At 50.9% G+C, this 115,343-nt stretch carries 93 protein-coding genes, 5 pseudogenes, 1 CRISPR repeat array and 1 riboswitch (1 of these 100 running past the window's edge); of the genes and pseudogenes, 8 read left to right on the forward strand and 90 right to left on the reverse strand.

The window, feature by feature from the left end; all coding sequences use genetic code 11:
- From ASF12_RS18665 to ASF12_RS18700, 8 genes and pseudogenes are all read right to left on the reverse strand, one after another.
- Positions 1-2,447, reverse strand: a 2,447-nt coding sequence (locus ASF12_RS18665; protein ID WP_327204933.1) for a condensation domain-containing protein, incomplete at its 3' end; no start/stop codon positions are given.
- Positions 2,448-2,530: 83 nt separating this feature from the next.
- Positions 2,531-4,008, reverse strand: a pseudogene (locus tag ASF12_RS35765) (non-ribosomal peptide synthetase); the annotation flags it as partial.
- A gap of 115 nt (positions 4,009-4,123) precedes the next feature.
- A pseudogene (locus ASF12_RS18675) lies at positions 4,124-17,958 on the reverse strand (amino acid adenylation domain-containing protein); the annotation flags it as partial.
- Between the two features lie 681 nt (positions 17,959-18,639).
- Complete coding sequence (locus tag ASF12_RS18680; protein ID WP_056037834.1) at positions 18,640-19,224, reverse strand: hypothetical protein; 585 nt, start codon at positions 19,222-19,224, stop codon at positions 18,640-18,642.
- A 118-nt stretch (positions 19,225-19,342) separates the two neighbouring features.
- Complete coding sequence (locus ASF12_RS18685) at positions 19,343-20,311, reverse strand: EamA family transporter (protein WP_056037837.1); 969 nt, start codon at positions 20,309-20,311, stop codon at positions 19,343-19,345.
- A gap of 273 nt (positions 20,312-20,584) precedes the next feature.
- The gene (locus tag ASF12_RS18690) at positions 20,585-21,832 is read right to left on the reverse strand and encodes an MFS transporter (protein WP_056037838.1); all 1,248 of its coding nucleotides are present in this window, start codon (positions 21,830-21,832) and stop codon (positions 20,585-20,587) included.
- Between the two features lie 137 nt (positions 21,833-21,969).
- A complete protein-coding gene (locus ASF12_RS18695) occupies positions 21,970-22,419 on the reverse strand; it encodes a GNAT family N-acetyltransferase (RefSeq protein ID WP_063892601.1) in 450 nt (149 codons plus the stop codon).
- A gap of 34 nt (positions 22,420-22,453) precedes the next feature.
- Positions 22,454-23,200: an RNA polymerase sigma factor gene (locus ASF12_RS18700; protein ID WP_056037841.1), complete on the reverse strand. Its 747-nt coding sequence runs from the start codon at positions 23,198-23,200 to the stop codon at positions 22,454-22,456.
- 191 nt (positions 23,201-23,391) lie between these two features.
- On the opposite strand from ASF12_RS18700, the gene clpP reads away from it, so the two are divergent.
- A complete protein-coding gene (clpP, locus tag ASF12_RS18705; RefSeq protein WP_056037843.1) occupies positions 23,392-23,976 on the forward strand; it encodes an ATP-dependent Clp endopeptidase proteolytic subunit ClpP in 585 nt (194 codons plus the stop codon).
- Positions 23,977-24,402: 426 nt separating this feature from the next.
- Here the strand turns inward: clpP and ASF12_RS18710 are convergent, their stop codons facing one another.
- The 19 genes and pseudogenes from ASF12_RS18710 to ASF12_RS18790 all read right to left on the reverse strand — a co-directional run bounded on the left by ASF12_RS18710 (position 24,403) and on the right by ASF12_RS18790 (position 41,834).
- Positions 24,403-24,915, reverse strand: coding sequence for an acyl-CoA thioesterase (locus ASF12_RS18710; RefSeq protein WP_046233197.1), 513 nt, complete (start codon positions 24,913-24,915; stop codon positions 24,403-24,405).
- Between the two features lie 55 nt (positions 24,916-24,970).
- The gene (locus tag ASF12_RS18715) at positions 24,971-25,930 is read right to left on the reverse strand and encodes a nucleoside hydrolase (protein ID WP_056037846.1); all 960 of its coding nucleotides are present in this window, start codon (positions 25,928-25,930) and stop codon (positions 24,971-24,973) included.
- A gap of 167 nt (positions 25,931-26,097) precedes the next feature.
- Entirely contained in the window at positions 26,098-27,828 is a 1,731-nt protein-coding gene (ilvB, locus tag ASF12_RS18720; RefSeq protein WP_056037849.1) for a biosynthetic-type acetolactate synthase large subunit, read from the reverse strand.
- 807 nt (positions 27,829-28,635) lie between these two features.
- On the reverse strand, positions 28,636-29,415 hold the full coding sequence (locus tag ASF12_RS18725; protein ID WP_056037852.1) for an ABC transporter ATP-binding protein: 780 nt from the start codon (positions 29,413-29,415) through the stop codon (positions 28,636-28,638).
- A gap of 37 nt (positions 29,416-29,452) precedes the next feature.
- Complete coding sequence (locus tag ASF12_RS18730) at positions 29,453-30,235, reverse strand: ATP-binding cassette domain-containing protein (protein WP_056039024.1); 783 nt, start codon at positions 30,233-30,235, stop codon at positions 29,453-29,455.
- A gap of 66 nt (positions 30,236-30,301) precedes the next feature.
- Positions 30,302-31,171 (reverse strand): nickel transporter permease, encoded by an 870-nt coding sequence (gene nikC / locus ASF12_RS18735; protein ID WP_056037855.1) that lies wholly within the window; start codon positions 31,169-31,171, stop codon positions 30,302-30,304.
- A complete protein-coding gene (gene nikB / locus ASF12_RS18740) occupies positions 31,168-32,109 on the reverse strand; it encodes a nickel ABC transporter permease (RefSeq protein ID WP_200931652.1) in 942 nt (313 codons plus the stop codon). The genes nikC and nikB overlap by 4 nt, the downstream gene beginning before the upstream one ends.
- A gap of 4 nt (positions 32,110-32,113) precedes the next feature.
- Positions 32,114-33,715, reverse strand: a complete 1,602-nt coding sequence (nikA, locus tag ASF12_RS18745) for a nickel ABC transporter substrate-binding protein (RefSeq protein ID WP_056037859.1) — start codon at positions 33,713-33,715, stop codon at positions 32,114-32,116.
- A 396-nt stretch (positions 33,716-34,111) separates the two neighbouring features.
- Complete coding sequence (locus tag ASF12_RS18750; protein WP_056037863.1) at positions 34,112-34,618, reverse strand: hypothetical protein; 507 nt, start codon at positions 34,616-34,618, stop codon at positions 34,112-34,114.
- Complete coding sequence (locus ASF12_RS35770) at positions 34,515-34,904, reverse strand: YdeI/OmpD-associated family protein (RefSeq protein WP_081418913.1); 390 nt, start codon at positions 34,902-34,904, stop codon at positions 34,515-34,517. Before ASF12_RS35770 ends, ASF12_RS18750 begins: the two co-directional genes overlap by 104 nt.
- A 30-nt stretch (positions 34,905-34,934) precedes the next feature.
- Positions 34,935-35,090, reverse strand: a pseudogene (locus ASF12_RS36590) (IS110 family transposase); the annotation flags it as partial.
- 134 nt (positions 35,091-35,224) lie between these two features.
- Positions 35,225-35,710 (reverse strand): MarR family transcriptional regulator, encoded by a 486-nt coding sequence (locus ASF12_RS18755; RefSeq protein ID WP_056037865.1) that lies wholly within the window; start codon positions 35,708-35,710, stop codon positions 35,225-35,227.
- 36 nt (positions 35,711-35,746) lie between these two features.
- On the reverse strand, positions 35,747-36,661 hold the full coding sequence (locus ASF12_RS18760; RefSeq protein ID WP_056037869.1) for a DMT family transporter: 915 nt from the start codon (positions 36,659-36,661) through the stop codon (positions 35,747-35,749).
- A 101-nt stretch (positions 36,662-36,762) separates the two neighbouring features.
- Positions 36,763-38,262 carry a monooxygenase gene (locus ASF12_RS18765; RefSeq protein ID WP_056037873.1) on the reverse strand — a complete coding sequence of 500 codons (1,500 nt, stop codon included), beginning with the start codon at positions 38,260-38,262 and terminating at the stop codon, positions 36,763-36,765.
- 17 nt (positions 38,263-38,279) lie between these two features.
- Positions 38,280-38,684 carry a RidA family protein gene (locus ASF12_RS18770; protein ID WP_056037876.1) on the reverse strand — a complete coding sequence of 135 codons (405 nt, stop codon included), beginning with the start codon at positions 38,682-38,684 and terminating at the stop codon, positions 38,280-38,282.
- Positions 38,685-39,177: 493 nt separating this feature from the next.
- Positions 39,178-39,537: a hypothetical protein gene (locus ASF12_RS18775; RefSeq protein WP_056037878.1), complete on the reverse strand. Its 360-nt coding sequence runs from the start codon at positions 39,535-39,537 to the stop codon at positions 39,178-39,180.
- Positions 39,537-39,863: a hypothetical protein gene (locus ASF12_RS18780; RefSeq protein WP_056037882.1), complete on the reverse strand. Its 327-nt coding sequence runs from the start codon at positions 39,861-39,863 to the stop codon at positions 39,537-39,539. The genes ASF12_RS18775 and ASF12_RS18780 overlap by 1 nt, the downstream gene beginning before the upstream one ends.
- A 31-nt stretch (positions 39,864-39,894) precedes the next feature.
- Positions 39,895-40,884 (reverse strand): carbon-nitrogen hydrolase family protein, encoded by a 990-nt coding sequence (locus tag ASF12_RS18785; protein WP_056037884.1) that lies wholly within the window; start codon positions 40,882-40,884, stop codon positions 39,895-39,897.
- Positions 40,885-41,054: 170 nt separating this feature from the next.
- Positions 41,055-41,834, reverse strand: a complete 780-nt coding sequence (locus tag ASF12_RS18790) for an IclR family transcriptional regulator (RefSeq protein ID WP_056037887.1) — start codon at positions 41,832-41,834, stop codon at positions 41,055-41,057.
- Positions 41,835-42,115: 281 nt separating this feature from the next.
- Here ASF12_RS18790 and ASF12_RS18795 point away from each other — a divergent pair, with 281 nt between their 5' ends.
- Entirely contained in the window at positions 42,116-42,844 is a 729-nt protein-coding gene (locus tag ASF12_RS18795) for an alpha/beta fold hydrolase (RefSeq protein WP_056037891.1), read from the forward strand.
- 287 nt (positions 42,845-43,131) lie between these two features.
- Here the strand turns inward: ASF12_RS18795 and ASF12_RS33830 are convergent, their stop codons facing one another.
- Both ASF12_RS33830 and ASF12_RS36595 read right to left on the reverse strand, forming a co-directional pair.
- On the reverse strand, positions 43,132-43,416 hold the full coding sequence (locus tag ASF12_RS33830; RefSeq protein ID WP_235533215.1) for a metal-sensing transcriptional repressor: 285 nt from the start codon (positions 43,414-43,416) through the stop codon (positions 43,132-43,134).
- Positions 43,383-43,478: pseudogene (locus ASF12_RS36595) on the reverse strand (IS30 family transposase); the annotation flags it as partial. The gene ASF12_RS33830 and the pseudogene ASF12_RS36595, both read right to left, overlap by 34 nt.
- Before the next feature lie 354 nt (positions 43,479-43,832).
- Here ASF12_RS36595 and ASF12_RS18800 point away from each other — a divergent pair.
- Positions 43,833-44,480 (forward strand): metal-dependent hydrolase, encoded by a 648-nt coding sequence (locus ASF12_RS18800; protein WP_056037893.1) that lies wholly within the window; start codon positions 43,833-43,835, stop codon positions 44,478-44,480.
- 72 nt (positions 44,481-44,552) lie between these two features.
- Positions 44,553-45,092, forward strand: a complete 540-nt coding sequence (locus tag ASF12_RS18805) for a GNAT family N-acetyltransferase (RefSeq protein ID WP_056037895.1) — start codon at positions 44,553-44,555, stop codon at positions 45,090-45,092.
- A gap of 140 nt (positions 45,093-45,232) precedes the next feature.
- Here ASF12_RS18805 and ASF12_RS18810 read toward each other — a convergent pair whose 3' ends face one another.
- From ASF12_RS18810 to ASF12_RS18905, 20 genes are all read right to left on the reverse strand, one after another.
- On the reverse strand, positions 45,233-45,775 hold the full coding sequence (locus tag ASF12_RS18810; RefSeq protein WP_056037899.1) for a histidine phosphatase family protein: 543 nt from the start codon (positions 45,773-45,775) through the stop codon (positions 45,233-45,235).
- 28 nt (positions 45,776-45,803) lie between these two features.
- Complete coding sequence (locus ASF12_RS18815) at positions 45,804-46,574, reverse strand: metallophosphoesterase (protein WP_056037902.1); 771 nt, start codon at positions 46,572-46,574, stop codon at positions 45,804-45,806.
- A gap of 251 nt (positions 46,575-46,825) precedes the next feature.
- On the reverse strand, positions 46,826-47,248 hold the full coding sequence (locus tag ASF12_RS18820; RefSeq protein WP_056037905.1) for a VOC family protein: 423 nt from the start codon (positions 47,246-47,248) through the stop codon (positions 46,826-46,828).
- Positions 47,249-47,334: 86 nt separating this feature from the next.
- The gene (locus ASF12_RS18825) at positions 47,335-49,557 is read right to left on the reverse strand and encodes a heavy metal translocating P-type ATPase (protein WP_200931648.1); all 2,223 of its coding nucleotides are present in this window, start codon (positions 49,555-49,557) and stop codon (positions 47,335-47,337) included.
- 183 nt (positions 49,558-49,740) lie between these two features.
- On the reverse strand, positions 49,741-50,250 hold the full coding sequence (locus ASF12_RS18830) for a GNAT family N-acetyltransferase (RefSeq protein WP_056037910.1): 510 nt from the start codon (positions 50,248-50,250) through the stop codon (positions 49,741-49,743).
- Positions 50,251-50,283: 33 nt separating this feature from the next.
- Positions 50,284-50,649, reverse strand: coding sequence for an ArsR/SmtB family transcription factor (locus tag ASF12_RS18835; protein WP_056037911.1), 366 nt, complete (start codon positions 50,647-50,649; stop codon positions 50,284-50,286).
- Between the two features lie 145 nt (positions 50,650-50,794).
- Entirely contained in the window at positions 50,795-51,469 is a 675-nt protein-coding gene (locus ASF12_RS18840) for a ThuA domain-containing protein (protein ID WP_056037914.1), read from the reverse strand.
- Between the two features lie 39 nt (positions 51,470-51,508).
- Positions 51,509-52,561, reverse strand: coding sequence for an adenosine deaminase (gene add / locus ASF12_RS18845; protein WP_056037918.1), 1,053 nt, complete (start codon positions 52,559-52,561; stop codon positions 51,509-51,511).
- A gap of 202 nt (positions 52,562-52,763) precedes the next feature.
- Positions 52,764-53,993, reverse strand: a complete 1,230-nt coding sequence (locus ASF12_RS18850; RefSeq protein WP_056037921.1) for a pyridoxal-phosphate-dependent aminotransferase family protein — start codon at positions 53,991-53,993, stop codon at positions 52,764-52,766.
- Between the two features lie 2 nt (positions 53,994-53,995).
- Positions 53,996-55,246: an allantoate deiminase gene (allC, locus tag ASF12_RS18855; RefSeq protein ID WP_056037924.1), complete on the reverse strand. Its 1,251-nt coding sequence runs from the start codon at positions 55,244-55,246 to the stop codon at positions 53,996-53,998.
- A 1-nt stretch (position 55,247) separates the two neighbouring features.
- On the reverse strand, positions 55,248-56,663 hold the full coding sequence (locus tag ASF12_RS18860) for an allantoinase (RefSeq protein WP_056037927.1): 1,416 nt from the start codon (positions 56,661-56,663) through the stop codon (positions 55,248-55,250).
- Positions 56,664-56,717: 54 nt separating this feature from the next.
- The gene (gene uraH / locus ASF12_RS18865) at positions 56,718-57,089 is read right to left on the reverse strand and encodes a hydroxyisourate hydrolase (RefSeq protein ID WP_056037929.1); all 372 of its coding nucleotides are present in this window, start codon (positions 57,087-57,089) and stop codon (positions 56,718-56,720) included.
- Positions 57,086-58,054, reverse strand: a complete 969-nt coding sequence (gene pucL, locus ASF12_RS18870; RefSeq protein WP_056037932.1) for a factor-independent urate hydroxylase — start codon at positions 58,052-58,054, stop codon at positions 57,086-57,088. The genes uraH and pucL overlap by 4 nt, the downstream gene beginning before the upstream one ends.
- A gap of 51 nt (positions 58,055-58,105) precedes the next feature.
- Entirely contained in the window at positions 58,106-58,600 is a 495-nt protein-coding gene (gene uraD, locus ASF12_RS18875) for a 2-oxo-4-hydroxy-4-carboxy-5-ureidoimidazoline decarboxylase (protein WP_056037935.1), read from the reverse strand.
- Positions 58,597-59,115, reverse strand: a complete 519-nt coding sequence (locus ASF12_RS18880) for a (2Fe-2S)-binding protein (protein WP_081418917.1) — start codon at positions 59,113-59,115, stop codon at positions 58,597-58,599. The genes uraD and ASF12_RS18880 overlap by 4 nt, the downstream gene beginning before the upstream one ends.
- On the reverse strand, positions 59,112-61,394 hold the full coding sequence (pucD, locus tag ASF12_RS18885; RefSeq protein WP_056037937.1) for a xanthine dehydrogenase subunit D: 2,283 nt from the start codon (positions 61,392-61,394) through the stop codon (positions 59,112-59,114). The genes ASF12_RS18880 and pucD overlap by 4 nt, the downstream gene beginning before the upstream one ends.
- Before the next feature lie 50 nt (positions 61,395-61,444).
- Complete coding sequence (locus tag ASF12_RS18890; RefSeq protein WP_056037940.1) at positions 61,445-62,362, reverse strand: FAD binding domain-containing protein; 918 nt, start codon at positions 62,360-62,362, stop codon at positions 61,445-61,447.
- Positions 62,349-63,002 (reverse strand): nucleotidyltransferase family protein, encoded by a 654-nt coding sequence (locus ASF12_RS35775; protein WP_235533227.1) that lies wholly within the window; start codon positions 63,000-63,002, stop codon positions 62,349-62,351. The genes ASF12_RS18890 and ASF12_RS35775 overlap by 14 nt, the downstream gene beginning before the upstream one ends.
- Entirely contained in the window at positions 62,884-64,005 is a 1,122-nt protein-coding gene (locus ASF12_RS18900) for an XdhC family protein (RefSeq protein WP_235533228.1), read from the reverse strand. Before ASF12_RS18900 ends, ASF12_RS35775 begins: the two co-directional genes overlap by 119 nt.
- A 71-nt stretch (positions 64,006-64,076) precedes the next feature.
- A complete protein-coding gene (locus tag ASF12_RS18905; protein ID WP_056037947.1) occupies positions 64,077-65,402 on the reverse strand; it encodes a 5'-deoxyadenosine deaminase in 1,326 nt (441 codons plus the stop codon).
- A 380-nt stretch (positions 65,403-65,782) separates the two neighbouring features.
- Between ASF12_RS18905 and ASF12_RS18910 the strand changes: the two genes are divergently transcribed.
- Positions 65,783-66,847, forward strand: a complete 1,065-nt coding sequence (locus tag ASF12_RS18910) for an NAD(P)/FAD-dependent oxidoreductase (RefSeq protein WP_235533216.1) — start codon at positions 65,783-65,785, stop codon at positions 66,845-66,847.
- Positions 66,848-67,043: 196 nt separating this feature from the next.
- On the opposite strand, the gene ASF12_RS18915 is transcribed toward ASF12_RS18910, so the two are convergent.
- The 17 genes from ASF12_RS18915 to ASF12_RS18995 form a co-directional block, all read right to left on the reverse strand.
- Positions 67,044-69,017: a copper amine oxidase N-terminal domain-containing protein gene (locus tag ASF12_RS18915; protein WP_056037950.1), complete on the reverse strand. Its 1,974-nt coding sequence runs from the start codon at positions 69,015-69,017 to the stop codon at positions 67,044-67,046.
- A gap of 110 nt (positions 69,018-69,127) precedes the next feature.
- The gene (locus tag ASF12_RS18920; protein WP_056037954.1) at positions 69,128-70,537 is read right to left on the reverse strand and encodes an MDR family MFS transporter; all 1,410 of its coding nucleotides are present in this window, start codon (positions 70,535-70,537) and stop codon (positions 69,128-69,130) included.
- Between the two features lie 39 nt (positions 70,538-70,576).
- Positions 70,577-70,825 (reverse strand): hypothetical protein, encoded by a 249-nt coding sequence (locus ASF12_RS18925; protein ID WP_056037956.1) that lies wholly within the window; start codon positions 70,823-70,825, stop codon positions 70,577-70,579.
- Positions 70,826-71,048: 223 nt separating this feature from the next.
- Entirely contained in the window at positions 71,049-72,452 is a 1,404-nt protein-coding gene (locus ASF12_RS18930; protein WP_056037959.1) for a cobyrinate a,c-diamide synthase, read from the reverse strand.
- Positions 72,453-72,609: 157 nt separating this feature from the next.
- A complete protein-coding gene (locus ASF12_RS18935; RefSeq protein WP_056037960.1) occupies positions 72,610-73,743 on the reverse strand; it encodes a cobalt-precorrin 5A hydrolase in 1,134 nt (377 codons plus the stop codon).
- Complete coding sequence (gene cobM / locus ASF12_RS18940) at positions 73,740-74,519, reverse strand: precorrin-4 C(11)-methyltransferase (protein WP_046233158.1); 780 nt, start codon at positions 74,517-74,519, stop codon at positions 73,740-73,742. The genes ASF12_RS18935 and cobM overlap by 4 nt, the downstream gene beginning before the upstream one ends.
- Entirely contained in the window at positions 74,516-75,226 is a 711-nt protein-coding gene (gene cobI / locus ASF12_RS18945; protein ID WP_046233157.1) for a precorrin-2 C(20)-methyltransferase, read from the reverse strand. Before cobI ends, cobM begins: the two co-directional genes overlap by 4 nt.
- On the reverse strand, positions 75,219-76,436 hold the full coding sequence (locus tag ASF12_RS18950; protein ID WP_056039030.1) for a bifunctional cobalt-precorrin-7 (C(5))-methyltransferase/cobalt-precorrin-6B (C(15))-methyltransferase: 1,218 nt from the start codon (positions 76,434-76,436) through the stop codon (positions 75,219-75,221). The genes cobI and ASF12_RS18950 overlap by 8 nt, the downstream gene beginning before the upstream one ends.
- 73 nt (positions 76,437-76,509) lie before the next feature.
- On the reverse strand, positions 76,510-77,601 hold the full coding sequence (locus ASF12_RS18955) for a cobalt-precorrin-5B (C(1))-methyltransferase (RefSeq protein WP_056037963.1): 1,092 nt from the start codon (positions 77,599-77,601) through the stop codon (positions 76,510-76,512).
- A 5-nt stretch (positions 77,602-77,606) separates the two neighbouring features.
- Positions 77,607-78,257 carry a precorrin-8X methylmutase gene (locus tag ASF12_RS18960; RefSeq protein WP_056037965.1) on the reverse strand — a complete coding sequence of 217 codons (651 nt, stop codon included), beginning with the start codon at positions 78,255-78,257 and terminating at the stop codon, positions 77,607-77,609.
- A gap of 40 nt (positions 78,258-78,297) precedes the next feature.
- Positions 78,298-79,065, reverse strand: coding sequence for a precorrin-6A reductase (cobK, locus tag ASF12_RS18965; RefSeq protein WP_056037968.1), 768 nt, complete (start codon positions 79,063-79,065; stop codon positions 78,298-78,300).
- Between the two features lie 3 nt (positions 79,066-79,068).
- A complete protein-coding gene (locus ASF12_RS18970; protein ID WP_063892602.1) occupies positions 79,069-80,184 on the reverse strand; it encodes a sirohydrochlorin chelatase in 1,116 nt (371 codons plus the stop codon).
- 24 nt (positions 80,185-80,208) lie between these two features.
- Positions 80,209-82,050: a precorrin-3B C(17)-methyltransferase gene (cobJ, locus tag ASF12_RS18975; RefSeq protein ID WP_056037971.1), complete on the reverse strand. Its 1,842-nt coding sequence runs from the start codon at positions 82,048-82,050 to the stop codon at positions 80,209-80,211.
- A gap of 165 nt (positions 82,051-82,215) precedes the next feature.
- Positions 82,216-82,365: riboswitch (cobalamin riboswitch) on the reverse strand.
- Between the two features lie 136 nt (positions 82,366-82,501).
- Entirely contained in the window at positions 82,502-82,771 is a 270-nt protein-coding gene (locus tag ASF12_RS18980; protein WP_046233152.1) for a hypothetical protein, read from the reverse strand.
- 24 nt (positions 82,772-82,795) lie between these two features.
- Positions 82,796-83,269 (reverse strand): DUF6376 family protein, encoded by a 474-nt coding sequence (locus ASF12_RS18985; protein ID WP_056037975.1) that lies wholly within the window; start codon positions 83,267-83,269, stop codon positions 82,796-82,798.
- Between the two features lie 217 nt (positions 83,270-83,486).
- On the reverse strand, positions 83,487-83,810 hold the full coding sequence (locus ASF12_RS18990) for a hypothetical protein (protein WP_056037977.1): 324 nt from the start codon (positions 83,808-83,810) through the stop codon (positions 83,487-83,489).
- Between the two features lie 185 nt (positions 83,811-83,995).
- Positions 83,996-86,236: an MMPL family transporter gene (locus ASF12_RS18995; RefSeq protein WP_081418920.1), complete on the reverse strand. Its 2,241-nt coding sequence runs from the start codon at positions 86,234-86,236 to the stop codon at positions 83,996-83,998.
- 135 nt (positions 86,237-86,371) lie between these two features.
- Here ASF12_RS18995 and ASF12_RS19000 point away from each other — a divergent pair, with 135 nt between their 5' ends.
- Positions 86,372-86,986 (forward strand): TetR/AcrR family transcriptional regulator, encoded by a 615-nt coding sequence (locus ASF12_RS19000; RefSeq protein ID WP_056037982.1) that lies wholly within the window; start codon positions 86,372-86,374, stop codon positions 86,984-86,986.
- A gap of 158 nt (positions 86,987-87,144) precedes the next feature.
- On the opposite strand, the gene ASF12_RS19005 is transcribed toward ASF12_RS19000, so the two are convergent.
- Entirely contained in the window at positions 87,145-87,933 is a 789-nt protein-coding gene (locus ASF12_RS19005) for an undecaprenyl-diphosphate phosphatase (RefSeq protein WP_056037983.1), read from the reverse strand.
- 207 nt (positions 87,934-88,140) lie between these two features.
- Here ASF12_RS19005 and ASF12_RS19010 point away from each other — a divergent pair, with 207 nt between their 5' ends.
- Positions 88,141-88,674: a hypothetical protein gene (locus tag ASF12_RS19010; RefSeq protein ID WP_056037986.1), complete on the forward strand. Its 534-nt coding sequence runs from the start codon at positions 88,141-88,143 to the stop codon at positions 88,672-88,674.
- Here the strand turns inward: ASF12_RS19010 and ASF12_RS19015 are convergent.
- The 20 genes from ASF12_RS19015 to ASF12_RS19110 form a co-directional block, all read right to left on the reverse strand.
- Positions 88,669-89,955, reverse strand: a complete 1,287-nt coding sequence (locus ASF12_RS19015) for a hemolysin family protein (protein WP_056037988.1) — start codon at positions 89,953-89,955, stop codon at positions 88,669-88,671. The genes ASF12_RS19010 and ASF12_RS19015 overlap by 6 nt on opposite strands.
- Positions 89,956-90,113: 158 nt before the next feature.
- Positions 90,114-90,473 carry a Lin0512 family protein gene (locus tag ASF12_RS19020; protein ID WP_056039034.1) on the reverse strand — a complete coding sequence of 120 codons (360 nt, stop codon included), beginning with the start codon at positions 90,471-90,473 and terminating at the stop codon, positions 90,114-90,116.
- A gap of 64 nt (positions 90,474-90,537) precedes the next feature.
- Entirely contained in the window at positions 90,538-91,680 is a 1,143-nt protein-coding gene (locus ASF12_RS19025; RefSeq protein WP_081418922.1) for a DUF3900 domain-containing protein, read from the reverse strand.
- Between the two features lie 2 nt (positions 91,681-91,682).
- On the reverse strand, positions 91,683-92,786 hold the full coding sequence (locus tag ASF12_RS19030) for a nitric oxide synthase oxygenase (RefSeq protein WP_056039038.1): 1,104 nt from the start codon (positions 92,784-92,786) through the stop codon (positions 91,683-91,685).
- A 206-nt stretch (positions 92,787-92,992) separates the two neighbouring features.
- Positions 92,993-93,445 carry a disulfide oxidoreductase gene (locus tag ASF12_RS19035; protein WP_056037989.1) on the reverse strand — a complete coding sequence of 151 codons (453 nt, stop codon included), beginning with the start codon at positions 93,443-93,445 and terminating at the stop codon, positions 92,993-92,995.
- Positions 93,446-93,477: 32 nt separating this feature from the next.
- On the reverse strand, positions 93,478-94,170 hold the full coding sequence (locus ASF12_RS19040) for a DsbA family protein (RefSeq protein ID WP_056037992.1): 693 nt from the start codon (positions 94,168-94,170) through the stop codon (positions 93,478-93,480).
- Between the two features lie 107 nt (positions 94,171-94,277).
- Positions 94,278-96,377 carry a HelD family protein gene (locus ASF12_RS19045; protein ID WP_056037995.1) on the reverse strand — a complete coding sequence of 700 codons (2,100 nt, stop codon included), beginning with the start codon at positions 96,375-96,377 and terminating at the stop codon, positions 94,278-94,280.
- 410 nt (positions 96,378-96,787) lie between these two features.
- Positions 96,788-97,081: a DUF1294 domain-containing protein gene (locus ASF12_RS19050; protein WP_056037997.1), complete on the reverse strand. Its 294-nt coding sequence runs from the start codon at positions 97,079-97,081 to the stop codon at positions 96,788-96,790.
- 46 nt (positions 97,082-97,127) lie between these two features.
- Positions 97,128-99,653, reverse strand: a complete 2,526-nt coding sequence (hrpB, locus tag ASF12_RS19055; protein ID WP_056038000.1) for an ATP-dependent helicase HrpB — start codon at positions 99,651-99,653, stop codon at positions 97,128-97,130.
- 24 nt (positions 99,654-99,677) lie between these two features.
- The gene (locus tag ASF12_RS19060; RefSeq protein WP_056038003.1) at positions 99,678-100,502 is read right to left on the reverse strand and encodes a hypothetical protein; all 825 of its coding nucleotides are present in this window, start codon (positions 100,500-100,502) and stop codon (positions 99,678-99,680) included.
- A 66-nt stretch (positions 100,503-100,568) separates the two neighbouring features.
- Positions 100,569-102,158, reverse strand: a complete 1,590-nt coding sequence (locus ASF12_RS19065; protein ID WP_056038006.1) for a cobyric acid synthase — start codon at positions 102,156-102,158, stop codon at positions 100,569-100,571.
- The gene (cobD, locus tag ASF12_RS19070) at positions 102,151-103,263 is read right to left on the reverse strand and encodes a threonine-phosphate decarboxylase CobD (RefSeq protein WP_056038011.1); all 1,113 of its coding nucleotides are present in this window, start codon (positions 103,261-103,263) and stop codon (positions 102,151-102,153) included. Before cobD ends, ASF12_RS19065 begins: the two co-directional genes overlap by 8 nt.
- An 18-nt stretch (positions 103,264-103,281) precedes the next feature.
- Positions 103,282-104,091: an adenosylcobinamide-GDP ribazoletransferase gene (cobS, locus tag ASF12_RS19075; protein WP_056038013.1), complete on the reverse strand. Its 810-nt coding sequence runs from the start codon at positions 104,089-104,091 to the stop codon at positions 103,282-103,284.
- The gene (cbiB, locus tag ASF12_RS19080) at positions 104,073-105,053 is read right to left on the reverse strand and encodes an adenosylcobinamide-phosphate synthase CbiB (protein ID WP_056038015.1); all 981 of its coding nucleotides are present in this window, start codon (positions 105,051-105,053) and stop codon (positions 104,073-104,075) included. The genes cobS and cbiB overlap by 19 nt, the downstream gene beginning before the upstream one ends.
- Positions 105,050-105,655 (reverse strand): bifunctional adenosylcobinamide kinase/adenosylcobinamide-phosphate guanylyltransferase, encoded by a 606-nt coding sequence (gene cobU, locus ASF12_RS19085; protein WP_056038018.1) that lies wholly within the window; start codon positions 105,653-105,655, stop codon positions 105,050-105,052. Before cobU ends, cbiB begins: the two co-directional genes overlap by 4 nt.
- Before the next feature lie 11 nt (positions 105,656-105,666).
- Positions 105,667-106,731, reverse strand: a complete 1,065-nt coding sequence (cobT, locus tag ASF12_RS19090; RefSeq protein WP_056038021.1) for a nicotinate-nucleotide--dimethylbenzimidazole phosphoribosyltransferase — start codon at positions 106,729-106,731, stop codon at positions 105,667-105,669.
- A 4-nt stretch (positions 106,732-106,735) separates the two neighbouring features.
- A complete protein-coding gene (locus tag ASF12_RS19095) occupies positions 106,736-107,536 on the reverse strand; it encodes an ABC transporter ATP-binding protein (protein WP_056039046.1) in 801 nt (266 codons plus the stop codon).
- Positions 107,537-107,544: 8 nt separating this feature from the next.
- The gene (locus tag ASF12_RS19100) at positions 107,545-108,579 is read right to left on the reverse strand and encodes a FecCD family ABC transporter permease (protein WP_056038024.1); all 1,035 of its coding nucleotides are present in this window, start codon (positions 108,577-108,579) and stop codon (positions 107,545-107,547) included.
- A 3-nt stretch (positions 108,580-108,582) separates the two neighbouring features.
- A complete protein-coding gene (locus ASF12_RS19105) occupies positions 108,583-109,560 on the reverse strand; it encodes an ABC transporter substrate-binding protein (RefSeq protein ID WP_235533217.1) in 978 nt (325 codons plus the stop codon).
- A gap of 193 nt (positions 109,561-109,753) precedes the next feature.
- Entirely contained in the window at positions 109,754-112,051 is a 2,298-nt protein-coding gene (locus ASF12_RS19110) for a heavy metal translocating P-type ATPase (protein WP_155973305.1), read from the reverse strand.
- A gap of 446 nt (positions 112,052-112,497) precedes the next feature.
- A CRISPR array of direct repeats spans positions 112,498-112,861; the repeat unit is 32 nt; unit sequence GTCGCACTCTATGTGAGTGCGTGGATTGAAAC.
- A 245-nt stretch (positions 112,862-113,106) separates the two neighbouring features.
- On the opposite strand from ASF12_RS19110, the gene ASF12_RS34595 reads away from it, so the two are divergent.
- On the forward strand, positions 113,107-113,409 hold the full coding sequence (locus ASF12_RS34595; protein WP_155973307.1) for a hypothetical protein: 303 nt from the start codon (positions 113,107-113,109) through the stop codon (positions 113,407-113,409).
- Between the two features lie 198 nt (positions 113,410-113,607).
- On the opposite strand, the pseudogene ASF12_RS19115 reads toward ASF12_RS34595, so the two are convergent.
- From ASF12_RS19115 to ASF12_RS19125, 3 genes and pseudogenes are all read right to left on the reverse strand, one after another.
- Positions 113,608-114,369 (reverse strand): annotated as a pseudogene (locus tag ASF12_RS19115) (Rpn family recombination-promoting nuclease/putative transposase); the annotation flags it as partial.
- Positions 114,370-114,454: 85 nt separating this feature from the next.
- Positions 114,455-114,763, reverse strand: a complete 309-nt coding sequence (locus ASF12_RS19120; protein WP_046233130.1) for a rhodanese-like domain-containing protein — start codon at positions 114,761-114,763, stop codon at positions 114,455-114,457.
- Between the two features lie 114 nt (positions 114,764-114,877).
- On the reverse strand, positions 114,878-115,343 hold the final stretch of the coding sequence (locus ASF12_RS19125; RefSeq protein ID WP_235533230.1) for a VWA domain-containing protein. It continues 2,546 nt past the right edge of the window; the window shows 466 of its 3,012 coding nt (coding positions 2,547-3,012); the start codon falls outside the window, past its right edge — the gene reads right to left on this strand; it ends in the stop codon at positions 114,878-114,880.

The raw sequence follows: 115,343 nt of genomic DNA on the forward strand, positions 1-115,343 counted from the left end.
TTTGATCCGTATAAGGGAACAAGCAGAAGATTATTCAGCGGCAARCACCAGCCGTCCATCACAATATGATGGAAGCTCCAGACCAGCTCGTGCGTATGCTTCCCTGTGCGGAACACCGCCACTCGCATCAGGCTCTCCGCTTCCACATCAAAGCCCTGCCTCCGRTCCGCCGTCCGCCACTGCGCCACGYCAGCTTCCTGCTCGGTGACGGGTTTCAGCGACAGATCGGCATACGCGAGCTGAAACGGCCGGTGGCGGTACACGACTTGCAGCGGCTCTTTTCTCCACCCGCTGTCGATGCTCGTCCGCAGCACCGCATGCCGCTGAACGATCGTTTGCCAGCTTCGCTCAAACGCTGCCACATCCAATTCACCTTGCAGCGTTAGCTGCATCTGGTTCACATAAGCCCCCGCTTGCGGGTCCAGGCGGCTGTGGAACAACATGCCCTGCTGCATCGGCGTCAGCGCGTACACCTCCTCCAGCTCTCCGATGGCGGCGCTCCGCTGCACCAACGCATCCAGCTCTTCCTGTGTCAGATCAGGCAGCCCCACATCGCTTGGCGTCAGTTCCGTCCGCTCCTGAGCCATACAATGCGCGATCACCTCCTCCAAGCTCTGCTTTAACCGCTGCGCGAATTGCTCCACCGTCGCTGGACGGTACTGCGCGGCGCTGTAGCTAACGGTCAGGCGCAACGTTCCCTCCGCGATCATCCCGTTGCATTCCAGCASCGCRGCTCGTTGCCTTCTACTGCTGATCGCCTCTCCCGAGGAGAGCGGGGATAGCTCAAGCGCGCTGCGCTCCAAATCCTGATCAAACTGGCCCAAGTAATTGAAGGAAATGCTTCTACTGCTGATCGCCTCTCCCGAGGAGAGCGGGGATAGCTCAAGCGCGCTGCGCTCCAAATCCTGATCAAACTGGCCCAAGTAATTGAAGGAAATATCCGGGTCACACGACCAGTCCTCCCCTTCCACCTGCTTGGACCCATACCGCAGGAGGCCGTAGCCGACCCCTTTGTCCGGGATCGCTCGCAGCGTTTCCTTCACTCGCTTGATCTGCTGCGACAAGGTCATCTCTGGCTTCATCTCCAGCACTACCGGGTATGCGCTCGTGAACCAGCCGACTGTCCGGCTGACATCTACATCCGTGAGGATCGTTTCCCTGCCATGTCCTTCCAGCATGATCCCTACACGCGCCATACCGCTCCACGCCTGAACCGCCATCGCCAGGGCAGTTAACAGCAAGTCATTAATCTCCGTTCCGTAGGCTCGGTGCGCTTCTTTCAGCAGTTGCTGCGTCTGGACTTGTGACCATTCCACGGCCAGCGTTTGGCTAGCTGCTAGCGTTGAAGCTCCTAAAGCTTCTGAGGCTTCTGAGGCTCCTGAGTCGTAATCCTTGGGCAGCGGCGGAACCGCCATCTCTACGATCCGCTTCCAGTACGCACGCTGCGCCTCCATTGCCGGACTTCCTGCATAAGCGCTCCATTGCTGCGCCCACGTCTGGAACGCGTCCGTTTTCTGCGGCAGCCGGATGTCTTTCCCTTGTACCGCCTGCTCGTAAGCAGTGGAAAAATCTTCAAACAGGATTCGCCAAGATACCCCGTCCACGACCCAGTGATGAATGACGAGGAGCAAATGATCCCCATCCCCACCTTGGAACAAGCCCAGCCGCATGAGCGGGCCGGTCGCTAGCGAAATGCTGCCTTGCAGCTCAGCGGCAGCGGCTTCGAAGCCCAGCCGCATGAGCGGGCCGGTCGCTAGCGAAATGCTGCCTTGCAGCTCAGCGGCAGCGGCTTCGACCTTTTCGCTCCATCCGGGCTCACCCCGAAAATCGAAAACGTCCAACCTGTAAAGCTCACCGTCCGCCACCTTCCGGTTCCAAGCGACATAGCTGCCGTCCTCGGCCTGCGTCAGCGTCATCCGCAGCGCGTCATGATGGGTGGCGAGGTGCTGCATCGCCACGCTCAGCGCCACGCGGTCAAACCGCTCTTCCCGATACAGCATGACCGCCTGGTTGAAATGATGCAGGTCGACGGGATCACGTTCCACCAGCCAGTGCTGAATCGGCGTCAGCGGCACCGCCCCGTGTACCTCCCCTTGTTCCGCCGTACGGGTAACCGCCGTCAGATGGGTGCTTAGCTGCGCCACCACCGGATAGCGGAATAACATCTTCATTTCCATCTTGTACCCGACTTGCAGCAGCCGGGAAGCGACTTGAATCGCTTTGATCGAGTCGCCGCCCAGATCGAAGAAATGGTCATGGATGCTGACCTCGGGCACACCGAGCACCTGCTGCCACACCGTCACCAGCGCGTGCTCCATCGCTGTGCGAGGCGGAGCATACGGGAGGAGCGAGGCCTGTGCCTCTGGCATCGGCAGCGCCTGACGGTCCACTTTGCCGTTGGCCGTGAGCGGCAGGCTCTCCAGCTGTACAAAGGAGGCCGGCACCATATAGGCGGGCAAGGAAGCCGACAGCAAGCTGCGCAGCCTCGGAATCTCCAGCTCGCTGCCTACGACGTAGGCGCACAGCTGANAAGGAGGCCGGCACCATATAGGCGGGCAAGGAAGCCGACAGCAAGCTGCGCAGCCTCGGAATCTCCAGCTCGCTGCCTACGACGTAGGCGCACAGCTGATGGCTGCCCCCCGCATCCGGCAGCGCCTGCACGATGACCTCGCGAACCCCTGTCCCCCGCAGCAGCACCGCCTCAATCTCGCTGAGCTCGATGCGGTAACCGCGAATTTTCACCTGTTCATCCCTTCGTCCCACATACGTCAAGGAACCATCCGCCTGCCAGCGAACCAAGTCCCCCGTACGGTACATTCGCTCCCCTGGCTCAAACGGGTTCGTCACAAATTTTTCCAAAGTCAGATCCGCTCTATCCCAATATCCTCGGGCTAGACCGACTCCGCTTATGCACAGTTCACCTGGCACGCCAATCGGCTGGAGTTGCCCATCCGCTGCGAGTACATACACCTTCGTTTTGCCAATCGCTTTGCCAAGTCCATGTTCCTGCCAGACACCAGTGATAGGCAAAGCGGTTGTTACTACGCTGTTTTCCGTCGGTCCGTACTCGCTAACAAATGAAATTTTGGGATAATTCAGTATTTTTTCAATGAGCGTCCCGCTGAGCTTTTCACCACCAATCACCACACTGCGCACAGTTGCTAGTTGGGCTGGCTTCAACATATCCAGCAGGACTGCAAACATCCCTGTCGTAAATTGAGCGTGCGTAATCGAGTGCTCCACTAGCGCCTTCGCAATGGCTCCCGGATCTTTCAGTTCTTCATCTCGAATCAATACGACGGTTGCTCCTGTAATAAGAGGTGCGAAGAAGTGCGAGATGAATGCATCAAACACATACGGGCTTGCATGAAGTACCTTTCCCTGATCAAAATGGTAGGTTGCAGCTTTCCATTGAAGCGTATGAACGATGCTGCGATGTTCCACCATAACGCCTTTAGGCTGGCCTGTCGTGCCGGATGTATAAATGACATACGCTAAATTTTCGGGCTTTGCATTGTTTAAGAGATTTCCTGACATCTCGGCATCGATGCGGGCGTCATCCAATAGCAATACGGGGCACGGCGCTTCCTGCACAGAATCAGACAACAATAGCAATGCACCGCTGTTCTTCAAAAGGAACTGCATACGTTCCACAGGATCTTCCAAAGAAAGAGGCAGATAAACAGAGCCTGCCTTAAGCACCCCGAGCAAGGCGACGGCCATCTCTACGGAACGTCTGCACTGAACCGCAACAATACGTTCTGGTCCTGCACCGTAGCCCTGTATCATTCTGGCAAGTCGATTTGCCCGCTCGTTCAGCTCTTGGTAGGTCAAGGCCTCATCCCCGCAAACGACGGCGACACGTTCCGGTGTCTTCGCCGCTTGCTCCTCAAACAGCGCATGCAGCGTCGATGGCTGCTCAAGCAGCGCTTCTGCCCCTGTATCGTTAAAGTGCACCAGCAACTGCTCCCGCTGCCCTACCGTCAGCAAGTCCATGCTTCCCAGCATTGTATGCGAATCGCGGGTCACTTGACGCAGCAGCTCCGTAAAATGACCCACCCAGCGCTCTATTGTGGCCTGCTCGAACAGCCTACTCCATTGTCACTGATTGTAATGGTTACTNTGACGCAGCAGCTCCGTAAAATGACCCACCCAGCGCTCTATTGTGGCCTGCTCGAACAGCTTCACCGCGTATTCCAGCGTGCAACGCATGCCCTGCTCCTCTTCACTCACCGACAGCGTCAGATCGAATTTCGCCGCTCCGCTTTCTATCGGGTACGGCGTCCATTGCAGATCCGCCAGCTCCAGCTCCGACTGCTCCGTGTTTTGCAACACCAGCATCGCATCAAAAAGCGGATTGCGGCTCAAATCCCGCTGCCTGACTACCTGCTCCACCAGCTCCTCGAACGGATAGTCCCCATGTTCGAAGGCGCTTAGCGCCGTCTGCTTCACTTCCTGCAAGTAGGCAGAGAACGGTTTTTCACCCGACGGGCTCAGCCGCAGCGCCAGCGTGTTCACGAACATCCCCAGCATGCCCTGCAAGTCAGCATGCGAACGTCCCGCAATCGGCGTGCCAACGATCAGCTCCTCCTGACCGCTTAACCGGCCAAGCAACACGCTGTACGCCGCCAGCAGCACCATATACACCGTCGCCCCGCTCGTACGGGCCAGYTCCCGCAGCGCTGCTGACAGCTCGCTGTCCAGCTCGAATTCTACGCGTGCTCCCTCGAAGCTCCGCACCGMCGGWAGCGGATAATCGAGCGGCAGGCTCAGCACTGGCAGCTCCCCGGCGAACTGCTTCAGCCAGTAGCGCTCCATCTCCCGATAAGACGCGCTTTCCCGGTAGCTTTGCTGCCAGACCGCATAATCTTTATACTGCAAACGCAGCGGCTTCAGTTCTTCTCCTCCGTACAGCTTCGTAAACTCCTGCACAAATATACTCATCGACGTGCCGTCGGAAATAATATGATGCATATCGAACAATAGCAAATGATTCGCTTCGCCCATACGCACCACCGTCGTCCGCAGCAGCGGCGCTTCGCTGAGGTCAAACGGACGAAGGAAGGTACGAACGCGCTCCTGTGCTTCCTCCTCCGTCGCCTCCTCGTAAGTTACCGCGAACACGGGAGACGCCGCAATACGCTGCATCGGCTCCCCGTCAACTACTGCAAATCCTGTCCGCAGCGATTCGTGGCGGGCCACCAGCGCTTGCAGCGCCCTTTCCAGCCGCTGACGATCCAGCGGTCCCGACAGACGCAGAGCGGCTGGCATGTTATAACTAAGCTCCGCTCCCTCTAACTGCTGTAAAATGTACAGGCGCTTTTGCGCTGAGGACAGCGGATACGCCTCCTGAGCCTTCACAGGCACCAGCGCTTCAAATTCGCGCTCGTCGGCTGTTTCTAGTACAGCCGCCAGGCCTTCGACCGTAGGCGAAAGGAATAACTGCCGCAGGGGAACCTCGGTCTCCAATACCTGATGAATGCGCGATACGAGCGTCATCGCTCGGAGCGAATGGCCGCCAAGCTCGAAGAAGTTGTCGCGAATGCCGACGCGCTCAAGCCCCAGCACCTCCTGCCACAGCAGAGCCAGCTTTGTTTCTACTTGCGTCCGTGGCGAGACGTAATCGCCTTCCGCCAATCTTTCCGTCGGCTTCGGCAGCGCTCTAAGGTCAATTTTTCCGTTACGCGTAACCGGCAGCTCTGCAAGCTGCACGAAATAGGCCGGTATCATATATTCCGGCAAGATCGTTCTAAGCGCTGCATGCAGCTCAGCAAAGGTATATTCACGCTCACCTGCCACATAAGCGCACAGCTCATTGCTGCCGCGTTCATCTTGCAGTGCAATTACAGCTGCCTCTCGAATCCCGTCCAACTCCAGCAGCTTGGTTTCGATCTCGCCCGGTTCGATTCGGTATCCTCTAATTTTAACCTGATGGTCGATACGGCCTAAATACTCAATGCTTCCGTCGGCCAACCAGCGGGCCTTATCCCCCGTTCGGTACATCCGGGTTCCGGGTGACCAGGGATTAGAAAGGAACTTCTCACTTGTCAAATCAGGCTGATGCAGGTAACCTCTGCCGACACAAGCTCCCCCAATATACAGCTCGCCAGCTACGTTGATCGGTTGCAGCTGCCCCAGAGAATCGACAATATAAACAGACGAATTGCTAATCGGTCTACCAATCGGAGGCAGCGCAACCATCGGCTCTTTCGGTATTATCGTATACGTCGTAGCCACATGCGTCTCGGAAGGACCGTAATGATTGTGCAGCGTTACGCCCTGCTCTCGCAAAAATTGCTGTAGTGTATGACCAACAATTAGCGCCTCTCCCGCTGTAATCAAATGCTTCACGCACTTCGGCCATACCGATTCATAAGTCGGATCGTTCCAGACGAATTTGACAAACGACGAAGGCAGAAGCAAGGTCTGAATGCCTCGATCCTCCACATAACGGAAAAGCGCAGTTGCATTTTGGCGCATCTCCTCCTCGATCAAGTGCAGCGTTCCTCCGGCAAGCAAAGTCGAGAAAATTTCTTGATAGCTCACATCAAAGCTATACGAAGCATACTGCAACACATCCTTGTCAAACGGAATATAAGTATGCTCATATTGATGCATAATCAAGTTGATGAGGTTGCCGTGTTCAAGCATGACACCTTTCGGATTGCCTGTCGTACCCGATGTATAGATGACGTAGAGCAACCGGCTGCTTTCGGTCGCTGCCGGACTTTGAAGCTGCTCATGTGAAACCTCAATTGTATCGCTGAAGCTTATTGTCGCAAGAAGCTGCTCGATGATTCTCGTTTTGCTGCGATGGACAAGGCGATCATGCGTTTGGGCGGAATCCGAATCCACCAGTAGGCAAGAGACTTTAGAATCTTCCAGTATGAACGAAATTCGTTCCTCAGGGTAGGAAGGATCAAGCGGAAGGAAGGCCGCTCCCGTTTTCAAAATGCCAAGCAAACCGATAATCATTTTGGGAGAACGCTGAGCCATTAGCCCTACAATGCTTCCGTCTCCGATCTGCTCTTGTCGCAGAGCAGCAGCCATTTGATCCGATAAACGGTCAAGTTCCCCGTAAGTAAGCATGGTATCGCCAAATACGAGCGCAGCCGCTTCCGGTGTTTTCTCCGCCTGCTTATGGAATAACTGATGCACATTTGTGTCTTCGAGCTTCTTCACAGGCCCGTCCATCCACCGATGCAGAGTCATCAAATCTTGTTCATTAAGCAAGTTCGCCTTGCCGAGCATGACGTCCGGCTCAGCCACGGTATGCCGAAGCAATGCGATAAAATGATCTTTCCAACGTTCAATGGTACTCGCCTCAAACAGCGATGTTGCATACTCCAAGCTGCCGTGCAACTCATCTGCGGACTCGTTGACAAACAAAGACAAATCAAATTTTGCCGTCGGGTTTTCCATCGGGACAGGAATGATCTCGACATCTGACATATGCAGAACAGATCGTTTCATATTTTGCAGAGCGAACATCGCATCAAAGACCGGATTCCGGCTCACATCCCGGTGTTGAACGACTTGATCGACAATTTCCTCAAACGGGTAGTCCGCATGTTCAAACGCCGCCAAAGAAATTTGCTTGATTTCCTCCAAGTAGTCCCTGAATGTTTTGTCTACAGACGGCATTGATCTAATCGCTAACGTGTTCACGAACATCCCCATCATATCGGACAGGTCGACATGAGGACGACCGGCAATCGGCGTGCCCACGATAATGTCATCTTGACCTGAAATTTTCGCTAGGAACACGTTGTAAGCAGCAAGCAATACCATAAATAAAGTAGTCCCTGTGTCTTGCGCCAGTTGTTTTACATGGGTGCTCAATTTTGCATCTATGACAAAATCCAGCCGACTTCCCGCAAAGCTCTTTATAGCTGGACGGGGGAAATCCGACGGCAAATGAAGAATCGGGACATCACCGCCAAGCTGCTGCACCCAATATTCTTTTTGCTTGACATACGTTTCCGAGTGTTTGTTAGCTGCAAGCCATACCGCATAATCCTTGTAATGAAGGGATAACGGCTCTAAACGTTTGCCAGCGTACAGCCTTGTCATCTCCTCGATGAAAAGACTTATTGAAGTCCCATCGGAGATAATGTGATGCATATCAAACAGCAGCAGATGCTGCGTATCGGTCAGCTTCGTCAACTGAATGCGCAGCAGCGGAGCCAGGCCCAAATCGAAAGGACGCATAAACGCCCGAATCATTTCTTCTATTGGTCTGTCTCCCGCTTCCCGGTAAGACAAATTGAAATCAACCTCTGCGCTAATTTTTTGAACTGGCTCGCCATCAAGCATCTCAAAACTGGTCCGCAGCACTTCGTGGCGGGCGATAAGCTCCCTAAAAGCGCGTTCCAGTTGGGCAAACTCCACCCGTCCATTGAATAGCAGGGCCGCAGGCATGTTATAGCTCATTTCCGCACCTTCAAGCTGGTGCAGCACGTACATCCGCTTTTGCGCGGAAGACAGCGGATAGTAGTCAAGCGGAGCGGAAGGCTGCAAACCCTCAAACAGGTCTTTCGCTCCCTGCTCTACTCTGAGCGCCAGCGCTTCAAGAGTCGAAAAACGGAATATGTCACGAATCTCCACTCGCACATTCATCACTTGATGGATGTGCGAGGCCAGCGACATCGCGCTTAGCGAGTGCCCTCCCCGTGCAAAAAAGTTATCTCGCGCTCCCACTTGCGACGTCTGCAATACATCCTCCCAAATTGCCGCTAGTTGAGCTTCCGTCGTTGTACGAGGAGCCACATATGGCGCAGTTGCCGCTGCATCGTATGCAGGCGCAGGCAATGCCGATCGATCCAGCTTCCCATTTCTCGTAAGCGGCAGTTCCGTAAGCCGGATGTAATACTCAGGAACCATATATACAGGCAGGGCTGTGCTCATCATATATCTCAATTTTGAAGGATCTAACACACCGTCGCTAACATAATAAGCGCAAAGCACTTCGTTTCCAGGTGTATCTTTCCGAATGACGACTGACGCTTGACGAATATCGGCGTGCACCAGCAGATGCGCTTCAATTTCGCCCAGTTCAATCCGGTATCCCCGAATTTTGACCTGCTGATCGATTCGGCCCATATATTCGAGGTTGCCATCAGGTAGCCAGCGCGCCAAATCCCCTGTTGCATACATGGTTTTACCTTCAATAAACGGATCAGACTTGAATTTTTCCTTCGTAAGCTCAGGCTGGTTCCAGTAGCCTTTGGCTACACCGGCACCTCCGAGGTGCAGCTCTCCCGGTACGCCAACGGGAAGCATCTGACCGCCAGCGCCCAGCACGTAGGCTGTCGTTCCGCCAATCGACCGTCCGATCGGAATGCTCGTCATCCCGATCGTCTCACTGAGAAGGAAGGCAGTCGAAAACGTAGTGTTCTCCGTCGGCCCGTATCCGTTCCATATCGTGATGGACGGGCTAGCCTTCTGAACAGCGTGAACAGGCTTCGGCAGCAATATTTCTCCACCCATGATCAAATGCTGAAGCCCAGCAAACATTCCCGCATCCTCATTGGCCAAGTGGTGAAATAGCGATGTTGTCAAAAACATGACCGTAATGCCGTTTGCTGCAATAAAATGTCCTAATCGTCTCGCGCTCAGCAGCACGTCTTTTTCTACCGGGTACAGCGCTCCGCCATGAAGCAGCGCGCCAAAAATTTCAAATGTTGCCGCATCAAAGCTGACCGAGCCGGTCTGCGCATAACGATGATCGCTATGAAACGGCACATACCCGCCTCCTGTCACCAGGTTGACGACATTGCCGTGTGTGACCAGCACGCCTTTTGGACTGCCTGTTGTGCCAGAGGTGTACATAATATAGGCAGGATCATCGCTGCGGGTTTTACGGATCGTGCGCAATTCCCCGTTGTCCTCCAGACCTTCCTCCAGAAGCATATCAGCATCAAGCCTGATTACCGCCCCCTCATACCGTTCCGGCACGCGCAAATCGCCAACAACGAGCAAGCAATCCGCACCGCAATCGTTCAATATATACATGTGACGGTCATCTGGTGCCTCCGGGTCCAAAGGTACGTAAGCGCCGCCCGCCTGCAAAATGCCCATGACTGCAACAACAAACTCGATGGAACGCTCAGCCAAAATGCCAACAGCCGCTTGAGGCAGCAGCCCTTTTCTAAATAGCTTCCCGGCTACAGCTCCGGACTGGCGCTGCAACGCCTCGTACGTAAGCTGCCGCTCGCCGCATACAACGGCCAGTCGTTCAGGATGATGATGGACGATTTCTTGAAAACGCTCTGTAATAGACACTTGCATCACAGGCGACACAGGTAGCCCGCTATAGGCCATAAGCTGTTCATGTTGCTCTTGCTCACGAAGCAACCTCGCTTCGGCAAGCCGCATATCCGGCTCAGCGACTACATGATGCAGCATGTCCGTAAAATAGCGGCACCAGCGCTCTATCGTTTCACGAGCAAACAATGCCGTGGAAAACTCCATGGAGCAGTAGTAGCCGTCCTGATGCTCGTTAACCTGAAGCGTGAGGTCAAACTTCGCCGATGTTTCGGCAAACGGATACGATTCTACGCTCAAGTCAGGTAGCGCAATGGGCAACAAATCGGTATTTTGCAGCACAAAAACGGCATCGAACAACGGATTGCGGCTCATATCCCGCTCTCTGACAACCTGATTTACAACATCCTCCAAAGGATAATCCCCATGCACTAAAGCATCCAGTGTCGTTTGCTTGATTTCCTCTAAAAATTGGGCAAAACCCTTTGGTCCTGAAGGGAATGTACGCAAAGGCAGCATATTAACAAACATCCCCATCATGGATGACAAATCTGCATGCGGACGTCCAGCAACAGGGGAACCAATGATGATCTCATCCTGGTTGGACAGCCGCGACAGGAACGTGCTGTACGCCGCCAGCAGCACCATGTACACAGTGGCCCCTTTATCCAGCGCGAGCTTTTGTACCGCCTCCGACAACGCATTGTCTAGCTTGAAATCGACTCGGTCCCCCGCAAAACTGCGCAATACCGGACGTGTGTAATCGGCAGGAAGATGCAGCACAGGCAATTTTCCGCCCAAATGCTGGAGCCAGTAGCCCTCTTGCTCCAGATACACGGCACTTTGGGCGTATTTCTGCTGCCATACGGCATAATCTTTGTACTGCAGCCGCAGCGGTTCCAATTTTTCTCCAGCATACAGTTTCGTAAATTCTTCTACAAAAATGCTCATTGACACGCCGTCAGAGATCATATGGTTCATGTCGAGCAGCACATAGTGCAGCTGTGCTTCCACGCGCACAACCTCCACGCGAAGCAAAGGAGCCTGTCCAAGATCGAATGGCCGTACAAACTCCGCGATTACGGCATCAAGCTGCTGCTGTTCCGCCTCCCGGTAGGCTGCGGCTATCTGCACATGCTCATGCACTTGCTGTACGGGCTCGTTGTCAATGAATGCAAAGGATGTTCGCAACGCGTCATGACGCAAAATGAGCTGCTGCAAGGAGGACTCAAAGCGTAATGGGTCCAGCATGCCTTCCATCCGCAGAACGGCGGGCATGTTGTAGCTGACTTCTGCTCCTTCCATTTGTTGCAGCACGAATAGCCTTTTTTGCACGCTCGTAAGCGGATAATAGTCCATCTGCGTCGCTAGCTCCAGAGCATCGAATATTTTCATCGACCTGGATGCGATCACTTCTGTCATCGACTCAACGGTCGGGTATTGGAACAGATCCCGCAGCGTAACGTCGGCCTGAAGCTCTTTTTGCATTCGTGCAACAACAAACGTGGCCTTTAACGAATGCCCGCCTCGTTCAAAGAAATCATCCCGAATCCCGATCGGACGTACGCCCAGCACTTCCTGCCACACTTCGATCATCTTTCGTTCTGCCTCGGATCTCGGAGCCAAGTAGCTGCCATCTTTGGTCAGATTGCTGCTGTCAGGAAGTGGAAGCGCTCGGCGGTCCAATTTGCCATTGGCAGTCAGCGGCATTTGCGGTATTTGAACAAAATAAGACGGCATCATATAAGACGGCAATGCCAAGCCAAGCAGCTGTCTTAATTCCTTCACTGCGTATTCCCGCTCCGCTACAAAATAAGCGCATAAACTGGCGTTGCCCTCTGATTCCTCGATCACAGTGACGGTTACCTCATTCATTTCTGGAAGCGTTAATAGATGCGCCTCAATGTCGCCGAGTTCAATCCGGTTCCCCCGAATTTTCACTTGATGATCCATTCGTCCCAAATACTCCAACGTGCCATCGGGCAACCACCGGCCCCAATCGCCTGTTCGGTACATACGTTCGCCCTTCACGAAAGGATCAGCCGTAAACTTGGATGCCGTCAATTCCTGTTGATTCATATAGCCCCGGGCCAAGCCGGCCCCGGCAATGCAAAGCTCGCCCGGTACACCGAGCGGATTCAGCATGCCTTTTGCATTCAAAATATAAACCCGCGCATTCGGTACGGGGCGCCCAATGGTTACAGCCGTCTCTTCCGTTAGTTCCACTGCTGTCGTCACGACGGTATTTTCGGTTGGACCGTATTCATTCATCAGCTGCATATCGGGATTCATAGCCTTCAGTCGACGAATTAAAGGCAGGCCAACCGCCTCGCCGGCTACTACCGCACTTCGCACCGAGCGCCAATCCTTATGCATCATGCTTTCCAGCATGGCAGAGTAGAAGCTCGGAGGGCTTTGCAAATGGGTAATTTGATGGTTCACGATCGCTTCGCGAATGGCTGAAGCATCTTTGCTGCCTTGATCACTCAAAATAACAACGGCTGCCCCTGAGACGATAGGCCCAAAAAAGTGAGTCACAAACGAATCAAAAATAAAAGGATTCAACATCAACGCTCTATCTTGCGGGCCAAACGAATAGTGGCGTTTTTTCCACTGTATCGTGTTCGCCAAGCTGCCGTGTTCAATCATAACGCCCTTAGACTTCCCTGTAGTACCCGATGTGTAGATGACATAGGCCAAGTGTTCTGGAGCGAACGAGCGTTTTACTGCCTTCACTGGGATCTGCCGTAGCGGGTGGTCCTCAAAATATAAAACAGAAATGTCCTGATGGAGTTCCGCAACGAGCGGCTCATACGTTCTGAACGTAAGCAGCACATGAGGGCGGCTGTCCTCCAGCATATACCGGATGCGATCGATCGGAAATTCAGGATCGATCGGAAGGTAGGCACCCTCTGCTTTCAAGACCGCCATTATGCCTACCGCCATTTCTAACGAACGATGAGTCATAACAGCGACAATCGTGTTCGCTCCCAATCCCTGCCTCCGCAGCTCAGCGCCGAGCTGCTCTGCCCACTCATTGAGTTGCCGGTAGCTCAGCTCGTCCTTTTCCAAAATGACCGCCGGTTGGTCTGGAGTTTCCACAGCTTGCTGCTCAAATAACGTTAGCACCGAGGTTGCTGGGCCATAGTTTTTCTTAGTCCCGGCAAATTGGCCTAACAGCTGCTCTCTTTCCTGACCCGTTACTATATCGTATGTCCCTAGCTTCGCATCCTGGGAGCGAGCAGCCTGAACCAGCAGCTCATGGAAGCAATCGCTCCAGCGTGTTATCGTACGATGTCCAAACAAAGCGGAGTCATACTCCCAACTCAATGAGAAGCTTTCCTCCCGCTCCGTCACGGTGAGCGTCAAGTCAAACTTGGCGGCCGTATAATCCAATGCGTACGGAGTAACATGGACATTGGCCAGCTTAAACTCCTCGTGATCCGCATGCTCCACAACGAGCATCGCGTCAAAGAGCGGATTGCGACTTAGATCACGCTGCTGAACAATGCGCTGGGCCAATTCCTCAAACGGGTAATTCCCATGCTCAAACGCAGACAATGCCGTCTGCTTCACTTCTCGCAGATAGGCGGCAAACGTTTTGTCGCCTTCCGGGTACATGCGAAGCGCCAAGGTGTTGACAAACATACCTAACATGCCTGACAGATCCACGTGCTGACGCCCTGCAACAGGCGTTCCGACAACGATCTCCTCTTGCCCGCTGATTCGCGACAACAGCGCGCTGTATGCTGCTAGCAGCACCATGTATACGGTGGCACCGTTCTTGCGAGCCAGCTCCCGGACCGCTGCTGCAAGCTCGCCCCGAAGCTCGGCGTCTACTCGGTTTCCTTTAAAACTGCGTACTGCCGGGCGAGGATCGTCGGTCGGCAGCTGAAGCACAGGCACGTCCCCAGCAAACTGATCCAGCCAATAGGCTTCCTGCTTGGCGTAATCTTGTGTGTACTTGTAGGCTTGCTGCCATACAGCGTAGTCTTTATATTGCAGCTGTAACGGCTCCAGCGTTTCTCCGGCATAAGATGCAGCTAGCTCTTTGGTCAAAATTTGCACAGAAATACCATCCGAGATAATATGATGCATATCAAACAAGAGCAGATGCCGTTGCTCCCCAATACGTACAATCTTTGCCCGCAGCAGCGGAGCCATGCAAAGGTCAAACGGCCGGATGAAAGTCGAAATTTGCTCGTATGCCTCTTTTTCCTCTGCTTCCTCATAAGGAAGGGAGAAGACAACCTGCTGATGCACATGCTGAACAGGCTCTCCATCTTCAACTGTAAATGAAGTGCGCAAAGCGTCGTGCCGAGCAATAAGGACGCCCAATGTTGCCTCCATCTGCTGCTTGTCCAGCGGCCCTTCCAAATGCAAGACAGCTGGCATATTGTAGCTAAGTCCCGAAGCGTCCAATTGCTGCAGCATAAATAGCCGTTTCTGCGCAGATGACAGCGGGTAATACGGCTGATGTGGCGCAGGCATAAGCGACTCGTAAATATATTCGTTGGCTGAGCTGACCGCCTCGGTTAAATCTTTGAGCGTAACGGCCTGAAAAATGTCCCGCAAGCCGAGCTCTATCTGAAATTCCTGATGGATGCGCGTCAGCAGCGTTATGGCTTTCAGCGAATGGCCTCCAAGATCAAAGAAATTGTCTTCCAGCCCGATCCGTTCTTGACCCAGCACCTCCTGCCATAACGCGGCCATCCGCTGCTGCGCATCTGTAACTGGACGTATGTATAATTTGGAGGAAACTATTTCATCCAGTGCAGGCAAAGCTCTGCGATCCACTTTGCCGTTTGTTGTCAAAGGCAGCTTCTCCAGCTTCTTAAAGGCAGCAGGCACCATATAGTCCGGCAGCATCGAAGACAAAAATGCTCGCAGTTCGGCCGTTTCCAGCGCTGCTTCTGCTGTGTAATATGCGCAAAGCACCAGCTCTCTCTGGCGATCTGGCATGACAGCAACAACCGCCTCGCGGATGGATTCAATATCTAGCAGACGCGCTTCAATCTCGCCCGGTTCGACCCTGTAGCCCCGAATACTGAGCTGGTCGTCCAAGCGCCCGAGAAACTGCAAATTTCCGTCCGGCAGCCAGCAAGCCTGATCCCCTGTGCGATACATGCGCCCATCTTCAACGAATGGATCTTGAGCGAAACGCTCGGCCGTCAGTTCCGGCCTGTTCAGGTAGCCCCGAGCTACGCTGGCTCCGCCAATGCACAGCTCCCCTGGCACGCCGACGGGCTGTAAGGTTCCACCCTGACCTAGCACGTAAAGATTGACATGAGGAAGCGGCCGACCAATCGGTATACTTCCTTCCTGAGGCAGCATGCCCCCCATCCCCACTTCATAATAGGACGCATCAATACATGCTTCCGTTACCCCATAACTGTTGAGAATGCGCATGGCAGAGCCGAAACGCTCGTGCACCCTCTGAAAGTCTTTCGCAGGAAAGCGGTCAGAGCCCATAATTAACAAACGCAGTTGCCCCGTACTTAAATCATTCTCATATATATAATCCATCAGCGGTACAAGCAATGCTGGCGTTGATTCCAGCAGCGTAATGCCGTATTCGACGATAGCGGCATGGAGACGAGGCAAGCTGAGACGAGCCTCGTCCGAACATAAGACAAGCAGCCCTCCACTGAGCCATGCTCTGGCCAAATCGCCAGCAAACACGTCAAAAGAAAAGCTCGCCAATTGCAGGAGCCTTACCTCCATAACTTCCAGTTTATATTCATGGCCCCAAGACCTCGCTGTTTCAGCCCAACTGAGTTGATCGACCATAACCCCCTTCGGTCTGCCTGTAGTTCCAGACGTGTAGATGACATACGCAAGCTGTTCAGCAGAACAATGATGTAGTAAATTGGCCCCATCCTCGGCATAGCTTGCCTCTTGTCTCAAATCAATGACTTGGCAGTCATCAGGAATAGCCATAATGACATCATCTGCCGTAAGCAGGATACGTGCTTCACTATCCGACACCATATAGGCCAGCCGTTCAGCAGGCAGCGAATTATCCAGCGGAACGAAAGCCCCGCCTGCTTTTAATACAGCAAGAACAGCGGTCACGATGAGCGGAGATCGTGTTCCCAAAATGGCCACAGGTTCCCCTTGGCGTATGCCTTGTTGACCCAATGTTCTCGCCAACTTGTTAGCTCGCTCATTCAATTGACGGTAGGTCAGCGACGAGCCGTCAGATCCCGCAACAGCGGTACGATCTGGTGTGTTTGCAGCATGCGCCTCGAACATTTCGTGCAATAAAAGCTCTTGTTGGTGCTTAATTCGCTGTCCAAAGCTGTACGAGCTCAGTACGTCCTGCAGCTCCCAAGGAGGCAGAATGTTAAAACGTCCTATCACTTGCAAAGGATCAGATATGGCTTCTCTGATCACATGCAGCAAGCGTTGAATCAAAAGGTCAATGTCTTCGCGTGCAAACAGGTCTGTTAAATAATCGATTTGAATAGCCATTTCGCCTGTTTTTACATGTTCGCGAATGTGCACCGTCAATTCGTTATCTTGATGATCATTTCCGAGCGGCTTCGTCTCATATTGGAAAGGTGCGTCAGCGGGCAGCGCATCCCACTCCATCGGATGGTAATTGAAAAATACAGGCAGCAGCGCATCAGTAAAGCCAAATTGGTTGCGAAGCTCAGGTACAATCCGGTTAAACGGGAATTTCTGATGCCGAATCAGTTCGCTTTGCTTGCCTTTCACCTGTTTCAGGAAATCCGCGAACGACCATGAAGTATCCAGCCGCATACGGAAAGGCGTCGTGCTGACCAGCATCGCCACCATCGCTTTCTGTTCTCGTGATGTCCGATTGGCATACATCGTTCCGAGCACGATCTCCTCATCTCCGCAAATTCGCGACAAATACAGACAAAGAGCAGCCACGAACAAGTTAAATGGGGAAACTTGCTGTTCCTCACAGAAAGCATGGATAACGTCGCCTTCGGATGCAGCTATTTCATAATGTACACAGCTTGCCGAACTGCTCGCTAGCTGCCTCGCACTTTGGGAAGTATCAATCCGTGTAATTGGGGGAAGCGTGCTGAACTCTTCGTCCCAGAAGGCTTTATCTTTCAGAAAGCGGGAAGATTGCAAATATTGTTCCTCACTTTGCAGCAGCCCCGTACAAGCAGGCGCCGGTTCCATAGGAAGCTCCTCATGACAAAGCAAGGCCTTATAGCCGCTAATGATTTCATTCCCTATCAAATTGAGCGAATAGCCGTCGGCAATAATATGATGAATGCTCAAAAACAATCTGGCTTCCTGTTCTCCAGTCCGAAGCAAGGTGAACTTAAATAACGGGGAATCAAAAAGAGAGAACGGCTGACGCGACAGAAAATCGACGTTTTCCCGCCATGCTTCAGCTTCACTTTCTCTTAAATCCACAACATTAATGTCAAATGGTTTATAAAGCACAACATAGCTGAGAGGCTCCTCCCCCTCCCTATACTGCAATTGCATGCGCAAAGCTTCATGACGAATTGCAAGAGTTTGCAGCACTTCCAGAATCAAATTCTCTTGTATCGTCCCCTTGATGGTAAGCAAGCTGTTAAGTGTGGCTACCGTGGTATGGGGATTCAGCAGCTCCATATACCATATTCTTCGCTGTGCTTCTGTAAGTACGTAAACAGCGCCTTCATTTTCTTGAAGTTGCAAATTGGTTTCACTCATTGACATGGAATAACCCTTCTTTCCTTTGACATATTTATTCAATCTCTATTGGCTTGCGAAAAATTTCCTGCATTGTTTCAGACATAAGTGCGGAGGACTCTACAAAGGTACCCGACAAAAAATGCACATCATGGAGAAGAAACTCGAATCGCTGGATTATATTACCTTTTCTATACCGAAAGCCAAACTCCTCTTTATCAAAATGTAAAATTTTATTTAAATAAAAATAAATTGTAAATAAGGATTATTTTGATATCTCTACAAAATGCCTGTTCTCCGATTCCAGAAGGGAATCCCTTACAGTACCAACTCGATAACTTAGCCCAGCCTGCCCTCACCAAACTGCATGTACTAAAAAGACTACAACGAAAAGCCGGGGATCTTCATCCCCGGCTTTTCGTTACTTATTTTTCAATTAAAGTCAAAGTGTTCATTTATAGATAAATACTGATGTATCGGGAATTCTGATCAAGTAAAGGGACTTAATAGCGTTCCTCCTTGGCCTTAGGAGCGCAGCCGCATGATTTTCGCAAGTGAAAAATGCAGCGTTTTGGCTAGCAAATGTCGACTGCACTTGCTAGCCAAAAACTTTACTGCACAATGCAGTAGTAGAAAATTCTAAAAAACAGAAAAAGCCTGATTGCTCAGGCTCTCTCCTTCATTATGGCAGTATCGCATTGCGATCAATTACTTGTTCCGTCTGCCGTAGCGAAGATAAACGATCACTCCTACCAAAATAACCAGCACCAATAATGCGATACCCATCCCAATCCTGCTTGATGAGCTGCTTTCTAGATTCTGACTACTCTCCACATTCCTCTCGGATATAGGCGAAGTCAGCTGTTTAGATGCCGATTCTTGAGCTTTAAGATCTAATTCCTTGTCCTTCAGAAAAGCCGCCATTTCCTTGCTGACTGGCGTTGTCACGGAAGGCGCGCATAGCGGATGCTCCCACTTCCCGTCCTTCTCTTTTAGAAAAAAGAGATACTCCACGCCCTCTTCACTCGGACCATTTAAAGCTCCCCAGGTCGGGTTTTCCGACGCCGAAATGGTGCGCGCTTCAATTCCCTTATAACTCTTGCTTACGGTTAGAACAATTTGGTTGTCATCGGAGAATATAGACTTATACTGTTCATTTACTTTCGCAATCACAATGCCGTCATACCACTCATAAGCCTCAGCTGGTGTTCTCATTTGTGCGCAAGATAGCGCGGACACCTGTGATGGGAGCAGCCACAATAGCAGCAGCGACAAAATGAGCCATCTTTTCAAAGCTTACACCGCCTTTATACTACAGACGGAAAATTCAACTAAATGTTTCAAAGGTTGATGATAAAGAAGTTATGCCCTGTGAAAAGCTGCATCTTTTTAACAAGAAAGCAAGCGCTAGTTAAGCAGCCATTGTGCGCTGTGAACGCCCTTTAAAGCGTTTCAGCTCCGGCAGCAAAATGCCCGCCAGCACGACGGCGACGCCCAGCCATTGCAGCATGCTCACATGCTCATTCAATATAATTGCCGACATCGTGACAGCTACAGGAAGCTCGGCTGCGCCTAATACGCCAGCCATGCCTTCACCAATATGCGGCACTCCGATTGCGAACAGGACAGGCGGGATAAACGCCCCGAACAGCCCTAGCAGGAAACCGAATACGAGCAGCTGTCCCCATATCAAACCATTAAACAGGAACATTGGCGGGAATAAAATAAACACGAGCAGCAATCCGCCAGTAATCATCCACGCACTGCGGTAAGCCGGGTGCACGGCTGGCACCGCTTTGCCGCTAAACAAAATAAACAAGGAATAGCTCACGGCGGACAATAAGCCGAAAATAATGCCGATCCAGTTGAACTGGGCTGCGCCATCCTCCATAATGCCGGCAGCGAGAAGCGTGCCTCCGAATAATACGATCAATGCCAGCATCATAATGCCTTTAGGGCGTTGGCGCTTGCTGAAAGCTTGAATCAATACGCTGATCCATGTGAATTGAAATAATAATATAATCGCCAGCGAGGCTGGAATATAACGAAGCGAATGATAATACAACAAGCCTGTTATAGCTGTGGGCATACCCGAAAGCATCAGCAACACTCTGCTTTTCCACGTCAGCTTAGAGGCAAGCGTTTTGGCAGCCTCTGCCGCTCGAGTAATTGAAGAAACTGTGTTTGGGGCTGTACGGGCTTTGCGCTGTTCCCGCCATTTTGTATAAAAAGCCAGCATCCAGGCCAAAATAAATCCCGTCAGCAGCTGCGTTCCAACTACTTCACCTAATTGGTAGCCTTGACCATATGCCAGGACTACGATTGTAGATAACACACCGTAACTAATCGCACCGAATAAAACCGATAATAAATACTTCATTTGTGCCTTTAAACCTCCTTGATTGTCTCTCTAAACGTGCCCAGACAACACAAAAAATCCTAACCACATAGCAACGACCAATACAGCTTGATCCTTGTTATCGTAGTTAGGAAGTAAAGGCTTCCTGTAGATACCCCCGACCTGTTCTTATATCCAGCTGCAGCTGAATACGGCTTACGAGGTTATACGAAAAAATATATGGTTTGATGCCCTGCTGTCATCTGATGTTAGATCGTAATTCATTTTACATGTTACATGACAAGTAAGGTCGTGTCAATTGTTTTTCATTGAAATGTTTTGGGAGACCGCTTCCGGCTTGCTCCAGCCCCGCTTTTTATTTTTTGCAGCCGCCGTCATGCTAATGATCATGTATACGAGCAAAAAGATAATCATGACGCCAGCAGCGCAGCGATACATCGTTTCATAGCTCGTTGCTGAGGCAATAGCGCCTAACAAAATAGCACCTGTGGCTACGCCAAGATCGGTTGCATTGTAGAACATGCTGTTCACAGCTCCATGCTGCTCGGGACTCGAGCTGCGCAGCATCCAAGCTTGGATTGTTGGCTGGACAGCGCCGAATCCGAGACCATACAGCAGGGCCGATACGATCAGTAGCGAAATGGAAGTCGTAAATGACAGCACCGTCAAGCTTGCAATGACACATAACGCTCCAGGAATCAGCACCGCGGCATGCCCTTTGCTGTCAAACAGTTTGCCAGAAATCGGACGAACAATAATAATCGTCACCGCATTAAACAAGAAAAACAAACCGATTTGATTGATCGCGAGCTTTTCTCCGTACAAGGCGATAAAGCTTAATATTCCGCTGTATGTAATCGACAGCAGTATATTTAATAGCGCTGGAAACACGAGCTGGAAATTAAAAGGCGGCTTGCTCGCGGCAGCCCGTTTCCGCTCTTCCTGATTAAGGCGCGGAGGCTCTGGCGGAAGCGGACGAAAAACCAAAAGAATCGGGATAATCAGCAGTATAGCTGCCGTTCCCGTTATGCTTAACGCCTCGAATCCGAATTGCTTCAAAATATTAAGTCCTATCATTGGACCAATGGACATCGCAATGCTGGTGGATAAGCCAAAATAGCCAATTCCTTCGCCGATTCTTCCAGCGGGAATAATTTGCGATACGAGCGTTGGTATAATCGTACTGGCTATGCCAAAGCCAATGCCATAAAATACACGCATGATAAGCAAGGAGCCTACGGAATCTGCCGCGATATATAGGGCGGTAAATAGGGCCGCAAGCACAATGCCTGTGTACAAAATGGCCGATCGCGGCATTCTTTTCATCACAAATGCCGTCATAAAGCGCGTCAAAATCGCAGAAACAGCAAACACGCTCGTCACGAGGCTGACCGATACGTCGCTTGCCATAAAAGTGCTTTTTGTATAAGCCGTAAGCGGAGATAGAAGAAGCTGCAAATTAAAGAAAACTAAAAAAGAGCACACGGTAAGCGTAATAAATGCAGTAGTCCATAAGCGCGGGCGTTGTTCTTGAGACAGCATGCCGTTCCCCCTCATTGATGCAAAAGCAATATAGTTGTCTTAAACAATTATATTTCAGACAACTATTACTGTCAATGAAAGTGGCATGACTTGGATCGCTTGTTAGACATTGGACTGCACTCGCTAATTATCAGTAATTAATTACCTAATTCATGCATAGTTAGCTTTTTCACAAACCGATAGCCCGTAATATCAAAGCCACGGGCTTCATAAAAAGCATGAGCCTTCTTGCGCGATTCTTTAATTCCGCTCGTTAAATAGAGCGCACTTGCGCCCCTTTCTCTCGCCCATTGCTCTGTATATGCAACGAGCGCAGTGCCGATTCCGCTCCCTTGCTCCGATTGCTTTGTTACAAGCAGGCTGATTTGGACGACCATGCCATCCTCCTCATAATAGAAAATGTCACGGCAGCCAATCATCCCGACCGCTTGCCCATCTCGCACCGCAACAAACGTATAATAAGACGGAATGGAAGCTATTTTTTCCATACGGGCGCTGAGCGCTTCTTTATTCGTTGGGTAGCCCAGATCGGCCATGAGCTCGATAACTGCCTCCACATCCTGCTGCTCATATGAACGTATGAACATAGTTGATTTTCCTCCTCTGCTATCCCATAAACGATTAGGCTGCATTGTGTATAAAAGCATATTCCAGCTCCATATTCCTCGCTTCTGCTGGAACCGTCTGGCGCCGTGATGAAAGGCGCCCCAGCTCATGCTGGGCCATATGGATGGCCAGCTCTGGATCATTTTCGCTAAGCTGCATTAAAGCGGCAACTGTCTTCATATTGCCTAACAAATAGGCGGAGGCCAGCGCCCGTACATAGGTTTTCATATGCTCCTCTTGCGGCTGGGGCAGCCCATCCTGAAGCAGCTGCTGGCGCACAGCTATAAGCGCTTGCCTGGCACGGTGAAGCGCCGCTTTTACCGCCCCATCCGTCATCCCCAATATTTCCGCAGCTTCGATGCTTGAGCATCCGTATACGTCCCGCAGCATAAAAACAGCCCTTTGCGCAGCTGTCATATGCTTCACCAGCACATGAAAAACAATCTCAAGCTCGCTAGCATCTTGATTATTTATTGCGTTTCCCTGCTGATGCAAATGCAGCATTTCTCCGCTTATTTTTTGCCAGACCGCTTTTCTGCGGCTTTGGTCAATCCAGCTATTTTTGGCAATGCGCCGCAGCAGCGCTTCGGGATTCTGATGGCTGGCGGCATCTACAACGGGGCTCGCTTTCAGCCACGATTCCTGCGCCAAATCATCGGCATCCCAGCTTGAGCCTGTCAGCGAGATGCTGTACTTGCGCAGCGATACCAGCTGCTGACCGGTATATTCGTTCGGTAAGGCGGCTTTATTTTTCAAATGCATGGGACACGCTCCTCTTTACCAGATTCCGGGCGAAGACGCGGCAGAACCGTTTATTTTATAAACGAATGAAGCCCCTAATAAGATACGCGGATGAGCAAAAAAAAGCTTGCAGCGCTGCATATCCTTTTGGCCCCCGATAATCGTTTACTAAGTGAAAGCAAACATCAAACGGAATAAATGGAGGTAAACCTATGACCAATTATGTGCCTTACGTAGTGGAGCAAAGCGCGCGCGGCGAAAGATCCTATGATATTTATTCACGACTGCTGAAAGATCGCATCATCTTTCTCGGCTCAGCCATTGACGACCAACTCGCGAACAGCATCGTTGCCCAGCTGCTGTTTCTCGCGGAGGAAGACCCGTCGAAAGACATCAGCATCTATATTAATAGTCCGGGCGGCTCTACTTCAGCGGGCTTCGCCATCTATGACACGATCCAATATATTAAGCCGGATGTCAGTACGATATGTGTAGGGCTTGCAGCATCCTTCGCCGCTATTTTACTGCTTGCGGGTGCTGAAGGCAAGCGCTTTGCCCTGCCCAACAGCGAGGTAATGATCCACCAGCCGCATGGCGGCGTCCAAGGCCAAGCAAGCGATATTGCGATTTCTGCCAATCGGATTATTCGCATTAGGGAGCATCTCAACCAGATCGCCGCCACGCGAACCGGCCAGCCGCTGGAGAAAATCCAGCTGGACATGGACCGCGATTATTTCCTCTCCGCAGAGGAGGCTGTTCAATACGGCATCGTGGATCGCGTCATTACGACCTTATAAGAAAAACGCCTGACGGCGTCCTTTCTATGAGACGCCATCGTTTTGGCGAAACGTATAGAGAAAGGATGAGAACATTCATATTCTTACCCTATACGTCAAGCGTAAACGGCAATAGACAGCAACGCCCCTTTCGGCTTATCGGCTCGAAGGGGCGTTGCTGCTATTCTGATTCTATTTAACGGTTCTGCCATTGCGTCGCCATGACATTCACTCTCATCTGCTTTATAATATAGAAAGAATTGATGAAAGTTGGTGTCCATGTGAGCGGCAAAAAAGCAGTTTATATCGTTTTAGGCATATGTACAGGCCTCGCCTTGTTTGTATACACATGCATTCAGTACGTCCTGTCCTTACGACCTTAATCGCAGCAGCAATACGAACCACCGCAAGCACGATCTATTACACTCTGACAGCTATCATTCACACTCAGTCCCAAGGATGCTTAACCGTCAAAAATTCAGCAAAGCGTTTACTCTGCTCGCGGCGGGTACGGCGCATTTCCGCCCGCTGCTCTGCTGTCTCAAACAGCTTAAGCTCCTCTTCCGTTTCGGGAACGACCGCTGGCACAGCTACCGGACGCCTGTCCGAATCAAGGGCAACGAACGTCAGAAAGGACGTCGCCGCCACTTCTCGCTCTCCGCGCAGCAAATCCTCTTTCACCACTTTAACGAACACTTCGATGGAAGAACGGCCCGTCCAAGTAACGAACGCTTCTAGACATACGGAATCCGTTGGGCGGATGGGGTATAGAAAATCGACCGAATCCGTCGAAGCGGTAACGACGGAACGGCGGCAATGCTTCGTTGCCGCAATGGAGGCAATATCATCGATATAGGCCATCAGTTTTCCGCCAAACAGCGTATTATGATTGTTCACATCGGTTGGAAACACCCTTGCTGTTTTATAACATCTAGATTCCCGCGAAAAACGCTGCTCCATCTGCCAAAATCCTCCCTTAATTACGTACACTTAACTTATCTTTCATTCTCTTGCTTTATTCGCTCCAGAATACCGACATCATTTGGCGAATCGCTCTGGCCGAATCCACCTCAACGCAAAATTCCACACTTCTGCCCATAGATGGACGTGGTCTTCTGTCTGTTACAATCATACCCGCTGTCAGCCCGCTGCTGCAATCAACGACGGCATTAAATTTTTGTGTCGTAACGAGCGACGGATTAAGCGCTACAAGAACAGCAAGCGCATCATGCATTGGACATTCCTCAATGAAATAGTTCACCTTCCGGTAAAACTCAAAATAAACGCCCAGCGATTCATTCAAAAAGCGGATGATAGCTTGCTTATGTTCCGGCGCGTAGCGGACAAGCTTCTCCAGATCAGCTCCAGTAAGCCTTGTGGGAACAGTTACATCCAGCCCGACAATCGTGAGTGGCACATTCGATGCAAAAACAGCCGCTGCCGCTTCAGGATCGGCATAGATGTTAGCTTCTGCAACTGGCGTGACATTGCCGGGTGCAAACAGCGTCCCGCCCATCGTCACCACCTGTTTCAGCTGCCCCGCAAGCTCGGGCGCTTTTTCCAGCGCAAGCGCCAAATTCGTCATCCTGCCCGTCGTCACCAGAGTGAGCTCTCCTGGATTTTCCGCAGCTTTGCGAATGATGAAATCGACCGCATTTTCCTTCAGCGGCTGTTGGGAGGAAGGCGGCAGTACAGCATCCCCAATACCATTATGCCCATGAATATGCGCATCCGTACCACGCGAAGGCCTTACGGTAGGCGCTACCGCCCCTGCTGCAACTGGCACCTCGTAGCCGCAATTGGCAAGCTGCACGACTCTTAGCGTATTATCTGTAGCTTGCTCCACCGTCGTATTTCCGTACCCTGTCGTAATGCCCTCCACCTTAATTTCAGGAGAAAGCAGCGCGTATAAGATCGCGATGGCATCATCGACCCCAGTGTCTACATCGAGTAAAATTCTTTTTCTGTCGCTCATCGCAAGTCTCCCCTTACTCATTGTGTCGAAGCAGCCATGCTCAGGCTCGGCACCCGCTTCATTCCTCCTCATTGTAAACGATGAAAGCTGACACTGACAAAGCCTATCTGCACAAAACGACAGTATTTATTTAACCACATAAAATAAATGGCTGCTCAGCCGCTTTATTATTCAAAATCTCCCATAATCATCTGATCCAATGTCGTTCCGGCTAAAACCATCGGATATACATTCTCTTCGGTCGGCACGACAAACTCAACAAGCACAGGTCCTGGTGTGTGCAGTGCCTCCTCCCAGACGCGAATGGCCTCTTCTTTAGTGCTTGCTCTTAGCCCCTTAATGCCATACGCTGCAGCAAGCTTAACGAAATCAGGGCTGCCGGCAAGATCGATCTGGCTATAGCGCCTTTCGTACATGAGCTCCTGCTGCTGCTTAACCATGCCAAGCACTTGATTGTTAATAACGACGATTTTAACGGGAATCTGGTTGATCGCACATATCGCCATCTCTTGCGCACACATTTGCATGCCCCCGTCACCGTTTATGGAGACAACCAGTCGGTCTGGGTTTCCGATTTGAGCACCGATAGCAGCGGGGAAGCCAAAGCCCATTGTACCTAGGCCTCCGGAGGTAATGAGCGAGCGGGGATGCTTGAATTTATAAAATTGCGCGGACCACATTTGATGCTGCCCCACGTCCGTCGTAATAATCGCATTTCCTTGGGTCGTCTCATGAATCATTTCAATAACAAATTGTGGTTTAAGCTCCGTATCGGAATCCTTGTACCTCAATGGATACAGCCTTTTATTTTGCTGCACTTCAGCAATCCAACTGCTCGATTGCGAGCTTACCGCGAGCGAATTGGCATATTGCAGCACAGCCTTTATATCTCCGATGCATGCAATATCCGTTTTAATATTTTTGCCAATTTCAGCTGGATCGATATCGATATGGGCAATCCATTTTGCTTGCGGAGCGAAGCCATCGAGCTTCATCGTCACCCGGTCATCAAATCGTGAACCTATTGAAAGGATGAGGTCAGCGTTTTGGATAGCCATATTCGCCGCATACGCGCCATGATGGCCTGGCATACCCAGCCATAAATCATGTGCACTTGGGAACCCCCCCAAACCAAGCAAGGTCGTGGCAACTGGAATATTGGTTTTGTTCGCAAATGCGATAAGCTCATCGGAAGCATTTGAATAAACGACGCCACCACCCGCTATAATAACGGGTTTTTGAGCTTGGGCAATCGCCTCGATTAATCGATCTATCTCCGCATGATTCGGAATCGGATTGCCGTGATAACCGCGTATATGAATAGGGCTAGCAGGCTTAGCCGGCATTTTCTGATTTGATACATCTTTTGGGATGTCGATTAAAACCGGACCTTTCCGCCCCGTGCTTGCGATATGAAACGCTTCATGGATAATGCGCGGAAGCTCCTGTGCGTCACGAACCAGATAACTATGCTTCGTTATTGACATCGTCATGCTAACGATATCGGCTTCCTGAAAGGCGTCCGTACCCATAACCGCTGTTGAGACATTGCCCGTAATAATAACTAATGGCACAGAATCATAATAAGCAGTCGCAATGCCGGTCACTAGATTCGTCGCGCCTGGACCAGAGGTTGCGATGCAAACGCCCACTTTCCCAGTTGACCTCGCATAGCCGTCAGCCGCATGAATAGCCCCTTGCTCGTGCCGGGTCAAAATATGCTTGAAAGCCCGATTATGAACCATTGCATCATAAATATACAGGACATTTCCGCCCGGGTAGCCAAATACACAATCTACCCCTTCCATCAGCAAGCCGCTTAATAGCATTTCCGATCCGGTTACCCATCTCTGATCCTGCTGCTGTAATTCGCTCGTAAGTATAGTTGATTTAACCATGTGACTGCCTCCTTAAAATATAAATAGCCCCTCTCATCCGCAAGCGACGGCAAACTTCTGCCATGCTTAAGGGACGAAAGGGGCAATCATTTCGTGGTACCACCCTGATTCACTGAAATCCTGCGATTTCAGTCTCATGAGATAGGGCCATGCCCTACCTGCCGCACAGTAACGTGTGCCATTCCGTTTGAGTCTACTTACGGGGCCCAGCGCACACAGGCTCCGCTTTCCATCAAAAGCTCCGAGATGACGACATACAAGAATTATGGCAAAGGTCTCAGCACTCCCCCTGCTCTCTGAACATAATCGCTAATGCATGTTTTCTCTTCCTCGCTTTTCCTATTTTCGGAAATAGAAAAACCCCTCTCATCCGCAAGCGATAGCAAACTTCTGCCATGCTTAGGGACGAAAGGGGAAAGTTTTCGTGGTGCCACCCTGATTCACTGGAATCTTGCGATTTCAGCCTCATGAGATAAGGCAAAGCCTTACCTGCAGCACGATAACGAGTGCCATTCCGTTTGAGTCTACTCACGGTAGCCCTTGTGAACACAAGCTCCGCTTTCCATCAAAAGCTCCGAGACGACGGCATACAAGGATTACGGCAAAGGTCTCAGCACTCCCTCTGCTCTCTGAACATAATCGCTTTCGTATGTTTTCTCTTCCTAGCTTTTTAAGATGGTTTTGATAATAGCACAGTTTCTAAAATGTTTCAAATTATAATTTTCTGACAAATTTGATAACCAGCAAAAAAGCCTATTTTTGTTCCGTAGCTCTACCCCGTTTTCTATGCTGTTTCAGACAAGACGGCTAGCTCGCCGCCTCCACCAACAGCTTGGTGTAGAGATGCCGCTCTTGGTGTGTCAACTCGGAGCTCGCAAACTCGTCAATCATTTCTCCATCCTTCATGACAATCATTCTATCGCTCATATATTGGACAGAAGCTATGTCATGGGAAATAAACAAATAGGACATACCCAGCGTTTGCTTCAAGCTTTTGAGCAGCTGCAAAATTTGCGCCTGAACGGATACGTCGAGGCTTGAGGTTGGTTCGTCACAGACGAGCAGCTTCGGGTTCAAGCTGATCCCCCGCGCAATGGCAACCCGCTGCCGCTGCCCGCCGCTGAGCTCATGCGGATAACGGGCCAAATGATCCATAGGCAGGCCGACCAGCTCTAACAGCTGCGCCGCCAAACCGAGCCTATCTGAGCGATCTCCCGTCAGAAAAGGCGGCATTACCTTTGGAAAATTATCAAGCGGCTCCATGATCGAACGCCAAATGGGCATATTGCTGTTAAGCGCGGCGTTCGGGTCCTGAAATACGACCTGCACATGCTGCCGCTGCTCTCTAAGCGCTGCCCCCTTTAGCTGAAGCAGGGGTACATCATCCAGCCATACTTCACCGCTATCCGGTCGCTCCAGCGCCAAAATCACTTTGCCTAATGTGCTTTTTCCGCTGCCGCTTTCGCCAACAACGCCAAGACATTCTCCCCTGGCAATTTGCAGCGAAATTTCTTTCAGCGCATAAACCTGCTCCTTCGATTTCATAAAGGTTTTACATAAACGCTCTACGCGCAACAAAGGCTGCATCTACTTCTCACCCCCTTATTTCTCATAGTTAAATCATTTATGTTATATAAGGCCTTGCATTCAATAGCTGCTGCGTATACTCGTGATGGCAGTGATACAAAATATGCTCTGCTGTATCCAGCTCAACAATATGCCCATCCTTCATGACGGCTATCGTCGAAGCTCGTTTCACCACATGCCGCAGATCATGTGAAATGAGCAGCACTGCGCAGCCCGTTCGCTTCTGAAGACTGGCCAGCACATCCAGCACCTTTTCGCCAGAAAGCACATCCAGCGCCGTCGTCGGCTCATCTGCTATAAGCAGCGAAGGCTGAAGCATCATCGCCGCAGCGATGGCAGCCCGCTGAAGCTGCCCCCCGCTCAGTTGGAACGGATAGCTGCTGTAGACACGCTCCGCGGGCAGCCCTACCTGCTCCAACCATTCCAGCGCATGCACCTTCGCCTGCCGCCTTGTCAGCTTCTCATGAGAACGCAGCGTTTCATTCATCTGCTTGCCAACCGTAATAAATGGCGTAAAGCTCTCCTGATAATTTTGAAAAATAAATCCAATTTCGCGTCCACGCAAACCTCGCCGCTTCTTATCCGCCCACTCTAGAACATTGTCGCCGCGAAACCGAATTTCCCCACTGCTTATGCCAAGTGAGCTAGACATCAAGCCAAGTACAGCGCTTGCGGTTACACTTTTGCCGCTGCCGCTTTCCCCTACGAGTGCAAGTGTCTCGCCTCTAGGGATGACGAAGCTAACACCATGAACGAGCGGGCGCTGCTGCTTCCCCTGCCGTGTGAAAATTTGCAGCTGTGAAACCTCCAGCACTGGCATTTCCTTTTCCATTAATTGCGGTATCAGGTCATACGCCTCCTTTCCCTAGCTATCGTTGAATCAATATTAGCGACTGCGGACATCCAACGCTTCGCGCAGCCCTTCACCGAGCAGATTGCAGGCAATGACGATCGCCATAATGGCAAGTCCCGGATAAATCATGAGCTGCGGCGCAGATTGAAAATAAGGTCGGCCATCATTGAGCATGGCGCCCCATTCCGGTGTTGGCGGCTGTGCGCCAAGTCCCAGATAGGAGAGCATCGAGATGATCATAATGATTTTCCCAATATCCAGTGCCGCCAACACGATAACAGGAGAGATTATTTGCGGCAGCAAGTGGCGGCGCAAAATCGTCCACGTGCTGCAGCCCGCAACCTTTGCCGCCAGCACATATTCCTTCTCGCGCTCAGATAAGGCGACGCTGCGCACAACCCTGGCGTAGCCGATCCATTTCACCAGCACAATGGCAAAAATCAAATTAGGCAAGCTTGGCCCGAGAAAGCCGGCAAACGCGATAGCAAAAATAAATTCCGGCAGCGCCCCCATGCCATCTACAAGCCGCATAATAATCGAATCGAAGCGTCCGCCGATATAGCCCGAAATAAGCCCCAGCGGTACACCAAGCGCGATTACCGTGACAATGACAATGGCTGAGATGCCTAATGTGAGCTGCGCACCTATAACAAGCCTTGTGAAGATGCATCTTCCGAGATGATCCGTTCCGAGCGGGTATTGCCAGCTTGGGGAGAGCAGCCGTTCTCCCATTTGCACAGTTAAAGGATCATTCGGCACAATAATCGGTCCGAACAGCGCAAGCAGCACGATAATTCCAAGCAAGCCCATGCCCAGCATCATCGTACGGTTATGCAGCATTTGCCGGCCTGTTTGGCTCCGTCTTAGCGGCAGTGAAAGCTCAGCGGTTATTTTCCCATTCATGAGGCGGCTCCCTTCCCTAAGCGAATTCGCGGATCAAGCAAGCTGTAGCTAAGATCAACTAGCAGATTGACGATGACAACGAATAGCCCCGTCGCCAGCACATACCCTTGAATAATCGGATAATCCCGTTCAAAAATCGCTTCAAGCGCCAAGCTGCCAAGGCCTGGCCAAGCAAATAGCGTTTCAATGACGACAGAACCTGCGAGCAAATTTCCGAAGCTGACGCCGAACACCGTAATAACCGGAAGCAGCGCGGCACGCAGCGCATGTCCCATCAATATGCGCCGTTCAGCTAGCCCACGTGCCCTTGCTGCTTTAATATAATCCTGGGACAGGCTTTCCAACAGCCCAGAGCGCAGCAGCCTTGCATAGACAGCAGCCATTGCAAAGCCGAGCGTAATGGATGGCAAAATCATATGTGCGAAGCTGCCCTTGCCGCTTGTCGGCAGCCAACCTAGCTTTAAGGAAAATAAGTAAATGAGCAGCAGTCCCATCCAAAAGCTCGGAATCGACGCACCAACAAGTGCGAGTATGCGGGACACGTGATCCGGCCAGCGGTTAGGATAGCGCGAAGCGATTAGGCCGAGCGGGAGTGCTATGGCTACCATGACTGCAAGGCCGCTAGCTGTCAGCTGAATCGTCGCCGGCAGCTTATCCAGCAGTTCATCCAGCACCGGACGGCCTTTTAAATATGAAGTGCCAAGATCAAGCTGGATTAGCCCGAGCATCCATTTTCCGTATTGCACAAGCACGGGCTGGTCGAAGCCAAGCTCCTCGCGGAGCGCAGCTTCATCGGACTGTGTAATCGACATTTCATCGGCATGCAGCAATGTAAGCACCGGGTCGCCAGGAGCGAGCTTCATCAGAATAAAAATAACTAAGGATAAAATAAAGAGTACAAATACCAGTTGAATCAAACGTTTTTTTATGAGCTGCAGCACGTTAAGACACATCCATCTTGTTTGTAACTAAGTAATATTCTTCAGGTCCTGGCGTCCAACCCGTCACCTTCTTGTTCATGCCTACAATTACGTTTGGATAGACCGCATAGGAATGCAGAGCCTGCGCTTTAATTACCTGTACGGCAGCTTGAGTAAGCTTTACGCGCTGCGCTGCCTCACCCGTTGCATTCAGCTGTGCAATGATTGCGCTCAGTTCGTCGCTGCTAATATTAGCCGGATTAAGCGAACCGCCCACTATAAACGCCGAGTTTAGGAAAAAGCCTCCATCCCCGCGCGGTGCTGTCAAATTGCTGTAAGTGGCCATATCCCAATCGTTATTTTCGCGCAAATACGTATCTACATTTTCAACGTTCTTTATCGTTAACGTTACGCCAATTTTAGCGGCATCGGATTGCAGGAGCTGGGCAATGAGCGGAAGCTCTGGCCGGCCTTTATAAGTAACGAGCTCAAGGGTCAGCGGCTTTCCATCCTTCTCCAGCTTGCCGCTGCTGCCTTGTGCATAGCCAGCTTGTTCGAGCAATAGCTTGGCCTTTTCCGTATCGAGCGGCTGGACCGCCTCCTTGCTGCCGAAAGGCAAACTCGCGTTAAATGGACCATTGGCAGGAGAAGCATTGCCCAGCATGACGTCCTTCGCCATGCTTTCACGGTCAATGAGCAAGTCCAGCGCCTGTCTGACCAGTACGTCTTTTAAAGCAGGCTGCTGTTGATTGAAAAGCAGGAAATGCGCACGCAAGCCAGCAAGCGACTCTATTTTCAACTCCTGATTCTGCTTAATGACGTCGACCATTTCGGCTGGAAGCTGAAAAGCCAGATCGGCCTCCTTCGCCTGAAGCGCCAGTGCCCGTACATTGCCGTCCTCATTAAATTTGAACGTAATTTCTTCAAGCTGTGCGGCACCATCCCAATAGCTGTCATAACGGGCCAGATTTATTTCCATATTCGGCGTGAAGCCTTTTACTTGAAAAGGGCCTGTACCGACTGGCGCTTTATTGAACGCTTCGGTGCCCATTGCTTGCTCAGCCGCCACATCGATAATTCCGCTATATGGATTTACAAGCTCGGATGGAAAAGCTGGCAGAGGCTCCGTAGTCGTAACGGTAAGCTCTTGGCCTTCCGCCTTCATAGAAGCGATCTTAAGTGTCGTGTCCAGCGCCTTGTTCACGCCTATGCCGCGTTCAAGCGAAGCTTTAACAGCGGCCGCATCAAGCTTGGCGCCATTATGAAAGGTAACACCTTCACGGATTGTAAGACGCCACGTTGAGGCATCTATCGACTCCCATTTGGATGCTAGCCACGGCTGAAGCTCCAGCTTATCATCCATGCGTACAAGCGTTTCAACAACGCCCGCTTTCAAAACAATATAATCATTATGCGGATCCAAACTTCCGCTCTTAAAATGGTAGAGCAGCGTCAGCTTTTTTCCCGCTTTATTTTCCGCAGTAGCAGTGTTTTGACCAGCATTTCCAGTCTCCGAAGATGGATTTGCAGCTTTTCCGCAGCCTGCAATGACCATGGACAGAATGAGCAGCAGGATGGTCATAAAAAATCGTTTATTCCTTTTATTCTCTTTCCATAACAGCATAACCAAGCTCCCTCTCCCTTTCGGGCATGTCTTTCGCTATAAATATATGTAATCATTACGATTAGCATCCAAAGAAAAAACGAGCACTGTAGCTCGTTATCTATTCGTAATATTTACTATCAGGAATGATACCATGGCCTTCATTAATGTGTCAATCGATTGCAATTAACTTTTTTGCTGAAAAACAAGCGTAAACGGCTGTCTCCATCCTCTGGCGGCAAAGCTTCCGTTTCGAGGTTGAAGGATAAGCCGATTATAGGGGGTAGCTTATAAATGCTTATATTTAAAAAAGCTGCTATGCATAATTGCATAACAGCTTCGCTTGCAGCTATTCATCAAGTCCAGAGTTAGGGTTATGTGTTCCTTGGCTCGAAAGCCCTGGATTCACACTCTGGTTTACGGGATATATTGCTGAACAATTTTCACAATTTCCCCGTCTTTAATCGTAACGTGATAAGGGAAATTTTTCAATTGAAAAGGATCATCGGAATTCATAATCGAGACAAATTTGTCTACAGTGATTGGCTCATTCCATTGAATGTCCGCTTCTGCTGCGTTGCCCGTGCGATTGTAAATTTGCATGAATACTTCAGCATCTGCTGCAATCGGCAAGTCGTGAAGCTGAGGATCGTCATTAACAATGTAGTAGCCGTCTGGGGCATCCGTCATTTCAGCATCTTGTTCATGCTGGCGGAACTGGACGCTAGCCGCCTCTCCTTCGTACCACTGAATTTCATCATATGTAACAACGAAGGCATTATTTTGTTTGATTATATGATCCATATAGACGGTTGTCTGATTAATCGGGCTGGTGGATGCATTGCCTTTGCCATTGTCTACGGCCAAACCAAGTGTTAATAAACAAGCGATGGCGAGTGCTGCGCTGAGAATTGCTTTTTTCATTTTGTACCGCTCCCTTACTCGTTTCTATGCTTATAACTATACAACGCAGATGCGGCGAAAAGTGTTGCAAAAAAGAAACAAAATTAATTTTTTCTTTTTTGACGATTGGCGTAAATTGCTGTAGGGTACGTCCGCTGGCGGAGTCTTCAATCAAGGTGCGAAGCCGCTTGCTGCGCGTCTCCTCCTTCTTGGCGCTGATCACCCACGATAGGGCCGTTTTCTGATACGTTGCACGCTGCTCCTGAAAATAGCTCCATGCCGCTTCCTCCTCTGGTGCCAGTACAATATGCTCCGGCTACTGCTCATACGCATATACGTTACTAAATGAGAGATGTCGATTCGAGAGCACGATTTCCCGAAAATTCGTAGCTTGCACCACATGAGTTTCTTTAGCCATATCGATACCTACAACAAGATGAGATGTGCTAATTCGTTCAATTCGTTGTTTTTGTAAATCCCCCTCGGTATTCATTCTGAGGAGGATTATCTTATAGGCAGTGAAGGGGACGAAGATGGGGAGGACTTGACGCTTACTTATTGTCCTCAGACAAAAAAACGGCATCTTGTTTTAAGCTGCCGTTTTTGTTCCTACACCGTACAAATTGCTTAATAATCCCATTCCGTCAAGTCTTGCATTAGGTTTCTCGCAAAATTGAGCTGTTCATCTGTGTATTTATCCAAAAGCTTCATAAAGCGCTCTTCAATTTCATGATGGATTCGATTGTGAATAAGATGAACTTTTTTGCCTTTTGGAGTCAATCTATAATAAACTTCTTTTTTATTATCGTTAATCTGCTGTCTTTTTACCAGTTCAAGCTTCAATAGCTTTTTACTAATTCTTGTGATGGAGCCTTTCGTTAATCCGGTTTTTTCGGAAATGGAGGTTACATTGATCGGGGAGAAATCTCCGATACATGCGATTAGGTGAATATCCGACAGAGTCAGATTGCTCTTTTCGCCAAATTCCTTTTCGAAATTTTGCAATTCTTCGCGCATTCGGACTGCGAACTTGCTATCCCTCATCTCCTGTTGGCTAACAAGATTTATAAAGTTTTTGAATATCCACTGTTTAGATAGATCCGTTGGCTGCATCCGTTTCGTCTCCTCTATGCATGACTCTCCTCTCCATTATACATGATTGTTTTGCGTAAAACATTCGGGGCGGCTTGATTTCGGAGTCCTCGTCGACAAGATAATCCCGCAAATGGTGACAAGGGCGCCAATTAGCTGAGCCGTACCTATTCTTTCGCCCGATAAGGCAGATATGGCCATCGTTGAGATGGGAACGATATTAAAGAACAACGACGTTTTATTAGCGCCGATACGTGATATACCTTGATTCCACCATAAATAAGCTAGTACAGAACAGAATAAAGCCATAAAGATCACGGCTAGCCATGCTTCCATGACCTTAGCTGAAGTCGCTTCCCCCGTAGTAATAGAAGAGTAAGGCAGAAAGAACAATGCACCTACTGCCATTGTTATGGCGGTTGTTGCAAGAGGCGAGCCGTTGCCGACATATTTTTTGCCGAGGATCCCATACAAAGACCAGAGTGTAGTGGCAAGCAATACGTATAAGTCACCTTTCGAGATCAATCCCAGTTCAGTCAGCAAACCATTCGTAAGAACTAATAACACTCCCAAGAAAGAGATCACGATTCCTCCAATTTGGCGAAAGTTAATTTTCTCCTTTAATAAGAAAACAGACAGGCAAATCGTAAGCATCGGATTGGTAGCCGTTATTAATGATGTGTTGATGGGGCTTGTAACCTCTAATCCTTTAAACAAGAAAATATTCATTAAAAAGATCCCGACGATCCCCATTAGGAGATAAATCAGAGCATAGGGTTTGATCAATGACCAGGTGGGTCGCTCCTTTACCCAGTACAAAGCAAGAATGACCACACCAGCTATAATAAATCGCCAAGCTGCCACTTGTGTCGGACTCATCACTTCTACAGCAATCTTTCCGGCGTTAAAGTTTGCTCCCCAAAAAATGGCCGATAATGTGAGCGTAATGTAAACAACTGGAACTTTCTTCATAAGGACTCCCCCAAATAAAAAGCTTCTGCCCGGAAAGCTTTGGTTAAAATGCTTCCGGGCAGAATATTGTTTTTCCAAAAACAATATAGGCAAAGAAAGGTTTAACCTCTGCTGATTTGCTTAATTCCTAGCTCCATTCGGTTAATTAAATCGGCTTCGGCTGCAGAGATTGCCCATGCAATATATCCGTCCGGTCGAATCAATGCAGTGTGCACATTTTCCCAGCCTTTGGCTTGTTCAGCCAAAGTTGCACTTACGAATTTGAAATGTTGGTGCTGCAGATTACTAACGATGTCTTCTGTAATTTTATCCGAAGCTAGATTCAATAATATATATTTACCATCACGGAACAGCTCATAACTGCTGAAGACATCGCCATTCTGTGAAAGTAATTTAATCTCTGCAAGTCGGCTGCCATTTAGAAGATGTGACGATACATTCTCTTGTTCGTTGTAATGAACATCCATGGCCGCAATTTGACAGGCTAAGCGATAGTTTGCATCCGGACTTTGTAACAAATCCGAAATCATTCTGCGAAGGTGAATCGTTGTAGGTGAAAAATCGGTGCCGAACAATAGGGTTTGTACTTTTGTATTCCAAAGTAATGCCGTATTAACGGGGAACCGTTCCGCATGGTAACTGTCCAGCAACACCTCGGGAGCCCATCCCTTCACTTCGGCAGCTAGTTTCCATCCAAGATTCATGGCTTCTTGCAAACCCACATTCATTCCTTGTCCGCCGGCTGGGAAATGAATATGTGCGGCGTCCCCCGCAAGGAACAGTCTTCCTTCCCTATAGCGCTCCGCTTGACGGGTTGCATTGCCGAAACGAGTCATCCAGTAAGGATCAGAAATCCCGTAGTCATCCCCTAACATGCGGATCATACCCGAGCGCAGTTCTTCCAAAGTAACGGGCTCGTCCTTAGGTATTGATTTTCTTTCCGGATCGATAAAGACGACACGGTGCAACTCCTTCGAGACGGGTACAATCATGATCATTCCATTTTCATTAAAGCTGGAAACGACGCTCGTTTTCGGCGGATTTTTAAATACGACATCTCCTTGAACCGCAGTAAGTGTTGCATCCGTTCCGTTAAAGGCAATCTTGGCCTGCTTTCGTACAATACTGCCTGCTCCGTCGGCGCCAACCGCATAAGCTGCCGTTAATGTAATTTGACCGCTAGCTCCGGAAGCAATAACCTCGACAGAATCAGAGCTCTGAGTTACCGATAATACTTCCATTCCGCGGCGAATATCAGCGCCAAGTTCCTTCGCTCTTTGTTCTAGCACCTTTTCCGTTTCCGACTGGGCGATAAACATGGAATAATTAGAGGAAGAGTCGATGACTGTAAAGTCCAACCGAGTTTCCAAGCCTGCAAAATGGCCAGTAGGGAGAGGTTTTCCAATCTTCAACAATTCCGATTTCAATCCCCGCAAGTCCAACATCTCTAATGTACGGGGATGGATGCTAAGAGCCCGCGAGTAAGGCGTAGTGGCTTCTAATTTTTCCAATACGCAAACCTTAACATCAGCCAATGCCAGTTCCTCAGCCAACATCATTCCAACAGGTCCTCCACCAATTACAATAACGTCATAATTCATTCTTCTTTGCTCCTCTCTTAGTGTGAAATGGCTACGATAGCATCGACTTCAACTAACCATTCCTCAAAGCCAAGCGCCTGAACGCCTATAAAGGTGCTTGCCGTAAGCGGCCACTGGTCGCCGAAGACTTCAAAGCCTGCTCTAAAGATCGAATCAACCAACTCGGGCTTATGGTTCACGACATGAATTTTCATTTGTACGATATTCTCCGGCCCGGTCGCAATTGCTTCCAATGCGAGCTTTACGTTAGTAAACACTTGCTTTGCCTGCAGCCCGTAGTCCCCCTCTCCGATAAGCTCTCCCTTTTCATTTAACGCGACTTGCCCGGAAATAAAGGCTAGCTGAGAAACGGGAGCAACGACGATTTGAGATATCAGACTCGTCACTATACTCGTAAGGGTGTCGGGATTTATTTTCTTCATATGAAATCCTCCAATTTTATTTTGTGCAAAACAAAATTTTTTCATGAAATTTAGTTTCGTGGGAAACAATTAAATATGAACAACACGTCCTATACATTGCAATAACAATTATAATAATAGTTTATTACAAAATAATATTTCTCTGAAAGGAATGAAACTCATCGTTATTTTCAATCCTTTTGTCTATCCAAAGTTCAAATCTCCAATTTATCGTTATAGCAAATAAGTTAAATCCTGTTCCACCGTAAACTGCCTAACCATAAAATACTGATTATCCATCTGTTGCCAGACGTAATGATGAATGGCTTGCTCCTCTCCCTTAACCATCCGATATAAGAGCGAACAAATGTCTCCATATTCGGATATGCCTAATAATTCGATTTTATTCAGACAGGGAAGTGACAACTTCTGTTCTTTCAAACATTCGTACGTCGAGTTGAATGCTCGCAGTAAAATAATCCTTCATCCTATCCGTAACATTCTTGTTTATCATTTATTCTCCCAGAGAGCGATCGAGTACTTTAGAGCGCATATCTCGAAGCACCCAGGTTAAGGAATTATCGGGGATCAGGTATCCCCCCACTCCGTCTGTAAACAAGATGTCATAGATACGGCGGCAAGCAGCATCCAATGCCTCATTGCTCGTATCTTCCTCTACCGGCGATGGAAGGAGAATCGTAATGGTATCCGGTTCTTGGGAGATAATTTCAATTCGAAATTCCCCTTCAGGTACCGTGCCTGATCCAAAATACTCATCCAATCCTGCTTTTGGACCGGTCATTAAGCGCTGGCGGGCAGCTTGATCTCGTTGAAGCAATCGGTAATGACCGGTAAAAATATCATGTTGATCCATTAGGGGTTATTCCTCCTGTAGCTTTGTCGCATCGCCAAGAGTTGTACTTTCAGCTTCTGAGGCATGATCCAGACGAACAACTCGGCACTCTGCCACAGATCCATTTGATTAATGACCGTATCGGCCTTTTCCGGTTCCTCTGAATAAGGCGGAATAACGTAGTATAGGGTGTCTCTCCTTTGCCTCCGAATGTCAAGATTAACATTTTCGGGCACTTCTACCCCTATTTGCGCCAGCGCTCGATGCGGATCCGTTTCAATCATTTCAGCAAACAAAGGGTTTCTCCATGCGAGTTCGGTAATTTTCCGTTCAAGACTGCTATTCATGGTTTTAATTAGTCCTCTCCGACAATTGTTGTTAGCTATTTTGAATAGCTTCGTAACCGATAACATTTGGCTTCGATTCGCCGATCACCTTTACGGGCTCATGAACGGATTTATCGAAAGTTAAGCTTAAGAAGCCGGGAGTGGAATAATGTCCCGCATGATCGATCAGGAATTTACCGGGAATGATTTGTTTGAGGTCGATGTCCGCATACACGATACCTTCCTCATCATGCTCTAGCGTATTGCTGATCACATGACCGTTCGGCGCGATGATCTTCGCGAAGCCGTATCCAATCTTCATATAATTTCTTTGGTACTCGGTTTCTCCGAGCATATCTCTCATTTCTTCTGTCCAAATCTGGGAAGCCAACAGACAGAAGGTTTGATTAGATATCGCGTAGTACTTCGTTGCAATTTCGCACACCTCGATGCTGAACAAATGACCATCATATGGCAATCCTGTTGGCCAGGAGGCAACATGCAATTGTTCATTCATGGATGCCATTGCCGAGAGATTTAGTGGGATGAGGTGCTCCCAACATTGCAACCCGCCGAGATTGCCATACTCCGTCTCGAACACGGACATCATGCTTCCATCGCCGTCGCCCCAGATCATCTTCTCCGCATTCGTTGCTTTTAATTTACGGTGTTTGCCGATTAAGTCGCCTTTAGGATTAAACCATAACTGCGTCAGATATAAGGAACCGCGATCTTTCTCGGTGACCGATACGCAGAAATAAACCTTGTTGCGTTTGGCGGCTTCAGATAACTTCCGAATGGATTTGCTTGGGATTTCAACGGAGTTCTCGAACAGCCTAATGTAGTGCTTCATTCCATAGTCGGCATTGCCAAGCCATATCCACCAAGGGTATCCCGGTACGAATGCTTCCGGAAAAGCAATAACCTTAGCACCGTTAGCTGCAGCCTCATCCACGAGCCTGCACGTTTTGTCGATTGTTGCATCCAGATCCAAATAGACGGCTGCAGCTTGAACGGCAGCTGCTTTGAAAGTTTGATTCACTTTTGAACAACTCCTATTCTTTAGTTTTTAATTAGTTCACTATTAGTGTACAGTGTACACCATTAGTGATTTTAGCCCATTATAATTTAACTTTGTTTCTTATGCAAGGAAAAGTTACATAAAAAAAAAGACACTGCGGTCGATGTCGATGAGCGCAGTGTCTTTTTTCCCTATGTCAGTTGATTGGTTATTTGATTAGCTTTCTCCTTGAGCTTGAGTACATCTATTGAGGATGGACTAGTGTCGATTTCGCCAGTAAATCCGATGAGACAAAGTGCGGCAACCATGTTTCCCGTATAGTCAAAAATCGGACTTGCTACTGACATGCTCCCGGGTATTCCGCCAAACAGCGTATTTCGAAAGGAAACTCGTTCCTCTCGAATCGTCTGCAATTCCTGCTTCACCATCTGCTCGTCAAGTTGATAGTTGTCGATCTCCCGTTGTATTAATGGTTGAACCTGGGAGAACGGAAGAAAAGCGGCAAAACACTTACCAAGGGCCGTCATCAACAGTGGAAAGCGATAGCCGGCTTGAATTTCGACCTGTATCGGTTTGTCGCTTCGTTCGTATTCAGCAATTATCGGCCCTTCCTCGCTCCAGATGGCAAGCGCTACGGAGTGATTGATTTGTTTGCTGAATTCGCGGATATGAGGTTTGGCGATTTTAGCAACATCGAATTGTTGGAGCGCGACCAAGCCTAACTCGATTAGGGATGGCCCCATGGCGTAAGACGAGTCTTTTTTATTCTGAATAAGAGCGCCGACTCTTGTAAAACTAACCAGGTATTTATGAATTTTATTCTTCGGCATATCCATTCTTTTGGACAGTTCCGATACGGACAAGGGAGCTTTCGCCTCTTTGAAACATTTCAGTATGGAAAAAGCGATCTCTAGAGATTGGATTCCCTGAGAGGAGGAAATTAATCGAGTTGGAGCTTCCATCTCTTTCATGCATTCACCCTGCCTTAAAGTAGTGTTCTAGCCCATACATTTGTTGATGTTATCTAAATAGTAATAGATTTGATATTTTTTCGCAAGGAAGGGACAAGGATGTTTATCTAGGCCACGCGCGGTATGTTTTTCACCCCCTCTCCTTTCTTTGTAAATTAAGTTGACATCTGTTCTGAAAATAGTTGCAAAATTGATAAACATCGTTATAATGATGTTTAAAACATTCACAAATAGTGAACATATACACTAATAGTGAACAATAATAGGAGGGTGAGCGTACTATGTTTTACGATGCAGAGATTTCAGAGAATCCATCAGTTGTCCTCATTCATGGTTCTTGGTTAGGGGGATGGAGTTGGAGAGAAGTCGCCAATCAATTGGCTGCCAAAGGGTATCGTGTTCTGGCTCCGACTTTAACTGGGCTTGGCGAACGCAAACATCTGCTGACTGGGGACATTAATTTATCCGTGCATATCGAGGATATTGTAAATCTTATATTGTTCGAGAACATGACGAACGTTGTGCTGGTCGGTCACAGCTATGGAGCAATGGTTGCTGCGGGAGCCGCAGATCGTTTGTTCGGTCGAGTCAGTTGCGATATCGTAATTGTAGACGGTTTTATTACCGAATCAGGCGAGTCTGTCGTGGACCATTATCCAGAAGTATATTCCCTCATGCAGCATTTCTTGTCATCGAACCCCTCCTTAGTTGAACCGCCGCCTGTAGAGACATTTGGATTAAACGATACCAAAATCTCTGCAGCCATTACTCCCTTTTTAACCAGAATGCCGCTATCGACACATATGGAGAAACTCAACTACTCCTTGGAAAAACAAGCACAAATGTCCCGTTCTTATATTTGTTGCATGGAATTCCCCATGTTTCATCAAACGGCTTCTGAGGCAGCCAAACAAGGTTGGCGCAGTTTTGAAATTAGCGCAGGTCATCTGGCTCCAATTACTCATCCGAAACAAATTGCTGATTTAATCATTGCTTCAATCCAACCATAACATTAATTTCCTTGGATAAGAATCACATAAAGCACGTTTAGCTTTACGTCTGACGCTTGTCAAGAGGACATTGTCGTCAATCGAGGACCACAGTAAACTATGCAAGTTGTTGTCCTCAATCGGATAACGATGCAAGATCTTGTCCTAATTACAGGACAAGATCTTGCATCGTTAAAATGAAAAAACCGCGCAGCGCGCAGATCCTAATGAATGTATTAAACTGTTACCCCGGGTGAGGATGTAATATAATTCCCCCTGATTCATTCTCACTAATTGGCCCAAGTTAACTAACAACAATAAGAGCCCCGTTTTCGAGGCTCCGTATTGTTCCGACTATATGAACGACTCCTTACAAGTAGCTCGATTGCTTCCTTCACGACTTTACTAGTATCTCTTCCTGATGCCTGTTCTTCCAGAATACATCGCTCTCGGTTTTCCGCCACGATCTGCGCAATGGCTTTATCCGCAGCGTTGCGTACTGCCAAAAGCTGTCTCACCACGTCTTTGCAGTTCTTGCCTTCCTCCATTAATTGAAGGACCCCGCGTAATTCGCAATGACTCTCGTCAACCACCCCAGTCGATGCAGCGTCTCTAGTTGCCCACGTTCAATTATGCTGAGATGGGAGTAGCTCATGTTGGATTCTCCTGTAAAATATCACAGTTATTTTTAATTCAAACCCATTTACTTGGCAATGGCAAGAGGATTGATTCTGTACGCTAGTCCAGTCAAGCTAACCTATATTCTCCCTTTTTATCATCTGACGGATCATTTCATAAGGATGAGCCTTATTTTACGTATACAGTTGTATAAATATTCATTTTTCAGCAATTATGAAAGATTATTCTCATATTTTCTGAAACTTTTCTCAAAAATTATGACGTCACACAGATGCGTACTCTTGTTCCCTTCGGCTGTTTCTAGTATAATAACATAGCGAACATACGTTTGAATACACAACTGGATAATAGCCAGGCATTAGGAGGAACAATGAAAGGCACGACACATCTTACGATTGGCATGGCTATTGGAGCCGGTGCAGCAGCTTATTATTCCTTTACCCCTGCGAATGCGGCTGCTTATGTAGCCGTTGCCGCGATCTCCGCCTTAAGCGCGGATCTGGATGGCCCCAGTATTTTGAGCAGCAAGCTCGGCAAAGTGTCCAAGCTCATTCATGATTTGCTCATTTGGGGCGGCGTTATTATGATTGCGATTGTCAGCTATTTGTATGTGGTCAATCATACCGTTGGCTGGAAGCTGCTTGTTGCTTCCGTTGGCGTCGTGCTGCTGGGGCTCGTTGCGAAACGCGGCGTCATCCGCAATGCACTTGTCAGCGCTATCGGCGGAGCCTTTGTGTACGGGGGCTTCTGGTTCGGCATGAACTGGCTTATCGGGCTAGGTGCATTCGTGGCTGTGGCGCCTTGGCTCAAGCATCGCGGCATGACCCACACGGTATGGGCTACCGCGGCATGGGGCGCAATCGCCTGGGGACTGGAGCAGCAGCTTCATCTTGAAGGCATTATGCGAGTTGCCATTATCGGATACTTATCCCATTTATTCGCAGATACGTTGACGCCGAGCGGGGTCAAATGGCTTTATCCGCTATACAAGAAGCCTTTTAAGCTTAGCATTTTTTAATTGCCCGCCTCTATCCCCGTTGGCCGCACCTTCGATTTCAGGTGCGGCTATTTTAGAAAGGAGTACCGATAGATGACAATAAAGCAGAGTATTTATTTGAAGCCCCTCGAGCTTGCTGATGCTGAGTCCATGCTTGTACTTAGATTAAGCAACCAAGCCTTTCTCCAGCCTGTAGATCCCGTTCGCCCCGATAACTTCCTCACCTTGGAAGGCCAGCAGGAGCATATTAGTCTTGGCATACAGAAACAGGCTGAAGCTGCTTCTTATCCTTTCGGCATTATGCTGGAGCAGCAATTAATTGGACGAATTGAGTTGTCTAATGTAATAAGGGGACCACTGCAAAATGCGAATGTCGGTTATTTTCTCGATCGCGCTCATCAAGGCAACGGTTATGTATCGGAGGCTGTTCGCTTGGTCACCGCTTATGCTTTCGAGCAGCTCGGTCTGCATCGCTTGCAAGCCGGGGTAATGCCGAGAAACACCCCTTCCATTCGTGTTCTGGAGCATGCCGGCTTTCGCCGCGAGGGCCTAGCCCTTCGCTATTTACAAATTAATGGGGTTTGGGAGGATCACCTCCTCTTCGCCTTGACTGCTGAGGAATATAAGTCCTGAAAGTCATGACCATTCTCAGCCAAGCGAGACGCATCGTATACTCAGCTTCTTTTAGCGAGTAGACGATGCGTTTTTTGCAATAGAAAAAAGCAGCTCATTTTCCTCATAAGGATAAGCTGCTTACGGTATCTTTTATTTTGCTAATCGGCCATCAATGTTTTGAATTCAAATGTCTTGTAGTCCCCATTAGCTGATGAGTACCTCGTAATATTTCCATCATCCGGTATGCCATTGAAGTAAGCACCGATACAGCCTGTTGTACAAGCATGTCCGGATATTAAAATATTAACCTCTTTGCCTTCATTCTTCGCTTCAAGCTCCCCCATAAAACTAAAAATTCGTTCAGCAAAATGATCGGTTTCTTCCACTCCTTTATAGACGCTTGAATCAGGAGTAAAACCTTTCATTTTCACTTCGCTTGCTTTTAATTTATCCGCTTCCCCTAAATCGAAAGCATCGAGCCTTGCATCAATAATGGCAGTAGCGCCGGTTGCTATTTCAGCTGTTTGTACAGCCCTTTCCTGTGGTGAGGAAAATACAAAATGGAAGGTGACATCCCGCAGTCTCTCTCTTAGCTGCTCCGCTTGTTTTATCCCCTGCACATTTAATGGCAGTCCCGACCTTCCTTGCATTCTTTGTTCCTTGTTAAAATCGGTTTGCCCATGTCTCACTACATAAATCATCGGTAAGCTCCCCCTTTGTTATAGCCGCCTACAACTGATGCACCGTCACTTCACTGCGAATGAGGAATCTCGCATTGGGCTCGGTCTGGCTAATGCCTTTGGAAATATAGAAGGTGCCGTTGCTCCATTTATGCTGGCCTTTATAAATGCCGGAAGCAGCAAGCTTGCCCTTGTTAATAAACCGGAACAGGAACGGAACATTAAACTGCATGCCATGAAAATGGCCCGCCATGAGATAATCATAGGAATGCTTAATATGCAGCACCGTATTCGGATCGTGTGCGAGCACAATAATAGGCTTTGACGGGTCAACGTGGAGAAAAGCTCGTCCCGGCTTGCTCTTTTTGCTGCTCCAATCGTCAATGCCAACCAGTTGAAATGCGCCTAAATCGATGCTCTCATTAATGAGAACGGTAACGCCTTCCCGCTCCAGAAGCTTCTTCAGCTCGCGCACTCCGGAAGGCTTTATTCGATGGTCGTGATTGCCATACACCGCATAAACCGGAATGCCGCCCGCGCAAATCGCCTTCACATACTGCCTGACCTTCGGTAAATAACGCAGCTTCTGGGTAAAGTCTCCGGTGAGAAATATGTATGCCGGCTGCTCCCTTGCAATCAGCTTCTGGATTCGCCTTGGGCTGATGCGAATATTTTCAACATGCAGATCACTAATTTGCAGCACCTTGAGCCCTAATCCCGCTTGATAATGGCAACGCTCCACTTTAAACCACTGCGTAGGCAATATCAAAAATAAATAAAACAGCAGCGCAAGCGCTGCAATGCCAATAACAACGACCATGCAACCCCTCCTTACTACTAAAACCGCTAACAAGGTGAAACGGCTGACTACGTCCATTAGCGGCGCAGCGCGTTTCAGTCCGAGAAATGTAGAGAAAGGATGGCGACATCATATCCTTTCCTATATTTTAAAAATAGCGGCCCGCCTTCATAATGGGAGGCCATAAGCCGGAACAACCGAAGGCATCGCCTTCGGCCGTCGCAGCATTTTTGACATAAGATGATGATTCTTGCTTATAGCCTGCCGATTGCTTACAGCTGATTTTCACCTGTGCTTTGGAAAAACTCAATGATTTCGCCGTTCAAGCCTTTAACGAATGCGATTTTCACTGGAGTTGGCGGATTGTCGCCGAGTACAACTTCCTTCGTCTCTACCGTTACTACTGCGCCAGCAGCTACTGCTGACTGAACCGCCAGCTCTATATTTTCGGAGCGGTAAGCTAAATGGAAATAGGAGCCTTCGTCCGCCACCGGCGCTTTGCCGCCAGCGAATACTTCGAGATAGTTGCCATCGCCGCTATCGAGCATAATAACGCGGCCATCTCCTTCACCCCAGCTATGTCTTGGTGTAAAGCCGAGTCCTTCTGTATAAAATTTCACGGTTGCTTCAAAGTCAAATGCGCGCAGCGCAATATGATGAAGGCCGCCGCCGCCAATTTTTGCATTTTTATTCATTGGATGCTGTCCTCTCCCAGAAACGAAATGAAGTACCCTTTTAGAATACCCGATTCATAGGCGGACGGGCAACCCTGCCATTAGCATCAGCCTTTGATTTTCATCCGCTGCAAGCGCAGCGCATTGAGTACGACCGATACGGAGCTAAGCGCCATCGCCGCCCCCGCCAGCCAAGGAGCAAGCAGGCCCGCTGCCGCTATCGGAATGCCGATGACGTTGTAGGCCAGCGCCCAGAACAGGTTTTGCTTAATGTTGCGCATCGTTTTTTTGCTCATCGTTATGGCATCGACAATGCTGTTAAGATCGCCGCGCATAAGTGTGACATCTGCCGTCTCCATGGCAACATCCGTTCCTGTCCCCATCGCCATGCCGATGTCTGCTGCCGCCAGCGCCGGAGCATCATTAATGCCATCACCAGCCATTGCTACTTTCATGCCAGCCGCCTGAAGCTTCTTAACCTCCTCGGCTTTTCCTTCCGGCAGCACGCCAGCAATGACATGCTCGATACCCGCTTCGCTCGCAATAGCCGCCGCTGTACGCGGATTATCTCCTGTAATCATCATGACCTTAATGCCAAGCTCCTTGAGCCGGTCAATCGCTTGCTTGGATGAAGGTTTAATCGTATCGGCAACCGCAATCATGCCTGTATATTGGCCATCAACAGCCGTCAGCATAACCGTCTTCCCAACTTCCTCCAGCTTAGCCATTGGCGCTTCGCTGTTGTGTGCAACATCGTAACGCTCCATTAAAGCACGGGTTCCGACAACAACATCGCGGCCCGCTACAGTTGCCCGAATGCCAAAGCCCGGAATAGCTGAAAATTCAGTCGCTTCGGGAAGTGCAATGTTCCGCGCTTCAATTGCGGCTACAATAGCTTCGGCGAGCGGATGCTCCGAGCGTTTCTCGGCTCCGCCAACGAGGGCCAGCAGTTCCTGCTTCGGTATATTCCCTTCGACAATAACATCGGTCAGTGAAGGTTTACCTTCCGTCACCGTTCCTGTTTTATCGAGCAGCACCGCTGTAACGCGATGGGTTGATTCTAAATGCTCTCCGCCCTTGAACAAAACGCCGACTTCTGCCGCCCGGCCCGATCCCGCCATAATAGAGGTCGGTGTCGCAAGTCCTAGCGCACATGGGCAAGCGATAACGAGCACTGCGATAGCTTTCTCCAGCCCTTCAGCAAACATGCCTGGCTCGAGCCAGAAGTACCACAAAGCAAAAGCGAGTAGGGCAATTCCTACAACGATGGGAACGAATATGCCGGAAATACGGTCTGCTATTCGCTGAATCGGCGCTTTGGAGCCCTGCGCCTGCTCGACAATGTGAATAATTTGCGCAAGCGTTGTATTTTTGCCAACCTTCGTTGCCTGAATGCGCAAGACGCCATTTTTATTAATCGTCGCTCCAAATACTTGATCACCTGACTGCTTGTCAACAGGCAGGCTTTCTCCAGTCAGCATCGATTCGTCGATCGCCGAGCTGCCGTCCAGTACAATACCGTCGACCGGAATTTTGCCGCCCGGCTTCACAATAAGCTGATCGCCAATGATCACCTGTTCGACCGGGATGCTCACTTCGGAGCCGTCGCGCACGACGAGCGCTGTTTTCGCTTGCAGTCCCATGAGCGAGCGAATCGCTTCCGATGAACGCCCTTTAGCGAGCGCTTCGAACCATTTTCCAAGTAAAATCAACGTAATGAGCAAGGCGCTTGTCTCATAATACAGCTCCTGCATAACGGGCATATTAGCCATCCCTACATGCTCTTCGGGCTTCAACGTCAAATACAGGCTGTAAAAATAGGCGGCCGATGTTCCAAGCGCTACCAAGACATCCATATTCGCGCCCCCACTCCGCAGCGCATTAAATGCCCCCTTATAAAAGGGCCAGCCGATTATGAATTGCACAGGAGTTGCCAGCGCTAATTGAAACCACGGATTGAGCAATAAATCCGGCACCCATATAAACGACGTAAATGAAAAATGTGCCGCCATTGCCCACAGAAGCGGCAGCGACAGTATCGCCGATAAGATGAACTTCAGCTGCTGCTTGCGGATCTCGTCACGCCGGCGATCCCCACCTTGCTTCTGCTCTACCTTCTCCTCTGCTGTAAAGCCAAGCTGCTCTATCCGCTTGATGACCGCAGCCAAATCGATCGTATCCGCACGATATTCGACATGGCTCGTCTCCATCGTAAAGTTGACCGTCGCTTGCGATACGCCTTCCAGCTTATTTAAGCCTTTCTCTATACGATTCGCGCATGCCGCACATGTCATACCCGAAATTTCCAGTGTAGTCTGCCTGTTCTCCATTGTAGTTACCACCTTTTCATACCCTATGGGGGTATCTCTTGTTGTTTTCATCATATAATACCCCGTGGGGGTATGTCAAGGGTTGACCCAATCTATGCCAAAAAAAACGACCCAAGCGCTGCGCGCCTGAATCGGTCTGGTTACAAATTGCAATTTAAAGTTCGTATAATACGATAAGTACGCTTATGTAACGCTCGCATCCATATGTACCGTTTGCCATTCATCCTGATCTTCAGCCGTAATAGCAAAGCCCTGCCGCTGCCAAAAATCGACGGCTCCCTTAAGAAAACGATGCGTATGCAAATACGCTACGCTATAGCCCTGCTCTGCAATAAAACGTTTGGCCTCTGCTGTAAGCAGCGAGCCTACACCGCTTCTGCGGCTGCTTGCAGCTACATAACATTTCACTATTTCTGCGGCTGGCCGGTTCGCTTCATACTTAGCTGTCTCAATTCGGTTATCATAGGGCTGCACACCGATGCACCCCCATATTTCTCCACGCTCCGAAAGTGCCAGGAAAAAACCAGCTCCCTCCTGGTGCAAATAATGCTCGGAGAAATTCACGAGATCCGGCGACAATCCATTTACCGCAAACATCGGCATAACCTCTTCACGCACTTGAGCTGCAAAAGCGACAGCATCCGCAATATGCTCCTCGCGAGCCTGTATAATCACTGGCGACACTACTGTCACTTCTAGATCCTCTCCTTAATATGGACGCAACACCTAGCTGTGATGCAAATGCTGAAGCGTCTGGATGAAAATTTCCTTTACATGATCATCGTCCAATGAATAATAGACGGTTTTCCCGACCTTGCGGCGCTTAACAATTCGCACATTGCGCAAGTAACGCAATTGATGCGAAATAGCCGACTGCGCCATATCCAGCACGACGCATAAATCATGCACGCACAGCTCTTGCGACAGCAGCGCATAAATCATTTTAACCCGCGTCGGGTCGCCTAGCGCCTTGAACATTTCAGCCAGATCAATGGCCGTCTGCTCCTCGACCTTTGCGGTCAGCAGATCTGCACCCTCCTGCTTCGTTCCCATACATGTGTCGTCACATTGCTCATCTATTACTTTGTCCATTCGGCTACACCACCCTCTAATCGTAATGCTTATGATCTTATTATAGCAGACAAAAGCGCAGTTCCTCTATTATTTGCAGGAACCGCGCGTTTCAAGCGTTATAAGGCCTTAAATCTTAAATGATCGTTTATAAAAAATACCAATGCTACGCCATGCGGGCGCACCACTGCACACAGGCATTTACCAGCTCGCCCAGCACCGGATGCAGCAGGCTTTCGCGATTATGCGCAGGCGTCAAACAACATACGCGGCCTTCCCCATAAGCATGGGACCATCCGCCAATCGACTGCCCATCCTCGGAATACGTCCGCATAAATACCGTTGTTGACGCTTCATCACAATCGACAAAATAATGCTCATCTACCGTTTCGAATGCTTGGTCTGCCGCTATATTGACATGCTCCTCGCCTGAACGCCCAGCAGGCTCGACCGTTATGGAACGCACGAGCTTCTGCTCCGGATGATGCTGAAAATAACCCCGCGTCATCTGTACATAGCCACCTTCTGCCGGATACGAAGCAAGCCCGGAATGCCAGGCGAACCAGCCTCCGCCCGCCCTTACATACCGCAAAATCGCCTGCTCCGTCTCGTCGCCAAGCCATTGCTGCACTTGTTCATCAGCGGGATTGATATTATTATCTTTGTACAAAATGACGGCATCCGGCTTCGCCGCCAGTTCCTCGGCCAAATATTTGACTGTCGTATAGCTGAGCTCGATGTCCCCTGACGCCATTAATGGCGCCAAGCTTTGCTGCAAGCCTTCGGCAATCGCCTCCGCAGGATGATAATAATCCCCAATTACGGCTAAAATGGTTCGCATACGTCACTTCCTCCATTGTTTCCGAATCAGGGACTCTCCTTATACGGCAGGCTTCACTCCCGCAGCTGCGAGCCCCTGTTCAATATCGGCAATCAGCTGCCGTTTTTCTTCCTGCTCCAAAAAGGCCGCATAGGCGCTGTTCAAAATCAGCCTGCCGATTTCCTCCAGCGTTACGCCGCATTTTTCCATCAACAGCTCATATTCCAAACCAATCGTCGTACCTGAAACCGTCAGGTTATCCGTGTTAATGGTCGCCCGAATGCCTGCTGCCAGAAAGGCTTTAATCGGATAAGCCTCCCAGCCGCTAACGGCCTTCGTCTGGATGTTGCTCAGCGGGCATAGCTCCAAAGGCGTGCCTGTACGGCGTACCATTTCCATAATAGCAGGATTTTCCGTAATGCGCACGCCATGGCCGATACGTGTGGCGCCCAGGCTTTCAATCGCCTCCTGCACATTTTCCGCACCGCCTGCTTCTCCAGCATGAATCGTAATCGGCAGCCCCTTGCTAGCAGCGAGGTTAAATAAGGAACGATGCAGCTCTGGCGGGAAGGAAGCTTCATCACCAGCCAAATCTACCGCTGCGATTCCATCGCCATGCAGCTTGGCAGCGGCCAGTATGACCTGTTCATTGCGCTCATAGGCATCATGGCGCAGGCAGATGGCGATACCGCGCGCTTTCACGCCGAAATCCCGTTCTCCACGCCGCAAGCCACGAATGGTATGGCGCATCGCCTCCTCCAGCGACAAACCTCCTTTAATATGCAGCAGCGGCGCAAATCGCACCTCGATATAACGGCAGCCTTGTGCCGCCGATTGCTCAACCACTTCATAAGCTACGCGATCCAGCGCCTCTGGCGTTTGCAAATAGGGCTCCACAAACGCAAATTTGCTCAAATATTCTTTTAGGCTAGTGCAGCTCTCATCTGCAAGCATCCACGGGGTAAGGTCGCTGCCTTCCTCAACGGGCAGCTCCTTGCCTTGCTCCTTCGCCAGCTCGCGAAGCGTATTTGGCAAGACGCTGCCATCCAAATGCAAGTGCAAATCGATTTTGGGAAGCTTTTTCAATTGCTCCCGCACCACTATATCTTTCATCGTAAGCACTCCTTTAAATTTAAAATAAAAGCAAAAGCTATAGCAAACCGCCGAACCAGGTTAAACGGCCGAAAGCCGTCCTCTGGCGGCGTGGCGCGTTTCAGTCCGAGAAATATAGAGAAAGTATGGCGAAATCGTATACTTTCCTATATTTCCAGGAAAAACCCGGGCGGCGGTATAAAATAGCATTAGTTAATCGTCCTTAGTTCTCATACACAGCCAGTGCCGCCTGCAAGCCTTCTCCAGCTGGCACAATTGCGCCATTCCGAATCAGTACGGCTTCAAGCGCACCAAGCACATGCAGCACATTTTTCTGACTGCAGCTGTAGCCCATCGTGCCGATGCGCCAAATTTTCCCTTTTAGCACACCGAACGAACTGGCGATTTCGATGCCAAAGCTGTTTAGCAGCATGCTGCGAACAGCTTCTCCATCCACGCCTTCAGGAATCGTCACGCAGGTGACAACCGGAAGCTTGCAAGCCGGATTGCCATACAAGGTTAATCCCATCGCTGCAAGTCCTGCCATTAGCGCCGCTTCATGTCTGCGATGTCTCGCGAATCGCTCCTCAAGTCCTTCAGCGAGCAAAATACGCAGACCTTCGCGCAAGCCATACAGCATCGAGGTCATCTCCGTATGATGATTGAGCCTTGCTGGCCCCCAATAATCCTGAAGCTGGCTCAAATCCAAATAGTTGCTCTGGATTGCTGGACGCCGGTTGCTGCTTGCGGCATCGCCGGGAACGAGCAAGCCCCGTTCGACCTTTTTGCGGGCGGCAATTTTCCGCTCTGCCCTGTCGTTGTACGTAATAGGGGCCATGCCCGAAGGAACGGATAAACATTTTTGCGTGCCGCCAATGACCGCATCGATACACCAGGCGTCCGTCTCAACGGGAACGCCGCCGATGGTCGCAACCGCATCAACGACAAACAGAATATCTTGCTCCCTGCACGCTTTGCCAATCGCATCCAAAGGCTGAATCCGGCCTGTGGACGTTTCCCCGTGAACCATTAGCACAAGCGCCGGACGCTCATGCGAAATAGCGGCGATGACTTCATCCGGCTCAAAAACTTCGCCCCATTCCTTCTCCAGCGCCACAACCTGCGCACCGCAGCGCTCGGCAATTTCATAAAGCAGATTGCCGAAACGGCCATAAATCGGAACCAGCACTTTGTCACCCGGCTCAATTAAGCTGTTAAGTACCGCTTCAATGCCTGAACGCGACGTTCCATCTATTGGATAAGCCCAGCGATTGTCCGTTTGGAACAAGCTGCGCAGCATCTCCATCGTATCATTCATAAGTGCCGTAAACTCGGGGTCAAACTGACCCAGTATAGGATAAGATAACGCACGAAGCACGCGCGGGTCAACCTCAACGGGGCCAGGTGTCATAATCGTGCGGGGGGAAGGCGACAGTTCTCGGTAGCTCTTCATCATCATTTCTCCTCGTAAGCAAGTTCATATAACAAAGCGGACAACATCTCCGCCCCTGCTGCCAATTGGTCCGGCGACGTATATTCCTCTGGGGAATGGCTGATGCCGCCGCGGCTCGAGACGAATAACATCGCTGTAGGACATATGCCTGACAGCAGTTGGGCGTCATGTCCCGCCCCGCTCGGCATGACCGTATAAGGCAATGACAATTGCTTCGCAATACGTTCCAGCCGGACACGCAATTGTCCGTCCATCGGGGCAGGCGCGGCCTCCATCCATTGCTCAATCGTCACATGCAGCTCCCGCTCGCCGGCGATTTCTTGAAACTGCTGAAATACCGTTTGGCAAAATTCACGAATGGTCGGCTCATCAATATGGCGTACATCGACCGTAAAGCTAACGGAACCGGCAATAACATTCGGCGTATTAGGCGTTGCCGTCAGTTTCCCAACCGTAGCAACGAGCGGCGAGCCCGTTAAAATAGCTTCCGTCTCCAGCTGCACAATCATTGCAGCCGCTCCAGCCAGTGCATCGCGGCGCAGCGGCATCGGCGTCGTCCCGGCATGATTGGCTGTTCCGCCCACCGTTACCGTATAACGATGCTGCCCGACGATGGCCTCGACAATGCCAACGCTGAGCTGCTGCCGTTCCAGAACAGGCCCTTGCTCAATATGCAGCTCCACAAACGCTGCAATATCTGATCGGCGGACAGCATGCTGCTCCGCTTTGCCGAAACCGCAATGAAGCATCGCCTCTTGCAGGCTAGTTCCGGCTGCATCATAGCGCTCCGCACCTTGCTCTAAATCATATAGCCCGGCCATATTGCCCGAGCCCCAATACGTAAGCGGAAAACGGCTGCCTTCCTCTTCGCAGAGCGAGACTACCTCAAGCGTTTTTACAGGCTGCCCATACGTTTCCTTCAAATGCGCCAAAGCGGCAATTCCGGCAGCGACACCATAAGCCCCGTCATAAATGCCGCCCGATTGCACCGTATCGATATGGGAGCCCGTCATAATAACCGGACCTTCTCCCGAACTGCCTTGCATCCTGCCGAATAAATTGCCTACTCGGTCAAAATAAACGTCCATGCCCAGCTCTTGCATCTGCTCGGCTAAATATTGCTGCGCCTCCAGCCACTCTGCCGTATAAAGCAGCCTAGTCACACCACCGCGCGGATCAGCGCCGAACTGGGATAATTCCTCCAGCAGCTTAGAAACGAAGGAGGCGAGCTGCGATTTGCTTGCCATTGTCATATCAAACACACCCCTTCATCATACCCTTTTCCGAGCCCGCCTCAAACGGTAGCAGCAACTTGCCCGAAGCTGGCTGTGCAAGGCCGCCGTCAACTGTATATACAACGGTTCCTCGAACGAGTGTCGCCACGACTCGGCAGGCCATTTCTTTCCCCACATAAGGGCTATGCTTGTGCCGATAAAACAAATGTTCCTCCCGCAGCTCATAGGCCGCATTAGCGTCTATAATAGCCAGGTCAGCGTCAGAGCCGATTGCGATAGCTCCCTTGCGCGGATACAGCCCGAGGCGCTGCGCAGGTCCTGCAGACAGCAAAGCGGATAACAATGGCAGCGGCAGCCCACGCTTGATCCATCCTTCACCTAGCACCAGCTCCATACTGCTCTGTGCCCCGGATATGCCTCCCCATGCCTCGAAAAACGTTTTAGAAGCATCCTCTTTCATCGAAGTCGGACATGGCGAATGATCGGAAGCGATGACATCCATCTTGCCTTCGCCAATCATTCGCCACAATCCCTCCCGCTGCACCTCGCTGCGCAGAGGAGGCGCGCATTTGGCAACTGCTCCAAGCGCCGTCATATCCTTCTGCGTCAGCAGCAAATAATGCGGACAGGTTTCCACCGTCACCGGCAAACCGCGCCGCTTCGCCCGATCAATCAGCTCCACCGCGTCAAAGCTGCTTATATGGACAAAATGAACTTGGCAGCCCGTCTGCTCCGCAAACAACAGCGCCTTATTCACCGCCTCCAGCTCGGCAATAATCGGACGCGAGGCTGCGAATGCCTCTGCATCATGGCGGCCGACTGCTAGAGCCGCATCAGCCAGTTGGGACGTAATGGCGTCACTCTCGGCATGAAGGGCGACAAATCCGCCAAGCGCGGCGATTTTTTTCATCCCCTCATACAGCGTCCAGTCATCAACCTCGCGAAATCGCCCCTCCCCTTCGCCACCGGGATTGGACATAAATGCTTTAAAGCCGACGACGCCCGCTTCGAACATAGGGGCAAGCTCATCCAGCTTCCCTGGGACGAGTCCGCCCCAGAACGTATAATCAACAGCTGAATGGCCTTCTGCCTGGCCTGCTTTCAACGCAAGCGCCTCGGTCGTAACAGTCGGCGGATTGCCATTGAGCGGCATATCAGCGTAGCAGGTTGCACCTCCGGCAGCTAGTGCGGCAGAGCCGCTCGCAAACCCTTCCCAATGCCCCAAATTCGGCTCATTGAAATGTACGTGAATATCGACCATGCCGGGCAGCACATACTGCCCCTCCGCATCGATTCGAGAGCCAGCCTCGGCACCTGCGAGAGACGGCTCCAAGGCGGCAATGCGGCCATCGCGAATGCCAATATCCAGCTTTTTCACTTGGTCAGGCAGCACAACAAAACCATTCATCACGATACAATCATAGTAGGAAGCCATGCGTATCCACCCCTTTTTCCCCATAACATAAGCCTGCGTGTTTACTCTGCTCTTCTAAGTACCGCGATAAGTGCTATAGCCCCCTGGCGCAACAAGCAGCGGAATATGATAATGCGCCTGTGCATCCTTAACGCGAAATCGAATCGGTATTTGCTGAAAAATAAATTCAATAGACGACTCCCGCGCAGCGTCATTATCGCGTGACAAAAAGCTTCCGGCATTAAACACAAGCTCATAGACGCCTGGCTGCATATTCTCGCCAGCAAGCATGGGCGCATCGAGCCGTCCATCCGCATTGGTGGAAGCGGCCTGAAGCAGCCGCCGTTCCCCAGTCTCCTCGCTCAACTGCCACAGCTCTAGCCCCATCCCCGCCGCAGCCTTCCCCGTAGAAATGTCGAGCACATGCGTCGTTATTTTGCCGCTCATGACGAAGCTTCCTCGTTTTCCAAATCCTCGCGGGTAAGCGTGAAGCCTTGGAAGCCGAATGGCGGACGCGGCTCGGTGTAGACAGCGGCTGCATCCTCTTCCGTATGGTCAACCACCGTTTCCCATGTCCGGTTATTCGATTCAAACCGCACCTCCGCCAATTGCGGGAAACGGGTCAAAATACGCAAGCCGACTTGATAAATTAAATATTGAATCGATGGCGTTTTATATTCGTGGAACACATTATGGGTAATATCCCGGATATGCTCAGCCGCAACGTATTGTCCGAAGCCCGTATCTACCGCATGTTCAACGTCTGCATAGCTCCAATAAATATTTAGAAAAATAAAGAGCGGCCGATCATAGCTTTCCGGCAGCGTCGTATATTCATCACGGACAAATCCATAGAAGGAGCTGCCGCTTACTTTAATCAACTGCAAATCAGTAATAGCGCACTCATGCTCGACGATAACCGGAGCGCCCTCTTCGCCGTCGCGGACAAGCTTCATCGAAGCGCTCGCATGATCATTATGGGAACGGCGGTACACAAGAGGGCTATCCACCAGCCCATCGCTGCCATCTGCCACTTCAAGCGTATGGAACGGGATGCGGTCCGCACTCAGCTCGATAGCTTCAATATGCGGATAGCGGCTAAGGAATTGCTTGCTGATGAACGCAAGCAGCCCTTCTGTCGTGCTCCCCTCAAAGTCGGCTGTTTGCCGCAAAATAAAATTTTTCATCGAATCTGTCGCCACAACCTGCGTATTGTCACCTTTAGTGAAGGAGGTGAGCAATGTCTCGCCGCTTACGGCAAATGTAATGTTATGGGCAAAAATAACGTTCGTATCGCCGGTAAAAGCCGATTCTGGGATGGACTTCACCGCCAGTGGCGCTGCATAGGTCCGATAAGTCAATACATCCCCTTTGCCATAATAAAGTGTACGTCCGCTGCCAAGTTTCAACATGTATACCCTCTCCCTTTGCTCTATATCAATTTTGGTATGATTTTTTTAGTCTCACTCTTCTATTAAATCGTTCAGGCGCAAGAAGGTGATGCGGGCGATTTGCCATTTTGCCTCCTCCAGCTCCTCCTGAAGGCTGTTGCCGATTCGCGCTGCCATCGCTTCCTTGATATCGGCTTTGCTTTTGCCACGAACCGCTAAAATAAATGGAAAACCAAACTTCTCCGTATACTGGCGGTTCATCGCTGCAAACTGCTCAAATTCCTCAGGCGTCAATTGGCTTAGTCCCGCGCCCTGCTGCTCTTTTGTGGAATATTCGCCAATGCTGATTCGAGTTGCCAGATCGGGATGTTCGCGAATAAGCACCAGCACCCGTTCTTCTCCCGCTGTATAAGCTGTGTTCACCATGCTCTCATGCAGCTGCTCAACTGAGCGGAAGGGTTTATTCTCCCATGCCAGCTCCGCCACCCAAGGCGAATGTTCAAAAATAGCGCCAAGCGCTTCCGTAAATGCCTCACGGCTCATCGTATTTAATAAGTCCAATTTCATGGCGCGTTCCTCCTCCACTCTATCGCCCGCTCTACAGCCCGTTTAATGCCTCCGTAGCCGGTGCAGCGGCAAATATTGCCGGATAGTGCTTCTTCAATTTCATCCTCACTCGGATCAGCATTTCGATCCAGCAGCGCCTTGACCGAAATAATCATGCCAGGCGTGCAATAACCGCACTGAAAGCCTCCCTCTTCTAGAAAAGCGCGCTGCACAGGGTCAATTCCACCATCAGCCGCCCCTATACCTTCAATTGTCGTAATCTGTTTGCCCGCGCATTGGTAGGCCATCGTTAAGCAAGCGTTAATTGGCTTGCCATCCACCAGCACCATGCAGGCGCCGCAGCGGCCAATTTCACAAGACCGCTTCGTCCCTGTAAGGGCCAAGTCGTCGCGCAGCATATTCAGCAGCCGTTTGGAGCCTGCAACTTCAAGCTTCATTTCTTCGCCATTAATGGTACAGGCCAGCTCCGACTGCCCAGTGCCCCGTGTCACTCCCAGCATTTCATGCTTGCTCATCTTTCGCTCACCGCCTCTCCTGCAAAAGCGAAAGCCATTTGAAGCAGCTCTGGCTCAATTGGCAGCTTCGTCACGCGGATACCCACCGCCTGATGAATGGCAGCTGCAATAGCCGGAGCCAGCGTAACCGAGCCTACTTCGCCAATGCCGCGCGGACCATAGCTATCTCCTTGCGGCAAATGCTCAATCGGCTCAACGGTGACCGTACCGCAATGCTCTGCAATCGTTGGCACCAGATACGTATCTAAATTTTTCGTCATATATTGCCCCTGCTGCATGACCGCATCTTCCGTTACCGCAAAACCAAGCGCCATGCTGCTGCTGCCTTCGATCTGCCCAAGAAAGCCCTGGGGATTCATGACAGGCCCTGCTGCTACCGCATGGTATTGGTCAAGCACCTTCACTCGTCCTGTCAGTTGATTGATCTCAACCTTTACAACAACGGCCGCATACGTATATAAAAAATGGGCTCCTGTTCGCGGGGTATCTGATGTAGGGAACTGAAAGGCAGTCGAACAGCTGATCGGCTCCCCTTCCGCCTCCGCCAGTTCCTTATACGTCAGCAGCATGGAAACGCCTTCTGCCTCATAAATGCCTCCTGCTCCCATAACGAGCACATCGGCTGTTTTTCCCAGCAGCTTCGCCGCCCGCTCCAGCATTTGCGATGTAAACGGCGCTTTCAGATTTTGCAGCGTCTTCCACATCATGCTGGTTGCTCTTGAAGCTGTTGTAGAGCCGCTGTCGGGCACAAGATCGGTATCCCCGATAATCATTCGGATATCGGATTCAGCCAAGCCGAACTGTTCAATCAGCATCAGCTCCAGCGTAGCAAGCAAGCCTTGCCCAAATTCCTCGTAGCCGAATATGGCTTCAATTCGGCCATCGGCCGCCAGCGAGAGCCTGCCGCCTGCCGGATCAGGAATACCTACACCAAGCCCGCCGCCGTGCATGGTAAAGGCTGAACCAATGCCCACCTTTATCCACGGCTCACGCTCCTCAGCCCTATCCGGCATCCCTCTTTCCTGCCACAAGCCGCTCGCTTCAGCTGCATTCCACACCTGCATGGCGCCTTCGGTTACGACGATCGGCTGGCCGAACGGGCCTGGATCATCCGGCATACGCATATTGATCCGCCGCAGCTCCCAAGGGTTCATGCCAAGCTTTTCCGCCAGCCGGTCAAGCTGCCCTTCCAGTGCGAAAATCGCCTGATTTCCGCCAAAGCCGCGGAATTCACCGGACATTCCGTTGTTCGTATAGACGGAATAACCGTCTACTTCCACATGATCGTAGCGGTATGGTCCAAGTACATGCTCAACGGCAAAGTTAAGCACCTCTGCTCCCAGCGTGGCGTATGCGCCAGTGTCGGCGATGATCCGTACTTGATGGGCAAGCAGGCGGCCACTGGCGTCTGTACCGGTTTTCATCGAAATTTTCATCGGATGACGTTTCAGACCGGCGCGGACTGATTCCCATCTAGAATGATGTAGCTTGACGGGGCGGTTTGTTTTTAGCGCCAGCAGCGCGCCATAAGGCTGCACATTCAATTCGTCCTTGCCGCCGAAGGAGCCGCCAATCGGGCTTGAGACGATGCGGATTCGCTCCTGCTTCATCGCGGCAATCCGCGACAATTGCAGACGATCCATAAATCCATGCTGAGTAGGCGAATATACCGTCAACCGCCCATCCTCCTCGGGCACGAACAAGCCGCCTTCGGTTTCCATATAGGTGTGCATCTGTCTCGGCGTGAAATAAGTTTCCTCTACAATATGGGCACAGGCGGCGAACCCGCTGCCTAGCTGCCCTCTATTAAACTGACTGCGGTGAAGCACATTGCCCTGCGGATGAAGCAGCGGCGCATCCTGCAAAAGCGCCTGCTCGGCATCGTCAACAATCGGCAGCAGCTCATAATCGACCTCAATAAGAGAAAGAGCATACTCGGCTAGTTCAGCCGTCTCTGCAGCTACAGCTGCCACCGCGTCACCGACATAACGAACTTTATTTTCACAAAAGACAGGCTGATCCTGATGGGCAATGCCATAGCGATTCAAACCGGGCACATCGAGATGCGTCAGCACGGCATGGACACCTTCCAACTGCAACGCCTTCTCGGTACAAATGCTGAGGATAAGGGCATGAGGGTGGGGACTTCGCAGAACCCGGCCATAGAGCATGCCCGCTGCCGACATATCCGTCAAATACGCAAGGCGGCCTGTTACTTTCCCCAGCCCATCCGGCCTGATTCGCCACCGCTTTCCACTTGTCTCGCGGTTCAACAGCATCGCTATCACCACTCCCCTATGAACGATAAGCTTGCTTGCTTATTTAATTATCATTTGAACTGCATGGCTTTCCACAGCTCTGACACAATCAGATTGGCAGCGGTTTTCTGGCGATAGCTTGCCGAAGCGAACACATCGCCTACCGGATGAAAATGTTCCAAGACCGACGTATAACAAGTCTGGAGCAGCGAATGGTCAAGCTTGCCGCCCTTCAGCAATCGCTCTGTATGCTCAAGCCGCTTTGGCATCGTCTGCCCGCCCCCAACCGCAAGGCGCAAATCAACGATATGCCGCTCGGCACTTACAACGGCGCTTATCGCAACAGTTGCTATCGATGGCGTGAATACTTCGCGGCGGCCAACCTTGTGATAAACATCCAGCCTGTATTGCCCCTCCTGTTCCGATAGATCGACTGGCGGCAAAATAATGGCGAGCAGCAAACGATTTTTCCATGCGTGATTGGCCTGCGCTTCCAACAGCCATTCTGCAAGCGGCTGCTCAAACGCTCCTTGCCCATCGTGCCAGAGGAGCATGGCCTCATATACGATTAACGCTGGAAGTGCGTCGCCTACGCGGGACAGCACATTGCCGCCTAGCGTAGCCAGGTTCCGAATCGATGGGGCAGCGATATTTTTCATCGCAGTTGCCAGCAGTGAATAATGAGTGCGTATATGAGAGTCATTTCTGACCTCTGACAGCAGCGCCGCCGCTCCGATCTGACAAATTTGCCGATCATGACTGCTGGAAGCAAGCGTAATCGGCTTTTGCATGCTGGAAATACCGCTAATATCGATCAAATGACCAGGCATACGGGCAGTTCCCGCTTCCCACCACGTACGAAGCAGCGTACCGCCAGCAACGAAAACGCCTTCCGCGCCAAGCTGCTGTTTAAGCGTGCAAGCTTCCGCAGCATTACTTGGCTGCCATACGACGGGAGACTCCGGCTTCGTTTGTTTATCCATGGCCATCGCTCTCCCTCCTGTTCCAAAAACCAATAGCAGCCTGCAAGCTGTCCTCATCATCTATATCATGAAGCGCAAAATCTTGTTCCCCGTTTAAATCTAGTACTGCCCCTTTATACTTGCCTGTGGAGGCAAACAGCCGTCTTGCGCCTTGGTCACCCTCAAGCTCCTCCAGAGCGGAAAACATCGTTGCTCGCAGCAGCGCCGGAGGCATCGTTGCCGATCCATCGCTGTATGCCGCATAATCAAGCGTGGAATTGTGCTCCAGCGCCTCAACCAAGCGCACTGCCATCCTTGCCGTCACAAAAGGCTGGTCAGCTAACGCAATCAGGACGGCATCCGTATGTGGATATAGAGTAAGCAGCGCTTCAAGACCACTGCGCAGCGAGCGGGACATTCCCCGCGCCGAAAGCGGGCATTCTTGCTTGTGCAGCTGTGCTGCGCGGCAAGCCCGCTCCAGTTCAGGAGTGTCCAGCCATTCCAGTTCGTCGTTGCTTCGGTGAACGACGATCCAGCTTTTAATGGCACTATTTAATAGAGCATGAAGCGCCTGGCTGCCAAGCATTGCTCCCGGCGATAAAGGGAGCCTCAGCTTCGGCTGCTTCATCCGGGTGCTGAGGCCAGCCGCCAAATAAATGCCTGACACCTTCATCGCGAATCGCCTCCCTACTTTTCGCACGATACGCTGCCCGTACCTGTATAAGCTCGGAAACGATGCTTAAGGCAATTTCGTATGGTCCCTCTGCCTGTATCGAAAGTCCGATCGGTGCATAAACATTTTCAGGGAGCGTCCCTTCGCCAAATAACTGCTTGATCCGCTTACGCGAGCCCATAACGCCGATGTATATCGGCTGTGCTTCCAATGCCAGCTGAATCAGTTGATAATCGTAGTGGAGCTGATGGCTGCATACGATGAAAAAGTCATTTCTATTAAATTGCAGCTTGGAGGCAAGCTCCTCAGGCTTTCCAGTTACTCTCGCCACGCTAAACCAGCTATTATCCTCACTTTCCGGGCTTATCTGTGTACGCCAATCCGCCACAACCACATGAAATCCGCAGCCTGGAAGCATCGTGCAAAGCGCCTTCGCATCTGGTCCTGCCCCAAACACAATCGCCCGTGGTCGCGGCTCCAGCTTCGTCGAAAATGTCCCCGCCTCTTCTATAAGATCAGCTCCAGCTTGCCAGCTATTGCGAGATTCGCTTGCCGCTGAGGCAGGCCCTAATCTATAAACGATGCCCGTGCAATTGCCATTGCCAGCCTTCGGCCAGCTTCTATTCACAACAACCGCTTCTCCTGCCCGAAGCCTCTCTCTTGCTTGAAGCAGCTGATCTCTGAGTGCTGTCGTTACAGGCTCCAGCAGCACATGGATAATGCCGCCACATCCGATCGTATCGCCCCACATGATGTCCTCTTCCGGCTGCATATTATAGATAATGATTTCAAAAGCTTCGGCAGAGCACACGCGGCTAACCCGCTCCTGTAGATCTGCCTCCAGGCAGCCTGGGCTGATACTGCCCGTCTTCGTTCTATCCAGCCTCAGCAGCATGGCTGCCCCTTCCTTGCGGTAAGCATGGCCCTCTACTCGTATAATCGTTGCAAGCGCGGCCGGCTGCTCAAGCTTCACAATTGAATCCAGCACTTCGTGCATATCCACAAGCAGCCACCGCCTCTTTTTTAAAACGTTATGATGAAATGAAGTTCTGGCCTACAGCCTAAATGCTACAGCCTTGCCAGCAGTCCCTTAAGCGAACGGTCTGCTTCCCGCAGCACAAGCGGCTTGTCAATCGTCTTCATTATGCGTTTCTCCATGACGATTTGTCCGTCAATAATGACGGTATCCACGTCGCCGCGGGTTGCTGCATAAACAACACGCGAGAACCAGTCTGCATCATAGGACGGATACACATGAAAGTCTTCCAAATCAAGCATTTGCAAATCCGCTAGCTTGCCTTCCTCTAAGCTGCCAATATCCTCTTCCATGCCAAGCACCTTTGCCCCGCCCATCGTAGCCATCCGCAGCACCGTGCGCGCATCCATGACCGTTGGGCCATGCTTCACCTTCTGAATAAAAGCGGTCAGCCGCATTTCCTGATACATATCCAAATTGTTGTTGCATGCTGCGCCATCTGCCCCGATGCCAATATCGATGCCTTCGCGCAGCAGCTCGGGAATTTCCGCAATGCCCGATGCCAGCTTCATGTTGGAGCCGGGGCAATGGGTAACTTTAACGCCTCGCTCCTTAATAATCCGCTTCTCTTCCTCATCGAGCCAAATACTGTGGGCCAAAATCAAATTCGGCCTTGCCAGCCCGATATGATCCAAATAAACGACGTTGCGCTTGCCGCGTTCCGCTTCTACAATCGCGATTTCTCCCGTATTTTCGGAAGCATGGGTATGCACCTTGACCTTATATTGCTCGGATAAATCGCGTACCCCAATGAGCAGCTCCTCTGTACAAGACACAACGAACCTTGGGCAAAAAGCATATTGGATGCGGCCGTCGCCAGCGCCATTCCATTTCTCAAGCAAGTCGACGCTTTGCTGCAGCGATTGCTCTGTATTTTCCTGAAGCGCCAGCGGCACTTCCGTGCCATGGTCCATCATCACCTTGCCAGAAATGGCGCGAATGCCGCTCTCTAATATCGCCTGGAAAGCCGACTCGGTATGATGCACCGTCTCCATATCCAAAATCGTCGTCGTCCCGCTGCGGATCAGCTCGCCTATGCCCAGCATCGCGGAATAATAAACCGAATCGGGGCTGTGAGCTGCCTCTAGCGGCCAAATCCGCTCACGCAGCCATTCAATTAAAGCCAAATCATCTGCACGCCCGCGAAATAACGTCTGGCATAGATGTATATGTGTTTGTACGAAGCCCGGCAACACAACTTTGCCATCAGCCTCAATGATCCGATCTACTCCATCCGCCGCGATCTCCCCGCCAATCTGAGCAATACGCTTGCCGCGAATGAGCAAATCACCCGTAAAAATATCGCCACGTTCATTCATCGTCATTATCGTTGCGTTGCGAATAAGTATAGTTGTCATTGAATTGCCCTCTTTCAAGTTTGAGTCATGTTTTATAACATAATAAAGCACCAAACCCGATTTATCAATAGTATATGTAATTAAACTTAACATGTTGTCGTGGGTGAATGCCTGAAATACACTAAATACACCGCTTTCAAAGTAAAATATGACATGAGCAAGCTTCTATCGTTCCAAATTCCCCTTACAATTAACTGAAAAACACGCGCTATCGTTCGCCTTTTCAAGTATAATCAGCAATCGCCACTCCATCGCCTTCCATGCGAGCCTATTGAAATAAACAGATTGATCCCCTATTATGTAACGTTCTGCCGCATAGTTCTCTCGATTCTTTATGTCTACTATAATTAACTGAAATACAATGCTTATGTTAAAATAGGATGAAAAAGGGGGCGTCACTGCTGGAAAAACAAAAAGTAGTAATTATAGGAGCAGGAATAGTCGGAGCCTGTATGGCCTATCAACTAGCAAAACGAAATCAGGATGTAACCGTTATTGAACGACACACTACCGCAGCTCGTGAAGTTACAGAAAAATCATTTGCCTGGATACATACAACACATAGGGTGGCTCCGCAGTACAGACATTTGTATGACAGTGCTTCAGAAGAATACCTTGCATTACAGCAAGAGCTATCCGAATTACAAATTCAATGGCATGGAGCATTAACGTGGGGCGATTCGAGCCTAAATGAACAAATCCACCTTCAAAAATTAAACCGAGAGCAGATTGAGGCATTGGAACCGAATCTGAAGGAGTATCCGAACGATGCGATGTTTGCCAATGATGAAGGAGCAGTAGATCCGATCGGATTAACGGAACTATTGTTAAGAAAAGCACAGGAATACGGAGCAAAGGTACAGTTTGATACCAACGTTACACAACTGCAGCAAGAAAATTCACGCTTAATAGGCGTACATACATCCAAGGGGTTTATGGAGTCTGATATTGTGGTATTGGCTGCGGGTACAGGCGTATTCGAACTTTGCAATCCGTTAGGTTTCCCCATACCAGTAACGCCGTCACCTTCCATTCTGATTCGGATGAAGACCTCGAGTAGATTAATACACACACTAATCTCGAATGCGCAGTTTGAAGCGCGTCAGCTAACCGATCATTCATTGCTAGCTGCGGAAGATTATATCGATGATTCGGAGGAAAATGGGCCCGAGGCCGTGGGCAAACGTGCCTTCGAGACGCTGCGTCGCAGCCTGAAGGGTGGGGAGCAATTGGAGCTGGAAAGCATCAAAGTTGGGTTGAGACCAATGCCAGAGGACGGCTATCCGATTGTAGGCTTTCATAATCAGATGAAGGGACTTTATGTGACGGTGATGCATTCTGCCATTACTCTGGCTCCGCTAATTGCGCGTCTAGCTGCAACTGAAATAATCAATCGAGAATCAAGATGCGAACTAGAGTCTTGTCGTATTTCCCGATTTAAGTAGTAGGGTTGTAAAATTGCCAACTTATATTCATTTATGAATTCAACATCAAGACTCATTACCCAAAATCGACGAGCTATCATAAATGTTCAGATGCTGCCTAATGTTCGGAAATTCCTAATCGCAATAAAAAAAGCATCTTTGTGTTCAAATTTGTGAACACAAAGATGCTTTTGCTTGAATTTGCTTGCTGCATTCGCTAGCTTTTCTTCTCTGGCATTGGCATAAACAGCAAATTGATTGGCAAGTTGCTGCCGGATGCCGGCGAGAATACAATCGTTACCGCTTCTGATGAGCTGCCCGTCCGGTACAGAACACCCGCCTCACCATTGTTCGCTAGGAAGGAATTATTCGTCGTCAGAACAACATTGTTGTTAACGAGGAAGGCACCGCCGTAATGTCCGCCACGCGGGTTCAAGGCAATGAGCGTATTAGGCTGAACATTGAACAGCTTCACGACGTATACGACGCCATAATTTCCTTCATTGTAAATCGTTGCACCTGTATGCTTATCGATCGTTGTAAGGCGTGTATCCACTACTTTATCGCCAAATACCATACGGCCTGGCTGTGCGCCTACTGGCTGGGTCAGGTTGATCGTACGATCAGCCTTTTCGAATGTGCCGCGAATGTGAATGCCATCCGGTTCCAAGTATGGCAGCAGTGGAAGCTCGGACAGAACATCCTTGCCGTCATCAATAATGACGTAGCTGAATTTGATTGGACCTGAGGTCGAAACATCCGCCATCATCGTCAATACGCGGTCCGGCGAAATTTTCAAATCGCTGAGCTGCTTCAAAATAAGACGGCTCTCGCCCGCTGGAATCGTTGTAATATCGTTCATGACCGGATTCATGCGCGAGGTCAAATATTTGCTAATGGAAGATTTGCCTGTTGCCGATACATACAGCGCAGGACCGCCAATACCGACGCGCTGTGTCTGAACCGTCGCTTCCTGATTGGTCTCGTTCGTAGCAACGATGTACATGCGCACATTGTTTAAACGGTTGTTTACATTATGTGACATCAAGCGAACGTTGCCTGAAGCCGAATCCGTATAATACACGCCTTCATTGACAATTCGCTCTGGACTGTTGCTGCGAAGCAGAGTCTGCTGTCCATACTCTGTCAATGAATAAGGAATGACATCATAATTCAGAACGGAAGATCCATTAATCGAGAAGCGCTCTCCCGGTGGCGTAAATAACATGCCAAAATCCTGCTTGGAATATAGCTCCTGATCTTCAATCATAATGGAGAGCGAATATTCATTGCTTGCCCCATGCTTGTCCGTTACTTTCAAGGAAATGGTCTGCGGGCCCGGCTCGAAAAAGCCTTGCTCCTTATTCGTCCAGCTGGTGCTCGTAATCGCATTTTCTTCGTCGCTGCTGAGGTCGGTATATTCAATTGGCTCGCCCATCAAGTAGCTCGTTTTGTTAGTGACGAACTTCGCTACTGGAGGCAAATTCGGTTGAAGCACTTCAAGCGTTACCGAATATGGTTCACTCCAGACGCCATCCGAATCTTGAACCCAATGAGTTACCGTATACATGCCCGGCTGGTCAAACATCGACAAATTGCCTTCCCAGCGCTCGTCCACAATGGGAGTGCTGCTGCTCGCCTGGTTCGTATAAATCACCTGTGTTTCATTTGCATAAATGACTTTAGGACTTACTGTAAATGTTGCGACTGGCGCAATCTTGAACGTCCAAGCCAGCGTAATTTTTTTCTCCGCCTTGTTCACCTTCATCGTGATGCCCTGCGGCTGCAGCAGCGTACGAAGCGGAATCATCAGCGTTCCCTTCAAGTTATAAGGAGCTCCAGTAAACGGCTGTACCGCTCCATTCACATTGTAGGAGGATTTGCCAATGGCATAACGAAGCACGTTTTTTTCTGTCGTCAGCACATACTCCTTGGCTACCTTGTCGTATACGATTTTGCCGCCGAGCCGCTCTGCGAGCGAGCGCGCCGAAACGTACGTCGTGCCTTTCAGCTCGGTTACCGGCTGCGTAGCTGTATACAGCGTGCCATTGTGATACATTTTATTCGACTTTTGAAGCAGAACGAGCTGCTCTTGACCTAGGACATTTTGCGCTGCTTCCGCCTGAATCGGCACAGCCAAGGTAAAGACAAAAAGGAATACGAGTGCAAATAAGCTGACTTTTTTAAGCATGTGAATCTCCTTTTCCAAAATAAATTGCGATTTCTCTACATATCCGCCAAAAGTTTGGACGCAATATAATCTGAAAAGTTGCACTCCGCCTATTATTTATGACAAATATTTTAAGAAGCGTGCTTCGTTTCCTGTCGTTCTGCAGAAGAAATACGTGGTAATGCTAGCGATACTGCACCGACGACGAGGGACAAAACGACCACAATCGTAAAGATCTGGTGCAAGCTTTCCTCCAGCAATAGCGGATCAATAATATTCGTGCTGCCAGTGTGCAGCAGCAGGCCGAATAAAGCGATTCCGATTGTCTGGCCGAGCGTGCGTATAAAGTTATTCGTTGCAACCGAGGCACCGCGCATTTGCCGCTCTACAGCGGATGACACGGATATCGTACAACTGGTTAGCGCAAGCCCAAAGCTTAAGCCCGTTAAAAACATATACAGCATAAACCAAGCAATCGGCGTCGTGGCATTCAGGAACATAAAGCCCAAACTTCCCAATAAGAGGGAAAATGCGCTGATTAGCGTTATGTTTCTAAGCCCAATTCGCGAAATCCATGTGCCTGCGAGAATCGAGCCGAGCGGCCAGCTGACCGAAAGCGGAATCATCGCCAAACCGGAATAGGTAGCGCTTTTTCCATATACGCCTTGCAGCCAGAGCGGCAAATAAAAAATAATAACGACATTGACGACGCATAGCAAAAAGCTGAGCAAATTCACCATGCTGATGGTGCGGTTTTTGAACAAAACAAGCGGTATCAGCGGCTCCTGCACACGCTTCTCAATGTAGAAGAATAGCGTCATCAGCACCGCAGCCCCTGCAAAAAGCAGCCCGATCTCCGTATAGCTGGCACCCTGCTCGCCCGTCTCTGAACGCAGCAGTGTCAAGGCATAGAGAAAACAGAACATCCCTACCGCAAACGTGCCAATTCCGCCATAATCAATCGATCGCTTCCGCTTCTCATAGGCTTCCTTCAAAGTAGAGCCCAGCAGAAACATCGCCACAATGCCAAATGGCAAATTCATATAAAATATCGCCCGCCACGAGACAAAATCGACTAGCAGCCCGCCCAGCAAAGGACCCGATATACCAGCTATTCCCCAAATGCTCGACATCCAGCCCTGCACCTTCGCTCGCTGCTCATAAGCATATAAATCACCGATGATCGTATAAGGAATCGTCGTGAGCGCACCAGCTCCCAGCCCTTGAATCGCGCGAAAAATAATAAGCTGCGTCATCGTCTGCGCAAGGCCCGACAGCATTGAGCCGCATAAAAAAATTGCAGCCCCGATCATAAACATATTTTTGCGGCCGAATAAGTCTGACAGCTTGCCGTAAATCGGCGTCGTGACGACCGTAGCTAGCAAATAAATCGAAATAACCCAGCTATACTGCTGGGTTCCTTGCAGCTCTCGCGTTATGCTCGGCATAGCCGTACTGACGATCGTCCCTTCGATCGCTGCCAGAAAGGTCGCAACGAACAGCGCGATAGTAATGCTGCGTGTATTGCCTGTTTTGATCATAGTCGCTCTGCTTCCTTCCCTTAACAACAAACACGCCCCTTATGAAGTTTTCATAAAGGAGCGCATCTGTGATTGATTTAAATAAGCATTGCTTGCGATCCGAAAAATATACCGATCCCTGGCTGAATCAGACGTTTTCCAAAACTGCTCGTCTGCAAACAGGCGCATGAGCAGCCATTCCGCCGCTTTCGCCGCCTGCTGTTCGTCCTGTAATAGCTTTAGGCATATCGTGTAGCATATAGACTCGCTTTGTCTTAAACGATTTATTTTATATTGAAAATCCATCATAGTAATTGGACATCCCCCGGTTATATGTTTAGGTCACTCATCGTTACTATGATAGCGGAAACAATACGTTTAAAAGTTACGAAATGTTTAAGATGGCCAAGCGTAAACGGCTGTCGCCGTCCTCTGGAGGCAAAGCTTCCGTTTCGCGTAGAAATATAGAGAAAGGATGGAACAAGCATATCCTTTCCTATATTTCCAAAAAGCGTAAGCGCTTCAGCGCAAATTATGCTTTACGGGCAGCATAGGCCATACATGCAGCAATCCAGCGCTCTGCCATCAGCGGATTTGAGGCAAAATGAAAGTGCGTATAGCCTGCGACCAGCTGCGCGAGCTGCGCCCCTTCCTGCTTCACGCCGCGTCTGCCCTTTGTCTCGTAGGCCGGCTCCAGTCCTTCACTATCGGTACTGGGCACATAAACCGAATAATGAAATTCATGTCCACGCGCCTCGTCGCCTTCCGGCAGCAGAAAATTAGCGCCCAGCCCCTTTGCCTCCCGATAGCCTAACGCGGCAAGCTTGCCTTGCATGACTACGCTTCCTGGCAGCACGCCAGCCATCGCATAGCTATTGCCGCTCGTATCGGTAAGCTGCTCCGTTAAATACATATAACCGCCGCATTCGGCAAGCGTTGGCATGCCGCCAGCAATAGCGTCCTGCACCGACTGATGAACGTGCTGCTGCTGCGCCAGCTGCTCGGCAAATTCCTCTGGAAAGCCTCCGCCAATATACAAGCCCGACACTTCATCCGGCACAGCTTCCCCTGCAAGCGGCGAGAAGTATACAAGCTCGGCACCATACGCCTCCAGCAGCTCAAGATTATCCGGATAATAAAAATGAAACGCCGCGTCCTTGGCAACCGCCATTCGCACGCTGCCCTCGGGATTTCTCCTCTCGAATAAGGAAGTACCCGCTGCTGCTCCACGAATGACCGGCGCTTCTGCTAGCGCAAGCACGTGTTCAAGATCAACCGACGCTTCGCACATCGCCGCCAGCTGGTCAAATAACGGCGACAGCTCGCCCCGCTCAATCGAAGGGACTAAGCCCAGATGACGCTCAGGTATATGAAGCTCGCTGCTGCGCTTGAAATAACCGACGACTGGAATGCCGCACTCCTGCTCGATGGCCGCTTTCACAATCTCATAATGGCTGTCGCTGCCCACCTTGTTCACAATGACGCCGACGATGCGCACATGGTCATCCAGCGCCTGAAAGCCCTTCACAATGGCTGCCGCACTGCGAGCCATGCTTTGGCAGTTGACGACCAGCAGCACGGGACAGTCCAGCAGCACGGCAAGCTCAGCGGTGCTGCCTTCGTTCGAAAGCGGATTTTTGCCATCATATAAGCCCATCACACCTTCAATGATTGAAATATCCGCCGTGCTCGCAGCACGCGAATATATTTCCTTCACCGTAGCGGGCGGACACATCCAGCTGTCCAGATTGCGTGACTGCCGTCCTGTCGCCGCCGTATGATAGGTCGGATCAATGTAATCGGGCCCGCTCTTGAAGCCTTGTACCGCTAGTCCTTTGCGCGCTAAAGCAGCCATCAGCCCGACGGTAGTCGTCGTTTTGCCAACTCCGCTGCCCGTTCCGGCAATAATGATTCTTTTTTGCGTTGCTATCGTCATAACGTGTGAATTCCTTTCTTTAAGGACTTGTGGCAAGGTGAAACGGCTGTCGCCGTCCTCTATCTAGCGGCACAGCGCGTTTCATTCGAGAAATATAGAGAAAGGATCGAGCAATCATATACTTTCCTATATTTTAAAAAAAGCAGTGCTGCACGGCTTATGCGAATGGAATAAGCCCAATTGAAATCGTGACATTGCCGGATTTTTGCTTGCCCAGCAGCAGCTCATTGTTTTTCGTATAACGCTTTACCGCAGGCTCGCTTACTCCGTAAGCTCCAGTAAATTTAAATACCGTTTCGGAGGGCTCGCTGATTTCCTCTTCGTTCAGCTCCGCAGGCGTATACGTCACCAGCGGCCAGCCGTATTTGGCGCATACCGCAAGCAGACCTTCTTCATCCTTTTTGAGATCAATGGTGCAAATCGCCTTGACGCTCCGAATCGAAGCCCGAATGCCTTCCAAAGCAGAAACGATAACCGCCTCGATTTCCTCTGCTGGCGTTCCCCGATTGCAGCCCACGCCAAGCGCCAGCACCTTCGGACGATAAAGCACGCCGTTATCCAGCAGCTTCTGCTCATCTGCCTCCAACAGGCGGTGCGTGACTATGAGCGCCGCATTAGGCGCGGCCGCCTCCGCTGCGGCAATGGAGTCGTAAATAACTAGATTAGGAGGCATCGGTGTATCATGCATCCACCAGTTCCGCTCGCCTGACTCCTGCACAATGGCAACGGGCTCTTCATTGACGACAGCAGCGCTGACAGGTGTCAGCTTTGCATCGCTTTCCCACTCCCAGCCAAAGCGCCGCCCGAACAAATCGACTGGCAGCGTACGCTGTACATCCGATGCCGTCGTCAGCACTGGACGCGCGCCAATAGCTGCTGCCGTCTCCCGCGTCAGCTCATTCGCTCCGCCGAGATGGCCGGACAGCACGCTGATGACATGCTCCCCCTTATCATCAATAACGACGATGCCGGGGTCCTTCTTCTTGTCCTGCAGCAATGGAGCAATCATTCGCACAACTGCGCCAAGCGATATGATACAAATAATTCCTTTATATTTCGGAAACAATGCAGGAAACAGCATGCGCACCGAGCCATTAAACAGCTGAATGCCGCGGCTTTGTTCATCGCCTGCTTCGAATTTGCCCATATAATACAAGTCGACTGCGCCCATATTTTCCAGCAGCCGTCTGCCTGTCTGCACGCCATGCTTCGTAATCGCAACTACCGCATATTCGTGCTTCTGGCGAATTTCCGGGATGACGCCTTCTTCCAGCTGAATGATCGCGCTCATTCCGGCTTCACTCCTCTGCGGAAGCGGTGCGTGAACGTTTTGTCATACAGCTTCGAACGGTGCGCGTCCTTGTTGTGCAGCTCCGGATCAAGCGCCCAGCCGGCCAAAATCATCGCATGCGCACGAATGCCATGCTCGCGCATCGCATTGTCAAGCTCCGCAAGCGTTGTGCGGATAATTAATTGATCCGGCCAGCTCGCCCGGCGAACGACAGCGATTGGCGTCTCGTCTTCCCAGCCGGCATCTTTAAATTCCTGCACCACTTTGCGCGTCAGCGTAGCGCTGAGGAAGAGCGCAATCGTACAGCGATGCGCTGCCAAATCCTTCAGCTTCTCCAGCTCAGGCACAGGCGTCCGTCCTTCTGCCCGTGTCAAAATGACCGTTTGCGTCAGGTCAGGTATCGTCAGCTCAGCCCCAACCGCAGCAGCGGCAGCGAATACCGAGCTAACGCCCGGCACGATTTCACAATGGATGCCTTCGCGTTTAAGCAGCACCATCTGCTCCAAAATGGCCCCATACATCGCTGGGTCGCCAGTATGGATGCGTGCTACGCTTTTTCCCTGCTTTACCCGGTCTACGATGATGCCAACCATTTCGTCCAAATCCATGCCGGCGCTTTTCAGCACCTCGGCTTCGGGCTTGGCTTTCGCAATCAGCTCTTCATTAACAAGCGAATCGGTATACATAACGACATCTGCCGCTTGCAGCAGCTTGAGGCCTTTTACTGTAATGAGATCGGGATCGCCGGGACCCGCTCCAATAATATGTACGATCATTTTCTCACCACCATTAATGTCAAGTATTCAAGCTCGCGCCCTTGCAGCTCTTCGACATCCATCCATACCTGCTCCTCGGATGATGTAACCTTCGTCAACACATAAGCGTTCTTAACCAGCTTCAGGTCGCGCAATACGGTCAGCATCAAGTCCAGCACTTTCGCCACTTTAATGAATACGACGCAGTCATGGCGCTCAATTGCCGTACGCATCGCTTCATAGCTTGGCGTTGCCGGAACAATCGCCACATGCTCATCGCCGTCGGCAAGCGGAATGCCAAGGCGGGAAGCCGACGCATTAAACGAAGAAATGCCGGGAATCGCCTGCATTTCCACTTCTGGGTGGCGCTCGCGCATAAGCCGCATCAGGTGGATATAGGTGCTGTAGATCATCGGATCACCTTCCGTAACGAACGCCACATCGCGGCCTTCGCTAATCGGCTGCCATACCTGCTGCACCGTCTTCTCCCACTGGCGCTCCAGCGATTCGCGATCCTTCGTCATCGGAAAGGTCAGTCCGAGCATTTCCTTCTCCGCTGCATTTACATACAGTTCAGCTATCGTCAGCGCGTAGCTTTTGGCGCCCATCTTTTTACGCGGGTACGCGATAACCGGGCATTCCTTCATAAGCCGAAAAGCTTTAACCGTAATCAGCTCCGGGTCCCCTGGTCCAATTCCAATTCCATATAATTTGCCGAGCTTAGTCATTGCTGCTTTCCTCCTCGGTGAGTGTCTCTGGCTGCTTCCAAGCCGTAATTAGAAAAATCGGATTAAGCGCATCAAAACGCGTCAAATCGAGTATCGGTTTGCTGCGCGACAGCTGCGCCAGCGTAATATCGGTTTTAAAGCCTTCATCCTCAAAAGCGCTCATCGCTTTGCCCATCGTCTCAATCGTTGCCGCATTCACGACGATGCGTCCGCCTTCCTTGAGCCGCGTGCAGCAAATATGCAGCAGCTCGCGCAGCTCGCCGCCGCTGCCGCCGATAAATACAGCATCGGGATCAGCGAATGTGTCCAGACCAACAGGCGCGCGTCCCAGCCGCGTCGTCAGGTCGGTTCTGAATTTCCGGGCATTCTCCACACAATTGGCAAGATCGCCTTCGTTCTTCTCTATGGCATATACATCGCCTTGGCGGGCAATCCGTGCAGCCTCAATCGCCATGGAGCCTGTGCACGTTCCAATATCCCAAACCGTGCTCGTCTCCCTGAGCTGCATAGCCGCAAGGCTAAGCACGCGGATTTCACGTTTGGTAATTAGCCCTTTGTCCGGCTTCCGCTGGGCAAATTCGCTATCGGCAATACCTAGCGGCCACGAAGGGCTCGGCCCTACACGCTTCAAAATCAATACATTCAGCGGAGAAAATTCCGCCTCCGCAAGCTCGCCCAGCTCATACCACCCCGTGCGCTCATCCGCTCCACCTAAATTTTCAGCCAAAAAAGCTTTATATTCAGTCATGCCAAAGTCGAGCAAGTAGCGGGCAATAACGCTGGGGTTGTTCTTATCGTCGGTCAGCAGCGCAATCTTCGCTTTGCCGTCGATACGCTGCGCCAGCCCCTTGATGCTCTTGCCGTGAACGCTTGTCAGCAGCGCATCATGCCAGCTTTCGCCCATTCGCGCAAATGCAAGCTGCACTGAGCTGTGCGCCGGATAAATGTCCAGCTCCACCTTGCCGGCCAAATAACCGCCAATGCCATAAAACAACGGATCGCCGGAAGCGAGAATGACCGTCCGTCTGCTCTCCGCCTGCAGCTGCTTTGCCAGGTCAGCCAGGCCGCCTTTAATGACCATTTTCTCGCCCGCATATTGTGGAAAAAAGGCTAAATGGCGCTCGCCGCCAACTAGTACTTCACTCTCTTGAATCCAGCCTTCATAAAGCGACGGCAAGCCTGCCGCTCCGTCATCGCCAATGCCGATCATTTTGATTTTGTTCCCCAAGCTCTATCTCCCCCGATCCTTTGCTGCCGTGCAGCTTAAATGCAGCTTAAAAACGCTATTGTTCAGCTCTTCCTAACAGCTGGGCTTTCATCGATATAATGACCGTCTCGACGATAAGCTGCCCGCCAGCTTCCTTCTTGCTGTGATAGCAGCACAGCTCGCTCATCCGTTCGAAAAAAGCATCGATGCCGCGCTCCTGCATCATATCTCCAACCTGTGAGGCGGTGTTCGCGCCGCGAATTTCTTCCACAAGGCCTTCGGGAACAGCTGCATATTCTGCTATTTCAGCGAGAAAGCCAAAGTCGACAGGCGCGCTTTTGGAATGCACCATCATGACGCCCTGTGCCACCTTCGAAAACTTGCCCATCATGCCGACTAGCGTTACTTTGCGAATATGCTTGTTTCGGGCCATTTTCAGCGAAAAGCCGATAAAATCGCCCATCTCGATAAAAGCCTCCTCCGGCAAATCGGGATACAGCTCCATCCCAAACTTTTCCGTTCGGCCACCTGTCGATAAAACAAGATGGTCGCAGCCGCTGACGGCTGCGACATTAATCGCTTGCGCGACGCTCGCTTTATATGCTGAGGTCGAGAATGGCACAACGGTGCCTCTCGTCCCGAGTATGGAAATTCCGCCTAAAATGCCGAGGCGCCCATTTAACGTTTTGAGCGCGATCCGCTCGCCTTCCGGCACAGAAATGACGACGCTTACGCCCCGCCCCTCCAGCTCGAAGCAGCGCAGCACCTCTTCCACCGCTTCATGAATCATGCGGCGCGGCACCGGATTAATGGCGGCTTCGCCAACCGGCACGGGCAGGCCAGGCTTCGTTACCCGTCCAACCCCAATGCCGCCATCTAGCAAAACACCTTCGCCGTCATGCCATTTGACCTCCGAAAAAATGCTCGCGCCATGCGTAGCATCCGGATCATCGCCGCCATCCTTAATAACTTCTGCTATTGCGGAATCTCCGGTCAGCTCACAGCTTACAATGGTAAAAGTGACCCGCTCGCCAATCGGCAGCACAATTTCCGACTCGGTCTGCTGCTCGCGCAAAATCAGCGCTGTCAGCGCCGCTTTCGTCGCGGCAGTCGCACACGAGCCTGTCGTATAGCCATGGCGAAGCGGCTTATCCTCTTTCTTGTCCACGCTTTTTACACTTGGCGCTCTGCCAGCAGGGAAATCGCGTTAACCGCAGCCACGGCAACCGGGCTCCCGCCCTTTCGTCCGAGATTCGTAATGAACGGAATGTCCAGCTTGGCAAGCTCCTCCTTCGATTCTGCTGCCGATACGAAGCCGACAGGCACGCCAACGATAAGGCCAGGCTTGGCTTCGCCATTTTTCACCAGTCTAATTAGCTCCAGCAGCGCCGTAGGTGCGTTTCCAATCGCATAAATTCCGCCGTCCGCTTCACGAATCGCCTTGCGAATGGAAATAATCGCCCGGGTCGTATTGAGGCGCTTCGCCTCCTCCATTACATCTGCATCCGATATGTATACGCGCACGTCGCCGCCAAACTTCTCAATGCGCGGCTTGCTAATGCCAACCTGAACCATCTGCACATCGGCAACTACAGGCTTGCCCGCAAGAATCGCCTTAATGCCCGCCTGAACCGCATCCTTATGAAACATCATGCTGCGCCCCAGCTCAAAGTCTGCCGAAGCATGAATAACGCGCTGAACAACGGCATATTGCTCATCCGTGAACGGGTGCTCCCCAAGCTCCTCGGTAATCATTTCAAAGCTGCGTGCTTCAATTTCCTGCGGCTGTACAGTAAGCGGTTTAAAATCCGTCATAAAATCCATGTTTTTCGCTCAGCTCCTTCAATCTTGATCTAACGTTTATTTATTTCAACATTTCCTTTAATGTATCACTTATTTCGTCAAAGCGCGAAAAAACATGCCCATAGGCAAGCTTAGGGCGCCCAATAATAATTGTCTCAATACCCATTTCAAGTGCGGCTTCCAGCTTCTCATCCACAGAACCGACCTTGCCGCTCTCCTTCGTAATCATCAGCGTCACGCCGAATTGCTCATAAAGAGCGCGGTTGAGCGCTTTGGAAAATGGCCCTTGCATCGCAACGATATGCTTTTGCGGCAGTCCCAGCGCTTCGCATTTTTCCATATTGTCGAGGCGCGGCAGCATACGGGCGATCAGCGTCACGTTAGGCAAGCCTAGCAGACGCTCGGTAAAAACCTGGAGCGTTTTGCTGCCTGTCGTCAGCATCACGACGCCGCCCTTGGCAGCCGCCATTTCGGCTGCTTCGGCATAATCATCCGCATACTGAATCAGCGGCTGTCCATCAAAGGTCAGGCTCTCGCGCTCATAGCGAATATATGGCACCGATGCTTGCTCGGCCGCCGCCATCGCATTGCGATGCGCCTCCTCGGCAAAAGGATGGCTGGCATCAACGACAGCCTGTACCTGATTTTCCTTCAGGTAAGCGGCCATCTCGTCTGCGGTCAGCCGACCTACTCGCACGTCAAGTCCGGCTTCCTTCAAGCTGCTTGCCGCACTGTCGGTCACAACCGAAGTCAGCACGCTATAGCCCTGCGCCTTAATTTGCACGGCGAGCTCCCTCGCATCGCTTGTTCCACATAGCATAAAAATCATTGCTTAACCCTCCCCGACAAGCGTAGCCGCCTTGGACGGATCATTTTTCTTCTGCGAATCTTCCTTGGCATCATCGGCAGCAAGCTCACCGATTTCAAGATGCTCGTGCTCGTGGTGATCATGGTCATGTTGGTCATGATTATGCTCGTGCGTATGGCCCTCATGATGCTCGTGATCATGCGCATGGTGATCATGATCGTGACGATGGTCATGGCCGTGGTCGTGTGCATGGTGTTCATGACCATGGTCGTGATCATGATGATCATGGTGGTGGTCGTGATGGTCGTGATCGTGATCATGGTGGTGGTGATGGTCATGATCTTTCATCGCTTGCAGGCGGAACTGGCACATATCGCAGTTCATCTTCACTTCGTCCTGCAGCGCTTCTGCTGCGCGGTCTTTCAAAATCTCTTTAAGCAGCGGGTGGAAGCCGAAATATTCTGCAAGCACAAATTCCGTATCCGGATATGCAGCCGTATATTGCTCCATCGCCGCTTCCATCCGTTTAATTAAGACACCGGTAAACAGGAAATAAGGCAGTATAATGACTTTGCGCGCGCCCAGCTTGAGGCAGCGCTCTACTCCTTCATCCATCAAAGGTGCCGTAACGCCAATAAAGGCGGTTTCGACCCATTTCACTTTTAGACGCTCCCAGAACAAGCGGGAAATTTTGAATAGCTCACTGTTCGCATCCGCATCGCTGCTGCCCCGGCCGACGATCAAAATGGCCGTATCCGCAAGCTCGCTTTCCTCTGCGGCAACCGCTTCGCCAAGGCGGGAGGTCAAAATTTCCAGCACCTGATCGTGGACGCCAATTGGCCGTCCATAAATAATATTTACAGCTGGGTAACGCAGCTTTGCCTCATCAATTGCTGCTGGCATATGCAGCTTTGCATGCCCTGCCGAAAATAACGTAATCGGAATGACGGCGATCCGGGTCGCCCCTTTTGATACGCAAATATCAAAGCCCTGCTTCATCGTCGGCGTGACAAACTCCAGAAAGCACAGCTCTACCAAATCTGCTTTCAGTGTTGAAGCTACAGAGGCGACAAACTCGCGTACCTCTTCATTGCCTCTCTCATCCCGGCTTCCGTGCCCTACAAACAAAACCGCATCCATCTTCCTTCATCTCCCTTGCTGTCGCTAGTCTCCGCACAATGCGTCTTCGATATGAAAAACAGGCAGCTCCTGATAGCGATAGCCTTCTATTTGACCCATTCGTTTGAAAAATTTATGAAAGCGCTCATTCGGATGGCCTTCCGATTTATAAAGAGCAATAATGCGTTCAATCAGTGGCACGATTTCGTCGACGGCAATGCCTTCGGCAACCGGCTGCGCGGCATGCGCGTTGCGGCCGACGGTTTTGCCGCCGAGGAACAAATCGAATTTGCCACGGCGATACACGATGCCGATATCCTCGTTAACTGCGCCATAACATGCCATGCCGCAGCCATTGAACCCGACACGCAGCTCCTTCGGCATTGCCATGCCGCCGATCTTGTCTTGCAGCTCATCGGCATAAGGCACCGATTCCGCCTTCTCCAGATTGCAAAAATCGCAAGCCTTCAATTGCAGTACATCACCGATTGGAGCTAGGCTGAGCCCATCCGCGCGCAGCTTCGCCGTCACACTGTCCGGGTCCGATGTTGGAATCCGCACCAGCAAATGATGATGCGGCGTATATTCAATCGAACCCTTCTCGCCAACAGCCTGCGCCAATGCTACGAGCTGCTGGGGCGTGAAGTTTTTTGTCGCGACACCTGGGCTTACGGCAAACTCAAGTACCGATTGCTGCGCAAACACAGGCATAGGGCTCGATACTGCGCCAAACGCCGCACTAGGCTCGATCCCCTTGCTGCGATCATTCAGGAGAACCGCTTCCATCGCCAAATGCAGAGGCGATACTGCAGGTGCCGGGGCAGCCTCTGCCCTCATTGAAACGGCTGTATTTATTGGGGCTGGGGCCGGCTTCACGGGCGCAACCGGGGGGGCTACTGCAACCGCCACTCCGCCGCCCTGTCCATTATCATTTCTCGGTTCATCTGGCGCAACCGCCTGCGGCTCCTCCCGCTTGAGCAGCTGGTCCGTCGCGTCATATTCATCCGCACGATAGCCCCCGTCCGCTGGAAGCTCAGGCATTCCTGCCGTATGAAGCGCCCACGGCTCATTCTTCTCTTGCAGACGCTGGTGGGGCTTCAAAGGCTGCGCGCCTTCGCCAAGCGTATATTTGCGCTGATAGCCGCGCGGCGTAATCATTAGCCCGTCATAATTGACGGTCGTCGAGTTGCCGATGACGACTGTTGTCAGCATGCCGATATCATGGTCAAGCATACGGGCAAGCGTCGTCACGACAATGTCTTCACGGTCGCGGTACGCGCTTTTCACAATGCCTACCGGCGTATCTGGCGAGCGGTATTTGAGCAAAATCCGCTGAGTCTCCACGATTTGCCGCGTTCTTCTGCCGCTGCGCGGGTTATAAAGCGCAATGACGAAATCCGCTTGTCCGGCCGCTTCTACCCTGCGCGCAATCAGCTCCCAAGGCGTCAAATGATCGCTCAGGCTGATCGTGCAAGCATCATGCATTATCGGCGCGCCAAGCAGGGATGCTGTCGAGTTAATGGCAGAAATGCCGGGAATCACTTCAACCTCTACCCCGCCATTACGCTTCCAGCCTTTCTCAATCAGCACCTCATACACGAGTCCTGCCATGCCGTATACGCCCGCATCGCCGCTTGATATAACGGCTACCTTCTTGCCGTTCTCCGCTTGGCGCACCGCTTCCTGCGCCCGGCTGACCTCCTCTGTCATCCCCGTACGCACAATCGCCTGATCGCTGATTAGCTCCCGAATCAAGTCGACATACGTGTTGTAGCCGATGACAATATCGCTCTCCTGAATCGCTTCACGGGCGCGTTTCGTAATATGCTCGAAGCTCCCTGGGCCGAATCCGATAATTAACAGCTTGCCGACGCCTGCTTCACTCATTGATGCCCAACTCCTTCTATGTAGCAATTTACAATTTCTATCCAACAAAAAAAGCACCTCTAACGATATGTGTTAGAAATGCTTGAAAAGACCAATGTCCTTGTTAAACGCAGACAGCGAAGGGCCATCCAATCTCTAACACCTTCCTAATATCCACGTAGGTTTACAGTGTCGTTGAAATAAGCAGGTCTCCTGGCTTTGAAGCGTTAGGACGCTTCATACAGTGGCGGGTCCGCGCCGGTCTCTCACCGACTTCCCTATTAAGTCAACTTGGGCGCTTTGGCGCCTGCTGACACTTATTCCCTTCCTATTAAATTGTAATCTTAATGATAACATTAGATTGTATGATCGACAAGTGCGTTTATGCCATCAGCCTTGGCGCAAATAGAGCCGGCGCAAGCACGGACAGCATGTCCAGGCTGACACCAGCTCTATTTTTTACCGGAGCTATTTATTTCTTCTCAAGCGTTTCCCAAGCTGCATTCACGAGGGAATCAAACAGTTCATCGTCCTCTTCCAGCTCATCCTCAACCGCCAAAAGATCTTCTTCCTTGCCCGATTCATTCAGAAAAAACAAACCGTAGCCCCACTCTGTCGCCTTGCGGCTATGAAGGGTAATTTCGTATTGGTTCGTCTGGCCCTCTACTTCAAAATGAACCTTGCCTACGAAACCGGATTCCTTGGAGTTCGTCATGCTAGCATGCAAAATATTTACTTTCATCTTCCACTCTTCCTCTCTTTACCGTTACGATACCAGCTGCTGAAGTTGATTCACTTGATTTAACAGCTCGTTGATTTTGTTAATCGTATTTGGAATTTCCGTTGCGTCAATCAATGCTTTGCCGTCTTCGATCTGCTTCAGCACCGCATCAATGCTTTCCTGCAGCTTCAAATTATAATCGACCACGGACTGATGGACGTCCTTGGCAAAATCCGGCGCGTGCAGCTCGCCAAACTGCTTGATGGACTCCTGCACAGCTACCAGCTGTTCTTTATAATCAGCGCGTGCACTCGCATCGTTTACGGCTTGCTCCGCAAGCTGCGTCGCCTGCTCGCTGAAATTTGTCAGCGTCTGCATGTACGTTGCTGCTCCCGTCACATATTCGGCCGAGTTTGATACGGAATTGACCGTCTGCTTGGCTTCCTCAAATAACGAGCATCCTCCTAATAATAACATTCCAATGATTAAAAGTATGCTTTTTCCTGAACGAATGGCCATGTTTAATCTCTTCCTTTCCGCCTGTCTTACACAGAGCACTACTTATACGGCAGATGCGTCCAAACGGTTGCATTTCGTCTTATCATTAAGCTTGTCCATCATTTAATAGAAAAATAAAACATGAGGCCGCAGATAGCTAAAATGCACGCTGGCTATTGTTCGCGTCTGCGGCATAACGATGCAGCCCTATCATTAAGCTGCGCCACTCCTTTGGCAGCTAACGCTTCGACTTGAAAGCATGCTGGCGCCATATGACGACGATAATGAGAAATAAAGCAATGACACCTGTAAGCAGCCACCCGGCCTGCTCATCGGTCAACTGATCCCCGGGAGCGGTTGCAGCCGGATCTGGAGCCTCATGACCCGCATGTTCATTACAGGGGGAGTCGGTTGGCGATGAGGCGGCAGCATTCGTCTGCTGCTCATTATTTGCAGGAGTACAGACATCTGCTGCGGACACGGATAGCGATGCGGAACTCCAGAGGCTTATTCCAATAAACAGGACTACGATAAATATTAGACGAAGGAACCTCTTTCTCATTTTGGCGAACCTCCTTTGCGCTTTTCGTTTCCCCTCATTTTATTCCTGTGCGCCCAGAACGGAAGCTTGGCCTATGGAATTTTCACACCTGTACATATATTAGCAGCAAAATAAAAAGCGCCTTTCCCTCCTGGTCATGCCGACCAGACAGAAAGGCGCTTTGCTGCTGCAAATAATAATGCGATTTAAACGATTTGCCTATGCTTGCCAGACTTGCTTTGTTCTTCTCCCACTAGCTCTGCCCTAGCCGGCCAGAAGGCTCTATTGCCAAGCAGCGTTGTAATGGCCGGCACGAGGAACGGTCTCACGATGAACGTATCCATCAGCACACCAATCGCTGTAATTACGCCGAACTGCACCAATACCTGAATAGGCAGCGTCGCTAGCACTGCGAACGTAGCAGCAAGGATCAACCCTGCGGACGTAATGACGCCGCCAGTCTCTGCGACACCTTCACGAATGGCTTGCTTGAGCGGCATTTTCGCTTTTTTCTTCCAAATGCTCGAGATCATAAAAATGTTATAGTCCTCGCCAAGAGCAATGAGGAACACGAAGGCGTACAGCGGAATCGCTCCTTGAATCGCTTCTGCCCCCATCCCATAATGCAATACAATCCAGCCGAGGCCTAAAGCAGAGCCAAATGACAATAACACGGTGGCGATTAAATAAAGGGCTGCAACGATGGAGCGCAAATAGACAATCAGCAGCACTAAAATCATCCCAATAACGAGTGGGATAATAACTTTATTGTCCCGATCGGTCAACAGCTGGGAGTCATGCTGCGTTGCTGTCTGTCCGCCTACCCACACTTTAGACTCCGCATCCGAAACTCCTACTTTATCCAATGCTTCCTCCGCCGCTCCGCGAAGCAGCGGAACCAGATCCATGGCCTCCTGTGAATAAGGATTAATGTTTAGCGTAACCTGAACGGACTGCAAATTCGGGTCCTCTTCACTTTGAACCGGCTCCGATACGGAATCAACGAGATCCATATCCGAAAGGCTGGCGACAAGCTCCACTGGCTTGCCATCGGTTTGAGCCGCCACGGTTATAGGAGCCAATTGGCCTGGTGTGAAAGCTGTTGAAATCGTATCAAAACCTTCACGCGACGGCATAGCTTTCGGAAAGGAAGACAATAAATCATACGTAAACTTAACCTGTGGAGCAAAACCAGCCAGCGCACCGAGAAAAATAACGCTCGCGATAACAACGGTCCAAGGCTTCGCCACGACTAGGCTTCCTACTGCTGTGCCTAGCTTGCTGCCTTGGCGACGCGGGCGAAACGGCTTGCTGCGCTTCTCTGCCCGCTGCTGCTGCATTCCTTCGGTGCGAGGAATGAACGGGAAGAAAGAAGCTCTTCCCATAATCGACAATAGCGCAGGCACGAGTGTCAGGCTCGCAATGCCCATAATGAAAATCGACAAGCTGAATGGGATAGCAAAGCGCTGGTAAGCACCATATTTGGCGGCAAGCAGCGCCAGCAAGGACAGAACGACCGTGAAGCCGCTCATCGCAATCGCTCCTGATGCATCACGGAAAGCGATTTTGAGCGCCGTCATCTTATTGTCTTCCCGCTCCAGCTCTTGGCGGAAATGTGCAATAAAGAACAGGCAGTAGTCTGTGCCTGCACCAAACAACAGCACCGTCATGATCGAAATGGCTTGGGCATCTACTGTAATCCAGCCCTCTGATGCAAGCCAGCCGAGAATGGGGCTCGTAACCAAATAAGCGAACCCTACGCCTACAATCGGAACGACCGCTAAAATAGGCGAACGATAAATAAGCAGCAATAGAATAAGTACAATCAGCACCGTAGCAATAAGCAGCGATACATCCGCTCCTTTGAATAATGCCGATGCGTCCACCTGAATGCCCACAGGACCGCTGATTCTTGCACTCAGCGCGTCAACACCAGTTGTTGCTGCGTCAAACGGGCTCGTGCCGCCTGCCGCTTCTTTAACAAGCCCTTGCAATTTCTCCAAATTGCTGCGCAAAATTTCCGTATCCGCATTTTCTGCAAATGTAATCGGTTGAACAAGCGTGCCTCCGTCTTCCGATGCCAGCTTTGAGAGCGCAGGAGCCGGCATTTGATGCAGCGGCAGCAATTCTCCTTGTTCTGGCAGCGGCTGCTCGCTGAGGAGCTGCGACGTTTTCTGAATGAGTGCATAATCCTCTTCCGTAAGCCCGGCATCCCTATGCCATACGAGCAGGGCGGGCACACCAGCCCCATTCGGGAATTTATCCTTCATTAATTGATCTGCAAGCACGGACGGGCTGTCTGTTTCCAGATTAGGCGCATTATTTTTCTCTTGCCCACCAACAGCAGGAAGCCACATTGTTAAAGCCCCTGCAAGCACGATCCATACGATTACGGTGATCCAGCGTGTACGGCGGCCCGCAACCGCACTGCCTAATTTCTCTAGCATTACTCCCATCCTCCGTTTCACATCTTCAGTCATTTGGTTTAAAATAGATTTTGTAGACTAAATTAATTATATATACTCGAAGGTTAATTAATCAACTGCTTTTATTACAATTACATGAACATGGAGGGTCACGACATGGTAAATGAACAAGAAAAGCGCAAACCTGGCCGTCCAAAAGGCAGCAGCACCGCTCAAACGATGGAGAAAATTTTATTTACGGCATCGTATCAATTTATGGAGCTTGGCTTCGAGAAAGTATCGCTCGACGGCGTTGCCAAAGCATCCGGCGTTACCAAGGCAAGCGTCTACTACTATTTCAATAATAAAGCGGTGCTTTTTACCGAGGCGATTTTATTCGTCTTAAATATCGCTTATCAGCAAACGCGTAAAATCATTACCGGTCCCGGAGAGCTTAAGGACCGACTGCTTATTGTCGCTGAACGGCATATGGCGAACGCCCATGTCGACTTTGAAACGATGATGCGCGAAGCGGCTTCAGGCCTCACAGAGGAGCAAACGTTATCAATCCGTGCCGGAGAATCACGGCTCCATGAGCTGCTCGCTGACATTTTTCAAGAGGCAATGGATAAAAAAGAGCTGGTTTCAGGCAATCCGCTGCTGCTGGCCCACGCCTATACCGCAATGCTGAGCATCCGCAACCGTAAAAAAGTTGTCAATGATGAAGCTTCACTCAAGCAAACGGCGCGTGAGCTTGTAGAACTATTCTGGCATGGCGCCGCCCCCCATTAGTACGTGCGCCAGCTAGGAGGAGCTAGGCGGGCGTTTTCACGATCATTCAGCTATACGCAGACGCTTGCCGCGAAACCATAAAAAAAGACTCCCTTCAGCCTCCAAGGGCCAAAGAAAGTCTCTTAATGATTTAAGCTGCTGCTTTGTCCTGGCACCGACTACAAAATAATAAAAGCAAACACGATGGCAAGCGCAAAGCGGTAGTAGGCGAACCAAGATAAACGCAGCTTTTTGATTAAATTAATAAAGGTAACGACAGCAATGAGCGCTACGATAAACGCGGTAATGAAACCAATCAAAAACAACGGCATATCCGCCATCGTCAGAAATTCACGGCTTTTAATCAGGTCAATTCCGCTTGCTCCCGCCATCATCGGCACCGATACGATAAACGTAAATTCTGCAGCTGCCTTCTGGCTCGCCCCGAAAAACATGCCCCCCGATATCGTCGATCCGGAACGCGAGAAGCCCGGCCATAGCGCCAGTACCTGAAAGCAGCCAATCGCAAGGGCCTGCTTGTACGACAGGTCATCCAGCTCTTCAGCCGTTACTTTCCGCTTAATCCGGTCAGCGAAGATCATCAGAATACCGCCTGCGACGAGACCAATCAATACCGTAGTTGTACTAAACAAATATTCTTTAATAAATCCATGAAATACGACACCGATTAGACCTGCCGGAAGCATAGCAAGCGCAATATGCAGCGCGTTCATCCCGGATGATTTGGAGAAGTTGAAGTTCAATAGCTTCAAGAACCTTTTGCGATAAAGCACCAGCACGGCCAGCACCGCTCCAAATTGAATGACGACCTCAAAGGTTTTCGCACGGTCTCCTGTAAAGTTAAGTAAATCCGCGAGTAAAATGAGATGCCCTGTCGATGATACAGGTAGAAACTCCGTCAAGCCTTCCACGATTCCCATCAGAATCGCATTTAATAAATCCACCATTCTCCTGCCTCCTGCATCCTAATCTCTAATTTCTAATTTCTAATCTCAAATAAACTCTATTATTGTAACACATGACTTCCGCCAAGTCTTGCTCAGCAAGTCCCAGATTTTCGACAACGAAAGCTTGGTTTTTGCAACTAGTTGTAAGGGCCTTCCGTATTAGTGGTGTGATATTTTCAACGTATGCCAAGAAGGGAGCCTGCACTATTGAATCAACAAGAAAACATGCCAAATAGCCCACTCCATAAAAGAGAAGGCGACCCGCTCGCGCTCACCAAGAGCGAAGTGATTATGCAACCGGATATTACCGCTCAATTAAGCGGCACATGGAAAAAGCTCTCGTTTTGGATAAAAATGACGGCTGCTCTAACGATGCTGTTCGGCTTGTTTCAAACGTTCGCCAGCCTGCTGCAATTTGGCCTCGGAACGATTGCTGGGCTGCTGGAAATCAGCATTGCCGTCGTCTTGTTCCTGCTAGGGAAACAGGTAAGCAAGCTTGCTGGCCATTCGGATGAAAATGCGATGCTCAAGCTGGCGCAGCGGCTGCTGCTTTATTTTCGGCTGCAAGCCGCTTTTATCGTTACGTTCGCTATCGTCTTCATCATCATTGTCGTGACCGTCATTCATTTTCTCGTGGACTGGGACTGGGCCATTAACCTTATGCAGCACGGGCGAAAAATGAACAAGCTGCTCCTGCGGCTGGAAAGCTTGTATAACACCGTTGCAGGCTGGTTCTCATAACGAACTGGAGACGATAATTTCGATTTTGCGAATGCGATGCGTCTCTTTCTCGCGAATGATGAATGTCAGCTCCGCAAACGTCCACGCCTCCCCTACAGGGAGGTCGGGCATTCGGTTAAACAGCCAGCCGCCAATGGAATCCACCTCTTCACTTTCTAAATGGCTTCCCGTCGCTGTATTCACCTCGCTAATGAGCGCATTGCCATTTACCATGAACCTCCCCTCCCCTAGCTGGTCGATTTCCTTCACTTCATCCGCATCAAATTCATCGCGAATTTCGCCTACGATCTCCTCGATAATATCTTCAATCGTAATCAGCCCCGATGTCCCGCCATATTCATCGAGCAAAATCGACATATGCACCCGTTCCGTTTGCATCGTTCGCAGCAGCTTTTTAATCGGCATAACCTCCGGCATAAACATGACCGGCTGCATGAGCGAGCTTACCTCGGTCGTCTTCTGATCCACATAATGCATAAAAAACTGCTTCGTATTAATGACGCCGATAATATTATCCTTGCTCCCCTGTGCCACTGGAAAACGCGTATATTGCTCGCGTTTGATGGTCGCAACATTTTCCTCATGCGGCTTATCGCTATACAAGCACACCATGTCGGTGCGCGGCACCATAATTTCTCTCGCCAGCCGCTCGTCGAATTCAAAAATCCGATTCACATAGCTGAGCTCGCTTTTATTGATTTTGCCGCTTTCGTAGCTTTCGGACATAATCAGGCGGATTTCCTCTTCAGAATGGGCTTCATGCTCCGTAGCAGGCTTAAAGCCCACTAATCGCACCAGCCCATTTGCTGACCCATTCAGCACCCATATAAACGGAAAAAACAGCCGGTAAAACCAAATGATAAGCGGCGCCGTGAGCTGGCTAATTTGCTCAGACTTAATAATGGCCAGTGTCTTCGGCGCAAGCTCGCCAAGCACGACATGCAAGTAGGTCACAAGACTAAAGGATACGATAAAGGACAGCACATCGGCAAAATCACCCACGACGCCCCAATGATGCAGCAGCGGATGCAGCACCTCATGAATCGTCGGCTCACCGAGCCAGCCAAGTCCGAGCGCTGTAATTGTAATCCCTAGCTGGCAAGCAGATAAATAGCCGTCCAAATTGTTAATGACCTTTTCTACCGCAGCCGCGTTTTTCGCGCCTTCGGCTACCATCTGATGCACGCGGCTTGCCCGTAAACGGACGACAGCAAATTCAGTCGCCACAAAAAAAGCGGTGAAAATAAGCAAAATTACGAATACCGTCAGCTTCCAAATCATGCCGAATCTCCTCTGCCATTTTGGACTATGCCCTATTGTTTCCATGAACGGCGAAAATCATTACAAATGGCTCGGCTGAAAAGAAAAAGCCCGCAAGGCAAGCTGTAAAGCTACAGCTGCCTGCGGGCTTTTTATAAGAAGCATGGACTAATTTCGGACTAATAGCCTACCTCAACGGATGCATTGACAATGTAGATCAAATCATTGCGGTCCGCCTTGTCCGGAAGCACAATGCCGCTTGTCGTCAGCATGCCACCGTCCACAAGCTCCACAGTCACCGTCCCATAAGGGAGCACCGCTTTCACTTGCTCGATATCCAGCAGCTCCTTGTCGCAAGGAACAGCAAGGCGCACTCTGACCTTCATCGCATCCAGCGTTCCGCCAGGCAAAATTTCAAGCAGGCCAGGCATCGAATTGTGATGAATCGCATTTTGCACAGCCCGTACCGCCGCTTTCGTAACGTCTTGACCATGCAAGTCGCAGCCCATGCCGATTTCAATAAACAGCAGCTTTTCCATCGTTGCTCCTCCTTTATATTCCTTATTGCTTATTCCATATAGCTTGCCAATATGGCTGTAAATGTTATTCGCCTTCGTAATTCGGATCATTCGCTAGATCATCTGCATAACGCTGCAAATCCTCAATTGCGCTGCTCTCTTGCTTATGCGTCCCGATCTCCGGCAGCAGCTCCATCAAATCCGGCGGCTGAAGCAGCTCGATCGGCGACATCCCTTTATCAAACTGGAACGAATCCCCTTCAATGACGACAACATAACGGCCATTATGCTTGGCAAAATGCAGCGCTGTACCGAATTCGGCCAGCAGACCCTTAACCGTTACGCTGTCCAGCTTGAACGTGAATGGCAGATCTGGCTTTTGCTCCACAAGCGCTGCCGATGCCAATGTTACCTGCTCCTGTGACCAGTACTCATGAATATCGCGTTTCTCGCTGTGAGCCCATACTTCAATTGCATTTTCTTCCTCGTGGCGTTCAGTGCTCTCCGTCACGCCCTCCCACTTGTCATCCATATACTGCTGCACCATGTCCAGCAGTTGGTCGCTCATCACTTCCGGAAGCGGCTTCTCATAGGATACGTATTTGAGAAAATCCTCAAAATAGCGGGCATGCGACGCCTGATGAATTTTAAGCTCCCAATGCTCCAATATTCCCTCCTCGGGCATATGCGGATATTGAATCGACTTGATGCTGCGGGCGCTAATCGCCATTTCCACTTGCGAAATCAAATTGCGCTCATCGGAGATGCGGGCGATTTTCGGCTCAAAGTCACATTTTAGAAGGAATAAAAAGGGCTCATCAAAAAAAGTATTCAGCTTGGCTCTTGCAATAATAAAAGCACCGCCGCGCACCGCGCTCGTATCCATATAAATATGCACCAGCTCGTCTGCAATGCCAATGTAACGCTCCTTGTTGTCCGCATCACGCAGCCGCTGGAACAAATTATAGTTCTGATTGCTGCCCAGCTCATAGCCAGGCTCGACCATGAAGCGGCCGATCTTAGTCGGCGCATTTTCCGAATTCGGGTTGCGCTCTACTTTGCGCTTGACGATGCGGGCAAACTCCCCGTCCAAAAATCGCTTAATCTCACTATCTTCATAATCCTCTTCCTCCAGTGTCTGATAATGCTTGTACCGCTTGGAGGAGCTGCTGTCCTCTCCCTCAGTAACAATGACGAAAAAGGATAAATATTCCATTATAAAATCCACGTTTATGACCCTCCGCTTGTATACGCCTTTTCCTGATATAAATAAGCCGGCTTTAATTCCGTATCATCATAGCTCCGATGCCATACTGCTGTCGTTGCCGGAGACATCGGCGGTATAAGCCATGACCAGCGACCTGTAACCGCACGTCCCTGTTCCTTCTCCTGCTTCTCAAAGCGCGTAAACTGCTCGGCAGCCGTATGATGGTCAACGATGCTGGCGCCATGCTTTTTGAACGAATGAATGACGGCCGTGTTCAGCTCTACCAGTGCACGATCTTTCCAAAGGGACGTATTCGTCGTCATATCTAATCCCATTAATCTCGCGACGACAGGCAGCTGATTGTATCGGTCCGTATCTGCCAAATTGCGCGCCCCGATTTCCGTTCCCATATACCAGCCATTAAATGGCGCTGCTGTGTAAGAGATTCCGCCGATTTCCAGCTGCATATCTGCAATGAAAGGTACCGCATACCAACGCAGGCCCAGCTCCGCAAACGACTCCAGCTCCGGATGCGACAGTGGAATTTCCAGCGCCAGCCCTTCCGGAAGCTCGTACAGCTTCGGTTCTTCTCCCTGCTTCTGAATAACAAGCGGCAGCACATCGAATCTGGTTCCCGCACCTTTCCAGCCCAATGCCTCGCAAGCCCTCGTAAATGACAGAGATGCAGGATCGCCAATGACACCGCCAACTCCGTCCTCATAGCCTGCATAACGAACAAGCTGATGGTTCCACAGCCGGATTTGGTTCTTCTCCTGCTTCGCTGCAAAAATCGTAATCGCCGGCCGGACTTTGCCGCCATTCGTTGCATAGCGAATATGCGAAAATATCGCGTCTGCAATATCGTCTTCCTGCTGCAGCGAACGGGCGTCAAACACCTCCATCGTATGCCAAAAAAGACGGCCAATACAGCGATTGCTGTTGCGCCACGCCATTTTCGCCCCATGCTGGAGCTCTTCATATGTATGCTCATAAATACCTGTACGCTCTACTTCGGACCGGATTTCAGCAAGCCGAAGCACAACCTCCGCTTCACTTTTGCCAAGCTCTGCATAACAGGTAAAGATGAACTGCTCTGCTTCTCTATATAGCTGCTGCTCCACTTCGATCATGGTGTTCCCTACTCTCTTTATGCTTTGACATCGCTTCTTTTAAGATACCCCATTTTGCCTTCATTCGCTAGCTGATTGCTAGGAGATTAGACGATCGGTCCGACGTTTGTTCACGGCGTTGTCACTTATGCTGCATCCCGAATATGCAAAAAGCAAAGCTCCGTTTGGCGTTGTCAGCCTCGGAGCTTTGCTTGGGAATACAGCTAGTTTTCGTTTGCTTCTTGATCATTGCTTTGGCGAGCCAACAGCAGAAACACGATAATAAGCACAAATGCGATCATGGACATCATCGGAATCGTCAGAAAGCCAAACCAGTTCAAATAATCAAAATTGCACGGGATGCCAGAGCGGCAAGGCACCAGCTCGCCCACCTTCGGAAACCAAATCTCGAAGTTATGGAAAACGGAAATCGCCAGGCCAATTATATTAATCGGCAGTAAGTATTTAACAATATTTCGGTCTCCGCGATACGTCGCAATACCTAAAATGATGACCTGCGGATACATGAATATACGCTGATACCAGCATAAATCGCAAGGCAGAAACCCTTTAATTTCACTAAAATACAAGCTTCCGCCCGTTGCGGCTAACGTAATAATCCAGGCGAAATATAAAGCGTAACGTTTCAACCACGATTCATAGGGTGGCGTTGTCATTTTTGACCGGGCTCCTTTTTAATCAAGGCCCCTTATTTTAGAGCTGCCTCGATTGTTGATTTGAGTGTTGCGTAATCGAGACTTGAAACCGCCTTGCCGTTAATAAAGACGGTAGGCGTTCCTCCGATATTCAGCGGACGAACGAGCGAATTATCGCGGTCTACCTGCTTTTGATAGGTTTTGTTCTCGATGTCGCTCTTCAGCAAATCAAAATCGATAGGAAGTTTGGCATCCTTTGCAAGCTGCACCAAATGTTCCGGCGTTGCCCATTCGATATTTTCATTCTGTTGATTATCATAAATCGCTTGGTTATAAGTCCAGAAGGCGTCATTATTTTGCTGATAGACCGCTTCCGCCGCGAGTGCAGCTGTCACGGAATCTTTGCCGATGAACGAATAGTTCGCAAAATAAAAGGAGGCTTTGCCTGTTTCAATGTAATCCTTCTCCAGCTGAGGTTTGATTTGTTGCGAAAAATCACGGCAAACCGGGCACTTGTAATCGCCAAACTCAACGATTTTGACAGGTGCATCTACACTGCCCTGCACAGGCATTGCGGCATAGTCAAATTCAAACGGCTTGTTCTGGTTGTTAATGCCGAGTACGATGACGATGATAACCGCCAAAATACCAATCGTCAGAAAAATAAGCGAGCTGCTCGAATTTTTCTTCGGCTGCTGCCTTTGCTGCTGATTGCTGCTAGAACCTTTTTTCTTTGTTTTCGTCACTACCGCTCAAATCCTCCTCAAAAAAATACAGGTATATACATCTTGTAGCAATTTTAGTTACAAGGCCTGCTAAAGTCAAGAATTTGCGGCAAAATGCCTTAATACTGTCATAATTCTTGCACGCCTTCCGCAACGTCCGCTACTAACGTGGTAAACAAGCCTTGATAAACTAATTTTAGCTTATGAAGCGCTCTCGTACAACCAACATATAGCAGCTTGGCGTCCTGATCGGTATAAGCAAGCGCCCCGGCATCGGCAATGAGAACCGCGTCAAATTCAAGCCCTTTGGACAAATATGCCGGCACAACGGACAAGCCGCCGCTGTATTCAGGCTGTCCTCGTTCTACGAGTGATGCTTCCACCCCCGCAGCATTCAAAGCCGCATGGATAACGGCACATTCCTCCGTCGTTCTTCCAATTACCGCGATCGTCTGATAGCTGCCGTCTGCCTGCCATTCTCGAACCGTTTGCTCCAGCATATCCATCCACTCGCTTGGCTGTGCTGGCGCAAGCTCCACGGCATCTCCGCTCCGGAATACAGGTACTGCTGCCTTGACGCCCGCCCCCATTGCACCAAGAATCCGATTGGCGAATGCGATAATTTCCATCGTGGAACGATAGCTGCGGTTCAGTTCAAAAAATCCGGTCTGTTCTTCGTCATACAGCGCCGTAAGCTCCTGCCAGCTATGAATGCCTGCATAGGCGTGGATGCCCTGCTGCAAGTCGCCCAGCACGGTCAATGACGGCGTTTGCTGGCAAAGACGCAGCGCTTCCAGCTGGAACGGCGAATAATCCTGCGCCTCGTCAATGACGATATGGTCATAAGGCGCTGTTTGCAGCCCAAACAGGCGCAAATGAATATAGGCGAGCGGCGCCAAATCCTCTGGCGCAATCGTTCCCGCTTTCAGGCGGGCAGCCGTTGCTGCCGCTATTGCTTTTGGCACCAGGCTCATCGCCTGCTTGCCTTGAAAGAATGACGCATATAGCTTCGGCGCGGTATAGGCCGGAATTTTTTTCGCTAATGCATTTAAGCGGGTTAACGCCTTGGCCCGTACTTTTTTATCATGAATGCCGCGCATTTTCAGCTCGGATTCCAGCCATCTGCGAATACGGCTGACGAATCGCTCGCGCTTGCGCATCAGCGGCTCCTCGCCATAATCGGTGCGACACCATTCAAGCATTTGCTCCGGCATAAGCACCAGCTTGTCTACAGGCTCAAATGGCTGCAAAGGCACGATGCTTTGTTCAAGCTGCTCCAGCCGCTCGTCAATCGCCTGCTTAAAATCAAGCGAGCCTTTCAAGCGTCCGGGCGCCTCCGCAATTTCCTCCGCGCTGCGATAATGCTCAAACCAATATTCTAGTGTATCGGTTTTATCATCCATTCGCACTTCAAGCTCCAATAGATCCAGCGCCCAGTCGGCAAACGTCGTTTGCTGAATATCGCCTACGCCCAGCTCCGGCAGCACGCCGGAAATATATTCGAGAAACATGCGGTTAGGCGCAAAAATAACCATACGCTCCGCCCGCATCCGATCGGCATATTGATAGAGCAAAAAAGCGAGCCGGTGCAGCGCTACCGTCGTCTTGCCGCTTCCCGCCACGCCCTGAATAAACAGCGCCTTGCTCCGTCCTGAACGAATGATCGCATCCTGCTCCTGCTGGATCGTCGAGACGATATCCCTGAGCCGATTGTCTTTATTTTCACCAAGTCGATAGAGCAAAAACTCGTCGGTGACCGATTCTTCTTCCTGGCCACGGGTGAAGCTGTCTACCATCCTTACAAGCTCGCCCTGGCGAACCATCAGATTGCGCTTTAAATAGACGATCCCTTCGATTTCGCCATCAGGAGAATCATAGGTAATCGCCGCTTCACCGCCTGTAAAAGAATAAAACAAGCTGGCAATTGGGGCACGCCAGTCAATAACGATTAGCTCCTTGCCGCCCTCTCTAGCTACGCCTGCCTTGCCAATATAGAGCTCCTGCTTAGCGTCACCCGGCAGCTCCTGAAAATCAATTCTTCCAAAATACGGCTCGCGGAAAGCAATTTCCAGCCCCCGCTTCCGTTCCTCTCGTTGCAAATCGAGCATTTGCTCCGTAAAATCATCGCCTGTGTAGCGCGGGCCTATCGCGCTTAGCTGTGATTGTATTTCATCAAGCGAGCGTGCCAGACGCTCTTGCTCTTCTTGATAGGCACTTTGAACCGTCATATCAGCCAGTTACCTCCTAAGAATATAGTGGGAAAACGAACTGTCAATATACCATAGGAGAATAGCGGGAATCAACTTCTGATTTCCAATCAAGGTGAAACGGCTGTCGCCGCCCTTTGGCAGCGCGGCGCGTTTCATTCCGAGAAATATAGAGAAAGGATAACGAAATCATATCCTTTCCTATATTTCAAGCAAAAACGACTTCGTCGTCTTTCTGGGACGTGCGAAGAGCTTTGCCCTAGAATTCTAAGCGGATATAAGGATGAAACTTATAAATTCTTAGAATTCAAGGTGAAACGGCTGTCGCCGTCCTTTGGCAGCGCGGCGCGTTTCATTCCGAGAAATATAGAGAAATTATGGCGAAATCATGCTTTCCTATATTTTAGAAAAAGCTAGCTGCGCCCGTTGAGCTATTTGAAAATCGAGATGTCGAACACATAGTGGAATACCGCTGCAAATAGAAGCAAATTCAACATGACAAGCAGCGGTATGCCAATAACGAAGGAGCGATGCTTTGTCTTGTGGCGCCATGCCCGCATTCCGGCATAGGCGCCAATAGCGCCTCCAAAAGCGCTCAAAGTAAACAGCCGTTTCTCTGGGATGCGCCTTTGCTGGCGGCGAGCGCTCTGCTTGTCGAGATACATGAGCGTAAACGTCCAGCAGTTAATCGCGAGTATAAATAAAATAAAAAGCTGCATCGACATTTTCTAGCCCTCTTTTCCTTGTTGCTATCGTTATGAATCCTGCAAGCTACTTGCGCGGCTTTACCCGATTCGTCGGCTGCGCCGCGTAAGGGTCATCCGGCCAATAATGCTTCGGATAGCGTCCTTTTAAATCCTTCTTCACTTCAAAATAAGCTTGGCTCCAAAAGCTGCCCAAATCGCGCGTCACCTGAACCGGACGCTGCGAAGGAGATAGCAGATGAAGCGTTAGCGGCAGTTTGCCCCCAGCGAGCAGAGGCGTGTCCTTCATGCCGAACAGCTCCTGAAGCCGGACAGCGATGAACGGCGCTTCCGGGTCATTGTAATCGACCGGAATGCGCGAGCCGCTTGGCACCGCTATATGCGTCGGAACCTGCTTGTCCAGCTCCTGCCGCTGCGTCCACGTGAGCATGCCTTCCAGAAGCTGCTGCATGCTGAGGCGCTGCAGGTCGGATTTGTTCTTCATCCCTTGAATATGCGGCAGCAGCCATTCGGCGAGTGATGACGTGGACAGCAGCCCCTCATCAGATACATCCGGCCAGCTGCTGTCATAGTGCCTCATCAGCCGCATACGGGCGAGCAACTGGGCTGCCTGCTTGGACATCGGCAGCAAGGCCAAGCCCTCCTGCTGCACACCCTGTGCCAGCGCCGCAGCGACGAGCTCCGCATCCGGCTTCGGCAGCGGTTTTTCCTGCAATAGGAGTGCGCCAAGCCGGACGCGCTCACGCGCCCTTACCGCTTGGGCGGACGCATCCCATTCCACGATGCGCTCCTGCCGAATTTGGTCGCGGGCCGCCGATGCCAGCTCGCCCTCCGTCAGTTCAGCCGCCAGCCGGATACGGCTTTCCGTTCCGGCGTCGTCGAGCTCCGCCGCAACCAGGTAGGCTGCGCGCGACAAGGGCTGGGCTTCCGGCAGCGCCGCGCCGCGGCCGTTCGCCAGCAAATATCTGCCGTCGCTGCGCCGCTGCGCAATGCGATCGGGATAAGCGAGCGCCAGCAGCGCGCCGCAGGACATCGCGGCGTCCTGCTGGCCCGCTCCGGCAGCCGCTGCTACGCGCGCGGCCGATCCTGCTTCGCCGGCTGCTGCGCTAGCCAGCAGCCGGCTCCATTGCTGCGCCTGCGAGCGAATTCGCTGCACGGCGCCGCGATCCACCTCAGCACCGTCGCCGCGGTGCAGAGCATCCAGCCGCAGCTGCACATCCGCGCTGCGCTGCTGTGACAGCAGGTCGCGCTCGCTTAGCAGCGCGGCCAGCTCGCAAGCACGCTCCACCGCGCCATACTGCTGCGCGCGGAGCAGCATATACCCGAGCCTCGGATGAAGCCCGAGCCTCGCCATTCGCCGGCCCGACTCCGTAGGCCGGCCTAATGAATCAACAGCCTGCAGCAGCTCAAGCAGCTGCAGCGCCTGCTGATACGCGCCGATCGGCGGCGGGTCCAGCCAGCCGAGCTCCTCCGGCTGCTGGATGCCCCATACCGCAAGCTCCAGCGCGAGCGGCGCAAGATCGGCCTCCAGCATTTCCGGCTGGCTGAAGGGCTGCAAATGCATTTGCTCCTGCTCCGTCCACAGCCGGTAGCAGACGCCCGGAGCAAGCCTTCCGGCGCGCCCCCGGCGCTGGTCGGCTGACGCTTGCGATACCGCTACCGTCTCCAGCCGCGTCATGCCGGTGCGCGGTGAAAAACGCGACACCCGCATCAGCCCGGCATCGACGACGATACGCACGCCTTCGACCGTCAAGCTGGATTCGGCAATTGCCGTCGCCAGCACGACTTTGCGCTCGCCAGCAGCGGACGGCTGAATCGCCTGATCCTGCGCTTCCAGCGGCATCGTGCCATAAAGCTCCGCCACCTTAACGCCCTTCATCCGCTCTTCACTCGCAAGCAATGAAGCGACGCGCCGAATTTCGCCAACGCCTGGAAGAAAGACAAGCAAATTCCCTTCATCAGCAGCAAGCGCCTGAAGGATCGTACTGACAACACTCGGCTCGATGCGCCCTTCCACTTTCGAGGAACGGTAGATCGTCTGCACCGGGAATACTCTGCCGGCGCTCTCAATGATCGGCGCTCCGCCGAGCAGCTCCGCAACGGGGCCCGCTGCAAGCGTCGCCGACATGACGAGCAGCCTTAAATCGCTGCGCAGCAGCGCCTGCGACTGAAGGCTCAGCGCCAGCCCCAGATCACCATGCAAATGGCGCTCATGAAACTCGTCAAACACAATAACGCCAACGTCCAATACTGCCGGGTCCTCCTGAAGCATGCGGGTCAGCACGCCTTCCGTCACCACTTCAATGCGGGTCCGTGCACTCACCTTAGTATCCAGACGAACACGGTAGCCGACCGTGTCGCCTACCTGTTCTCCGAGCATCTCCGCCATATATTTAGCTGCAGAGCGGGCTGCAAGCCTGCGCGGCTCCAGCATCATAATTTTACGGCCGTCCAGCCAGGCCGCATCCAGCAGCGCAAGCGGCACGCGCGTCGTCTTTCCGGCTCCTGGCTCGGCGACCAGCACGGCGCCGCATCCAGCAGCAAGCACCTCAAGCAGCTCCGGCAAAACCGCATCAATCGGAAGTTGATTCATCTTTTTCTCCTCAATAAAACCGTCTTATTTCATAATGCGCAGCATTTGCACAACGGGACGGCTATCGCCTTGAAGCGTCGCCTCCGCGCTGCGCAGCTGCGAGGAGCCGTCACCATCGAGAAAGATGCCGCCGGCAAGCTTGTTGTCGCCAATCTTTTCGATAACAGCTTCGCGAAAAGCAGGCAAGCTCCCCTTCGTGCTGCTGACTACCAAATAAATATTGCCCAGCTGATCGTATACCGCAGCAGACCTTAACCGCGCGTCATCGGGAAAAGGAGCATTTTCCTGTTCCGCCTGCGCCAGCCAGCCCGCATCATTGCCGATGCTCATGCTAATGCCGCCCTGCGCCCAGAAGCGTGTATGATCCTGAACTTTAAGCTCGGATGCCTTGCTCGCGATTTGGACGCTTAGCTGATCCTTAACGCCATCCCAAACGAGCGTACCGCGGGCATATTTGGCATTTTCGCTGCCGGAGCCATATTCGCCCTGCTCTTCATTGACTGCAAGGCTGTTGACCACGGCAATGCTGAGCAGCGATTTTTCATAAAAAAATCCGCCATTTATGCCATAATACGGCGTTAACGCCACATTATTTTGCACCAATTGAGGCTTTACGTTGGCTGGCCGGGTTTTCAGAACATGCAGCATGAAGCCATTTGCCGCTTCCACAGCCGCATAGCTGTAATTAACAGGCTGCTGGGTGCCGTCGCTTGCCGCTCCGCCCTTTTGCTGCATCGACTGAATCATTCCGTAAAGCAGCAGCGCGCAAAAGGCAAGAAACGCCAGCATAATGCCTGCGATGATCCAGCTTTTTTTCTTTCCCAAACGCTGCGCAGCTTGCTCCTCCATGACCTCGCCCACTCCCTTTTCCGCTCTTTGTCTAAAGATTCCATCCTACTAGATCTGAAACGTAAGCTAACTACCCAGTTCCCCGCCCGCAGCAAGCACCTTATAAACGAGCGGCATATTCAAATGCTGGCGTGTATGCTCTGCAAGACGATCAAACGCCTCTTCGCGGTTTTCACGAAAACGAAGCTCTGCCGCAAGCGGCTCCCAGCCGCGCGCTATACGAATGTCATTCAGCCACGCCCGGCGCAAATCATCATTATGTAAAATGCCATGTATAAACGTGCCCCAAAGCCTGCCATCCACCGAGCATGCTCCTTCGCCTGCATAATCAAGCTCGCCATCTTGCAGCGGTTCTACACCAGCCAATTGGCTTCGAATGGCAAAGGGCTGGCGCAGCACGCCATGCTGGAAAATTTCTCCCATATGAATTTCATAGCCTTCAACAGGCAGCTGTTCGGTCAGCCAAGCTGCGGCAGCGCGGGCATGGCCCTCTACACGAACCGTTTTCTTCTCCCCTGCAAACTTTACGTCAAAAGGAAAAAAGCCAAAGCCCGGTGTTTCCTTATGCTCAGACTCCACACCTGCCGGATCAAGCAGCATCGCGCCAAGCATTTCATAGCCCCCGCAAATGCCAACGAGATATCCACCCTTCTCAGCGAACGCGGTTATTTGCTGGGCAAGGCCCATTTCGCGAAGCCACAGCAAATCCTCGACCGTATTTTTGCTGCCTGGCAAAATAACCGCATCAGGAGTGCCCCATTGCTCAGGCCTGTCCACAAAACGCAGCATGACGTCCGCTTCAAAGTAAAGCGGATCAGCATCGGTAAAATTGGATATGCGCGGCAGACGCAGTACGACAATATCAAGTGTATCAGGCCGCTGTTTTACTTGCTCTTCCAGCTTGCGGTCCAGCGACAGCGAATCCTCATCCTCCAGCGCAAGTCCCGGTAAAAAAGGCAATACGCCAAGCACCGGCTTGCCCGTCCGCTCCTCCAGCCAATCGACTCCGGGCTGCAGCAGTCCTACATCGCCGCGAAATTTATTAATAACGAAGCCGCATACGCGCTCGCGCTCATGCGGTTCAAGCAGCTCAAGCGTACCGACAATCGAAGCAAAAACACCGCCCCTGTCGATATCTGCCACCAGAATGACGGGCGCATCTGCCCAAGCAGCCATGCGCATATTGACAATGTCGCGATCTTTCAGATTAATTTCCGCAGGGCTGCCCGCGCCTTCCAGCACGACAATATCATGGCTGCTGCGGAGACGGGCGAGCGCCTCCCGCACGATAACGCCAGCCTGCGGCAAGTAGCTCTCCCGATATTCACGCGCGCTGAAATCGCGCAGCGGCTTCCCATGAACGACGACCTGTGAAGACATCTCCTTCGTCGGCTTCAGCAAAATCGGGTTCATATCCGTCGTCGCCAGCACGCCGCAAGCATCGGCCTGCATCCCCTGCGCCCGTCCAATTTCCTTGCCATCCCAGGTAACGTAGGAATTAAGCGACATATTTTGTGATTTGAAGGGAGCGACGGTATAACCATCCTGTCTAAAAATCCGGCACAATGCGGCTGTCACCAAGCTTTTTCCAACATCGGAAGCGGTGCCCTGCACCATAATTGTCAGCCCGGCATTGTTTTCTGATTGCTTACTCATGCTTATCCCTACTATCCTCTTTAAAATCTTCCAGGCATTGTGCCAGCGCCTCGAGCAGCTTTTCATTATCGCTGCGGAGCTTGATCGCAAAGCGGCAGTACCGGTCATCAAGTCCGACAAAATGGGAAGCATCGCGAATAAGCACCCCGCGGCTGCCCATTTCCTGCTGCAAAGCAGCAGCCGTTAGATGAGGCAGAGACGGCAGCCTTACGAGCACATAGTTGGTTTTGCTTGGCGTTACGGAAAAGCCAAGCCCCTCCAGCTGCGAAGTGAGCCAAGGCCGCTCTTCATTAAGCCATTTCAGCGTCTCCTCTGCATATTCCGCATCCTCCAATACGCCCTCTCCAATAAGCTGCGCGAGCGAGTTGACGCTCCAAGGAACCTGCAGCAGCCGCAGCGCTGCAATCCGCTCTGGCGTACTGATCACATACCCGAGCCGAATGCCAGGAATCGCATAAAATTTAGTCATAGAACGAATGACATACAGCCTGTCATTGCTGGCAGCTTCCTTCACCAGCGAATAATCCGCTTCTTCAGGCACAAAATCCATGAAGGCTTCATCCACGACCACCGTAGCGCCGCCAGCCAGCAGCTTCTTGATGAGTGCCGGTTGAACAAGCCGACCCGTCGGATTATTGGGCGAGCCCAGCATATAAAAAGGCTCTTCCATCTCGGTCGTCATGCTTTGGATCGCCTCTTCCGTCAGCTCAAAGCCATTTTCCGGCTTCAGCATGATCGGGGCAATGCCGCTGCTAATTTTATGAACGGCGTCGCCATATTCGCTGAAACATGGAAACGCAAGGCTTGTAATAATAGGATTTACAGCACGAACGGTCAGATCGATCAACTCTGCCGCACCATTTCCAATTAATATGCACTGCTCGTCAATGCCGTGCAGCTTCGCAAGCTTCGCCCGTAATCCGCGTACCGCAGGGTCAGGATACTTGCCAATCTGCTGGGCATAAGATAGCAGCACCCTATGTACCAAGGGGGGCGGGCCTAACGGATTCATATTGGAGCTGAAATCGACAAACTGATCAGCTGGCCGTCCGAAATTTTCCTCTGCCGTACGCAGGTCACCGCCATGTCCGTATCTTTCAAGCATGGTGCGTATTCCCCTCTTCTAATGAGTTGTCAATAATAGCAGTGCAAGCAACAATATAGCTTCAATCGCTTCATTCATGGCGCCGTAGGTGTCGCCAGTCAAGCCTCCCAGCTTGCGGACGAGCCAGAAAGACATGAATGTCCCTATCGCCATCGTCACAGCAGCAGCACCTGCCGCTGTGAAAGCTGACGTGCTGAGCGGCAATCCGAATGCCAGGCCGATCCCACAGGCTAGCAGGAAGGTCAGCACAAAACCCGACCATACATGCCGCAGCGAGGCCGCTTGGAATAAAGCGCCGATCCCTTCTCCCTCACGGGCACTCGGCCAAATGACAATCGCCGCCGCCATCCACCAGCGGCTCCACGCCGGTATTGTGACCAACAGTGGAAGCACATAAATAGACTTTGTATTATAAAGAAGCTCATATAACACGGTGAATTTGAACAGCACCAGCAAAACCGCGGCAAGGACACCCATAGCGCCTACTCGGCTATCCTTCATAATTTCCAGCATCCGCTCTCGCGAGCGATGGCTCAGCACGCCGTCTGCCGTGTCCATCCAGCCGTCCATATGAAGCGCGCCGCTAAGCGAGAGCCACAATGCAAGCAGCAATACAGCTCCCGGCCCAGCAGGCAGCCAGCTTTGCACAGCAGCAAAGCCTAGCGTAATCATTCCGCCAATCATGCTGCCCGCAATCGAAAAATAAGTTGTGCTGCGCGATAACACTTGCGGCTCAAACGGAACGGTTAACGGCACCGGAATTCTCGTCAAAAATTGAATAGCGGCGACCAGCGCCTGAGCATGCAGCTTCAATGAACGAACAGCCATAATGCCAGCACCCCAACTACAAGTAATAGACTTACCAGATACAATAATCTAGTTGTGAAAATGATATCCCGCGCGGACAATGGACGCAAGGGCTCTCCCATACGTGCACGTTCGCTAGGCTCTCCAAAATAATAATTGAGTCCGCCCAGTTCAATACCGAGCGCACCAGCAACGGCCGATTCGGGAATGCCGCTGTTTGGGCTCGGATGTCGATGGGCAAATTTGCGAATCGCAGCGACCGAACGGCCGGCAGACATGCCCGGCAGCAGCCACGCCGAGAACGCGAGCAGAGCTCCCGTCAACCGCGCTGGTATATAGTTGAGCACATCATCGGTTCGTGCCGAGCACCAGCCAAAATCAATATACTTATCATTGCGGTAACCGACCATAGAGTCAAGCGTGTTTGTCGCCCGATAAAGCATAGCAAGCGGCGCTCCGCCTATTAATGCGAAAAAAATAGGCGATACGAGCGCATCGACTGTATTTTCCGCCACCGTTTCCACAGCAGCACGGGCAGCCTCTGATTCACCCAGCTTGTCCGTGTCCCGTCCGACAATGTAGCCGACATATTTGCGTGCTTCCTCAAGGTTTCCAGCTGCAAGTGGGGTATAAACGAGCATCGCTGCCTGTTTTAATCCTTTGACCGCGATAGTCGTTGATATAAACCATATGGTCACCGCATAGCCGAGCCAAGAATGAATAAGTGAAGCGGCCGCGACAATTCCCCACATGACGCCATATGAAACGGCCAACGTTATGAGCATTAACAAGACGCCCTTTAGCTTGAGGCGCTTGGAGGATTCTTTCTTATCGCTCCTTCGCAGCCTCTGCTCCAGCCAAGCAATGAACCTGCCGATCCAAATGACAGGATGCGTAGGCCATTTTGGATCGCCAACGATCCAATCCACGACAATAGCTGCTGCAATCAGCCACAGCATGTCCGGCAAGGAATAGAAAATCATAGCTGCTCCCAGCGGAAAGCCGCTGCCTTAAGCTCAATGGGAATGCCCGCCGTTACGAGAAACACTTTATCGCAAACCGCAGCCACCCGCTGATTCAGCCTTCCTGCCTCATCGCGAAACTTTCTGCCCATTGGATAAGCAGGCACAATACCAGCCCCTACCTCATTTGTTACTAATACGAGCGGATATGGATAGGCGGCAATCGCTTCAATGAGCATTTCCGTCTGGCGATGCAGCTGCTCGTCTGCTTCTTTGCCGGGTTGTCCCGCCTGCTCCTCCGCTGCCATTAAAGCGTTCGTCAACCAAAGGGTTAGACAATCTACGAGCACAACCGGCGGCTGTTCTCCGGCTGACGCCACAGCTGCCGCAGCCTGTGCCTGCTTCTCCAGCAATTCGGCCAGGTCAAGCGGCTCCTCAACCGTCTCCCATTCAAAAACTCCCGCGCCGCGACTCTGCTGATGCCTATTTACGCGTTCAGCCATTTCTTCATCCCAAATGCGGCTTGTTGCTATATAAATGCCTTTTTTGCCAAGCCTCATCGCGAGCTGCTCAGCGAATAAGCTTTTGCCGCTGCGCGTACCGCCTGTTACTAACATTGCCATTTCAGCTTCACCTACGCTTTCGATACCCCTGCACTTTCAAAAGTGGCCATTTCCTGCATGAGCTTTAATGCAGCATCGATAAAATGGAAGCATAATACCGCACCTGTGCCTTCGCCAAGCCGCATATCCATATGAATCATTGGGCTTAAGCCAACGGCTTTCAATAGCTTCGCATGACCCTGCTCATAGGAAAGATGGGACGCAATCATGCTTGGTTTTGTCTTATCAGAAATACGCGAAGCTACTAACGCTGCGACAGAGGAAATGTAGCCGTCTATAACGACCGGACAGCTGTTCGCTGCCGCTCCAATAATAACGCCTACCAGTCCAGCGATTTCAACTCCGCCCAGCTTCATCAGTACGTCGAAGGGATCCAGCTCATCAGGTGCATTAACCGCAATAGCCCGTTTAACAACCTCGACTTTATTTTTCCAAGCCTCATCATTAATGCCTGTTCCTCTGCCAACCGTTTCTTCGGGCGGAAGCCCTGTCAACACCGTCGTAATCGCAGCGCTAGCCGTCGTATTGCCGATGCCCATTTCACCTATGGCAAAGGCGCGGTAGCCTTTTTCGTAAAGCTCATCCACGACTTCTACCCCTGTCAAAATCGCTCTAATGGACTGCTCTTTCGTCATCGCAGCCCCTTTCGCCATATTAGCGGTTCCGTACATGATCTTGCGGCTTAGAAGCTTCGGATGCGCAAGCTCTGCGTTCACCCCAATATCAACGCAAAACACGTCAGCTCCCGCCTGACGGGCAAGTACGTTGACTGCTGCGCCGCCATTCAAGAAATTCAGCACCATCTGAGGGGTTACCGCTTGGGGAAATGCACTGACCCCCTCCTCGCACACCCCGTGGTCGCCAGCCATAATAATGACCGCTTTGCGCTCCATATCTGGCCAGCGCTCGCCCGAAATTCCCGCAATCTGGCAGGCAACATCTTCAAGCTTGCCCAAACTGCCCGGCGGCTTCGTCAATTGGTCGGAATGGCGTCTTGCCGCCTCCGCTTCCTGTTCATTAAATGCCGGGATTCTCCCAATTGCGTTCGCCAGCAGCATGCAAAATTCTTCTTTCATCTTTTCATTCCAGCTCCCCATTGTTTATTCGCACATTGGGCGCAAGCAAAATTTGCGGCACCCCTGTTAACGGATGATTCATTATTGAAGCTTCAGCGCCGTATACCTCGCGAATAAGCTCCGTCGTATAAATATGCTGCGGCTTGCCCAGAGCTGCAATACTCCCCTTATGCAGCACCAGCACTTCATCGCAATATAAAGCGGCTAAATTTAGATCATGCAGCACGGTTACAACGGTAATACCCTGCTCACGCTGCCAGCTCTTTACCGTATCCAGCAATTGAATTTGGTAGCCAATATCCAAATAGGTCGTTGGTTCGTCAAGCAAAATGACATCCGCTTGCTGCACGATCACTTTTGCCAGCGCCACGCGCTGCCGTTCACCGCCGCTTAGCTCAGCCATTGTACGCTGCTCCAGGTTCTCAAGCCCCATTGCAGCAATCGCTTCATTAATAATTGGCGAGCTGTCGCCGGGCTCATTGCCGAACCAATTTTGATACGGAAAGCGTCCCATTTCAATCACTTCACGCACCGTAAAACCTACCGGAGGGAGTACGCCCTGCTGGAGCACCGCAAGCTTGCGCGCAGCCTCCTTGCGTGAATAGGCGGCAATGCTGCGCCCTGCCAGAAAAATATCACCTTGCGAAGGAGGCAATACGCCGGAAAGCAGCCGCAGTAAAGTGGATTTTCCGACGCCATTGGGGCCGATAATGCCGTATGTATACCCTTTTTCAAAGGAAAAGGTTAAGTCATTCAGCACATTTCTCCCGCGAATCGTCGTCCCGAGTTGACGCGCTTCAAGCATGATAGCCATCATCCCCCTCCTTCCAGCCGCTTGCGCCGATGCAGCAAATAAGCGAAAAATGGCGCACCGATCAGCGCCGTTACTACGCCTAGCGGAATTTCCTTCGGACTAAGCGCCATACGAGCAAGCGTATCGGCCCAGAGCACAAATATGCCGCCGCCAAATGCAGATAGCGGAATAAGCAAGCGGTAATCCGGCCCAACGATCAAGCGAATCACATGCGGTACGACGAGGCCAACGAAACCAATGACGCCCGCTACCGATACGGCAGCCGCTGTGAGCAGCGTCGAGCAGGCCAGCACGACCAGCTTCGTACGCTCTACCCGAATGCCCAAATGCGCCGCCTGCCCCTCGCCAAGCAGAAAAACATTCAAATGCTGCGCATAAGCGATCAGCACAATGACGCCAATAATGAGGAACGGAATCAGCATATAGACGTTCGCCCAGCTTTTCATCGCCAGCGAGCCCATGAGCCAAAATAAAATCTGGTTCACTACGCTGTTGGACAGCGAAACCATAAACGATACGAAAGCTCCGAGGAACGCCTGGATAATAACGCCGGATAATATAAGCGTTTCCAACTGCAGCCCCTCAGAGCTGCGCGCCAGCCAGAAAACGACCAATAACGTCGTAATTCCGGTTATGAAAGCGACGATTGGAATGGTCCAAATGCCAACTGCCGCCTGATAGCCGAATAAAATCAATGCCGCAGCGCCAACCGAGCTGCCGGAAGCAACCCCGAGCGTATAAGGATCGGCCAGCGGATTGCGCAGCACGCCTTGAAAACCGCTGCCTGCCAGTGCCAGACATGCGCCTACAAGCACCGCAAGCAGCACACGGGACAGCCTGACCTGGGTCACAATTGCAATTTCTCCTTCACTCCAGCTAACGGGCTGATCTCTAAGCCATGGCAGCTGGTGCAGCAAAATGCCCCACACATCGGTAAAGGAAATGCCTGCTGAGCCAATCGACAAGCTCGCGATAATAGAAACAGCAAGAAGGAGCACTGCTGCTCCTCCATAGCCTAGCCATTGATGTCTCATCCGCTATTTAACGAGGTCTGGATGAACAGCCTTCGCCAGATCAAGCAAACCGTCGGCAAGCCGCGGTCCTACACGCACGAGCGGATCTTCCGCAACCGCGATAACCTGCTTGTTTTTCACCGCGTCAATGACGTTCCAGCCTGCCCGGCTGTCCATCGCTGCAACGATGGGGTTCGGTTTTACCTTCATATCCGGATAGATGATGATTTCCGGATTTTGCTTAACGATCTCTTCGGCGCTGACTTCATACCAGCCTTCTTTCGAGCCGGCCACATTGGTACCGCCTGCCATCGTCAGCAGCTCATCCAAAAACGTACCCGATCCTGCTGTATAGCCAGGGCTGAACTCCAAATACACCTTTTTCGCAGGCGCATCCTTCACCGCATTCATAACCTGATTCATGACGTCGCGCATATGTCCCGCAACGGTCTCGGCATCCTTCACCCGGTTCAAAATTTGGCCGACCGCCTCAATATGGGCAATCGTTTCGCCATACGTTTTCGGATCGGAGGCAAATACCGGAATATTCAATTCACGCAGCTTGGCAATCGCATCGCCATTCATGCTGGAGGATGCCAGCACAAGGTCCGGGTTCAGCTTCACGACAGCTTCTATATTAGTCGTCATATCGCCAATTTTCTCAATATCATTCGCTTCTTCCGGATAGTTGCTGTACTGATCCACGCCGACTACTTGCTTGCCTGCTCCTACAGCAAACACAACTTCGGTTTCGCTTGGCACAAGCGTTACAATTTTTTCAGGCGCTTGCTCGAAGGTCAGCTTAGTATCCATTCCATCGGTTACGGTGAGCGGATATGCGGCGCCTGTCTCGGCGGATGGAGATGCAGAAGGTGCGACAGATGGTGCAGCAGATTCCTTATTATTGTTTACCGCACTGCCGCAAGCGGCAAGCAGCGTTAGCGTTGCAATAAGCCAAATGGCAAGGCTTGTTTTCAGCATATGGTTCATTTTAACTTTCATTAATCGTATACACTCCTCTAAAATGGTATGTTCTCTCCATGCGGAGGGATGCTTCAGGCAAATCAGGCATAAAAAAAGCATTCACGGCAGCTGTGCCGAAAATGCGGTATCCCTGCTTGGCGCTGGCCCTCATCATTATGTAGGTTAGACGTAGTAACTATACCATCGTTTTTCCGTATTTGTCCACCTCACGCTAAGCAGCAAGCTGCTTGTGCCGCCGCAAAATATAGCTCAGCCGCATCGCATTTCCAACTACAGACACGGAGCTCAGCGCCATCGCTGCCCCTGCCATCCATGGTTCTAGCAGACCGAAGGCGGCAAACGGCACAATACTGCTGTTATATAGGAAGGCAAGCAGCAAGTTCTGCTTAATATTGCGCACCGTCAGCCGGCTGATGCCCAGCGCATCAACAATCGCGGTCATACGCGGCTGAAGCAGCGTTAAATGTCCGGCGGCGAGCGCCGCTTCCGTGCCATTGCCCATCGCAATGCCCACGTCGGCAGCAGCAAGCGCAGGTGCATCATTCCAGCCGTCGCCAGCCATGCCGACACGTTTGCCCGAACGTTTAAGCTGCTCTACCAGCTCCAGCTTCTGCTCTGGCAGCAATCCGGCGAATACTTGCGTAATGCCTGCTTGGCGGGCTGCATTATGAGCAGGACTTTGGTGGTCGCCTGTTGCCAGCATCACTTGCAGTCCATAACGTTGAAGCTGCTGAACGGCAGCAAATGAATGAGGTTTAACCCGATCTGCAAGCGAAATAGCCCCGATGAGCAGGCCATTTGCCGCTACATATAGCAGTGTTTCTCCTCTTTTTTCCCGTTCTGTGCAAAAAGCAGCTAAAGCTGCGGCGACCTCCGCATTCGCTTTCCACTGTTCGGCTTTGGCAAAGGTTGCATTTCCGACGGTTATTCGCCTTCGCTCCACTACCGCTTGAACGCCTTTGCCGGGAAAATAAACCATTTCTGACGCGCTTGGCGGCGTCAACCCGATTCGCCCCGCTTCATGCCCTATCGCTTGCCCTAGCGGATGCGTGGAACCTGCTTCAGCGGCAGCGGCCAAACGCAGCACGGCTGAACGCGTCTGATTTGGCGCAGCCCATACGGCGCTAACCTGCGGGCTACCCTCGGTGAGCGTACCGGTTTTGTCCAGCAGCAGCGTATTAAGCCGGGCGAGCCGCTCCAGCGCCCCGCCTTGTTTCAGCACAATGCCCTGCTTCGCCAGGCGGCCAGAAGCAATGACCAGTGAAATAGGCGCGGCCAGACCTAGTGCACATGGACAGGCGGCGAGCATAACGGCGACCCCGCAGCGGAAAGCTTGATGCCAATTGCCGGGGTCCAGGAGCACCAGCCAAAGCATGAAGGTGAAAGCCGAAAGGGCGAGCATCGCCGGAACAAACCAAGCGGCCACCCGGTCCACCTGCTGCTGAATCGCAGATTTGGAGCGCTGCGCCTGACGAAGCAGCTCGCTAATCCGGCTGAGCAACGTCGCATGTCCCGCAGCGGTTGTACGGATGCGTTGCATCGCTCCCACATTCGTTGTTCCTGCCCAAATTCGGTCTCCCGCCCGTTTAACGACCGGCAAGCTTTCTCCTGTCAGCAGCGATTCATCCAATTCGGTTTCCCCGCTCGTTAAAACGCCGTCAACCGGGACCGTCTCACCTGTGGCAATGCGCACGATTTCGCCTTCCCGTACGAAAGCGGTCTGTACATTAACCCACTGGCCTGCCCGTTCTACAGTTGCGGTTTGCACCTCCAATTGGCTGTACCCGCCCGCCTCATCCTGCGCCCGCGATGCAGCTGTCATCTCCAAATATTTGCCGAGCAGCACTGCGCTGATAACGACAGCAGAGGTTTCAAAATAAAGCGGCAGCGTATGTTCAGCAGCAAGCGTTTTTCCAGTCGGAAGGCTGGAAAAAACAATATAATGGCTGTATAAATAAGCGGCAGACGTTCCTGCCGCTACCAAAACGTCCATATTCGCTGCACGCGAACGCAGCGCTTGGTAAGCTCCAATATAAAAAGGCAGCCCAATGACGAATTGAACGATGGTAGCTAACGCGAGCTGCAGCCATGGATGCAGCAGCCAAGCCGGAATGGGGAGCCCGCTTAACAGGGGCAGATGCTGGGTCATTCCAGCAAGCAGAGGCAGTGTAAGCAGCAGCGAGATCATAAGCCGGAGGCCAAGAGCGCTGCGTTCCTGCTTCCACTGTTTTTTGCTGTGCTCAGCTGCCGAAGCTTGAAAGCCGATGTGACCGATTTTCGCCATAATCTCCTCAGACCGCAAGCTTTCAGGCACAAATTGTACCCAAGCCGATCTTGCGGGATAGCTGACCGCGACCGATTGAACACCCTCCATTTTGCCCACGGCTTTCTCGATTCGCGCGGCGCAAGCTGTACAGCTCATGCCGCCCACTGCATATTGCAAAGTCACACTATTTTCACTATCATTATTCCGCTGCTCCAATCGCACACCCGCCCTTTCGCCTTTCAATTACACCAGCCGCCGCCATATTCAAAGATCAATTCATGATGATTTATTTTCTTTGTATCATCATATGTTCGGTAGGGGGCTGACATGTGTACAAGCTGAGGTTAGCCATATGGATCAAGCGTAAAGAGGTGTGAGCAGGGTTGAGCAGGCGTTGCCGACTTTTGACGACAGCTCTTATATCAGATAGAGATAGAAGCCTTATTATTCGCGTAAATAAGTATACTTTTTTCTTTCTATAAGCCTAATCAACCGTGGCCGTATTTTTGGTGCGAATGTGAAGCTCACATAAAAACCCTAGGTCACTCGCACCTCAGATTTTGTCGATTCAAGTCGAAAACGTGCTATTCAAGTAAAAGTCAATACCTCAGTCCATTTTTCTTGCTTTGTTTTTATTGAAAAAATGCAGCATTAATGCCATTATGGAATTAATTATGCATTTTTTCGCTGTCGCACTCTATGTGAGTGTGTGGATTGAAACGAATGGAAAAAGAAGAGGAAGAACGATTGCGTAAAGTCGCACTCTATGTGAGTGCGTGGATTGAAACTGCGAAGTCTTTTGCCTACCATACGCCCCGAGGGGTCGCACTCTATGTGAGTGCGTGGATTGAAACGAACCGATCATCCTGCGTATCAATCGCAGCTGTGTCGCACTCTATGTGAGTGCGTGGATTGAAACCAGTAAACATCAAATTTGAAGCCATTTCAGCTGTAGTCGCACTCTATGTGAGTGTGTGGATTAAAACTTGCCAGTTCCACATAAAAGGTGATTGCCTTGCTCGTCGCACTCTATGTGGGTTCGATGATTAAAACATATTGGCTTGAGTTATCTTGCCAAGCAAGCTTTGTCGCGCTTTTGGTGGGCGTGTATATACAGCGCCTAATGTAGCCTCTTTAAACACAGTCGCACTCAACTATACAGAAACAAACGTGCTAGCAATTAATAGTCTTAATACGACAATTTACACCTCTATGCAAGCAGAAACTACTATTGTATGATTAAATTGGATTTACTTATTATTTCTATTTAAGTAAATTAATTGAAATAGGAGGTTCAAATGAAAAAATCCATTCAGAAAACTTTTCTCGCCACCACCTTAGCCCTTGCATCCTTTACAAGTTTCGCATTACTAGCTCCAACAACGGCTTCAGCAGCTGGAACAACCTTTATAACTTTGAAAAAAGGAAATTCTACGTCACTCTTTGGTGCGAATAGCTATGTTGTTGCATCAGGAACATCTATTGTTTCCGTATCTTCATCTGGATGGCTAACTGCTTTAAATACGGGCAGCGCAACAATTCGTGGCTACAGTTCCAGCGGGGTCCTTCTCTCGACTTGGTTTGTTACTGTAACCTCATAAATTTATCTATCAGACCGCCACACAAGGCGGTCTGTATTTTTTTATACAGTCCTCCTATTCAACGCTGCTGTATTACTGTTTTTGCTCATGACGTACTCTGTGTGAGTGCGTGGATCAATTGACGATTTTTTTTGTAAAAACATCCCCTTAAAGACAAAACGAGCCGACCGCAATGGGGCGGCTCGTCTCTATTTTTTACTATAACGACTTTAAATCAATTATTTCTTTCTCAGTTAGACCGGATGCTTCGACGATAACGGAAAGCTCAACTCCAAGAGCAAGGAGCTTTCTGGCAATTTCCTTTTTCGCCTCCGCCTTTCCTCTTGAGTTAGCTGCTTCATACATCGAAGCTTCATCATGCAAATACTTCTGGCGATCTTCATACTGTCTTCGTGCTTCTAAATCCTGACTCAAAAATTCCAGCGTATCCATGGCCTTTTTTAGTACCGGTTCATTCATCGTTAGCACCTCCCATTTGGATTGATCTGCACCTTTCAGAAATAACAGCCAGTTCACAAGTCCGCCTTCCTCAATTGAAATGGCTTGTTCGTCTAGCTTCGGCAGCTCCAGAAAGTGAAATTCAATATCGCCAATTAGTGAAATTCCGGTTCGATCTTCCCGCAGATGAAATACGTTATGATACAAATCATTCGGCAGCAAGGCGTAGTTCAAAATATTAATAGTCACGCACCGTTTCAGTTGGCTATAAGGGTGCCCTTCCTGCAATTACCCAGAGTATTGCTTACTCCAATAGAAAAGCGTTCTTTTCTCAGTATCATATTTATTAAAAAGCTGCATTTCAACATTAATTATTTCGCCTTCAGGTGTCCTGGCTCGAATGTCCAGAATGGATTGCTTGTCGCGCGGAGAGTCCTTATCTGTATAAGGGTTGAGCAAAATAATCTTTTTCAATGGGGGCCTTCCAGCCTCATCAAATGTTCGGTTTAAAAAGGTTAATAGTGAAAACCAACCTACAAAATCAAAAGCAGCCTAGCAATCCGCCAACAAGCGGTTGCAAGGCTGCTTTTCTTTTTAACTAACTATACTACGCTCCAGTCACAATGGCTCCCGGCCAAGCGAGCATGCCGCCCGTCATATTAGTGACGGAGTAGCCCTGTGGCGCGAGGAAGCCGCATACTTTGCCACTGCGTCCGCCGCTGCGGCAGACGAAAATAATATTTTCATCCTTAGGCAGCTCATCCAAACGCTCCTGAATTTCAGACAATGGCAAATGCGCTGCTTCGGCAATGTGTCCCTCTTCCCACTCGTCAAGCTCACGAACGTCGATTAAATGAAACTTTTCCTTATTATTCAGACGCGCCTCTACTTGCTCCGGCGTGATTTCGTTATACATCGTTACGTCAGCTCCTCAGAAAAAATCTTTTATGTGCATTGTAACTTTCGACGCCGCCATTGTCCATTCCTCTAAACAAAACCAACATTCTAGCCTAGCAGCTTGTCAAAAATGCTACCGCTTGCCGCGCTTCTTCGCGGCAAGCAGACGATTAACCGTCGCGTGGCCGTCAGCTGGGTTTGTCTCTGAATTCGCAGGCGGAGCTAATGGCTGACTGCTTGTGCCTACTGATTTAAATTGCTGGTCGTCTCGCTGTTGCTTGCTTGCCTGACCTTGTCCCTCCGGCCGCACAGCCTGGACTCGTACTGAGCCACTAGCAGTCTGCGAAGAATGGATCGCAGCTCGCTGCACGCCAGCAAGGTCTGCACCAGCACCCTTCGCCTGACCAGATGCTGGCGAGGCGGAAGCCGCATCACTTGTGCCCGCGCGCTCGCCATAAAAGCCTGCGGTGCGGCTTTTACGCTGCTGCAGCCTGCTCACTCCTGAAGGTGCAGCGGCGTCTGGCTCTTTCCTCTGCAAACGTCCGCCCGCTAATCCGAGCCTCGTCAAAAGCATTCGCCCGATTCGCTGCCAAGGCAGC

The sequence above is a fragment of the Paenibacillus sp. Leaf72 genome, from assembly GCF_001422685.1.
Lineage (GTDB): Bacteria > Bacillota > Bacilli > Paenibacillales > Paenibacillaceae > Pristimantibacillus.

Excerpts from the sequence above, each read along its gene's own strand:
- ASF12_RS18750 (WP_056037863.1), bottom strand. The coding sequence starts at position 34,618 with ATGAAAAAAGCAATTCTCAGCGCAGCACTCGCCATCGCTTGTTTATTA.
- ASF12_RS18990 (WP_056037977.1), bottom strand. The coding sequence starts at position 83,810 with ATGAGAAAGAGGTTCCTTCGTCTAATATTTATCGTAGTCCTGTTTATT.
- ASF12_RS18800 (WP_056037893.1), top strand. The coding sequence starts at position 43,833 with ATGAAAGGCACGACACATCTTACGATTGGCATGGCTATTGGAGCCGGT.
- hrpB (WP_056038000.1), bottom strand. The coding sequence starts at position 99,653 with ATGAATCAACTTCCGATTGATGCGGTTTTGCCGGAGCTGCTTGAGGTG.
- ASF12_RS19060 (WP_056038003.1), bottom strand. The coding sequence starts at position 100,502 with ATGGAGGAGCAAGCTGCGCAGCGTTTGGGAAAGAAAAAAAGCTGGATC.
- cobI (WP_046233157.1), bottom strand. The coding sequence starts at position 75,226 with ATGACTAAGCTCGGCAAATTATATGGAATTGGAATTGGACCAGGGGAC.
- ASF12_RS18700 (WP_056037841.1), bottom strand. The coding sequence starts at position 23,200 with ATGCATTTGAAAAATAAAGCCGCCTTACCGAACGAATATACCGGTCAG.
- ASF12_RS18880 (WP_081418917.1), bottom strand. The coding sequence starts at position 59,115 with ATGAGCAAGCATGAAATGCTGGGAGTGACACGGGGCACTGGGCAGTCG.
- nikA (WP_056037859.1), bottom strand. The coding sequence starts at position 33,715 with ATGCTGTTATGGAAAGAGAATAAAAGGAATAAACGATTTTTTATGACC.
- ASF12_RS19065 (WP_056038006.1), bottom strand. The coding sequence starts at position 102,158 with ATGAGTAAGCAATCAGAAAACAATGCCGGGCTGACAATTATGGTGCAG.
- ASF12_RS18790 (WP_056037887.1), bottom strand. The coding sequence starts at position 41,834 with ATGAAAGAGATGGAAGCTCCAACTCGATTAATTTCCTCCTCTCAGGGA.
- ASF12_RS19120 (WP_046233130.1), bottom strand. The coding sequence starts at position 114,763 with ATGTATAACGAAATCACGCCGGAGCAAGTAGAGGCGCGTCTGAATAAT.
- cobD (WP_056038011.1), bottom strand. The coding sequence starts at position 103,263 with ATGCTTGAAAGATACGGACATGGCGGTGACCTGCGTACGGCAGAGGAA.
- ASF12_RS18815 (WP_056037902.1), bottom strand. The coding sequence starts at position 46,574 with ATGGTCGTTGTTATTGGCATTGCAGCGCTTGCGCTGCTGTTTTATTTA.
- ASF12_RS18825 (WP_200931648.1), bottom strand. The coding sequence starts at position 49,557 with ATGGAGAACAGGCAGACTACACTGGAAATTTCGGGTATGACATGTGCG.
- cbiB (WP_056038015.1), bottom strand. The coding sequence starts at position 105,053 with ATGATTTTCTATTCCTTGCCGGACATGCTGTGGCTGATTGCAGCAGCT.
- ASF12_RS18835 (WP_056037911.1), bottom strand. The coding sequence starts at position 50,649 with ATGGACAAAGTAATAGATGAGCAATGTGACGACACATGTATGGGAACG.
- ilvB (WP_056037849.1), bottom strand. The coding sequence starts at position 27,828 with ATGGTTAAATCAACTATACTTACGAGCGAATTACAGCAGCAGGATCAG.
- ASF12_RS18860 (WP_056037927.1), bottom strand. The coding sequence starts at position 56,663 with ATGGCTTCCTACTATGATTGTATCGTGATGAATGGTTTTGTTGTGCTG.
- ASF12_RS19100 (WP_056038024.1), bottom strand. The coding sequence starts at position 108,579 with ATGAGACATCAATGGCTAGGCTATGGAGGAGCAGCAGTGCTCCTTCTT.
- ASF12_RS18960 (WP_056037965.1), bottom strand. The coding sequence starts at position 78,257 with ATGGATTTTATGACGGATTTTAAACCGCTTACTGTACAGCCGCAGGAA.
- cobT (WP_056038021.1), bottom strand. The coding sequence starts at position 106,731 with ATGAAAGAAGAATTTTGCATGCTGCTGGCGAACGCAATTGGGAGAATC.
- ASF12_RS18935 (WP_056037960.1), bottom strand. The coding sequence starts at position 73,743 with ATGAGCGCGATCATTCAGCTGGAAGAAGGCGTCATCCCGGAAATTCGC.
- ASF12_RS18780 (WP_056037882.1), bottom strand. The coding sequence starts at position 39,863 with ATGAATAGCAGTCTTGAACGGAAAATTACCGAACTCGCATGGAGAAAC.
- cobM (WP_046233158.1), bottom strand. The coding sequence starts at position 74,519 with ATGATCGTACATATTATTGGAGCGGGTCCCGGCGATCCCGATCTCATT.
- ASF12_RS18760 (WP_056037869.1), bottom strand. The coding sequence starts at position 36,661 with ATGAAGAAAGTTCCAGTTGTTTACATTACGCTCACATTATCGGCCATT.
- ASF12_RS18915 (WP_056037950.1), bottom strand. The coding sequence starts at position 69,017 with ATGCTTAAAAAAGTCAGCTTATTTGCACTCGTATTCCTTTTTGTCTTT.
- ASF12_RS18820 (WP_056037905.1), bottom strand. The coding sequence starts at position 47,248 with ATGAATAAAAATGCAAAAATTGGCGGCGGCGGCCTTCATCATATTGCG.
- cobJ (WP_056037971.1), bottom strand. The coding sequence starts at position 82,050 with ATGAGTGAAGCAGGCGTCGGCAAGCTGTTAATTATCGGATTCGGCCCA.
- ASF12_RS18695 (WP_063892601.1), bottom strand. The coding sequence starts at position 22,419 with ATGTTCATACGTTCATATGAGCAGCAGGATGTGGAGGCAGTTATCGAG.
- ASF12_RS18770 (WP_056037876.1), bottom strand. The coding sequence starts at position 38,684 with ATGAAGAAAATAAATCCCGACACCCTTACGAGTATAGTGACGAGTCTG.
- ASF12_RS18905 (WP_056037947.1), bottom strand. The coding sequence starts at position 65,402 with ATGACAACTATACTTATTCGCAACGCAACGATAATGACGATGAATGAA.
- ASF12_RS18775 (WP_056037878.1), bottom strand. The coding sequence starts at position 39,537 with ATGGATCAACATGATATTTTTACCGGTCATTACCGATTGCTTCAACGA.
- ASF12_RS18985 (WP_056037975.1), bottom strand. The coding sequence starts at position 83,269 with ATGGCCATTCGTTCAGGAAAAAGCATACTTTTAATCATTGGAATGTTA.
- ASF12_RS18805 (WP_056037895.1), top strand. The coding sequence starts at position 44,553 with ATGACAATAAAGCAGAGTATTTATTTGAAGCCCCTCGAGCTTGCTGAT.
- uraH (WP_056037929.1), bottom strand. The coding sequence starts at position 57,089 with ATGAGCGGCAAAATAACGACGCATGTGCTCGACATTTCTACGGGGAAG.
- ASF12_RS19095 (WP_056039046.1), bottom strand. The coding sequence starts at position 107,536 with ATGCTTGAAGCGCGTCAACTCGGGACGACGATTCGCGGGAGAAATGTG.
- ASF12_RS18690 (WP_056037838.1), bottom strand. The coding sequence starts at position 21,832 with ATGCTGTCTCAAGAACAACGCCCGCGCTTATGGACTACTGCATTTATT.
- nikC (WP_056037855.1), bottom strand. The coding sequence starts at position 31,171 with ATGAATGGGAAAATAACCGCTGAGCTTTCACTGCCGCTAAGACGGAGC.
- ASF12_RS19035 (WP_056037989.1), bottom strand. The coding sequence starts at position 93,445 with ATGACAACGCCACCCTATGAATCGTGGTTGAAACGTTACGCTTTATAT.
- ASF12_RS18715 (WP_056037846.1), bottom strand. The coding sequence starts at position 25,930 with ATGAGCGACAGAAAAAGAATTTTACTCGATGTAGACACTGGGGTCGAT.
- clpP (WP_056037843.1), top strand. The coding sequence starts at position 23,392 with ATGACCAATTATGTGCCTTACGTAGTGGAGCAAAGCGCGCGCGGCGAA.
- ASF12_RS19050 (WP_056037997.1), bottom strand. The coding sequence starts at position 97,081 with ATGTCGATGCAGCTTTTTATTTTATTTATACTCGCGATTAACTGCTGG.
- ASF12_RS18980 (WP_046233152.1), bottom strand. The coding sequence starts at position 82,771 with ATGAAAGTAAATATTTTGCATGCTAGCATGACGAACTCCAAGGAATCC.
- ASF12_RS19045 (WP_056037995.1), bottom strand. The coding sequence starts at position 96,377 with ATGACGGTTCAAAGTGCCTATCAAGAAGAGCAAGAGCGTCTGGCACGC.
- ASF12_RS18920 (WP_056037954.1), bottom strand. The coding sequence starts at position 70,537 with ATGATCAAAACAGGCAATACACGCAGCATTACTATCGCGCTGTTCGTT.
- ASF12_RS18850 (WP_056037921.1), bottom strand. The coding sequence starts at position 53,993 with ATGAAGAGCTACCGAGAACTGTCGCCTTCCCCCCGCACGATTATGACA.
- ASF12_RS18900 (WP_235533228.1), bottom strand. The coding sequence starts at position 64,005 with ATGCACGAAGTGCTGGATTCAATTGTGAAGCTTGAGCAGCCGGCCGCG.
- ASF12_RS18930 (WP_056037959.1), bottom strand. The coding sequence starts at position 72,452 with ATGACGATAGCAACGCAAAAAAGAATCATTATTGCCGGAACGGGCAGC.
- ASF12_RS18925 (WP_056037956.1), bottom strand. The coding sequence starts at position 70,825 with ATGATGGATTTTCAATATAAAATAAATCGTTTAAGACAAAGCGAGTCT.
- ASF12_RS19020 (WP_056039034.1), bottom strand. The coding sequence starts at position 90,473 with ATGGAAAAGCTGCTGTTTATTGAAATCGGCATGGGCTGCGACTTGCAT.
- ASF12_RS19005 (WP_056037983.1), bottom strand. The coding sequence starts at position 87,933 with ATGGTGGATTTATTAAATGCGATTCTGATGGGAATCGTGGAAGGCTTG.
- ASF12_RS18710 (WP_046233197.1), bottom strand. The coding sequence starts at position 24,915 with ATGGAGCAGCGTTTTTCGCGGGAATCTAGATGTTATAAAACAGCAAGG.
- ASF12_RS34595 (WP_155973307.1), top strand. The coding sequence starts at position 113,107 with ATGAAAAAATCCATTCAGAAAACTTTTCTCGCCACCACCTTAGCCCTT.
- ASF12_RS18995 (WP_081418920.1), bottom strand. The coding sequence starts at position 86,236 with ATGCTAGAGAAATTAGGCAGTGCGGTTGCGGGCCGCCGTACACGCTGG.
- ASF12_RS18970 (WP_063892602.1), bottom strand. The coding sequence starts at position 80,184 with ATGGATGCGGTTTTGTTTGTAGGGCACGGAAGCCGGGATGAGAGAGGC.
- ASF12_RS18725 (WP_056037852.1), bottom strand. The coding sequence starts at position 29,415 with ATGCAGCCTTTGTTGCGCGTAGAGCGTTTATGTAAAACCTTTATGAAA.
- pucD (WP_056037937.1), bottom strand. The coding sequence starts at position 61,394 with ATGCTGTTGAACCGCGAGACAAGTGGAAAGCGGTGGCGAATCAGGCCG.
- uraD (WP_056037935.1), bottom strand. The coding sequence starts at position 58,600 with ATGAAATTGGACTTATTAAATACGATGAGCCGTGAGGCATTTACGGAA.
- ASF12_RS18950 (WP_056039030.1), bottom strand. The coding sequence starts at position 76,436 with ATGATCGGCATTGGCGATGACGGAGCGGCAGGCTTGCCGTCGCTTTAT.
- ASF12_RS19015 (WP_056037988.1), bottom strand. The coding sequence starts at position 89,955 with ATGATTTGGAAGCTGACGGTATTCGTAATTTTGCTTATTTTCACCGCT.
- ASF12_RS18910 (WP_235533216.1), top strand. The coding sequence starts at position 65,783 with ATGAAAAAGGGGGCGTCACTGCTGGAAAAACAAAAAGTAGTAATTATA.
- ASF12_RS18755 (WP_056037865.1), bottom strand. The coding sequence starts at position 35,710 with ATGCAGCCAACGGATCTATCTAAACAGTGGATATTCAAAAACTTTATA.
- add (WP_056037918.1), bottom strand. The coding sequence starts at position 52,561 with ATGAAAGATATAGTGGTGCGGGAGCAATTGAAAAAGCTTCCCAAAATC.
- ASF12_RS19105 (WP_235533217.1), bottom strand. The coding sequence starts at position 109,560 with ATGAAAGTTAAAATGAACCATATGCTGAAAACAAGCCTTGCCATTTGG.
- ASF12_RS18840 (WP_056037914.1), bottom strand. The coding sequence starts at position 51,469 with ATGCGAACCATTTTAGCCGTAATTGGGGATTATTATCATCCTGCGGAG.
- ASF12_RS18765 (WP_056037873.1), bottom strand. The coding sequence starts at position 38,262 with ATGAATTATGACGTTATTGTAATTGGTGGAGGACCTGTTGGAATGATG.
- cobS (WP_056038013.1), bottom strand. The coding sequence starts at position 104,091 with ATGGCTGTTCGTTCATTGAAGCTGCATGCTCAGGCGCTGGTCGCCGCT.
- ASF12_RS18810 (WP_056037899.1), bottom strand. The coding sequence starts at position 45,775 with ATGATTTATGTAGTGAGACATGGGCAAACCGATTTTAACAAGGAACAA.
- cobK (WP_056037968.1), bottom strand. The coding sequence starts at position 79,065 with ATGATTTTTATGCTATGTGGAACAAGCGATGCGAGGGAGCTCGCCGTG.
- ASF12_RS18795 (WP_056037891.1), top strand. The coding sequence starts at position 42,116 with ATGTTTTACGATGCAGAGATTTCAGAGAATCCATCAGTTGTCCTCATT.
- ASF12_RS18890 (WP_056037940.1), bottom strand. The coding sequence starts at position 62,362 with ATGGCCATGGATAAACAAACGAAGCCGGAGTCTCCCGTCGTATGGCAG.
- pucL (WP_056037932.1), bottom strand. The coding sequence starts at position 58,054 with ATGTTGAAACTTGGCAGCGGACGTACACTTTATTATGGCAAAGGGGAT.
- ASF12_RS19000 (WP_056037982.1), top strand. The coding sequence starts at position 86,372 with ATGGTAAATGAACAAGAAAAGCGCAAACCTGGCCGTCCAAAAGGCAGC.
- allC (WP_056037924.1), bottom strand. The coding sequence starts at position 55,246 with ATGACAATGGCAAGCAAATCGCAGCTCGCCTCCTTCGTTTCTAAGCTG.
- cobU (WP_056038018.1), bottom strand. The coding sequence starts at position 105,655 with ATGGCAATGTTAGTAACAGGCGGTACGCGCAGCGGCAAAAGCTTATTC.
- ASF12_RS18730 (WP_056039024.1), bottom strand. The coding sequence starts at position 30,235 with ATGCCAGTGCTGGAGGTTTCACAGCTGCAAATTTTCACACGGCAGGGG.
- ASF12_RS18685 (WP_056037837.1), bottom strand. The coding sequence starts at position 20,311 with ATGAAGTATTTATTATCGGTTTTATTCGGTGCGATTAGTTACGGTGTG.